Source organism: Nitrincola sp. A-D6 (assembly GCF_000764495.1).
Classification (GTDB): Bacteria; Pseudomonadota; Gammaproteobacteria; order Pseudomonadales; family Balneatricaceae; genus Nitrincola.
This window is the reverse complement of the sequence record NZ_JRLB01000015.1, coordinates 1-83,572: the sequence shown is the minus strand read 5'-3', so window position 1 is coordinate 83,572 and position 83,572 is coordinate 1. Positions and strand designations below refer to the sequence as shown.

Below are 83,572 nucleotides of genomic sequence, written 5' to 3'. Positions count from 1 at the left end.
TCCGCGGGCGAATACCCCCCCAATCGCCCGGAGACCGGGCTCCTACAGGGGGGGTAATTTATTTATCGGCGAAAATTATATTTATATAGAAAAACCATAAGTATTAAGGTGTTATTTGCTATTTGGAACGTTTGTTTTATTTATCACGGAATTTTCAAGCCCTCTCGTTGAATTGTATATATGAAACAATAGTTTAACTGCAAATTTTTCATGTCGATGTACTTTGGTACAGGCTTATATTGTTTAAAAAATGAGCATATAATCGATTTCGACACTGAGTGTCACTCAGGGGTGCGGGGTGTAGTAGTCCTAGCTCTGGCCGCTGTTTATTCATGCATTCACGAAAATGGAAATTACGTTGAGGACTCAACATATGCAAAAACTTTTACTTGGTCTGATTTTGATGATGGCATCTTTTGCGGTATCGGCTGCCCCCATCACTATTGGGAATCCGACGGTCTCTCCTGGGTCTTTCTATTGGGGAACGCCCGGTTTTACCAACACGGCACTGACCGACACACTGCGTACTGATACTATTCAGTCTGGTTATGCTATTTTGGGAGGACCGTTAAGCACTTCCTGGCAGTTAAGTTCGGATGTTGATGCCAGCTTCTCGCTGGGAGTCAATGCTACCGGTACATCAGGAATGTCTTCCTGGACAGTTTCTATACTGAACAGTGGCGGTGATCTACTGACCTCTGGTTCATTGGGATCTGTATTTGCGGGCCTGATGATTTCGGCAGGGGATACCCTGACAGCGGTAATCGCAGGTGCTATGAGCTTTAATCCCTTTGCCAGCAAGTCTTTCACAACTTCCTTGGCACTAAGCAATATCCAGATCGCCGAAACCCCATTACCCGCCGCGGTATGGTTGTTTGGCTCTGTATTAATGGGTGGATTGGCATTGCGCCGCCGTAAAGCCCGTCAGATGCCTGCAGCTATCTGATATTAAAGTATTACCCATTATAAAAGAGGCTCTCTGAGCCTCTTTTTTTTGCATTGCAAAAATATTAACTTATTGATTTTTAAGATTAAATTGTTGTATTTTGCTGTGGTAGCGGCTTGAATCTGGTTTATGTTTTTCTATACTCCACGGTGACACGTAGGTGTCTATAAAGGTGTTGGGTGTAGTAGTCCTAGCCCGCGCCTTTAGAGTTAATGAGTTTATATAAAGATAAGAAGTTGAGGTTTAAGCTATGAAAAAACTACTACTAGGTGCCATGCTAATGCTGGCGTCGTTTGCCGTTTCGGCGGCATCAATCAATCTGACATCAACATCAGTGACTAACTCGACGGGGTATCATGATCATGGATCTATATCTGTTGATAATGGAACGCTGACCAGTTTTTCCACTATTGTATCTAATGATGCAACGGGCCCTTTCAGTGCGGAGTGGGACGTTGTAGCGGATACGTCGTATAGTATTTTCGGTGATATTGACGTATCTGTAACGGCTAGTGATGATTGGACTTTGTCAGTCTTGTCGCCAGGTTTAGTTGTGCTGGATACTTTTACCAGTAACCAGATAGTTGGTTCCAGTGCCCATGGTCCTATTTCCGTCAACCTGATAGGAGGCCTTGTCTACACATTTATGATGGAAGGAACGTTTACTGGCGTTCCAACGACAACAATTCAGTTTGTTTCTGCTGGTCTCACAGAAACCCCTCTGCCTGCCGCAGTCTGGTTATTTGGTTCTGTCCTGCTGGGTGGATTGGCCATGCGCCGCCGTAATAAATCCCGTCAAGTGCCTGTAGCGGCCTGATATCATAATATTACGTGTTGTAAAAAGGGGCTCAATGAGTCCCTTTTTTACGTTGTATCAGCATGCACTAAAGTAAGCCTGGAGTTATGACTTGATTTTACTGGTTTTATATAGAGTAGTGCTTAGTTATAGCGCTGATTAGTGTGAGAGTGGTCCAATTTGTTGCATTGCAGCACTGTACCTCGGTACAGGGTTGTTACGTCTTGCGTTCCCTTATAATCATGAGTGACAAGGATCTGTCTATAGAGGCCAATGGGTGTAGTAGTCCTAGCCCAACCTCTTGAATTCATGAGTTCAATATATGCAAAAAAGTTGAGGATTCAACTATGAAAAAATTTTTATTAGGTGTTATGTTGATGTTGGCATCATTTGCAGCTTCGGCGGCAAGTGTATCCATCACCAATCCAACTGTAACGACGGGAAGTGGGGGAGTTGTAACCTTCGCTGTTCCTGGTACGCAATATACCTTTGGTAGTAACTTTGTTGCCGGTGAAGCGGTTTCTGTGTCTATGGACACCGAGCTTACCGGTGCAGCACTGGCTCAGGTTGATTTCTCTGTGTCATCTACGCTGGTTAACTGGACCTTTTCTATCTTCGATGGTCTTTCAACAACAGTACTGACTAGTGGTAATAATGCCAATACATTGGTTTCCTCGTTGTTCACCATGATGAGCGGCACTGTGTATAACATTATCATTACTGGTACAGCGGCAATTACCAGCTTCACGGTTGGTTTCTCATACCCGCCAGCCATATCTGAAGTGCCGCTACCTGCTGCAATCTGGTTGTTTGGTTCGGTTTTGCTGGGTGGATTAGCAATGCGTCGCCGGAAGGCTCCTCAGGGGCCTGTGGCTGCCTGAAACCGAAACATATCTCGTACAATTCAAAGAGGCTCACTGAGTCTCTTTTTTTGCATTGCACTATTTAACTAAACATCTGTTTAATTATGTGCTAATCTGCACTAAAATATACCTGACTATAATCCTGCACTCTATCTGGTTTATGCGGATTGACGCACAGTAATAGTGCTGATTTGAATGTTGCTGTTACATATTGTTGCATAGCAACATTGTACCATGGTACAGGGTTGTTTATGGGGTAAGCTTCTTTATAATCTCTAGTGACACGGATGTGTCTATAAAGGTGTCGGGTGTAGCAGTCCTAGCCCAAGCCTTTCGAATTCATGAGTTCATTTAAATGCAAGAGTTGAGGATTCAACAATGAAAAATTTTTACTGGGTGCTGTGCTGATGCTGGCATCATTTGCAGCTTCGGCGGCAAGTGTCTCTATCAATAACCCGACGGTACTGGCAGGTTCAGGCGATGTGCTTTCTATCAATCTACCAGCTACACAATATACCTTTGGTTCAGAGTTTGTTCCTGGAGAAGCCACTTCTGTCTCATGGGATACTGTATTGACAGGGGCGTCTATGGGGCTGGTTAACTTTAACGTATCTTCTACGTTGCTTGACTGGTCGCTGTCTATTTTTGACGGTTCCAGCACCACTGTACTGACCAGTAACAATGCAGATAACTCTGTTGTATCTTCACTGTTCACTATGTCCAGCGGTATTGTCTATAACCTTATCATGACTGGTACATCTGCAATCAACAGCTTCACTGTTGGTTTCGCTTACCCACCAGCTGTTTCAGAAGTACCACTGCCAGCCGCTGTATGGCTGTTTGGTTCAGTTCTGTTAGGTGGACTGGCGCTGCGTCGTCGTTCAAAGAAGGAAAACATGCAGGCTGTAGCAGCTAAGTGTTTTGCTGATTTAAAAAGGGGCTTGTCGGGCCCCTTTTTATTTGAAAAACTACCTGAATAACGAACATTATGCAGGCACAGTAAGAATAAACGTATAGAGGGAGTTAATGTATGCTAAAGCGCTTGATAACCGGATTGGTTTTGTTGCTGGCTCTACCGGCTGGCTGGGTTTCCGCTTCTGATTCAAATGAATATCGACTACAACCGGGCGATGAGCTGCTGATCTCTGTCTGGCGGGAAGAAGAGCTGAATCGTCAGTTGGTGGTACTGCCCGATGGACGTATCTCCTATCCGCTGGTGGGCCATGTCATGGCAGCCGGTCAGAGTGCTGAAGTACTGGAAAAATTACTTGCCGAGCATCTGGAAGAATATATTACCGAACCTCAGGTAAGTGTCAGCGTCACCGCCGTTAGCGGTAATGTGGCGTTTGTATTTGGTCAGGTTAATAATCCGGGCCCTATTCTTATGTCACGTGATCTGTCGGTGGTACAGGCGCTGGCACTGGCGGGTGGTTTTACCCCCTTTGCTTCAACCGGACGTATCCAGATTATCCGTGAGCAGGGCGCAGAGAAAACCCTGTTGCCGGTAGATTATTCAGCTATCGAACGTGGCGGTGATTTGAGCCACAATCATAGTCTGCGTGCCGGTGATGTGATTATCGTTCCCTGAACAAAGGCGTAGTTGATGATGAAATGGAATTTATACAGCCTGCTAATCTGTTTGCCACTCTCCTCAATGCTGATGGCGGCCGATACCGGCATCGAAGGTTCCATATCCCAGACGCTGGGTTATGATGACAACTTTCTATTCGAAGAAGATGCTCAAAGTACCCTGTCCTATGTGCTTACGCCTACACTAACGGGCTACTACCGTACTCAAACCTATACCAGTAGCCTGACCGGTTCTGTTGCAATCAAGCGCTATTCCGATTTCAGTCGCTACAACAGCCAGGACCCCAGGCTCAGCTGGCAGCAGGCCTGGATCAGGGAAAGAGCCTTGTTGAGCCTGAATATAGGTTACACCGAGACGGAGCAGCGTGAAGACGCAGAAGAAGATCTGGGTGATTTCTCAACACGCAACACGGTCAAAACCTACACTTTTGCCCCTGCCTATAATTACCAGTTGACGCAACGCGATAGTATTGGGCTAACTTTCGGTTACACCGAGCGTCAGTACAGCGAAGCCACATCCAGTGACAACCAAAGCTATAGCCTGGGCGGTAACTGGGCGCATGATCTAAGTGAGCGTACCATTCTGCGCGCCAATCTGTCTTACACCAATTATGAAGCGCAGGGCTTAGCAACTGAAACCAACTCGGATATTTGGCGGGCTTCATTGGGGGCGACCTATAACTGGTCTGAACGCACCTCTATAACCGCATTACTGGGGGCTAACTGGCAGGATCTTGAAGAACGCAATGTGCTGCTGAATCAGTCCACGCAAAGTACCAATAGCGGCAGCCTTGCCAGTGTGCAATGGACTCACAAGTCGCTGCAAAGCACTTATAATGCGTCTTACAGCCGCGATCTGTCACCCTCCAGTGATGGCGCAGTGCGCGAGCAGGATCGGCTCACACTGGGCTGGCGCTATGAACTGAGTGATTTGAGTAGCTTTAGTCTTAACGGAAGCTGGTTAAAATCAACGGATGACACACAAACGCGCGAATTTGCATCCATTTCCCCCTCCTATAATCGCCAGCTTAGCCAGAGTCTGACATGGGGCGCTCGCTATGACTTTAAGTACCAGACACGGACTAACGAACCCAGTGCCGAGTCCAATCAAATTCAAATGAACCTTGTTTACAAGTTTTAACTTACCTTTCAGTCAATAGGATGACCTCAGTGTTCGATGAAAATGAAAAAGGCCTGTCGGATTATTTGGATCTGCTCCGGCGTCGTAAATATTATTTCATCCTGACCTTTCCCATACTGGCATTGGTGGCAATTGCTATCGCCCTAACGCTGCCGCCAATCTACCGTTCGCAGGGTGTTATTCTGATCGAAAGCCAGGACATCCCCAGTGATCTGGTGCGCAGTACCGTCACCAGTTTTGCTGAAGAGCAGATCAAGGTGATAGAGCAACGCGTGCTTACGACCGCGTTGATTCAAGAAGCGGTGCAGAAACACAATCTCTATCCGGACCTGCGCCAAAAAGCCTCACCAACACAGATTGCACAGAAGTTTCGCAGCAATGTATCCGTGAACATGGTCAGCGCAAAGGTTATGGACCCGACCCGCGGGCGTGCTACCACCGCAAACATAGCCTTTACTGTCGCGTTTTATGATCCAGTCTCTGCCAAGGCTCAGGCTGTTGCCAATGATCTGGTCACTACCTTTTTGAGTGAAAACGTCAGAGTGCGTACCGACAGGGCCACCGAAACCACCACCTTTATTCGTGAAGAAGCCAACCGTATGCGTACCCGTGTACAGGTGCTGGAAGACCGTATCGCGCAATTTAAATCCGAGTTCAGTAACAGCCTGCCGGAAATGCTTAATTTTAACCTGTCGATGATTGAACGTGGCGAAGAGCGCTTGTTGGGTATTCAGAATCAGGAAGCCCAGATCAAAGACCAGCTGCACCTGTTGGGCATCGAACTGTCGGGCATGAACCGTTACCTGCAAGCCCCGGTTAGTGGTGCGGAAATGAGCGGCCCTCAACGCCTGGCCGCACTCCAAAATGAGCTGGCACAACTGTCCAACCGTTATTCCGATGCGCATCCGGATGTCATTCGTCTTAAGGGACAAATTGAAGCGCTGCGTGAAACGGTAGGCAGCAGCAGTCCGGCAGGGCAGATAGAAAATCCGCAATACCGCCAGATCAGCTTACAGATTGAATCCCTGCAGCGTGATCTGGTGCGTATGCAAACGCAACGTGAGCGGGTGCAGCAGGAAGTGGATGAATACCGTGAGCGTGTGGCACAAACACCTCAGGTGCAACGTGGCTATGAGGATCTGACCCGCGACTATGAAAGCGAGTTGCGTAAATACAATGAGCTACGTTCAAAAGAGCTGGAAGCAGAAATATCTCAGAATCTGGAAACGGAAAACCGTGGAGAAAGCTTCGTGCTGTTGGAGCCGCCGCTGGCACCTGCCGATCCGGTGAAGCCTAACCGTAAAAAAATTGCAGCCATGGGGATTATGCTTGCCGGTGGTTTCGGTGTAGGGCTTATGTTGTTGGTGGAAATGCTGGACGGAGGCATTCGTGGGTCACGTCGGCTATCAGGTATTCTCGGTGCCGACCCGCTAATCACCATACCGATGATTATGACCCATAAGGATGATCTGATACGGCGAGCACGGCACATTAGCTATGCTGTTATTGCGGTATTAATTGTGATTGCAGGCGTGGCCGCCGTGCACTTTTTTGTAATGAGCCTGGATATTCTCTGGCTCAAAGTCATGGGCCGCATCAACCTGATGTAAACCACGCAAATCTAATGAGAGAATCAGGATGTTTCGACTTCAGAAAGCATTAGAAAAAGCCAAAGAGAAGCGCGCAGAGCAGCGTGGCAATATATCGGCGCACGTGTCACCGCTGGAAATGATCAATTATTCGCAAACCCGCGTGGTGGAACTGCCGCGGGAAACCCTGGAAAAAAACCGCATTATTGCCGGTTTTGCAAATGACCCGCGTGCGCAGATTTTCAGAACACTGCGCACCAAAATCATTCACAAAATGCGCACCAATGGCTGGAATACCCTGGCAATCACCTCGCCTACCGAAGAAAGTGGTAAAAGTCTGGTCGCCTGTAATCTGGCGGTTGCGCTGTCTATGGAAGTGAACCAGACCGTATTGCTGGTGGACCTGAATCTGCGCAATCCCAGCATAGCCTCCAACTTCGGCCTGCAGCCGGAAAAAAATATGTATGATTACCTCAAAGGCAAAGCCGAACTTTCAGAGCTGATGGTCAATCCAGGCATCGAACGCCTGGTGGTTGTACCGGGTGGCGTAGCGGAGGGAAATACCTCAGAGCTTCTGTCGACCCCGCGCATGAAAGCCTTTATCCGCGAAACTAAAAAACGTTATAAATCCAGAATCGTGATTTATGATCTGCCCGCCGTTCTGCCTACAGATGACGCGTTAAACGTGCTCGGAGACCTGGACGCGGTGTTAATGATTGTCGGCGATGGAGAAAATACCCGTGACCAGATAGAACGCTCACGTGAGTTGATCTCCATTACCAATGTGATCGGAACGGTATTGAATAAATCGTCCGAAAAATTCGCCAGTAAAGGACAGGAATAGGTTCAGGCATGTATAGAGAGTTTTTCGGATTAAAAGAGAAGCCGTTCAGTCTGACACCAGACCCGGCCTATTTATACCTCAGCAAGAACCACACCCGTGCCCAAACCATGCTGGAGTATGGCTTGATGAGCCATGCAGGGTTTACTGTGATCACCGGTGATATCGGTGCCGGTAAAACAACCCTGGTGCATCATTTGATCGGCAAAATGGATGAGGATACCGTGGTTGGCGTGATCAGCAATACCCATGCGGCTTTTGGTGATCTGATGTCCTGGGTGCTGGATGCGTTTGAAATCAAAGGTGAGTTCAAGGATAACGCCCAACGTTTGCGAGCCTTCACCGATTATGTAATCGATCAATACAGCGATGGTAAGCATATCATCCTGATCATCGATGAAGCGCAAAATCTGACCACAGAAATATTGGAGGAATTGCGACTAATCTCCAATATCAATGTGGCCGGTGAAATCTATTTGCAGATGATGCTTATTGGCCAGCCTGAGTTGATTGAAAAGCTCAATCAACCGGAACTCACCCAGTTTGCACAGCGTATTGGTGTAGAGTTCAACCTGCGTCCAATGGATTTTGAAGACACCAAGGCCTATATCCAGCACCGGATTCAGTGTGCCGGTGGCGACATAGCCCTGTTTACCGAAAGTGCCATGGGAGTGATCTTTTGCTACGCCGAAGGCGTTCCAAGGCGTATCAACACCCTGTGCGATATGTCGCTGGTCTATGCCTTCGCTGATGAACAACCTGTGGTTGATGCCGATCTGGTGATGGACATGATCGAAGATCGCAGTACCACTGCTGTCATTCGTCAAAGCAGAAGCATTACTGATGAAGTAAATAGAGTGCGTCAGTGGTTGCAGCAAGAGCATCACCTGGATCTGCTTTAATGTATTTTCAGAACTTAAAATGAACGGAGTTCATATGAAATCAAGATCACATGTGTTGTTGGCACTATTATTGTTCCTTTTACTAGTGAGTCTTGATGCTGTTGCCTCTCGTTCATTTCCTGTTTTGGGCGTCCATCCTACCAGTTTGAGATACTGGGAAGATTCAATTTATGCCAATGCAATCAAACAGGGAACATGGCTTGAATACGAGGGCCGTGATTGGGGAGAGTTTATTAGTGAATATCAAAATCCTCAATTCGATGTGTTGGGAAACCCGCTTTATTTAAAACCAAATAAAAAACTAAAAATCATACCCGCTGGCTTTTCTGGTGATTTTAAGCCTGAAGGATTAATTACCTGGTATGGGAAGGAGAGGGAGACCTGCGCATAAATAGAGCTGAGCGGTTATTTGTTGATGAGCTGTCCAACGGCCAAGCTACAGGGATTCTTGAAAATGGAATAAGGGCCTACAGGCTCACTGGTAACGAACAATTTTGGATAGAGTTCAATGAAATAAATCCTGATAATCCTCCTAGAAATATTCGTGCGTTTTTACCTGATCCAGCAGATCGAATGAACAAATCATTAACTGATGCCGATTTCTGGCATCCAGATTTTCTTGATCGACTCCATGATATTGATGATTCCGTAATTAGGACAATGGGATTAACTGATACCAATGGCTCTCCTGAACAAGATTGGCAGGATAGGCGGTTGCCTGGTCATATATTTTCAGTGGGTGTTCTCAATACCCGTTCGCCAGTTCCTGGTAATTTGGTTAATGGAAAGGAAGTGCGAGGAGGTCGACGCACTGGAGTTGCATGGGAACACTTGGTAAATATGGCTAATACATCAGGCCATGATCTTTGGATCAATGTTCCCCATATGGCAACTGAAGACTACATACGTAATTTGGCTTTATTAATCAAATATGGTTCTGATGGTGAGTCTCCTTACACAACAAATGTTGACCAACCAGTTTGGTCGGGCCTTAACGCGGGACAACGAGTTTGGGTTGAATATTCAAATGAGGTTTGGAGCCGTGGCAACTCATTCCCTCAGGGAGATTATGCAGAAATAGAAGGTAATAAAATCGGTATAGATAAATCACAGTTTAACGCACGAAAATTTGTTGATGTCTGGAATATTTTTGATGAGACATTCGAAGATTCAGAGCGAGTTGTTAATGTTGCAGCATTACATACCGGGTCGCGTTGGTATGTGGAAAATTTCGCCAAAGAAATGGGTCGATACATTTACAGTCAGGGGTTAAATATCGAACCTGAGGTGCAAGCTGTAACAGTCTATTTTGGTAATGGAATTCAGGATTGGGCGGTTGAAAAAGCGCGAGCAACTGCTGAAACTGGCGATCATTGGTTTATGATGAATGATCAATATGAACGGTATAATGGCGATTTAGATTTCGTAACTTTTCCTGAAGTTCACTCTTATTGGCAGAGCGATCGGTTAAAAGAAAATTTAGATGAAATTATGGAAGAATGGATATTTCGTGTACTGTCTGGGGATGAGACAGAAGGTGCAGGACCAGATTTAACGGGAGTTATAGGAGGGTTCAGAGAAGATTTACAAGGTTTTCTGAATCAAGAATTTAATAGATCAATTCCTGTTGTCGCATATGAAGGCGGCCCATCAATATATACACATCGATATGATGATGCAGATAAACGAAATTCCGGTATAACCGAATTTATTATGCGAATGAATGAACATCCACGCATTAAGGAAGTTTATGCAATTCAATTAAATATCGCTGCAGCGAAAGGCTTGCATATGCATATGCCATTCACATTACAAAATCGTTGGGGCAAGTGGGGGCAGTGGGGGCATGTTAGACGTTTTAGCGATACAAGGGTGAATGCACCTAAATACGAGGCTGTATTAGCCTGGATGGAAAATGAACAAGAACAAGATCCTGTTACCCTACCGTATTCAGAAGCATTTCAAAGTTTTCAATTAAATAACGCAATGCAACATCAACAATATAGTGAAGAATACGTAGAAGATGACATGGATAATATTCGGTTAGTGTCAACTACAGACACAAAGGGTCTTGATATTTCTATAACATCAAATAGTATTGGTTATAGGGGTATTCCAACTGAGATAGGTGAAATATACAGTTTATTCAGTTTTGAACAGGGAAATAATAGGAAGTGGGTTGTTATGAAAATATCTGTTATTTAACAGATAGAAATTAAGGATATTTTTAGTGGATCTACCATATAGAGTTTTTTTAGTTCTGGTGTTTCTATATTTATGTATGCTGCCAGTACAGATTATTATACTATCAAAGTTTAGGAAATCTAATGACGTTTCAGTATTAGGTAGTGCAATTAATCCGTTAAAACTCTTTATATATTGGTTGGTACTTCATGTTTCAATATTTATTATACGTGATGTTTGGATTCTATATGCATTAGTAATTTTGATTGGTTTTTTTTCAAGACTAACGCCTGATCAGAGAATGTTTCTTTTTGCATATCTTCTATTTACCATTCCCATGTATTTTGCATTTATTCCAGGTTTTGCAGGAATAAATAACTTCCTTCGGGTTGATTTTACAATGGTGCTTGGGTTAGCCATTCTTGGCCCTGCATACTTAAAAATACGTCATCAGCCAGACTATATAAAGTTTGGTAAATTACTTGCTGATAAATGTATTTTTGTCATTATGTTTTTGATAGTTTTTAACTCATACAGGGAAACGCTTAGTCTCACAATTATTTTAAAAGAAATAATTGTTGTTTTTTCTGGCATATATATACCTTATGTTGTTATATCCAGGAGAGTTAGGGTTAATAATAATTTTGATATTTTTTTATTGATGGTGTTATTTATTGGTTTATATCAAGCATTGGTAACTGTTTTTGAATTCGCTACTTCATGGCGTCTTTATAATGCAACGGATAGATGGATAGGGGCGCATGGAGGCATGCTTCAAATTAGATATCGAGAAGGATATATTAGGGCAACTTCTATTTTTACTCAGGCAATTGTTTCTGGGTATTTTATGATGTTGTTTTTTTCAATATATATTTATCTTTATAAGAAAATTAATCTATCGGTAATAATGAATATTGGCATTATTCTGATGCTTCTGCTTGCTCTATACTCTAGCTCATCTAGAGCCCCCTGGGTTGGGACTGTTCTCTTTGTGTTTTTATTTATGGTTACTTTTTCTAATGCTAAAGCACGAAACTTTATCTATTTATCAGTTGCTGGTGTTGCTGCAGTGTTAGGTTTAATAATTGCAGGTCAAATCAATCGATTTATTGGACTTTTGCCTTGGTTTAATGATGAGCAGCAAGAGGTTATGTATCGGGTTCGCCTGATTGAACAAAGCTGGAAAGTTATAAAGGAAAATCCAATTTTGGGGGAGCCCCAGAATATATTCCTTAAGCGGCCAGAAATGCTTGAAATAGTCCAAGGGGAAGGTATTGTTGATTTGGTTAATTCATATTTAGCAATTCTTCTATATTACGGTTCTATAGGGTTGTTAGCACATCTGTTGATAATTTATATTCCGTTAAGAGTTTTTTATAAAAGCTATAAGTTTTATAGATTTGATCGAGTTAGACAAGATATGTCTTTGAAGTTTAATTTTTTAATGTCATTTATATTAACTCATGTTTTTGTAGTCAGTACTGTATCAAGTATAGGGCATCTAGGTGCGTTCGTATTCATCTTGTATGCACTTATAACGGGGATGTGTGTCTTGGCATTAGATGAGGTTAAATCTGTGAAGACTGCTCGGATTAATGACAATGTCAGCTAATAGAAAAAATCTTAGTCAGAATGTTAAGTCAGCAACTATATGGTTGGTGTTAGCTAGTTTTTCAAGTCAGTTTTTGCGTTTGCTTTCTAATTTGATACTCACGCGCCTACTGGTTCCAGAGTATTTTGGTGTAATGTCAATTGTAATACTTATATGGACAGGACTTAATTTATTGACTGATGCTGGTTTGCAACAAAGTGTTGTTAAATCATCAGCTGAAAATCTAAACAAAATTCTACCAACTATTTTTTCGATTCAGTTAGTTAGGGGTTTTGGAATATTTTTAGTTGTATTGCTTATGGCATATTTATCTACACAGATTTATTCCATGAGCTTTGTTGCAGGAACTATTTATAGTTTGCCTGAGCTCTCGATGGCTCTATTAATTATTTCTATTGCGCCTTTACTAGCGGGTTTTCAGTCACCTGGAATATATTTACTTCAGAGAAAATTTCAGCAAAAAAAATATTTTTTATAGAATTTTTATCTCAAGTTTTAGGGTTTTTTAGTGCTTTATTTCTATATTATATTTATGGGAATAGTATAGTTGTGCTTGCATTTTCTGCTACTGTGAGTATTTTTTCTAAAGTGGTATTGTCATATTTAATTAGTAATTATTATGTGGTTCCAGGATTTTGTCGTGAGAGTGCTTTACAAATATGGAGTTATGGGAAATGGATTGTTTTATCTTCTGTAATGGGTTTCTTGTTATTGGGAGCGGACAGGTTTTTACTTAGCTTTAATTTGGATGCTGAAACTCTAGGTATTTATGCTATAGCTGCTTTTATTCTAGTTTCACTGAAGGAAGTGGTAAGTAAGTTTTTTATAAGAGTTTATTTTTCGGCGCTTTCACATCTTCAAAATAATGATGGTGATTTGAATTTATACTATCAGAAGTCCAAATCCAAAATAGATGCTATTTTGATTGCGTTATCTCTTGTTATTTTTTTATCAGCAGAGTCATTTATTGGTCTGTTGTATGATGAAAGATATATTTATGCTGGATTTATTTTGTCGATACTATCATTTACTATTCTTGGGAAATCTTCTGAAGTTGTTCTACAGTTACTATTGGTGAAAGGGAATTCAAAATTTGTTGCTTTTTATAATGGTATATCGGTGCTAGTTTGTTATGCCATTCTATATACAGGTTTGTATTTTTATAGCTTTGAAATTTTTCTAATTATGTTTGTTATTTTTGAATTGATAAGATATATTTCTTCAATATTCATTGAGTATTTCTTTATTGGTAAATTTTGTATTGATTTAAAAAAACTTTGTTTCGGTGGTATTTTAGGTCTAGGGACTGGTTTTTGTGCTAATTTATTGTTTTTAAGTATGTCGGGTGTTATTTCATGATCAAAAAATTAATTATTAGTCTCTCATATAGGTTTTCAATTTTTACTAAGCTGTATATTAAATTTTATAAACCAAGTGGTAATGAGTACTCTTTGTATTTGCGGAAGCGTGGTGATTTTATTAATATTGGTGATTTTTGCTCTATTAGAGTGTTTACGAATATTACTGATCCATATCTTACGTACATTGGTAATAATGTCCAACTTGGAGCTTGTAGTATCATTGCACATGATGGCTCAATTCAAATGCTGTCTAAAGCTTATAATAAAAAACTTGATAGAGTTGCACCTGTTAAAATTCTCGACAATGTATTTGTGGGTCACCAGGCTATAGTTTTGCCTGGAGTTACAATCGGGCCAAATGCAGTTGTGGCTGCTGGTGCTGTCGTGACCAAAGATGTGCCAGAAAATAGCGTAGTTGCAGGGAATCCTGCGCGTGTTATTGGTGCGTTAAGTGATTTGGTCGAGCGTTTAGACCTAAAATCCAGATCTTATCCTTGGTATGACTTGATTTGTCAACGTGAAGGGGGCTTCGATCCCAAATTTGAAAGTGAATTAAATAAACTTCGCGTTAAATTTTTCTATGATGAGCATCGAAGGATGATTTTCTATGATATATAAGTCGAATGTTGCCATTGTATTAGTTAACTATAATGCAGGGCAGTTATTATCTGATAATTTGTCTAGGATTATAGAATGTTCTCGTGGTGTTAATGCCAAGCTTTTTATTGTTGATAATAAGTCGACTGATGATTCATATTCTATTCTTGATGGTTTGATTAATTCAAAAAATATTGTTGATGTTGATTTGATTAGATCAAATGTAAATGGTGGTTTTGCATACGGTAATAATTTAGGCATTGCAAAAGCACTTGAATCAGGATTTGAACCTGACTATTTTTACCTCTTGAATCCTGATGCTGTTCCAGAAAATGGTGCAATTGAGGAGGCGGTTAAAAATGCAAAACAAATGTCTGATTGCTGTATTGTAGGTTCTCAAATGTTAGACGAGGCGGGGAACAAGACAGCATCTGCTTTCCGTTTTCCTTCTATTATTTCAGAATTTAATCGTGGCGCAAATATCGGGCTTGTATCTCGTCTGTTTCCGGCAGCGTCATTGGTACTACCAACAAACGAATCAATAGTGCCATGTGACTGGGTTTGTGGTGCTGGTTTCTTAGTTCCATTAAAAGTCTATGAAACGTTGGGTGAAATGGATGAGCAGTACTTTCTTTATTATGAAGAAGTCGATTATATGAAGAGAGCACGAGAACAACAAATACCAGTCTTGGTAGCAACACAATCCAAGGTTGTACATATTGCTGGTGTCTCAACTGGTATAGTGAATAATAAAGTGGAAAAATCGTCTATTCCTGTGTACTGGTATCAATCCTGGCATCGTTTTTATTTTAAAAATTACTCTAAAGCCAAAGCTGTAATGTGTGGTATCGCATGGATAGCGGGTCGAACTTTCAATAACATACTTTCTTTTTTTATTAAAAAACGCAAGCCTAACGATGGACATTCCATCGCAAGATTTTGGCGCTATGCTATTCTGGGGAATAAGTGATGTCAGAAATGTCACCGCCAGTTTCTGATGGTAGAAACAACGAAAATCCACATGAACTAAGTTTTTATCACTTGGTTAAAGAAGATTATGCTGTTCATGGCAGGCATATCTTTAATCAAGGTTTTTTTGCGCTGTTTTGCCATAGATTTGGTAACTGGCGTATGTCATTTAAAAACAAGATAATCAGGGCCCCATTAACACTTATCTATCTTTTTTTACGACAGTGGTGTCAGGTTTTCTGTGGTATTCAGTTGGATTATATTGTTAAAGTGGGTCGCAGAGTCAAAATTGAACATTTTGGCGGGATTATCATTAATGCCAGGCAGATTGGTGATGATGTGGTAATTCGACAAAATACCACAGTTGGTATTAAAACAGTTAAAGATCCCAATGGCCGACCTATTATAGGTAACCGGGTCGATATAGGTGCCGGTGCCGTGATAGTGGGCAATATAATGATAGGTGATGATGTCATTATCGGAGCCAATAGTGTGGTCAGCTTTGATGTACCATCAGGCTCAATCGTTAAGTTACCTCGTGCTGAAATCTTTCCGCGTAAGGATCTGGATAATATGAAAGGAGCTAACCGTGCTGACTAATGCCGGCTGCGTAATCATTGGCCGTAATGAAGGTGAGCGACTTGTCCGCTGCCTTGAATCAGTATGCGAGGCGTTTGCTCAGGTAGTCTATGTTGACTCTGGCTCCACGGACCAGAGCGTGCAAAATGCAGAGGCCTCAGGGGCTCAGGTAGTTAATCTGGATATGACTAAGCCCTTTACCGCTGCACGTGCACGCAATGAAGGATTGACGCAGTTATACCAGATACAGCCAGATCTTGAATATGTGCAGTTTATTGATGGCGACTGTGAATTGGTTCCCAGTTGGCCAAATGCGGCTGCAGCCTATCTGGAAGCCAATTCGGGTGTTGCTGTGGTGTGTGGACGTAGGCGTGAGCGTTACCCAGATGCTTCAGTTTATAACCGCTTGTGTGATATTGAATGGAATACCCCTGTAGGTGAAGCAACAGCCTGTGGTGGTGATGCGCTGATGCGCATTAAAGCCCTGCATGAGGTGAATGCCTACAATGCTAATCTTATTGCTGGTGAAGAACCGGAAATGTGTCACCGTTTGCGTATGCAGGGTTGGAAAATATTCCGTCTGGATGAAGAAATGACATTGCATGATGCGGCGATCAGTCGACTCGGTCAGTGGTGGAAGCGTGGTGCACGAGGGGGCTATGCTTATTTTCGTGTGTTCTGGCTGCATCGTAACAGTTCAGTGCAAATCTGGAAAAAAAATGTGCTTCGTACACTGGTCTGGGCGGGTCTACTACCGCTGCTGATTTTGTTAGGTTTATTTACAACGCATGATTGGCTGTTGTTAGTGCTATTACTTTATCCAATGCTCTTTCTTAAAGTGTATTTACGTAATCCCCAACTGAATAAGCAACTTCGGCCAAAATTTGCTTTGTATATGCTGCTGATTAAGTTTGCTGAGTTTCAGGGTATGTCCAAAGCCATCTGGGAACTGATTACCCATAAGCAAGTTAAATTAATGGAATATAAGTGACGCGCTATGACGATTGCATATCTGGCACCCGAAATACCGGCACGCTCCGCTACGTTTGTGTATCAGGAAATACATGAGTTACAGAGGCGTGGCATCAGCGTGTGTAGTTTTTCCTTGCATCGCCCTCATGATCCGGCGCCGGATCAACAAGCCCTGCGTGATAAAACCCAGTATCTTTATGCCGATGGTTATTTTGCTGTAGGCCTGAAGGCAATTCGGAATATGCTTCGACCAGGTATTCGGGTAAGTCTGGGTTTGCGTGCCTTGGTTTCTGATATGCGTCAACTATCCGGTTTGCGCACGCGCGCAAAACTGTGTTTTCAGTTTCTGGCCGCTGTTAATCTTGCTGATGCGTTGATTAAAAATAAGATCAGTCATGTACATGTGCACTTTGCCCATGTGCCTACACAAGTGGCGATGTACGCGTCAGCAATGACGGGCGTGCCTTTCACTGTAACGTCACATGCCAATGATATTTTTGAACGTGGTTTGCTTTTAGCCTTAAAGGCTGAACGTTCAGCAAAGTTCTTTACGATTTCTGACTACAACCTGACGTTTCTTAAAGGTCAGGGAGTGCCCGAATCCCGACTGGGAATTGTCAGGTGTGGGGTTTCATTGAACTACAAGCGTAAAACACCCAATCTTCAGTCTGACAAAAAGTCTTTGGTTATTGGCTCGTTAGGGCGACTGGTTGAAAAAAAGGGCATGGACATACTTTTACAAACCCTTGCCGCGTTGGTATCTGAATACCCTGAGTTGGATATTACCTTACGTATTGCCGGAGATGGTCCGTTGAAATCAGTGCTTCAACAGCAAGCAAAAACGCTTGGAATAGCTGATCGGGTGCTCTTTGATGGTGCGCTGCAGCATTCGCAGGTAGGTGACTGGCTCGATCAGTTGGATATGTTTGTTTTGGCGTGCAAGATTGATACAAACGGGGATATGGACGGTATCCCTGTGGTTTTGATGGAAGCCATGTCTCAGTCGGTGCCTGTTGTTACCACTAACTTGTCTGGTATCCCTGAGTTGGTTATTCCTGGTGTTACAGGGTATCTGGCGGAACAGGGCGATGTTCAGTCGCTACAAGATGCAGTGGGTCGATTATTGGCAAATCGAGAAGAGCTTGATGAAATAACGGCACGCGCTTTGCAACATGTAGCTGATGAGTTTTCACTGGAAAGTAATGTCGACCGCCTGGTCGTTGAATTCAATCGATCTCAAACCCAAGGGGTGAAGTAATGACTGATGGACTCTTGGTAATATCTCCATGCCGCGATGAGTCGCAATACATGCGGCAGACATTGGATACGATGGTCTCACAAACCCGAAAGCCTGACCTGTGGCTGATTGTAGATGATGGTTCAACCGATGATACTCCAGAGATTCTGAAAGCCTATGCGGTGCAACATGACTGGATACAGATTATCACCCGTGAAAATCGTGGTAAAAGGGCGGTAGGTCCGGGTGTTATCGATGCTTTTTATGCTGGATATAATACGGTTGATGTCGACCAATATGCGTTTATTTGTAAGCTGGACCTTGATCTGCGTTTACCTGAGCGCTATTTCGAAATTCTACTGCAACGCATGCAAGATAACCCCAATATTGGTACTTGCAGTGGTAAGGCTTATGTTGAAACAGCTCACGGTCTGGAAAATGAGCGTCATGGTGATGAAACATCGTTGGGAATGACCAAGTTATACCGGCAGAGTTGCTTTAAAGAAATTGGTGGATTTGTTCGCGAAGTGATGTGGGATGGAATCGATTGTCATACCTGTCGTATGCATGGCTGGATAGCCTGTAGCTGGGACGAGCCTGAGCTGCGCTTTGTACACCTGCGCCGATGGGCAGTAGCCAGGTGGGTATTCATACAGGACGTATGCGCCATGGTTATGGACAGTATTTTATGGGTACCAGCTTGCTGTTTATGCTGGCCAGTGCTGTGTACCGCCTGAATGAGAAGCCTTATATCACTGGCAGTGCGGCCATTCTTTGGGGTTGGTTACGTGCAGCGCTGACTGCCAAACCTCGCTATCAAAACAAAGAATTTCGTCAATTTTTGCGAAAATACCAGATGCGGGCTTTACTGCATGGAAAACAGAAAGCGGTTGAAATGACGCATAAGGAAAAAGGAATTCATGTCTGAAACTACCGGATTTTTAAAGCAATACCGCTTTCGTCAACAATGGTTACTTTTAGGGCTGCCGTTTGATGCCGTGACTCTGGACCAGGCCTGTGACCGGGTATTTGCTGCTATTCGTGAGCGACAGCGCTGTTTTATCTCGACCCCGAACCTTAACTTTGTGATCAGTGCTCGTGGCGATGAGGTGTTTTCCCGATCCGTTATGCTTAGTGATTTGAGTCTGGCCGATGGTATGCCGCTTATTTGGGCATCACGTTGGTTAAGGCTGCCGATTCCAGAACGGGTAGCAGGGTCCTCATTATTTGATGAACTGGTTAGTCGCAGTAGTGAAAGTCAACCGTTGCGGGTGTTTTTCTTTGGTGGTGATCCTGGGGTTGCAGAAAAAGCATCTACTATATTGAATGATCGATCTGACCATGTTGTTTGCTGTGGTTTTCTTGATCCTGGTCGCGGCGACATTGCATCAATGAGCACGCCAGATATTATTGCTCAAATCAATGCAGCAGAAGCTGATTTTTTAGTTGTTTCTCTTGGCGCTAAAAAAGGGCAGGCGTGGATCATGCATAACCTTGATGCACTGGAGGTGCCTGTTGTCAGTCATCTGGGTGCCGTGGTCAATTTTGTCGCGGGCACGGTACGCCGCGCACCGCTTATGTGGCAGAAAGTGGGGCTTGAATGGCTGTGGCGTATTACGGAGGAGCCGCATCTGTGGAAGCGCTATTGGAACGATGGAATCCTAGCCATCAAGCTATTCGCACGCCTGTTACCCTTACGTTTTAAGCCTGGTCCCTCGGAAAATGGCAGCGTAACCACCGATTATCATACTGATACAGGTATGCATTTGGTATTGTCCGGAAGGCCAAGTCATCCAGAGATGGAACGTCTGTATAATTTTGTCAACGAACTCTTGCAGGACTCATCCTGCGTGCAGTTAGATGTGCAACATGCCTGTGTAGAGGATGCTGAAATTGCAGCATTTATTAAGGTGCTGGGTACTGTATGCAGCACTGGAGGCATTAAATTGAAAGTGCTGGGAGAGTCAGGATGATTAGCGATCAGCAGGTTGTCGGCGTAGTTTCCGTCAACTCGATTTCATATGTGAAAACCCTGTTTGATTGTTATCAAAACAATCAGGTCGTGGTATTGCTTCGTGACGAAGATGACAGCCGTATTGACCTGGTTGGAGTGACAGATGTTATTTCACCTGACAATACCAAGGGTTGGTTTAGCCAACATTATGATTTCTCTGTAGATGATTGTCTCGCACAGATTGCCTTCACGTCAGGAACTGAGGGGGAGCCTAAAGGGGTATTGCTGACGCACCAGGCGCTTTCTGATGTTTCTGAGCGTCTGAATCAGGTCATGGAAGTTAATGATCAGATACGTGAATACGTTGGTGTTCCGGCTAACTTCTCGTTTGGCCTGGGGCGTTTTCGCGCGGTTAGCCTGGCTGGTGGTGAGTGCTTTCTGCCCCAGAATGGCTTTAACCCTCTCGAAATCCGGGAAATGCTGAGCAACGATGAGATCAACGCTGTTTCAGCCGTGCCAAGCCTCTGGCGTGTGTTACTGAATCATAAACACATCTTTTCCCAAGAAGCTGAACGTCTGCGATGGATTGAAATTGGCAGTCAGTATATGAGTCAGGCAGAAAAACAAGAACTTAAAACCTTGTTCCCGAATGCCATCATTGCACAGCACTATGGTTTAACTGAAGCCTCTCGCAGTACATTTTTACGCATTGATAAAGTATCAGGTCCTTTACTGGAATCTGTCGGATGTGCTTATGGAAAAACAGAGTTCAAGCTGACAGATAGTGGGCGGATTGCTATCCGGGGGCCACATGTTGCCAAGACACTGCTGATACAAGGCGAATATGTCGATAATCTGGATGCACAGGGCTGGTTTATTACCAGCGATCTGGGTGAAATCAAGGATGGTTATCTGTTCTATAAAGGCCGCGCCGATGATCTGATTAATTGTGGTGGTATTAAGTTGTCACCTGATGCGTTGGAGCGGGATTTCAGAGAAAAGCTTAACATCAAAGAAGGTGTTGCCATTGCCTCTGTTGCCGATGAGTTGATGGGAAATGCGGTGCTGCTGTCTGTATTGAATACGCTTAGTCTGGAGACCTCTCAGCTACAAGAAGTCATGCACCAGGTTTTATTGGGTTATGGGGTGAACAATCGCCGGGCATTAAAAATTCAATGGGTTGATCAGTTTCCGTTAACAACGACCAACAAAGTCCAGCGAAAGGTATTAGCGGAAAATTATTTGCAAACGCAGCAACTGGATATTTCTGACTCCGTAGCGCAAGTTGATACTTCTTTGCAAGCAACAGCGACAGGGCTTTCTGCTGAGGAGCAGGAGATTTTGTCTATCTGGAAGCAGGTATTGAAGACGGATCATATTGATCCTGATGATAATTTCTATGATATAGGGGGTGACTCTTTATCAGCTTTATCAGCTCTGATCGAGATGGAGCGCCAGGGTGTGCCATCGGATATATCCCGTGGCTTGCTTCAGGGCCTGACGATTCGTGAGATCGCCCAACGGATGGCTCAAACAGATACGGCAGGCGGAACTCGGCATCAGATCCGTGGACAGGCTGTGAAAAACAGTATGTCTATTAATATTGTGCGTGGCATTATGGTGCTATTGGTGGTTCTTGCTCATTGGCACCAGGGAGTGCTCGAGCGTCTCCCAATTAATGACCCCCAGGCCGTTACTAATTTTTTCGGTCCCTTGCTGGCGATGGGAACACCTGGCTTTGCCCTTATTTATGGCGTCGGAGCTGGCTATGCCTTATATCCACTATTTCATAATGATCCGGTCCGGCTAAAAGGTATTTTGAAAAAAACCTTTTCCCTGCTGTTGACGGGTATCTTAATTATGGGGTTAATATTTTTCTGGGAGAAGACCAGACAAGGTATTGATATAACCCTGACAGACTTCAGCAATTCTTTTTACTCTGTTTTGACTTATTATTTGTTAGTCACGGCTAGTCTATATCCGATCTTCTATTTGCTGTCACGTTTTCGGTTTGAAGTTATCGGAGCCCTGATGATCGCACTATTAGTTTATCTATTGGACCTGATAGTGTTTAAACCTATGGGTTCCTTCCAGACGGAGGGAGTTGCAGAGTTCGTCAAACTGCTGTTTTCGGCCAAATATGCTTACTTTCAAATGTTGTCCGGAAGTTTACTGGGAATGGCTGTGGGCTTAACGATTTTTCGCTGCAAGCAGATATTCAGTGATCTGAGCTACTTGTTTCCGGTGGGTGCGGTATTGCTTTTACTGGGTATTGTTATGTCAATTCATCAGACGGGTATAGACAGCTGGTTTGTCTGGCCAGTGTCTACCAATTTTATCTGGCGTTGGTTGACGTATGCGGGTGTTGTCATGATTTTGATAGCACTAATTGAATGGAGCCTGGGTTACTATGATAGGCTAAAGCCGGTTTACCGATTAGGCTTTCAGTTACTGGCTGTAACTGGCATGCTGGCCTTCCCGATCTTTGTACTCCATGAACTGGTTATTCCCCTGAAAACCATACTTGCGTCTTATGGCAACATTGATCTGCTCTCGTTTTCTGTACCAATTGTATTAATTGGTGGTATTTGTGTGTATTTATACCGCTCTTTATATGTCAGTAGTTTTAAGTAAAGCTATGAGGTGAATGTGTCTTTAGTAAAGGAAATACAGCAGGATTTTTTCCGTCTGAGCAAGGTTGTTTCCTGGCCTGCACTGGCACTGTTTGGCTGCGGACTGGTAGCGGCTTTCTTTCTGTCCTTCGGTGGTCTATCCGAAGTGGTTGAACGCTGGATTGGCCAGGAAGAGTACAGCCATGGTTTTCTGATCCCATTGGTGTCCTTGTTTATTCTCTGGGAAAAGCGCCTGACAATTGCCGTTGAGTACCGCTCAGGCAGTTGGTGGGGCGTACCGGTGATATTGATTGCGCTACTGGTGGCCTTTATCGGGGAAATTTCGGCGCTGTATATACTCGTACAGTATGCCTTTTTACTGCTGCTGGCCGGATTCGCCATAACCGCACTGGGGTGGACTGCCAAACACACCTTTATTCCTATTATTCTGCTGGCCTTTGCGATTCCACTGCCTTACTTTTTAGAGGCGGTACTTACCGCGCGTTTACAGCTGTTGTCGTCTGAAATCGGGGTAATGTTTATCCAGTGGATGGGCATTCCTGTGTACCTCAGCGGTAATGTGATTGATCTGGGGAACTACAAACTGCAGGTTGTCGAGGCTTGTAGTGGCTTGAGTTACCTGTTTCCCCTGACCTGTCTGGGTTTTATCGCGGCGTATTTTTATCAGGCACCCATGTGGAAGCGCGCGCTATTGTTTCTGTCGACCATCCCTATCACCATACTGATGAACAGTTTCCGTATAGGGGTTACCGGCTGGCTGGTGGACGGTTGGGGCATCAGTATGGCCGAAGGCTTTCTGCATGACTTTGAAGGCTGGATTATTTTTGTGGCCTGTGCGGCTATTCTGGCACTGGAAATTGAGATTCTGGAGCGTCTGACCCGCCGTCGTGGTTTATTAGATGTGTTTGGCTTGAATGTACAGACCCCCTCTGATGAAGCACTGGCGGTTGCAACTGAGCGTCAACGGGGTCGCGCACTGCCTGTCGCTATGTTGTTGGTAGTCAGTTTGACGTTTATTGCCGCACTGGGTGTGCAGGCATTCGATAAACGCATGGAAGCTGTCCCGGAAGATGTGTATCTGGCCGCATTTCCTGATCAGATCAAGGATTGGCAAGGTACATACGGCAGCCTGGAAACCCGGGTGATGCAGGTGTTACAGCTTACCGATTATTTGATGATGAACTTTGAGCGCGACGCTGAGCCGATGATTAACCTCTACGTGGCGTATTATGCTTCGCAACGTAAAGGGGTGTCGCCCCACTCACCGCGGGTCTGCATTCCCGGTGGTGGTTGGGAAATTGCCGATATCCGTCGATCACAGGTCGATGATATACCCATTAACCGTGTAGTTATCCGCCGTGGGCTGGAGTCACAACTGGTGTATTACTGGTTCCAGGAACGTGGTGAGCCGATAGCCAATGAATATTTAAAAAAGTGGAAGCTGCTTGAAGATGCCCTTGCTTATAACCGTACCGATGGATCCTTGATCAGGCTGGTGACACCCTTCAATTCATCAGAGCCGGTCGAAGTGGCAGAACAGCGTTTAAATGAATTTTTACGGGCCGCCTATCCGGAACTGGTCCGTGTATTACCTGGGAAAGGTGAATTATGAATATAAAAATGCTCCGTCGGGGAGTCCTGTCATTACTGGTTGCGGCTGTAGTGACCGGTTGTGCCGATAAAGAAAAAAGTGTGCAGAACTATCTGGAAAGTGGCCGTGAGTTTCTGGAACAGGGGGATTTGGGTCGCTCTAACGTGCAGTTGCGCAATGTACTGCAGATAGATCCGGATAATGTGCAGGCTTACCGTTATCTGGCTGATATCGCCGAGCAGCAGCAGAACTGGGAGCGTCTGTATTCGCATCTGCGGCGCATCGAACGTCTGCAGCCGGACGATCTGGACAACAAGATTCGTATGGCCCGACTGTTACTTATGGTTGGAGAGGGTAGTAATGCCGGTGAAAAAGCCGATGAAGTGCTTGCCGTTGATTCTGAACGTGCCGATGCCTGGCTGGTTAAAGCTACCTTGGCCCTGCAACAGGGTGATCCACAGGGCGCACTCACCGAAGGTATGAAAAGCATTCTGCTGGATCCGGACAATACTGACACCCTTACCGTGCTGGCGGGTGCGCAGCGCATGATGGGTGATGAGCCTCAGGCCTTCTTGTTGCTCGACGAAGCATTGGAAAAAGATCCTTCAGCCATAGCCGCTCGCATGATTCGTATGGAGATGTACCGGCAGAAGGGTGAAATGGACAGGGTGGAAGCTGATTTGCGTTATTTGATGCAAAGCCAACCCGAATCTGAAGATTTCGTCATCGCCATGGCGGGTTTGCTGCGTGACGCCGATCGCCTGGATGAAGCGGAAGCGCTGTTACATGAGTTTGCCACAGAGAATACCGGTAGCAGCCGTGCGGTACGCGGTCTGGTGGAAATTGTGGATGCCAAGGGTGAGAGTGAGCGGGCCGATGCGCTGTTGCAGACCTTTATCGATCAGGCCAGCGGTACGGATGTAGACGAGCTGGAATTTGTATTGGTAGAACGCTTGAGAACTCACGATCAGCCTGGCGCCGCGCTGGGAGTGCTCGAACGCCTGATGACCTCTGAGCAGGCAGTAACACGTCAGCGGGCACAGGCACGCCGTGCTGAACTTTACTTTGCCGAGGGTAATAACGAAGCCGCATTGGAATTAATCAATCAGATTCTGCAGGAAGACAGTCAAAGTGAGCCCGCCTTGCTGGTACGTTCACGCTACCACCTGCAACAGCAAATGATTGACGAGGCCGTGCGGGATTTGCGCGTGGTGTTGCGTAACAATCCGGATTCCGAAATCGGGTTGATGTTGCTGGGTACGGCCTATATGAGCAGCGGTTCCTCAGAACTGGCTGACGGTAACTTCCGTCAGGTGTTGCGTCTTAACCCTGGCAATGTGGATGCGGCTGTGCCGGTGATCAACCGTTTACTCGCCGATGGTGACCTGGGCCGTTCTGAACAGATCATCCAGAATGCCTTACGCCGTTCACCCAACAATGAATCCCTGCTGTCTCTGTTGGCGCAAGTGCGCCTGATGCGTAATGACTGGGCCGGTACCGAAGCGGTTATCTCGGATATGCAGGCACTGGATGGCGATCGTGCCGTAAGCGAGTATTTGAGTGGGCGTATCTTCCAGGGTCAGGGTCAGTATGAGCTGGCAATGAACCGCTATGAAGCCGCATTGCAGGCACAGCCACGCTTTATACGTGCAGTAGAGGGTTATGCACTCAGCCAATTGGAACTGGATCAGCTTGACAGTCTGCTGGACTGGCTGGATACCCGTATTGCCGCAGACCCTGAATTTATTGGTAACTACAGCGTGAAAGCCGCCGTATTAAGGCAGGAAGAAGATCTGCAGGGTGCCATTGCCGTTATGGATCAGGCGCTGTCTGTGACGCCTGATTGGGTACAGGGCTATACACAGCTGGCAGGTTTTTATCTGTTACAGGAGCAGGTGGATGATGCCTTGCAAGTATACAGCCGTGGCCTGGATGAAGTGAATGATCTGAGTTTGTATGCCTTGCGTGCTTCACTGCTAGAGCAGAGCAACCGTGTAGAAGAGGCCATTGCAGACTATGAAGCCGCGTTGGAGTTGGCCCCGAACAATCAGGTGGTCGCGAACAACCTGGCTTCCTTGCTGATCAACCATTCTCCGACTGAAGCCAATGTGCAGCGGGCGCTTGAGCTGACACGTAGCTTCCGTAACAGTGATGAGCCTTATTTCCTGGATACCCATGGCTGGGCCTTGTTCAAGTCCGGTGAGGTGCAGGAAGCTGAACGCCTGGTGCGCCGGGCTGTGGAAGGCCTGCCAGACCTGGCTGAGGTCAACTTTCACTATGGCCGCATACTTCTGGAGCAGAACCGTAACACGGATGCGCAGGCTTATCTGAACAAGGCTGCCGAACTGGCAGTAGACGATGAAAGTCTGCAGCAGCAGATTAGCGAAGCGCTGCAGCGCCTTGAAAACGCAGCAAATTGATCAGGAGGTAGCATGAAAAGGAAAGGAATAGTACTGGCTGGTGGTTCGGGAACCCGGTTGTATCCCCTGACGAAAGGGGTGAGTAAACAGCTGATGCCGATCTATGATAAGCCGATGATCTATTACCCCTCAGTATTCTGATGCTGGCGGGTATTCGTGAAATCCTGATCATTACCACGCCGGAAGATCAGTCGGCATTCCAACGCCTGTTGGGTGATGGCAGTCAATGGGGTGTCGAGCTGGTCTATGCCATTCAGCCTTCACCGGATGGTCTGGCCCAGGCCTTTATCATCGGCCGCGAGTTTCTGGCAGGAGCGCCTTCGGCGCTGGTACTGGGCGACAATATTTTTTATGGCCATGACCTGCAAACGCTGCTGAATGAAGCCAATGTCCGCGAGTCTGGCGCGACGGTATTTGGCTATCACGTAGACAATCCTACCGCTTACGGTGTCGCCGAATTCGATGAGCAGGGTAAAGTGATCTCGCTGGAAGAAAAGCCTAAGGTACCTAAGTCGCCCTATGCAGTGACCGGTTTGTATTTTTATGATCACCAGGCACCCGATATTGCGGCATCCCTGAAACCTTCTGCACGCGGTGAGCTGGAAATCACTGATCTGAATATGGTTTACCTGCAGCAGCAACAGCTGCATATGGAAATTATGGATCGCGGCTATGCCTGGCTGGATACGGGTACGCATGCACATCTGCTGCAAGCCTCCTCGTTTGTGCAAACACTGGAAGACCGCCAGGGACTGAAAGTCTGTTGTCCGGAAGAGATCGCTTTCCGTCAGGGCTTTATCAGTGCCGAAACCCTGCGGCGTCAGGCGGAACCGCTATTGAAAAGCGGTTATGGTGCGTATCTGATGCGCTTGCTGGAGCGGGGGACAGCTAAACCATGAAGTATGAACCCCAGGCGATTGCCGATGTGGTGTTAATGACACCGGATGTGTTTGGTGATGAACGCGGTTTCTTTATGGAAACCTTCCGCCAGCACGAGTTCGAGAAACACTGTGGGCCTTGGCGCTTTGTTCAGGACAATCATTCACTGTCACGCCGGGGTATTTTGCGTGGCCTGCATTATCAGTTACAAAAGCCTCAAGGCAAGCTGGTGCGGGTGGTGAGTGGTGAGGTGTTTGATGTGGCCGTGGATCTGCGCCGCAGTTCAGCGACCTTTGGTCAGTGGGTTGGCGTGCATTTATCAGCGAAAACAAACAGCTACTTTGGGTACCGCCAGGCTTTGCACATGGTTTTTATGTCACCAGTGAGTCCGCCGAATTTGTGTACAAATGTACGGATTATTATAACCCCGGCGATGAATACACCCTGCAGTGGAAGGATACGCAACTGGCCATCGACTGGCCGCTGGTACAGGATCATATGCCGGAGCTCTCGGCGAAAGATCAACAGGGACTGACCCTGGCAGAGGCACCCTATTATGACTAAGCGCATTCTATTGACGGGCGCCGATGGGCAATTGGGATCGGAAATCTGCCAGCGGGTGGCGCAGATGACTGCGGCCTATACGCTGGAAGCGACAGATCAGGCCAGGCTGGATATCTGTGATCTGGCTCAGGTTGAAGCCGCCGTCGCTGCATTCAAACCGGATGTGATCGTGAATGCGGCCGCCTATACCGCCGTAGACAAGGCCGAATCCGAGCGCGATATCGCCTTTGCTGTGAATGCCCAGGGCGCTGAGAATCTGGCCCTTGCCGCCAGTCAGGCGGGCTGCCGCTTGATACATATTTCCACCGACTATGTCTTTAATGGTGAAAACTGTAAACCCTGGCAACCGAACGATCCGGTTGGCCCGATTAATGTCTATGGTGAGAGTAAACTGGCCGGTGAACAGGCGGTGCTCAAAGCCTTGCCGGGGGCGCTGATTATCCGTACCGCCTGGGTTTATTCACGTCATGGTGAAAACTTTGTTAAAACCATGATACGGCTGATGAACGACCGGGATAGCCTGGGGATTATCAGTGATCAGATCGGCACACCCACGCATGCAGGGCGTTTGGCTGAAATCGTGCTTACAGCGGTTGATCAACCGGCACTCTCCGGGATTTATCACTGGACGGATGCCGGCGTGGCGTCCTGGTATGACTTTGCTCAGGCCATTTATGAACTGGGTTCCAAAGCCGGGCTGATTACCAGTGCTTGCCAACTGACACCCATCGGCACCAGGGACTACCCAACTCCGGCTACCCGGCCCTGTTATTCAGTGATGGATTGCAGTCGCAGCCGTGAAGTTCTGGGTCTTGCCAGACACTGGCGTGAGCAGTTGCACTTCATGATTGCTGAACTGGATTATGTAAACAAGGGAGCCAACGCATGAAGCGTTTAATGGTCACCGGCGGAGCCGGTTTTATTGGTGCAAACTTTGTGCACTACTGGATGCAGGCACATCCTGAGGATTTTGTTCTGGTGGTGGATGTCCTGACCTATGCTGGGAATCTTGCCAACCTGGAACCTGTACAGCAAAACCCCAACTTTCAGTTTGTGCAGGCTGATATTTGTGACACGGCTACAATGGAGCAGTTGCTGCGTGAGCATCGACTGGACACGCTGGTGCATCTGGCCGCTGAATCCCATGTGGATCGTTCAATTCTGGGGCCGGATGCCTTTATTGAAACCAATATTATCGGCACCCATAGCCTGCTAAAAGCGACACGCCAGGTCTGGTTAACTGAAGGCCTTTGTGCACAGCACCGTTTTCATCATGTCTCTACTGATGAGGTGTATGGCACGCTGGAGCCCAGTGATCCGGCGTTTACTGAAGAGACCGCCTACGCACCCAATTCACCCTATGCCGCCAGTAAGGCGGCCTCGGATCATCTGGTACGTGCTTACCACCACACCTACGGCTTGCAGGTTACTACCAGTAACTGTTCTAACAACTATGGTCCCTACCACTTTCCGGAAAAGCTGATTCCACTGATCATCACCAATATTCTGGCAGATCGACCCTTGCTATTTATGGTGATGGCCGTCAGGTGCGGGATTGGCTGTATGTGGAAGACCATGCCCGTGGTATCGAGAAGGTACTGCTACAGGGCAAGGTAGGTGAAAACTACAATATCGGTGGCCATAACGAATGGCACAACATCGATATAGTGCAGTACATCTGCACCGAAATGGACAAGGCGTTTGCTGCGAATACATCACTAAAACAACAATACCCCGAAGCTCACTCAGCCATGGCTGGCCAGAGTGCTGCTTTGATCACCTATGTTAAAGATCGCCCTGGACATGACCGGCGCTATGCCATCGATGCGCATAAATCCGGACGTGAACTGGGCTACCTGCCCCGTGAAAGTTTTGAAACCGGTATCCGCAAAACACTGCACTGGTACCTGGAAAACCCACAATGGTGGCGTGCTGTTATGGATGGATCTTACCGTCAGTGGATTGCCACACAGTACGATTAATGGAGAGACAAGGATGAAAGTTTTACCTGTTGTTTTAGCCGGGGGCACTGGCTCACGCCTGTGGCCTCTGTCACGTAAAAGCCGACCTAAACAATTTCTACCATTGGTATCCGGCCAGAGTATGCTGCAGGAAACCCTGTCGCGTCTGCATGGCCTGGCTATGCTGCAACCCATCGTCATTTGCAATGATGAGCACCGTTTTATGGTGGCCGAACAGTTACGTGAAATTGACCTGCAAGCCCATATTCTGCTGGAACCAGTAGGCCGAAATACCGCTCCGGCTATCGCCTTGGCGGCCTTGTATGCAACGCAGAGTCTTAAAGAGCCGGTAACCCTGCTGGTCCTCGCGGCTGATCATGCCATTCAGGATGTCACCGCTTTCCAGTCGGCGGTTACACTCGCCGCCGCTGAAGCTGAACAACAGAAGCTGGTGACCTTCGGTATCTTGCCAACCTATGCCGCAACCGGCTATGGATACATTAAAGCTGGCCATGCGGATTCCGCCTCTGGTGCCCGCGCCGTTGAAGGCTTTGTTGAAAAGCCGGATCTGCCTACAGCTGAAGCCTTTATGCAAACCGGGCAATACTATTGGAACAGCGGTATGTTCGCGTTTCAGGCCAACGTGTTTTTGCAAGAACTGGAAACCTATCGAGCAGATATATACCAGGCTTGCGTAAATGCTATTACCACGGCTGGCTTTGATCTGGATTTTATCCGTATTGATGCACAAGCCTTCGCCGACTGCCCGGCTGAATCCATTGACTACGCGGTGATGGAAAAAACTCAGCATGCCAGCATGGTGCCCATGGATGCCGGTTGGAGTGATGTGGGAAACTGGGCTGCACTGCGTGAGCTAAAGGCCAAAGATGCCCAGGGCAACGACTGCCATGGCGATGTCTGGCTGCAGGACTGTGAAAACAACAGTGTGTATGCCAACCAGCGTATGGTCGCAGCCGTGGGTGTAAAAGATCTGATTATTGTCGAAACTGAAGATGCCATTCTGGTAGCTGATCAATCTCATTCCGAAGCGATCAAAACCCTGGTAAATCGTCTGGGTGACGCCGGTCGTCCGGAAGCCAGTAGCCACAAAGAAGTATTCAGACCCTGGGGTAAGTATGTGTCACTGGGAGAAGGTGAACGTTTTCAGGTTAAACGTATTACCGTGCACCCAGGTGGCCGTTTGTCATTACAGAAGCATTACCACCGTGCCGAACACTGGATCGTAGTATCCGGAACAGCACAGGTGGTGCGTGGTGAGGAAACCTATATGGTGACCGAAAATGAATCCACTTACATACCCTGCGGCGAAGTACACCGACTGGATAACCCCGGCTGTATTGATCTGGAACTGATTGAAGTGCAGTCAGGTTCTTATCTGGGTGAGGATGATATTGTGCGCTTGGAAGATGTGTATGGACGCAGTGTCTGAGATAGTTAAAGCTCAGAATAGTGCTATAAAGAATAGCACTAAACCAGAATATAACTGGATCGACTATGCCAAGGGAATTGGCATAGTTCTTGTTGTTTATGGTCATGTAGTTAGAGGGTTGATGAATGCTGACCTTCTCGAACATCCATTTTTTGAGCTTATCGATAGTATTATTTATACTTTTCATATGCCGATATTCTTTTTTATTTCTGGCTATTTATTTTATATATCATTGTTAAAAAAGAAGTTATGTGTTGTTGCTTTTAAAAAAATTGATTCAATAGTATATGTATATTTGGTTTGGAGTGTGATGCAAACATTGCTTGAATCATCATTGTCATCCTACACAAATGGCAGTGCTAACTTTGTTGATATGTATAAAATTGGAATTCATCCTAGGGCTCAATTTTGGTTTTTATATGCGCTATTTTTGATAGTGATTGTTTTTTCTATTTGTTTAAAAATATTTGGCAAAAAAACCGGGTATGTCTCTATATTTATAGGGTTGTTTATTTATTTAATTAATTCATATTATTTAAATGGATTTATGTTGTGGATGTTATGTGCTCACTTTATATACTTTGCTTTAGGCTATGTGCTGGCTGGTTTTTATATAAAGATTAACAATGGTGTCATTGCATATGATAATTATCAATTGAGAGCTATAACACTCATTTCATTTTTTATGTTTATGTGTGCTCAGTACTATTTTCATGGATATTATGATTATAGATACTTTAATAGAGGCTTTTTTTCTTTATTTATAGCATTGGTTTCATTAGGTTTTGTTATTTTTCTATCAATCTATATGTCTAGATCAGTTAGCAAGTTGGTGTTTTTTATTGGATGCTTGGGTGGTTATTCATTACATATATATCTAATGCATATTATTATAGGTTCAGGTGTGCGTATAGTGCTTGAAAGGTTTATGCTTATAGATAATGTAATTATTCATATTTCATTAGGGGTGTTTTTGAGTATTGTTGTTCCTGTTTTTATTGCAAAATATTTTAATGCTAAATTCTTTGGAGTAATCTTTTTTGGGTCATTTAGGGAGCTCTATGACAAGTTTTCAAATCATACGGGAGCTTTGAAGTGGTAAATTATCGTTCAGATATTGATGGATTGAGGGCGATTGCTGTTTTATCTGTCATACTATTTCACTTTAATAACGGCTGGTTGCCTGGTGGTTTTGTTGGAGTTGATGTTTTTTTTGTTATATCTGGTTATCTTATCACCGGCAATATATACAAGAATATAAAATCTGATAGCTTTAGTTTCGTTGATTTTTATTCGCGCCGTATCAGAAGGATAATTCCTGCAGCTAGTTTGGTTGTATTAGTGACATTGATTGCAGGGCACTTTATTTTAGTCCCCGAAGATTTAATCGACTTATCATTTTCGGCGTTAGCTTCTCAGTTGTCAGTTGCAAACATTTATTTCACCTATTTTTTAAATGCTTCATACTTTGCACCAGATGCAGAATTGCAACCTTTATTACATTTTTGGAGCTTGGGGGTAGAAGAACAGTTTTATATATTTTGGCCTATAATATTGCTTGTTTTGCTTAGTAGACTATCTAATACTATTGTTAGCTTAGCAGCGATAGGCTTGGCTATTGCTTCATTTGTGCTTGCTCAAGCAATGTTGCTACACAGCCTATGTTTGCATATTATATGCTTCCAACTCGGGCTGGGCAGTTGCTCTTTGGAGCAATTTGCTTTTTTTGGTCCATAAAAATATATAATAAAAAAAACGAATCAAATAAATCGATAGATTATTTATACCATATTATAGGGTGGCTAAGTTTTATAGGCTTATTATTTCAATGTTATATTTTAGTAAGGAGAGCGCTTACCCGGGAAATAATGCCGTATTACCGACTATTTTTAGCGGTTTAATTATTTTATTTTCACCCTATGGATTGTTGAGCAATATTCTGTCCTTTCGACCAGTAGTTTTTCTGGGATTAATTTCATATTCAATGTATCTTTGGCATTGGCCAATACTGGTATATAGTCGATATATTTTTTCAAATTTTGATTGGTACTGGTTTATCCCTTACATATTCCTGCTAACTTTTATTTCATGGTTGTCATGGAAATATGTTGAACAGGTTTTTAGAAAAAAAGGCGAAAATTTTAAGTGGATATTTGCTAAGCAGTATGTGTTTCCAAGTCTACTTGTCCTCATTATATGTATATTCTATATTGCGACTAAAGGTGTGGGTTTATATTCCAGCACTAATTTAGATATGACATCTAATTTGAATACAATTCCTCAACCGGTTCATAGAGATGAGCGTGTGTGTCAAGAATTCTTGGTTACTGATGCATTAATTTCTGAATCGCGCTGTGATATTAATCCGAATTTTGATTCAAAAGCTTTGCTATGGGGTGATTCTAATGCAGCTCATTTTGTACCGCTATTAGCTGAAATTGCTTCTGAGACAGGTTTTTCATTTAGGAATATTGCACACTCCGCTTGTCCTCCATTACTTTCTGGAGCTGGGGAATTTATTACTCCACAACGCAAGAACGACTGTTTGACATCAATTAGTGTTGTAAGAAATTCAGTTAATAACTACCCTGTGGTTATTTTAAGTGCTGCTTGGGGGTTTTATTATAATAAAATTCAAAATTATTTGAAGAGTATTTTGAAGACACTTTATTACAACTAATCAACATGAATAAAAGAATCATTGTTATTGGTAGAATGACTGCTTTTCCGGATTTAGATGCTAAATGCATTCATAAAAAATTTAAAGTTCCATTCATTAATTGTGATTCAATTAACTCAGATTCTAATGGGGTTGATGAATTATCACAAAGAGCTAATAGTTATTTGGAATCTATTTCAAATAAATATTCCGAAGTGACTTATGTTGATTTTAATAATATGTTGTGTGATGAGAATGGTTGTAGCCCTTTCCTAAATGAGAACCTTGTTTATTTTGATTCAACGCATTTGAGTGTGTCTGGAAGTAGGCTTTTGGGTGTCGAAATATTAAAAGAAAACTCATTGAATAGCTTGTTATTTAATATTTCTCAATGAAATATAATGATATGACGAGACTTTATAATTGGTAGCTATGCATGGTAAATAGAATATCAGAGTTAGACTTCGTCAGAGGAATGTTGATTGTTGTGATATGTTTGAATCATATGCATAGCTTTTTATCAAAATTCACCAATCAACCTTTCGGGTTTGTGTCTGCAATGGAGGGTTTTATTTTTGTATCTGGATTAGTTTCTGGTATTGTTTATTTTAATCGATATAAAAAAAATGGTTTTGTATCATGTTCAGGTTCTGTTTTTAGACGATCTTTTACTGTATATAAATATCATTTTTTTGTTGTATTTGTTTTGGTTGGTATCGGCTTCATATTTAAGACTGAGCTTTCTTCTGCGAACTGGCCATGGCCTCCGTTGATAAGTGAAGACTATATTCCTACTTTGTTAGGCTACGTTTTCTTATATGATCTTTCTCCTCATTTACAAATTCTTCCAATTTATGTTGTTCTTTTAATTTTCATACCGACTATGGTTGCTGTTTGTGCTGTTGCTGGCCCATTCTATTTGTTTTTGCTAAGTTTTATTATTTGGTTTTTTGCTCAATTAGGTTTTTTAGATTTTAGAATGGGATCATATAATTTTTATTCGTGGCAAGTATTGTTTGTTTTTGGATTTTCGATTGGGGTTATGAAAACTTCTGAGAGTTTATATATTAACTCTAAGTTTATAAGGTTAGCTGTTTTTACAATGTTTTTAGCTTTTCTTTTGTATCGATATCAAGAGAATATTTTAGAAGCTTTGAGTATTTCAGTGATGGATTTTTCATATGTTGATAAATTGTTTTCAAAACGGGATTTGGGGCCTTTAAGGCTTATGAATTTTGTGGTTATAAGTTATGTTATATATTATTTTTCTGGTCGATATTCATGGTTGTTTAGATCTGTTGTTTTAGAGAGAATTGGTAGAAAATCTCTTGAAATTTTTACATTTCAAATTTTTCTTGTGTTTGCATTATCTGCATTTAGTATAGACTTGTACTTTGAAAAGTTTTATGTGAATGCAGGGCTAACAGCTGCTCTTTTGGTTTCTCTATACTGTTACGCAAGATATGCAGGTAAATACCAATAGCTATTATGGATATATATAATTTTTTAATATTTCAATCCATTCATTATATCCATCTACGCTGAGGTGTAGCCCGTCTTCGATATAAAAATTTCCGCTTAAATATGCGTCGCTGTTTCTTATATGATCTTTAATATTTATATAATTAATATTGACTTTTCCCTTAGTTAAAAGCTCAATTTTACTATTTAATAAATCTATCCTTGAGTTTAATAACCCATTTGGGTCAGTATTTATTGATACGGGAAATATTGAGTTTATGAAAATACTTTTATGATTTAATAATTGTTCTATAATTTTTTTGTAATTATTTATTATTTCTTGGTCTTTGTTTCCAGATAAAATATCATTTATTCCAATTGATATTATAATTTTGTCAGATTTTTCTATGGATTTGTATTTTTTTAATCTATTGAGTAGTCCATAAGTTGTATCTGCACTTATTCCATAATTTGCGGAAGGGCTTAATATTGCTGCTGTAGATAGTCCTTGAATAAAACTGTCGCCAATAAATAGATTTATTCCTTCGGGGTGCTGTGCATCCATAGCTAAGTGTTGATTGAGTGTCCTGAAGTAGTATGGAGAGAAGGTTACTTCCATTGATAATTTATTTGTAGATACTTTATTTATTATTTTTTCAATAAAATTAGTATTTATTATTATAAAAATAAATGCTAAGTGTAGAGCTAATATATATAGACTAAATAATAATTTTTTCATTTTTTTTTGTGGGCTATGTTGCTATATTTATTTTTTTGCTTGGTTCTTCTTTACGTGTTGATATTTTTAGTTTCAAGAATTTCTTTTCTATGCAATGCCAAGAGAATAGTGCGAATAGGAAAGTTATTATTAATGATAAGGCTATCATCTGATAAATACTTATGTTTGGAAAAAATGCGATTAGCGACTGTTGTATTGGAAAAGCGTATATATATAGGCCATATGAATAGTCTCCTAGTTTGTTGAATTGTCTAATTCTTCCTTTAGGTATGTAGGCTACATAAAAAATCAAATATGGTATGGTTGCAATATATATTAAATTGAATGCAATTTTGTTAAGAGTAGCTATGAGAGTAACTGTTAATGCTATTAATGCAACTTTTGAGGATAGCTTTATCTTTTCTCTATATATAAAAATACTGCAGCCTATAAAAAACATTGTAAATAATCTTGTTGAGCTTTTATGTGTAATCGGAAAAAAAATATTAATAATATGCAATATGAGGGCGATGACTGTAATCGCAATTACTAAATTATTTGTTTGAAAAGAAAATATTTTTTTACTTATAAAAGTTGCTGTTACTAATGTTGCCGCTAGTATTGCATACATTTTAACTTCGTGAGGAAGGGTCCAAAGCGAACCATTTACAGCATGGCTCCAGGGTAGTTCGGTAAATACATTCGGAAGTCTATATTCTATTCCAAAAAATAATAATGAATTTTTAACAATAAATTTATAAGTTTGTGGGTGAGTAAGGTAGTCAAATTTATCAAGTGTTGTAAATAACAATCCAACTACAAAAGCGCAAAATAATACGGATATAAATAATCCAGGGAATATTCGTAATATTCTTGCCCAAGTAAAACTTAATACATTATTCCTTGAATAATAACTTCCTATAATAAGAAATCCACTAGTTATAAAGAAAACATCTACTGCTATGTATCCCCAAGTGATTCCAAGAGATGTTTTCAGAGGCTCTGCATCTGCTGAGCCCACAACAAGAGCAAAACTATGGCTGTAAAGAACAAGAATTGCAGCAATTGCTCGCAATAGATTAAAGTTATTATCTCGACCACGAGCTAATTCAGATAGTGTGTTTTTCATCACTATACCTTATATAAATCATCGAATGCTATTCTTTTCATTGGCTTGAGTTGATTGGCTTGTGGCTTTGTCATCTAATATAATGGCTTCTAATATTTTTTTATTTATAATTTTGTTGTATATATTGAATATTGTTGCGCCTATTAAAATTGCAAGTAGTGTATAAAGTAAGGGGCTATCAAAAATTAATTTTTCTAGCACTGCACGTGTTTGAAAGTGTGTTAGATAGATAAAAAGAGAACCTGCTGCAAGAAAATTTAACCCCTTACTTGTAAGTCTAGGTAGCCTCAGAGGTGGATTGAATATTAATAGTGCTACGGAGATACTTAAGAATAAGTTTACTTCACCATAAAAGATGTAGGCCGATATTATAAATGCAGTAGTCAGTGCTGATTTTTCCGTAAGAGTCTCTGTAAATCTTGCTGCAAAGCCAAAAGCAATCAACCACATCATTAACCACGGCAATCTTCTGTATAGGTGATGTGTATCCCATATGGCATCGCATACTATAAAAGTTAGTACAGCTATGGCTACAAAAGCATAGCTTGTTAGTTTTCTATTTTTATTAAGTAACGCTCTTACTTGTGGGAGCGCTAATAGTAACAACAGGATAAGTTGAATTTGTATGTAAACTTCAATAAACCAGTAGGAAAAACCCATAGGGTGACGTGCTTCTACAAAGTTCGCCACAAGAAGAACATCAACGAGTCTGAAAGAGCCGTAATACAATTGAATGAATAATACATAAGCTATGGTTGGTATCATAACCTTTATGATCATCATCGCCACAGGCATTATGCTGTCCGTCTTTAGTACTTTTGAGAGTTTAAACGTGGCTATATTATATCCAACGATCACCATTAAAAGTGCTGCACCGCCTCCACCATATTCAAACAGGCCAAAATGCCCCGATACAATTAGTGTAATGGCACAGAGTCTGAGTAGGGTGGGTAGGTCGTGATTTATAGGTTTTGGGGTGCTGGCTGCAGTGCTCATCTCCCCACCCCATAATAAACAAACCCAAAACTCTCCATAAGCTCCTTATCCATAATGTTTCTTCCATCGATAATGACTGGATTTTTCATCAGTTTCAGCATCAGGTAGTAGTCGGGTGACCAGTACTCATTCCATTCGGTGAGGATGATCAGCGCATCGGCATCTTTAAGCGTTTCTATCGCATTGTTGTAGTAGGCGATTTGGCCGGTGGATGGAAAGCGTTTGGCGAAGTTCATCATGGCTTGTGGGTCATGTGCATGAACTTTGCAGCCTTGTGCCAGCAGGGTTTCGACTACCTGCAGGCTGGGGGCATTCTGGATGCTGGCGGTGTTGGGTTTGAATGACAGGCCCCATACGGCAACTTTCAGGTCGGTAACATCGGCTTTGTAGTGTCGCCAGAGTTTACGGAAGGGCAGTACTTTCTGTTTTTCATTCTCTTCCAGCAGGGTGTTCAGAATTATGGAGTTGCGGTTGGTTTTCAGCAGTTCGGCCATGTTCTGGATGGATTTGCTGAAATGTGCCCCACCGAAACCGCAACCAGGAGCCAGATAATGCTTACCGATACGCGGGTCGCTTCCCATACCGGAAGTAATCGTGTCTATGTCGATATTCAACAGGTCGGCGAGGTTGGCCAATTCGTTAATATAGCCAAGCCTTAGAGCCAACATCCCGTTAACGGCAAATTTCATGAACTCAGCTTCGCGACGCTTGACGATCATCATCTGTTCCAGCGAGCGGCTGAAAGGCTTATACAATGCCTTGATGACTTTATTGGCTTCATTGCTTTGACAGCCGATCACAAGCGTTTTCGCTATGATGAAGTTGTCGTAGGCGCTGCCTTCGGAGAGCTGATCGGGGATATAGGCAATGGCCTGTTGTTTGTCTGTATCCAGCAGGGTAGCCAGTTCGTCAGTGGCTCCAAGGCCAAAGGTGGAGTAGTTTATGACTACCAGTTGTTCTGGCTGGGACTGTTGGTTTACCCGCTGAATAATGGTCTTTGCAAGCGGAAACTGATCCGGATGCAGTGCCAGTATTTGAATTGGGCAGTTCAGTGCGGCATCGGGATCGCCAAAGGTCAGATTACCCAGGTCATATTGTGCTTTAACGTGTGATAACAAGCCGGGTTCGTTAAATAGAATGCTGTTGGATTCGGATTGTTCGCCGAGGCTTTGTTTGCTGTCCGGCATCTGGTTGACGTGTACCTGATTACCAAATTCGGCAAAGGCGGTGGCGGCGGTCCAGCCAATTAATTCACTTCCCCATACTGCAATTTTCATTCTGCCCTCCAGGCATATTCTAGTTGGCTCAGCGCTTGGTGTTGATGTGGTTGATCAGGCCGCGTGTGGAGCTGTCGAGTGACACGCTTTCGCTTGACCCGTCCAGTGCTGGCAGTAAGCCGGTGGCGATAGTTTTACCCAGTTCTACACCCCATTGGTCAAAGGGTTGATGTTCCAGATCACTGACTGGACGAATACCTTGTGCTCATAGAGTGCGATCAGGGCACCGAAGGTTTCAGGTGTCAGTTTATCCAGCAACAGGGTAGAGCAAGGCTGGTTGCCCCGGTAGCGTTTATGCGGAGGGGAGTGTTCGGCCCCTTCAATCACCGTATCGCCCAGTGCCAGAATTTGTGATTGCGCCAGGCAGTTGGACAGGTTGAGCTGGTGTTGGTGTTTCAGCTCAATGTTGTTGGGCCCTTCATAGCGTGTGGAGCAGGTAATGAAGTCACACATAACCGGAATCGTACCCTGATGCAGCAACTGGTAAAAGGCATGCTGGGCGTTGGTGCCGATTTCACCCCAGAGTACCGGACAGGTGTTGTAGCCCACCATTTCGTTGCTGCGGGTGGTGTTTTTACCGTTACTTTCCATTTCCAGCTGTTCCAGGTAGCTGGGCAGGTGGCTCAGGCGGCCATCGTAAGGCAGGATGGCGTGGGCGGTAATACCGAGGAAGTTGATGTTCCAGATACCGGTGAGGGCAAGCAATACCGGCAGGTTGGCTTCAAACTCGGTGTTACGGAAATGTGTATCCATGGCGTGAGCACCTGCCAACATGTCACGAAACCCCTGCATGCCGATACGTAGTGCAATGGGCAGACCAATAGTAGACCACATGGAGTAACGTCCACCGGTCCATTCCCAGAAATACAGGTGGTTGGACTCCGGGATGCCCCACTCGATCATGCGCTTGGGTGTGGCTGATACCCCGATAAAGTGACGTTTGATGATCAGAGCTTCAGCCATGCCTTCATGTTGATCGGCACGCTTGAGCCATTCTTTGGCGGTATCAGCGTTGGCCAGGGTATCGATGGTGGTGAAGGATTTCGATGAAATCACAAACAGGGTGCGGGTGGGGTTGAGTCTGTCCAGCAGGCTGGAGATATGACTGCCATCCATCGAGGAGACGAAGTGGATGTCTACCTTGCGGCTGCTTTTTGTGGTGAATTCGCCCAGAGCCTTGCAGGCCATAAACGGGCCAAGATCGGAGCCACCCACGCCGATGTTTACAATGGTGTCGATAGGATGACCGGTACAACCCAGCCATTGGCCAGCATGGATGCAGTTAACCAGTGTTTCCATGCGGCTGAGGTTTTCATGGATCGGGACGATGATGTCTTCACCATCGACATTCAGGCTTTGGTCAGCCGGTGTACGCAGGGCCGTATGAAGTGCCGGGCGGTCTTCGGAGGTGTTGATTTTTTCGCCGTTGTAGAGATCTTCAATCCACTGTTTGAGCTGTTTTTCACGCGCCAGTTCACAAAGCAGTTGTAAGGTTTCGGCGGTGATGCGTTGCTTGGAAAGGTCCAGCAACAGGCCAGGGATGCTGTAACTGAAATCTTCAAAACGCTTGTTGTTCTGCTGAAATAGCGAAGCGATATGGCTTTGCCCATGACCGTGGCATGTTCGTATAGGTCTGTGCCCGCTTCTGTCGCAAATACATTCATGCTTGTGACAACTCCCTTGGTTTTCTGGTCCGTAATTTTTTGCAATGCAGCAATTAGTCATTCTACTGCGATAATTTGCTTAGAACCAGCATTTTATAAACGCATGTTTTATTTGGAGAAACCTTGCGGATTCTGAGTTTGCCAGCGCCAGGTGTCTTCCAACATGGCGTCGAGTGGGCGTGTGGCTTTCCAGCCTAATTCTTGTTGTGCCTTGTCGGCATTGGCCCAGAAGGCAGGCAGGTCGCCAGCGCGGCGTGCTGTGATGCGGTAGGGCAGTGGTTTTTGCGCCACTTTTTCAAAGGCCTTGACCATGGTCAGTACGGATACTGGCTGGCCGGTTCCCAGGTTGTAAATATGTAAGCCCGGGGTTGTCAGTTTCTGCATGGATTGCAGATGCCCCAGGGCCAGGTCAACCACATGCAGGTAGTCGCGTTCACAGCTGCCATCTTGTGTCGGGTAGTCGCCGCCATAGATGGACAGTTCGGCCAGGCGGCCTATGGCGACCTGGGCAATGTAGGGCAGCAGGTTGTTGGGTATACCTTGAGGGTCTTCCCCTAACAGCCCGGACTCGTGTGCACCAATGGGGTTGAAATAGCGCAGCAGTACAATAGACCATTGCGGATCGGCGATTTGCAGATCGGTGAGCAGTTGTTCCACCATCGCCTTGGAGGTGCCATAGGGGTTGGATGTTTTACCGCGGGGCTGGGTTTCCACATAGGGGATGCTGGCGTCTTCACCGTATACTGTGGCTGAAGAGCTGAAAATCAGCTTGCGCACACCGGCTTTGGCCATGGCCTGACACAGCACCAGTGAGCCGTAGACATTGTTTTCGTAATAGCGCAGCGGCTGCTGCACGCTTTCGCCCACGGCTTTGAGCCCGGCGAAGTGCAGTACCGCATCGATGTTGTATTGGCTGAACACCTGATCCAGCAGGGCAGCATCACGGACATCACCCTGAATAAAGTGGGGTGCCTTGCCGGTGATCTGTTCAATACGTTCCAGTGCAACCTGGCTGGCGTTGCAGAGGTTGTCTAACACCACCACGTCATGCCCTGCCGTGAGCAGTTCCACTGTGGTATGTGAGCCGATATAGCCTGCGCCGCCGGTTACCAGTACCGTGTCAGTCATTCCGCATCCTTTTGCCGTTGCTTCCATGTTGGAAAGTTCAAGCAGTTGATTATTTTAGTATTAGGGTTTGAAAACAATTGTACTACAGGACAAGTGTTGTTCGCTCGCGGAGCGAGCTCCTACAGGAGGGGTGTTGTAAGGTGTGTGTGGGAGCCTGGTCTGTGGGAGCCCGGTCTCCGGGCGAAGGTTGTTCGCTCGCAGAGCGAGCTCCTACAGGGGGAGTAATCGACTACAATTCGCTATTTTGTTTGTTAATCGACTGAAGTTCACCTATTCTGATGCTTAATCGACTCAAATTCGTATCACAATGGGTGCCCTTATGGCTGATTTGTTCTTTGCCAGAGATGTGGCAAGCTCTAAAGCACTATCCAAACAGGTTCAGAAAGGCCAGTTAATTCGGATAAGGCAAGGGATTTATACGGATGCATCTTTTGATGAAATAGAGCCACTGATTAAGCTTCGCTGGGCCGATATAGTCAGTTTCCTTAAACCGGATGCTATTTTAGCTTATCGGACGGCATTCGAAATGACGCCTGTTGATGGTCAGGTATTTGTTGTTGCTGATACTAAATCAAGATACAAAATCGCGGTAGCTTCTTCACTTGTTATTCATGTATTACCTGGAAATACCCAGGTTATGACCACGCGCACTTTGGCTCAGATTCAGAACAGTAACCCAACACGCCAATTGTTAGAGAACTTGTTGCCGAGTCGTAAACAGGGTGGTGTTGAGAAAAGTTTGGGTGCTTCATGGGTCGAGGACAGGCTGTGTAAAATCCTTTCAAGGCGAAATGGTGAGGCTGAACTCAATAGGATACGTGATGAAGCCAAGGCATCGGCTCAAGCCTGTGGGTTGGAGTCTGGTTTAGATCCTCTCGTGAGTATGATTTCTGCTCTGTTAGCATCGCGCCCTGCTGAGGGTGTATTAACTTCAGAGCTTGCAATCGCAACAGCGCGTAATGAGCCTTATGATCAGGACCGCGTTAATTTATTGAAGCAACTGTCCCTGTTTCTAAAGCAGTGCACATTTACTCATGTGGCCTACCAGTATAATCAAGCTTCATGGCGAAATTTTGCTTTTTTTGAGAGCTATTTCTCCAATTATATTGAAGGCACGGAATTTCGGCTCGATGAAGCCGAAAAGATCATTTTCTCTAAGTCTATGATTGTGAATAGACATGCGGATAGCCATGATGTTTTGTCGGTCTTTAATCAGGTGAGTGACTATCAAGAGATGTCGCGTACTCCTGGTTCGGCTAGTGAATTTATTCAGATTTTGCAGGAAAGGCATGCTGATCTTATGGCTGAGCGTCCAGACAAACATCCTGGACAGTTAAAAGAAATGGGTAATCAGGCTGGGGGAACGGTTTTCGTATCACCAAAGGATGTTATTGGCACGCTGACTCAAGGGTTTTCGTTATATCAAAACCTGCCGGTTGGCATGCCACGGGCAATCTTTATGCAATTTTTAATCGCAGAGTGTCATCCATTCGATGATGGAAACGGAAGAGTGTCACGGATTATGATGAACGCTGAGCTGCATGCGGATGAGCAGTACAAGCTACTTGTGCCAACGGTGCATCGTGAAAGCTATCTTAATGGGCTTAGACAGGCTTCGCGTGAAGGCCGTTTTAAGACATTGGCAAAAGTGTTTTATCAATTGCAGCACTACAGTGCTTCCATCGATTGGCTGGATTACGGTGAGGCTCGCGATCAGCTTGAAGCGCATCAAGCACACCTTCATCCAGATCAAGGGATTGCTGAGTTCAATCGACATATAAGACAGTTTAAATTTACCTGTTGATTTCCGGTCATGTAGGAGCCCGGTCCCCAGGCGAATGTTCGAATTTTAATAGGAATCAGATTACATGCTGAAATACAAAGCCCTCATCATAGCTGTTCTCTTGGGTATGATGATCCCTTATGCCTATGGCGACAGGCGGGAGATAAAGGTTGATTTGCAGGTGACCACCGGGTCTCAACCAAGTGTACGGCTTTCCTGGGATCAGCAGCCGGGGTCTGCAGCGGAGATGCAGGTCACGGTCTATCGCCGGGAACTGGGTGTAAAAAGTGGTTTTTGGCACGGCAATGTTTGGGATGGCAGCAAGGCCAGAAATTTCAGTGAAATGACGCTGTTTGAAGAACTGGCTGTCTTGCCGCCATCAGTTACTCGGTACACCGACTCTGATGTAGTGACGGGCAAGCATTATGAGTATCGTGTTCATCGTCCAGCCTTGGCGAGCCGAAAATACGAGCAGGCCGCCACCTATGCAGCTGTTAGTATGGATGCACCCCTGGAAGATCAGCCTGGCACCATTTTGTTGGTGATTGATGAAACCCTTGCAGATGAAATGGACCTTGAGCTGCGTCTACTGGAGCTGGACCTTGCCGGAGACGGCTGGGGGGTGACTCGCCTGTTAACCCCGCCGCACAACCAGGGTGATCATCAAGTCCTGTATAGCCGCATACAGGAGGCCAGTCTGGCTGATCCTGACATTAAAGGTTTGTATCTGTTCGGTAAGGTGCCTGTCGCACGCTCTGGCTTTTCTGCACCGGATGGCCATAGAGATACCGCGCATGAAACCGATTTGTATTATGCGGATCTGCAGGGTAACTGGCTGGATATTCTGCGTTTTTCAGATGCGGATAATAATATAAAAGGCGATGGTAAGTTCGATCACACCGGTCTTCCCCGGGCTGTAGATCTGATGGTTGGGCGGGTGGATTTATCGCGATTAAATGCGGTTCAGAAAAGTGAAGTTGAGCTGCTGCGTGACTATATCCATAAAACACATGCGTGGCGTAATGGTGATCGACAGGTTCCTTATCGTGCCTTGCTAAACAGCGGCCACCTTTTTCAGGAGCATAGCTGGGCGAGAACTCTGTTCGGGGCAGGTAACGTTAATGCTGCCAGTTTTCAGCCGGAACTCAATACGGAAGCCTATCTGTGGGCAATGAATTTTGGTCACTATAGCGGTTCCAGTAGGGAGCATTATGGTGATGTGAATAACCGTGCGCTGTTTTTCCTGAACTTTGGCAGTGGTAAGCAGAAGTGGCACGGAAGAAATAACCCTATGCGTATGTTGTTGGCGCAGCCGGACTGGGGGTTGGCAGCAGGATGGGGTGCAAGACCAGCATGGCATATGCACCAAATGGCTGCTGGTTGGCCGGTGGGCCGGTCACATAAACGCACGGTCAATAATGCCCACAATGGTGGTGAGTTTTTCCCTGGTGGTCGATATTCACATCTTGAAAGTCAGGTGCATATCAATCTGATGGGCGATCCGACTTTACGCTTGCATGTGTCTCAGCCGCCCCGAGGGCCTTCGGTGTCTCGTGTTGCAGGCTTAGCGACCTTGACCTGGCAGGCACCTTCCGCCAATGAGCCGATTGGCTACCATATCTATCGATCTGATAAGGCGGCGTCAGGGTATCAGCGACTGACTGAGTCGATGCTGGCAGCAGATGAGTTGCAGTTTGTCGATGGGGGTGCACCTGAAATAGGGGAGGTGTATTACCAGATTCGGGCCGTTCATAGTAATGAAACCCGCAGTGGTGTTTATGAACTTGCCTCCCGGGCGGCGTATGTCTGGCTGGCAGACGGCGCGAATAGCTATACATCACCCGTCGCGCCTCCACCTGCGGATCATTTTGCAACTTCCGAGGTACCTTTGCCGCTGGATATACCGGGTGCAGATGACGCTTCGGCTATGCATGTGGTGATCCTTGAACACCCAGAGAATGGCTTGATCCGTTGGGAAGAGGGGGAACCGGTTTATGTGTCTAATCCTGGTTTTGTTGGCACAGACAGGATGGTGTATCGCTTGTTTGATGGGGTAGGGCAGAGTGAAGCCGCCACCCTTGAAATTAATGTTAATCGCCCGGAGACCGGGCTCCCACAAGATGAGATGATGTAGGAGCTCGCTCCGCGAGCGAATTCGATCACCCGGAGACCGGGCTCCTACAGGATGAGATGATCTTTTATAAGGAGTTTTGCATGCTGCGTTGGATTTTGTACAGCCTGGTTGGTTTTGTTGTTCTTGTATTGGTTAGCGTTGAGGTTGTACTTGATCACCAACCCTTTATAACTGAATTGGGTGCGCCGACACCTGAAGATGTTCAGTATACGCGTGGCTTTGTTGAGCATATACGTGCCGTGACCGAGGGGCGTGCAGAGGCTGATGAAGTTGTTGTTATAACTGAAGCTGAGGCAAATTCACTGATGCGTGTGGGGACGCGTATGTTGCCGAGAGGTAGTGGTCGTGTGACATTGACTGATGAGGTTGTCTGGGTTGAAGGTTCTCTTCAGGTTCCCTGGCCACTGGGGTCACGTTGGATCAATGTTGCCGCTGCTGTTGTCCCCTTTAAGGATCAGCTTTCTTTAAATCATCTTATTGTAGGGGGTATCAGGTTACCTCCTGATCTGGCGCTGGATATTGGGCGATTTGGCGCTAATGTGCTATCCGGCAAACAGCTTGGCTCTATTATTTTGGGTGCCGCTTCAGAGATGCTGATTGAAAATGATGCCATGGTGTTTAGTCTGGCTTTATCACCTGATGACCGAGGCGATGCCCTGGACGGTATTTTTGGTGTGCTAAGGGGCGGCGAAATGCCCAGCTCAGATCTGTTTGTGGAATACTATGTTGCACTGAGAGATTCGATGGAAACAGGTGAGCTTCCGCAAACCGGAAGTTTCGCTCCCTATATCCGCTATGCCCTTCAAGCTGCACTTGATGGTGATGAGGATGTATTGCTGGCAGACAGGTATACCGCTTCCATGCTTGCATTGACCTGGGCGTGTGGCTCTGTACATACCGTAATGTCTATAGGGCGTCTGGGCGCTGTCCCCGATGAATCTGAACAAGGTTGGAAAAACACTTGTAACAGGCTGACTTTTCATGGCCGTGAGGACTTGCGCCGCCACTTTATAACGGCAGCAGCTATTCAGGCTATTAGTAATCGGGGTGTTTCAGTTTCTGCAGGTGAGTTCAAAGAGTTACTTGACTCAATAGGCTCCGGGCGTCATTCAGGTTTCGATTTTACTGATATTGTGGCAAACAACTCCGGAATCCGTTTATCCAATCGAATGATGGCTACATCTGCGGATCAGTGGCCTAAGTTGCTTGAATTGATTCAGACCGATGCTGACCTTGTTACAAGTTTGGATGGTATACCCGAAAGAATGCCGCGTGAAGAATTCGAACGACAGTATGGTGATGTTGATAGTGACGAATACGCAGAGATGATTGAGCGTATAGAGGCTCGTATTGGACGTTTACCTTTGCATGCTCTGTAGATATTTCAGGAAGGTAATCGCCCGCAGCCGTGCGGGCGGTGTGTTCAGAAACAGGATCAGGCTTTACGGGCCGCTTTACGACGGATGCCAATAACACCTGCTATACCAGCCAGGAACATCCAGGCGGCAGCGGGTAAAGGCACTTCATTCACACTAATGGCGTTGAGTGCCCAGTGTTGACCATTTCCAATGACGTTGGAGGCTCGCAAAAAATCATTGCCTGTGGCGATACTGAAACTTGTCAGCCCCAGCCAGTTGGCCTGGAAGACGCTGGCGGCTGTATCTACAAACAGTTGAGCTGTATTAGTCAGGACGGCGCCACTATAGCCACTGATTGTTAGAGTTTGTGAGCCCCATGCGCCTGCGATAACAAAACTGTTCAGATCAAAGGTGCCTGGGCTGTTCCAGTCGAAAGTTGTTAGAGGGGCTGCATTACCATTGTAGGCGATATAGGGTCCCCCCGTAGCGCTGGACACACTTGCATAGCCGCTGTTGGTCAGACCGGAGGCTTCAGTGTTATCCATATAAAAGCTTGGGCTTAAGGTGAGCTGAGAGCTGCCACCTGCATTGAAATGAATAGTCGCGGCCTGTGTCAGTTGGCTGGCACAGAGTAGCAGTACTGCTATAAGCATCGTTCTCATGATGTGTTCCTCATTCATGATAGATTTTATTGTGATCAATCCCAGGTGTTTACTGCACATTTTCCGTGGACTGAGGCTCTTGGATCGGTTGAGCCGAACTGATTATTACAGATGCACAATATTTAAACAAATGTTTCTCTAATGCTATCTGGTTGTAACTTTTTGTTTTTAAATGCCATGTTTTGGTTTTTGTTAGATTTTTGTATAAATGAAAGGTTTAGTAAGAAAATTACTATTAATTTCATATTGGTGTTTGAAAAGTATTGTACTACGGACCGATGTTTGAGCTTATGTTATTGTATATAGTTGGCTTAGATCAGTAAGCCGATAGGAAGTGTTTCGGATATTCGTTTGAATTATTCAAACATGTGATTGAAATTTGTAGCAGGAAAGTTGCTGGCCAGTGTAGCGACCCATAGGGTGGCACTAGTCAGAACCTGCTGATTGATTAGTGAATTATAAACAAGGATACATTTCATGAACAAAGTTATTCAGTTGGCGGCAGCAGCTGCTCTGGTTTTCTCTGTAGCGGCCCCGGTATCGGCGGCGTCTATTGGTTTGAGTTTTACGGGCGGTAATTCAGGTGCCCACAACTCTCTCACATATAACTATGGTGATGATCAGTTAACAGTAAGTGGTTATTCTGGTTTTAATAGCGGATCTATCTCTGGATCTTCTGTGCAAACCTGGAATGGCTGGGGACTGGGTATGCCAACTAACAATGCAGTCAATAGCAATGGCGCGCATCGTGTTTCAAATAACGAAGTTCGATACCGTGATGGACGCCGTAGGGTAACAGAGCGTCAGTACCAGATGGTTATGTTTGACTTTGGTCGCGAAGTTTCTCTGGATAGTTTCACCGTAGGTGATGCGGTCTACACGAACAATAACTGGGCTAGCGTTCTGGCGTATACAGATACGGCTCCGCTGACCACGTTGAATGGTAAGAAATGGTCTGATCTGCTGACAAGTGGTTTTTCAACTGCTGGTGATGCGGACACCTATACTGGTGTTACTCAGGGAACTCCGAAACTGGTTGAAGGTGGCCTGACATCCCAGTATTGGTTGGTGGGTGTTTATAATGCCGTCTTCAGTGATAGCCTCTGGGAACTTATGACGAAGGGTTTAAGCTGACGGGTCTCAGCTTCTCTACCGTTGATATAACCGAAACACCGCTTCCTGCCGCAGCCTGGTTGTTCCTGACTGGCCTGGCTGGCATGGGTTGGGTGAAAAAACGCAAAGCCAAGCGTGAGCAGTTGGCTTTAGCCGCCGCGTAATTCTTCGCTGTAGGAGCCCGGTCCCCGGGCGATTGTTTTTCTGTGGGAGCCCGGTCTCCGGGCGAATGCTCTTCGCTCGCAGAGCGAGCTCCTACAGCGATGCTCCTACGGGTGGTGTATGTTGTGGGAGCCCGGTCTCCGGGCGAATGCTACTAGGGTAATAAAATGAAAAAACTAGTTGTTTTGATGGTTATCAGTGTGTGTCTGATGGCGGGTAAGCTCTTTGCAGCACCTGTTCCGAGCAATACGGGTGGTTGTTCGGGCTTTAGCTTGTCTGGTGGGGATTGCTTGTTGTCGGGATCCACCAAAGGCTCGGCAGGGACCAATCTGACCAGTAATGCTGATAATAATGGCTTTCTTATTAATCCTGTCGGTGAAGGTTACACTTATGTAACTAAATTCGAAGGTGGTAATACGATTTGGACCAGTCGGCGCGGGGTGACTACTATTACCCTTCCTGAGTCGATTAGTTCTATGTTTTCTCAGATTGCTATAGGTATCAAGCAAGGCCCAACCTGGGCGGTGTTTATGATTGATACGGCTCTGGGTAGCTATGAGTTTAATCAGAATGACATCTCTAATGTAACCTTTTACAGTACTGATAGTCTGTCCGAAGTACCACTACCCGCCGCTGCCTGGTTGTTCCTGACTGGCCTGGCTGGCATGGGTTGGGTGAAAAAGCGCAAAGCCAAGCGTGAGCAGTTGGCTTTAGCCGCCGCGTAATTTTTTCCCTGTAGGAGCCCGGTCTCCGGGCGAAGGTTTTTCGCTCGCGGAGCGAGCTCCTACAGGTGGTATATATTTGTGGGAGCCGGTCTCCGGGTGAATGTTTTTCGCTCGCGGAGCGAGCTCCTACAGCGAGCTCCTACAGTGGGCTCCTGCAGGTTGTATACAATCTATGTGCATTGCAAAATAAATAAATTTTTCTAACGTTTGTTAGAGACATAGGACGTTCATTTTTGTAGTCTAGAATCAGTTTTTCTGAAACTAAAAACTTCGCGTTTTACTGGCCGCAGAGTTATGGAAGCGCGTGCAGTGACTATTGAAAAGGGAATGTTCTATGCAAGCACTATCAATATCTACGCTGGTTTCAGCGTATTTTCAGAAAGTACCTGATCCCGGTGTGGCAGCTCAGCGAGTTGCCTTTGGTACATCCGGGCATCGTGGCACATCGCATAATGCGTCGTTCAATCAGGCGCACATCTGGGCAATCACACAAGCTATTATTGAATACCGCACCGCAGCAGGCATCTTTGGTCCTTTATATCTGGGTATCGATACACATGCGCTGTCAGAGCCTGCTTATGGCAGTGTGATTGAGGTTTTGATTGCACAGGGTGTAGATGTCTGTGTGCATCCAGAGGGTGGATACACGCCAACTCCGCTTATTTCCCATGCTATTTTGCAGCACAATTTGCATCAGCCCGAGGCTTTGGCTGACGGATTGTGATTACGCCTTCGCATAATCCGCCGGGTGATGGCGGGATTAAGTACAACACACCTGATGGTGGTCCGGCGGCTTCTGAGGTGACGCGTGAGATTCAGGATCGTGCCAATGTGTTGCTGGAGAAGGGGCTTAAGGAGATTAAGCGTGTCTCTTCAGAGGTGGCGCAAAACGCTGTACGTGCGTTTGATTATGTCGGGTTGTATGTATCCCATCTTCCTGAAGTGATTGATATGGCGGCGATTGAAGGTTCCGGTTTGCGCATTGCCGTTGATCCGATGGGTGGAACGGCGTTGGAAGTTTGGCAGGCGATAGCGCAACGCTTTAAAATCAATCTGACTATTGTGAATGAAAGCCAGGATCCTACTTTTGCTTTTATGCCCCCGGATCATGATGGCCAGATTCGTATGGACTGTTCCAGTCCGCAGGCGATGGCAAACCTGCTCAAGCTAAAGGATCAGTTTGATCTGGCGCTGGCTAACGATCCTGATGCGGATCGCCATGGTATTGTTGATGCTCAGGGCCTGATGAACCCAAATCACTATCTGGCGGTCGCGGTCGACTACTTGTTGACGCATCGACCTCAGTGGGATGAGAGTCTGGCTGTGGGTAAAACCCTGGTGAGTTCGTCCATTCTGGATAGAGTCGTCAGCAAGCATGGTCGTGTGCTTTATGAAGTACCCGTCGGATTTAAGTGGTTTGTTGAGGGGCTGCATCAGAAGCGCCTGGCTTTTGCGGGTGAGGAGAGTGCTGGCGCCAGTTTTCTGACCATGGCTGGTGAACCTTGGTCAACCGACAAGGATGGCATCATTCTGTGTTTGCTGGCGGCTGAAGTGTTTGCTGTAACCGGTAAGTCGCCGAGTCAGTATTACGCTGAGTTGACTCAAACCCTGGGTCTGCCACATTACAAGCGTATTGATGCACCGGCCACTGCCGCTGAGAAAAAAGTGTTGGGTTGGTTGCAGGCTTCGCATATCCGCTCTTCGCACCTGGTGGGTGAGCCGATCACCGATATTCTGGTGAAGGCTGCCGGTAATGCTGAGTCTATTGGTGGTGTGAAGGTGATGACCGTCAATGGTTGGTTTGCCGCCCGTCCCAGTGGTACTGAGTCAATCTATAAAATTTACGCTGAAAGCTTTGTGGATCAGGATCATCTGGATCAGTTGGTGAGCGAAGCCAGGGTTATTGTGGATGACATGTTGTCTAATCTGGCGTGATTAATCGCTATGCCAAAAGCCCGCTCTGCGGGTTTTTTTGTGTGCAAAGAAAAAACACTTAATAATCATAGGTTAATAATTCAAACATATTTGGATTGTCTAAATCTAGCTGTAAGCCTCATGTTTACTGGCAATGTACTTCAGTACAATACCATTATTCAAACCCGTGCCTATAATTAGTGCATAGAAAGGACTCCTCAAAATGAATTGAAGCTAGAAAGCTTCTGCAGTAATTATAATTTAGAGGTAGCTATCATGAGCCCCCAAGTCGCAACCATCGTAAGCCTTACTGGTGAAGTTTCTGCTCGCGCAGAAGATGGCACTATACGTGTACTGACACAAGGAGATGCCCTCTTTGCGGGCGAAGTCCTGATTACTGCTGATGGATCTCAAGTTGTTTTAGATTATGGCAATGGTGAACTTGTCAGCCTGAACGGTCCGCAAAGTTTACAGTTGACGGAAAACCAGATCACGGCATCAGCCCTGAACCGGTTGAAAGCGAAGTTACAGATCCGAGTGTGGATGCGATCCTTGCGGCCTTGGAGGGTGATGGTGATCTGTTGGATGAGCTGGAAGCACCAGCTGCCGGTGCCGAAGGCGCACCCGAAGGCGGCGGTGGCTCGTTTGTCCGCTTGATGCGAGTTTCTGAAAGTGTTGATCCTTTGGCATTTCAGTTTGAACAACAGGCTGTCACCAATTTTGATGCACCTATTGGCGATGCGGGTGTTGGTGCAGCGGCTGAAGAACCTGTCAATGGACTGCCCAGCGCCGGTGACGTGACCATTGCGGTCGATGAAGATGATATTGCCTATGAAAGAGGACCTGATTTTTGGGAAACCTCATGGTTTGATGCTTTTGCCAACAGTATAGATTTTCCGGGTGGTCTCTATCATAACGGTAATAATGATGGAGCCTTTGGTGATGACCTGCCACCGAATTCACCCACAACAATGGTTGGCACCCTCGACTTTTCCTATGGTCCTGACGGTGTTGGCAGTCTGACTTTTAACCTGCCCACTGAAGATTTGACATCTGGCGGACAAGAGTTGCAGTACTGGTTGTCTGAAGACGGAACTACTCTGGTCGGTTATGTCGGACAGATTAATGAAATCCCTGTCCAGGGTGATTTTCCTTTTGAGGGTGAAAACCCTTCTCAGGGCGATTTTCCTTCTCAGGGCGAAGAAGGCTCTTCGGTCAAGGTTATTTTCTCGGCAGAAATTACTGACATTTTAACGGGTGGCTATTCCTTCACACTTTACGGCCCTCTCGACCATCCCGATAACAGCACTGAAGACAACATTCAGCTGCCCTTGTCATTTACCGTAACAGACAGTGATGGTGATGCGGCTACCGGTACTCTTCTGGTCAATGTTGATGATGACAGTCCGGTGATGACTGCTGATGGCACAGAAGTGGAGATGCCAACACTGACCGTGGATGAGTCTCCAGTTGGCAGTGGTGATGCAGATGGTTCTGGCATTGTCGAAAATCCACAATCACTGGCTAATCATAACCTTGCCAGTGCTATCAATCTGGACGGCCACTTCACTCTGGGCACTAATCCTGATGTCCAGGATTCGGAGAATACCCCCTTTGTTTCCATTCATGCTACCGGTAATAATGCGGCAGACTACTATGCCTTCACCGTTACCGAGCCGGGTAGTACCGCGGTGTTCGACGTCGACTATGGCAGAAACCACGGAGGCAGTTTTGATCCCTATATCCATTTGTGGAATTCGGATGGAACCCGCATAGCCTATAATGATGATGCTTCGACTGCTCTGGGTGATGGCGGTAGTAGCCATGCTTTTGACTCCTACCTCACCTATACTTTCGCCACCCCCGGTACTTACTATATTTCTGTTGGTCAGTTCCCTGGTGGCAGCAACCCGGATAACCCGATTCCGACCGGTGGCACCTACCAGCTTCAGGTTTCATTGACCAACGCCGTTGTGGGTGGTGCTGATGGCGTCTGGACCACCTCCGCTGATTTCTCCGGTAACTTCGATGTAGCTTATGGCGCTGACGGCCCCGGTAGTGTGAGCTATGCGCTGTCACTGGCTGGCGAACAGATGGGTTCCGGCCTGTTTGCTCTTGATCCGGAAAATACTACCGAAGGTGAATTGGGTCAGGGTGCCGAGATCATGCTGAGCATGAACGGCGATACTATTGTCGGTATGGTTGGTGACACTGAATACTTCCAGATTGCCGTCGATGGCGATACCGGTGTGGTCAGTTTTACCCGTTTTGAAAACGTCTGGCATTCCGATACCTCTGATCACGATGATGCAGCCTGGCTGAATGCAGCTGTGGGCAGCATTCTGCTGACAGCGACTGCAATTGATGCAGATGGTGACACCTCATCTGCCAGCCTCGACCTGAGTTCCGAAATTTTCTCGATTGAAGATGATGGCCCGACTGCTGCTTTGGCAGAGGGCCTCGAAGTTATGCCCCAACTGGTGGTGGATGAGTCTGCTTTACCCGATGGTGGGGATGGCATTCGCAGTGATTCCGCCGACTTTTCGGTCTACTTTGCCACAGGTGACGATATCGACTTCGGTACCGATGGCTCTGGTAGTGTGAACTATGCCTTTGTATTGAATACAGGCGAAGGTGCAGAGAGTGTTGGTAGTGGTCTGTTTGCGCTGGATTCGACGGATACCAGTGACGCAGATGGTGATGGCATCGGACAGGGGGATGAAATCCAGTTAAGTGCCAATGCAGCTGGCACAGTAGTGACCGGTAGTGTTGGTGAGGTGGTTTACTTCACGCTGACCCTGGATCCTGAATCTGGTGAAATTGAATTCGAGCAGTTTGCCAATATCTGGCACAGTGATACTGCTGAGCATGATGATGCTGAAACACTCCTGCTGGAAGAAGGCACTCTGCTTCTGCAGCAGACCGTAACAGATGCTGATGGTGACAGTGATAGCGTTGAGTTCGATCTGGGTGCGGCCGGTGCCTTCAGTATTGAAGATGATGGCCCGACTGTAACTATTGAGCCAGCCGTTAGCTACACACTGGCTATCACCAATTATGGTGAAACCTCAGCGGGTTACAACAACAGCTTCGGTTATTACATCAAGGATGCAGATGGCAACCCCACAACAGGTGCCGTGGTATGGGATAATGTTAAAAACTTTACCGACAGCAGTGTGACTATTACGGGTTACACACCGGATCAGGTAGGCTTTTTCATCCTTCCAAATGGTGATCGTCTCAACGGTAGCCTGGAGCCAAACACTGAGGTGGTATTTGTTCAGGATGGCTCGGGCAATTGGCAGGCGGTAACTACCGGCGGTACAGAGCTGGTCGGGCAGGGAACCAACGTGCTGTTTGATGTCGGCGCACTCAATGCCGATGGGCTTGACCATGTCCAGGACAATGCTAAACCAGGCAACCTGAACTGGGAGGATCTCCATGGTGGTGGCGACAACGATTACAACGACGTCAATATCGGTGTTGTCTGGTCGTCTAACCTGCCTGTGCTGACTACCCAGGATGCTGAAACCATCGGAGATCTTACCGATGAAGCAAGTGCCGCTTTTGCTTCCTTCTTTACGCTTGTCAGTGATGCCGGCACCGATGGCCCTGGCAGTGAGTCCCTGGCTTACAGCCTGTCAGTGACTAATTCCGACTCCGGCTTGAGCAGTGCTGGTCTTGCCATCACCTTGTTCCTCATTGATGGCAAGGTTGTGGGTTCTACAGCCGCCGCTATCGGTGATGTAAATACCGAAAACACGGTGTTTGATATCAGCGTGGATGCCGGTGGCAACGTTAAACTGACTCAGTATGCCGAACTTGATCACGTCGGTGAAAATGCCGACGGCGATGCATTCAATAACAGCGCTAACCTGCTTGGCTTGCCAGAAGGTACTATCGCTCTTACTGCTGCAGCTAGTGTGACTGACGCTGATGGCGACGCTGCCAACGCAGCGCAGACTCTGGACATTAGTAGCGCGTTTAATTTTGAGGACGATGTGCCTTCGATCGATGCTCAGACACGGGTCGAGTTACTAAGTGAATCTTTCGAGACTTTCTCTGGCACCAATGGTTGGGCTGTGGTGAAAGGCGATAATGGAACTATTATCGGTAACAACGGTGTTGTGTGGACGGTCAATTCCGCAGGTATTGAAATTCAGGCAGGAAACACTGGGGGCAGTACTGCGTCCGATGGAAACTACCATGCTGAGCTTGATCCTTACAGCAATGACGGTAACACAACGCTTTCAACTGTTGTTGAACTGCCTTCCTCTGAGGTGACACTGAGTTTCGACTATAAGCCAAGACCCGGCCATGTCGCGGACAGCGATATGAAAGTTTTCTTGGGTGATTTGGAAATCATTATCGACGCCCAGTCAGATGGTAGTATTGCGATCAGCTCTCCTGACAATGTTGCGGTTGAGCAGAATCCAAACAATAACGGTTGGACCACTATTTCGCTTACTTTTAGCGGCTTGGCAGCGGGCTCAACTCCGCTTAGCTTTGTTGGTCTCGGTTCCGATGATAGCTATGGCGCCTATCTCGATAATATCAACATGTTTGCCGATACGTTTGGGTTAGCTGTTGATGAATCAGATCTGGACACAGATGCCACAGCGAACGTTAGCAGTTTCTTTGAAGGTGCATTTGGCGCTGATGGCGCTGGTGACATTGCTTATACCTGAACCTGAATCAAGGTGCATCGGGTCTGGTTGATACTGCAACTGGCAATGAGGTTTTCCTTTTCCTGGAGAATGGAATCGTTGAAGGTCGAGAAGGTGTGAATGCCATCGCCGCTGAAACTGGCGCGGTTGTGTTTACACTCGATGTTAATAGTAGTACGGGTGAGGTGACCCTTGATCAGATCAGAGCTTTAATGCATTCTGATGACACCACACCAAATGATGCTGTCCTGCTTACAGCAGGCTTGGTAGACCTGGTGGCTACTATCACTGATGGTGATGGTGATAGTAAATCAGCCAAAATTGATGCCAGTGCAGCTATTCGTTTCTATGATGATGGCCCATCGGCTGAAAACTTTGTCTATGGTAATGATGTGGCTGTTGGTGTTAGTGATTATGTGCTGGCAGCTGACGCGGTTGCCGCTCTGGGTATTGATGTGGGCTCGGATGGCTATCTGAATGGCAGCCTGCAAGGTGCTGTTCAGTTCAGTGCGGGTAATCTGGGTGGTAGTCTTTCAATTGGTGCCTCTGGTGAGTTGTTGTATACGCCACCAGACGCGCTGCAGCAAAGTCAGCAAGAAACCTTCAGCTACACAGTTGTTGATGGTGATGGTGATTCGGTCCAGCGCTCTGTATCTATTGGTCTGGTCGAGAATACACCCCCCATGGCTGATCCAGTTTTGACCAACGCCAGTGTCGCTTTCGGTAGCCTTCCTGCAGGTTTACCAGAAGACGCTGTATTCGTTAAACAGTTTAGCGTGGGTGGCGGGTTGATTCGGCTGAAGCAGGCTTGTCATCACCCTCTGTAGCGGAAACGGATGCGTCTCTGGGTGGTCAGGATCAGGAAACTCTGGAGTCCAATCTGGTATTCCAGGTTACCGATCTTCCGACTTACGGTACCTTGTATCTGAATACAGGTAGCGGCTATGTGCCCTTTGATGCAAGTGATCTGGCTGGCAGCACGTTCTCAGACGATGCTGACCTTTATTGGGTCGCTACACCGGGTGACTTACAGTCGGCTCTGTCTGATCAACCAGCTCTGTCTCTGAGTGGCAACTCACTGTCTGGTTGGCAAGCACATGGTGTAACGCTTCATGGCTATACCATGGATGGACAGAGCGATGCATCTACATTGAAGTTCACCTCTGAAGGTGTGGGTATTGATGGCAGCAGCTTTGGTCAGGAGCAGGTTCCTAACCAGCTTGGCTATCGTGATGGTAATTCAGAGACTATTATCCTCGACTTTGCCAATCCGGTCGGTGAAGCCGAGATTGCAGTTGGCCGATTGATCTTTAATGAGCATGAAGTAGGCCGTGTAGAAGCGTTTCTGAATGGTACTTCTGTTGGCAGTTGGACCTTTACCGGTAGCAGTTCATCAGCATTACTCAGTGGAGCACTGATTGACTTTACGCCATCATCTGGTTTCGATACGTCTAAAGGAACTGGTAATGGTAGTGGTGCATTTACGCTGAGTGGCGTGGTATTTGATCAGTTGCGCTTTACTGCAACCGAGTATGGTGACGGCGGTAGCGCTAATACAAACGACAGCAGTGATTATTTCTTGCAGAGCGTCAGCTTTAAAGAGATCCCATCGGCTGAGTTTCAGTATCAGGTGACCGATGAGGCTGGTAATGCCAGTGATCCGGTGATTGTTCAGATAGACATGCTGACAGACACTTCAGTTCCGGATAGCGTACCTTCTGACTGGACTGATGATACGCCTCCTGCTGATATTATTCTGGGTGCATCTGCGCACAACAGTGGTAATGGCCAGGGACAGGGCAACTCTGGCACCTATGCTAATCAGGGCCAGAGTGGTCGCTTGGATAACGATGCGATGACTAAAGGTCCTCATTTAGTGACTCTTAGCACTGAAGGTTTCCTTGCTGTAGACCACAATGGCAATGATAACCCTGCCATGATTGAGCAGCCTGAAGCCTTGTTGCTGCAGTTTAAAGAGGGACTGAACAGCATTCGCTTTGAAGTGCAAGGTGATCTGGGTAACTCTGCAACCTTCTCGCTGTTTGATGCCGACGGGAACCGTATTGGTGATCCGGCAGCACTTGAGCTCATGGATGACGGAACGTTGGTATTTGAGTCATCAGACTCCTTTAGCTATCTGGCTATTGATGGGTCACAAGGCTCATCCTTTGCCATCAAGCCAGTGGGTTACAGCTATACCAACACAGATGGCGAAATTGTCGGTAGTACTGGCGATGATTATCTCTTTGCAACAGATGCCGATGATGTTCTGATTGGTGGTACTGGCGCTGATACATTCAAGTGGACGCTGGATACCCAGGGTGGTGACGATGTTGTCATGGACTTTAATGTGGCAGATGGGGATGTATTGGATGTCGCCGACCTTCTTCAGGGTGAAGAGCATGGAGACCTCACTGATTATATCAGTGTGACTGAGTCTGCTGAAGGTACATTGATTGAACTGACACCACAGGGTGATGGCTCTGGTGCAACTCAATCCATCATGCTGGATGGTGTATCCTTTACCGATCTGGGAATTGATACCGGCACCATGACCACTGATGAAGCCATTATCGACCACTTGGTTAACAGCGGCCACATCAACATCGACCAGTAGAAACCCGGTCCTCGGGCGATTCTGCTCTTTGTGGGAGCCCGCTCTGCGGGCGATCTATCCCATCTTTCGCTCGCGGAGCGAGCTCCTACAGGGGGATTTCTCACCTTCTGTAGGAGCCCGCTCCGCGGGCGAATGTTCCGGGCAATATGTCTTACCGCTTCGGTAAAACATCCTTCAGCTTCGCATGAACTCCACGCAAACATTCTTCCGTGGTTTTCCAGTCAATACATGCATCAGTCACCGATACGCCGTGCTTAAGGTCACAGAGGTTGGCCGGGATGGACTGGTTGCCCCATTCCAGATTGGACTCAATCATCAGGCCGATGATGGACTGGTTGCCTTCGAGAATCTGGTTAGCAGCATTTTCTGCAACCAGCGGCTGTAGCGCCGGGTCTTTGTTGGAATTGGCGTGGCTGCAGTCAATCATGATGTTGTTACTGAGCTTGGCCTTTTCCAGTGCCTGTTCGCACAGACGTACACTGACTGAATCGTAATTCGGTTTGCCGTTTCCGCCGCGCAGTACCACATGGCCATAGGCGTTGCCGCGTGTTTTGACGATGGATACCTTGCCTTCTTCATCTATACCGAGGAAATTGTGCGGGTGGCACACGGATTCCATCGCATTAATAGCAACAGTAAGCCCTCCATCGGTACCATTTTTAAAGCCCACGGCGCAAGACAAACCGGATGACATTTCACGGTGAGTCTGGGATTCTGTAGTGCGCGCACCAATAGCCGACCAACTGATCAGGTCCTGCATATATTGGGGCGAGATAGGATCAAGCGCTTCGGTGGCCAGTGGTAAGCCCATGTCGGACAAGTCGATCAGCAACTGGCGCCCGATACGCAGACCTTCTTCGATTTCAAACGAGTCATTCATGTGCGGATCGTTAATCAGGCCTTTCCAGCCTACGGTGGTGCGGGCTTTTCAAAATACACACGCATGACCAGATACAGCGAATCTTTAACTTCTTCAGCCAGTGCTTTCAGGCGACGACCATATTCCAGGGCGGCTTCCGGATCATGGATAGAGCAGGGACCGATCACCACCATCAAGCGCTTGTCTTTGCGGTCCAGAATATCTTTTACCACCTGACGCTCACGAATAACTGTGGCAACAGCATTTTCACTCAAGGGCAGTTTGGCTTTAAGTGCGCGTGGTGTAATGATCGGTGTGATGGATTCAATACTGAGGTCTTCTAAACGTGTATCGGTCATCTCTGTTAGTTCCTGAAAGCAGATAGATTCGTAGGGGTATTTTTACATATCCCCGCACGGCTTATAAGAGGAAATAGGTATAATATCGACTATTGGAACGATAGGACCGCTTAATGGTCTGATTCTGCAGATTGAAGCGCACCCGGGTTGAAGGATACATTGTGTTAAAACCGATATTGATATTTCTCACGATCATTTTGCTAAGCCTGTCAAACCTTGTAGGAGCCCAGTCCCTGGGCGAATATTCTCTGGGCAATAATTCGCTCGCGGAGCGAGCTCCTACAATAGGTGGTAATGTAGGAGCCCAGTCCCTGGGCGAATATTCTCTGGGCGATAATTCGCTCGCGGAGCGAGCTCCTACATTGGCTGATAATGTAGGAGCCCGGTCTCCGGGCGATGTTGCTGCGGGCGATAATTCTCTGGGCGATAGGTTTCTCTCAATTTTTAACTCTTCAGGTACTTCCGCTGGCCCTCTGCCGGTTGAAGAGGTGTTTCAGCTGGATACCCGGGTTGTTGCACCAGGTGTTTTTGAGCTGAACTGGAGCATCCATGACGATTATTATCTCTACCGTGATCATCTGAAATTCACCCTGCCAGAGGGTGTTCAACTGGTAGAGAGTTGGCGCCAGGTTGGTGTTACCAAGGATGACCCACTGTTTGGTAAGGTAGATGTCTGGACGGGCCAGGCTGCTGCGGCTTTATTGATCGGCGCTGATGCTGAGGTGGTCGGGAATGCCTCGCTGGAAATTACTTATCAGGCTGCTGGGAAGGGGTATCTGTTACCCGCCGGTAACCGAGTCCGTCCCCTTATCTACTTTACCCCTGGCTGCGGGCCTGAGTTGGCCCGAAGGTATGCCACCTGAGCAGACTTTAGCTGCAGAGTCTTCTGTGGTGTCAGTGGCCGAACATGATCGCTTTACGCAAGTGTTAAGTGGACGTAGTCTGCCCTTGATTCTGGCGGCGTTTTTTGTGGCCGGACTGGCGTTGTCGCTGACCCCCTGTGTGTTCCCGATGATCCCGATTTTGTCCAGTATTATTGCTGGCCAGCAGGAGCGGGTGTCAACGCGTCGGGCGCTGGGGCTCTCCAGTGTCTATGTGTTAGCCATGGCGGTCACCTATACCCTGGTGGGTGTATTGGCAGGGTTATTTGGTGCGAATATTCAGGCGAGCTTTCAGAATCCCTGGATCATTTCTGTGTTTAGCGCTGTGTTTGTGTTGCTGGCGCTATCCATGTTTGGTTTTTATGAACTACAGCTACCCAGCGGTTTGCAGAACCGTTTGAATCAGATGAGCCGCAGCCAGAAAGGTGGTCAGATAACGGGTGTGGCGGTGATGGGCTTTCTTTCTGCGCTGATCGTCGGCCCTTGTATGGCGGCACCTCTGGCGGGGGCATTGATCTATATCGGTCAGACGGGCGATCCCGTATTGGGCGGTACGGCACTGTTTTCCATGTCGATGGGTATGGGCGTTCCACTGCTGCTGGTAGGTACATCGGCCGGGAAGTTCATGCCCAGAGCCGGAAGTTGGATGAAGGCGATCAAGGCTGGCTTTGGTGTGATGTTGCTGTTGCTGGCGGTATGGATGCTGGACCGGATTGTACCTGTACAAGTCACCATGGCCCTAACGGCAATTGTTCTGATTATTAGCGCTGTGTATCTGAATGCACTGGATAAATTGGCAGATACAGTTAGTGGCTGGCAGCGCTTGTGGAAAGGTATTGGCCTGGTAATGTTGGTGTACGGGGTTGCTTTGCTGCTGGGTTTATTTGCCGGTGGACGTAGCCTGGTGTACCCCTTGCAGGGCGTGGGGCTGGCGGCAGGCCCCGCGGGTGCTGCACAAGGTTCATCGATGCAATTCAATCAAACCGTCACTTCGCTAACAGCGCTTGAGCCTTTGCTGACAGAAGCAAAAGCGGCTCAGCAGCCGGTGATGCTGGATTTTTATGCGGACTGGTGTGTGACCTGTGCTGAGATGGAGTTTGTCACCTTTGCCGATGCCGAGGTTCAGGCGGGCTTGTCTGAGTTTGTCAAAATCAAGATCGACGTGACCCGTAATGATAGCGATTCACGTGCATTGAATCAGCGCTTCCAGGTATTCGGTCCCCCAGCGCTGGTGTTTTTCGATCAACAGGGTCGTGAGCGTCGCGAGTTCGCCGTACACGGCGTCATCGGCCCCCAGCCACTTTTAAACCAGATCGCACCGTTGTTGTAGGAGCCCGGTTTGTGGGCGAAGGTATAATGCCAATGTAGGAGCCCGGTCTCCGGGCGATTGCTTTTCGCTCGCGGAGCGAGCTCCCACAGGTAGAGATTACCCACATATTGTAGGAGCCCGCTCTGCGGGCGATTTTTGTACAGGATGTAGGGTCAGAAAAGCATGTCACCTTGGTCTAGTCGAATAATGACTCGAGTACACGATTGCCTGATTCGCCCGGAGCACTGGCACGTCTAGGAACTGAATCTTCAGTAAAATACTCACTGATTGCATCAGATTGACCATTATAAGCCTGTAAACCGCTGGTTGGATCTATGCGTACCTGGACAACACTATCGGGACGCTGCGGTGCAGATTCTGCTTTGTCCTGCAGGGCTGTGCGCATAAAGTCAATCCAAATGGGTAATGCCGCCGTGCCGCCGTATTCACTACGTCCAAGTGGGGCTGGCTGATCAAAACCCACCCATGCTGTCGCTACCAAATCACGATTGTAACCCGAAAACCATGCATCTATTTGCTGATTGGTCGTGCCGGTTTTACCTGCCAAATCATTTCTTTCTAAAACTTGGGCCCGACGTCCTGTACCCCGACGAATAACATCGGCAAGAATGTCATTAATAATAAAGGCTGTTGATGCTTCGATAATACGGTAGTCTTCGGGTTCACTGTGATTAAGGCGTGTATTGGTGGCTTTGAATGCGTCTCCGGCATTATCGGGGAGCTGTATCGGTAGGCCGTTAACATCGACTTCATCAATATACCAGGGCGAAACCAAGTATCCTCCATTGGCAAACGTAGCATAGCCGGTATTGATCTGAATGGGTGTGGCATCGGCACTACCCAGTGCTAAGGACAAGTTAGCTGGCGTGCGTTGCGGATCAAATCCGAATTTAAGAATATGCTGGTGTGCCGTATTTACACCCACGTCACGCATTAATCGAATTGAAACCAGGTTTTTTGATCGATATAGCGCTTCGCGCAGACGTATCGGGCCTTCAAAGTCGCGGGAGTGATTTTCAGGGCGCCACTCACCAGCCAGGCTCACATCATGGATAACAATAGGAGAGTCGTTGATAACACTGGCAGCGGTATAGTTGTTCTCTAAGGCTACTGCGTATAAAAAAGGCTTGAATGTTGAGCCTGGCTGGCGGAAAGCTTGTGTCACCCGGTTAAATTTATTGTGAGTAAAGCTGAAGCCACCGGACAGGGCGCGAATGGCGCCCGTATCCGATTCCATTGCTATCACTCCACCCTGAACCCGTGGAAGTTGTGTTAGGTGCCAGGTGTAATCATCATGAGGTGCTACACGGATAATATCCCCGGCTGTGAGGACATCAGTTGCCGTTTGTGGTGCTGGTCCCATGGCATTTACTGAACGATAGGCTCGTGCCCATTTCATTGCATCCCAACTGAGCTGATGCTCGCTGCCATCACGCAGCATGATGGTGGCTTCCTGCTCGCTGGTATTAATGACCAGGGCTGGGTGCATATTGGCATGTAGTGGATATTCGCCAAGTAATTCAATGCGCGCTTCCGGGCTAAGGTCTGCAAGATCTACCTGCGCTTCAGGGCCATGATAGCCATGCCGTTCATGATAGGCGATCAGACCGCTGCGCAATGCGTTATCCGCTGCAGTCTGCATAGAGCTATCCAGGGTGGTGGTTACATTGAACCCATCTGTATACGCTTGCTCACCGTACAAGCGGACCATTTCTGCGCGCACCATTTCTGCTACATAAAAGGCGGACAGTTCAATATCGGCTTGATGATAGCGTGCGACCTCAGGCTCCTGAACGGCCGAGTCATATTCTACATCATCTATATAACCCAGGCTGAGCATACGTCCGAGAATCCAGTTGCGTCGCTCAATGGAGCGCTGGGGATTCCTGACAGGGTTGTTGGCTGATGGAGCTTTGGGAAGGCCGGCAATTGTGGCCATCTGACCAAGACTAAGTTCACTGATATCCTTGCCATAATAAATGTTGGCGGCAGCTTGTACGCCATACGCCCGCTGTCCGAGATAAATTTTGTTTACATAGAGTTCCAGTATTTCTTCTTTACTAAGCACTTGTTCAATTCTTAGTGAGAGTATAATTTCATTAAATTTACGCACGAAGGTGCGTTCTGGTGACAGAAAGAAGTTTTTCGCCACCTGCATGGTAATGGTAGATCCGCCTGATTGAATTTCGCCGCTTGAAATCAGTTCAAACGCCGCTCTACTCAGTCCCTTAATATCGATACCTGAATGCTCATAAAAGCGGCTGTCTTCTGCTGCCAGAATGGCATGGCGTAACGTATCAGGAATTTCTGTATAGCTAATTGGAATTCGGCGCTGTTCGCCATACTCTGCCATTAGCTTACCGTCCGCGGAAAAAATTCTCAGTGGAATCTGGAATCTTACGTCGCGAAGTTCGTGTACATCAGGAAGATTAGGTTTATATTGATGTAAGGCAAAAAAAGCGCCAGCAATTATCAGTACAATAATGAATAACGAAAGGCCCACAAAAACCTTAAGCAGGGTAAAAAGTTTGCGCATGGTCACCTTTTTGTCTAATTTCGGTCTAAAATGAGTATTATATCTGTCACTGGGCTTTACAGTATAGCTGACAGGCGTTTAAATTACTGATAAATGGTTTTAGCTGTTAACCTGCAGCATGTTCCGGTACTAACGGAAAAGGATTGAATTGTGGTCAGCTTATTCGGAAAAAAAACATCTGGCTGGATTGGTATCGATATAGGATCATCTTCAGTCAAATTGGTTTCCATGTCAGTCAATGGCAATCAATATCAGATAGATGCCTATGCAATTGTCCCTTTGCCAGCCAGTGCCGTAATTGATGGCAATGTTGAAGAGGTTAAAGAAGTCACGGCGGCTGTTCAGCGCGGGTTGAAAATCTGCGGTGGTAAATATAACTCAGCTGTTGTGGCTGTTCCCTCCTCCGCTGTTATTACTAAACGCATTCAGCTTAGTAATCTGTTTACCGGCATTGAGCTGGAAGACCAGGTTAAAATTGAAGCAGATCAGTTTATTCCCTACCCACTTGAAGAAGTCGCTTTGGATTTTGAGGTCATTGGTCCAGCCAGCAAGGATGCAAATCTTAATGATATTCTGCTGGTCGCATGTCGTAAAGAAAATGCAGATTCGCGTGAGGATTCTGTGAATGCTGCCGGGGTCAAGTGTGAAGTGGTGGATGTCGATACCTATGCGATGGAACGAGTTCTTGCATTGATTGATCAGGCACCGGGTGATCAATTAGTCGCTGTGGTAGATATAGGTGCTTCTACGCTTTGCCTGAATGTGTTTTTGAAAGGCAAACTGGCCTACAACCGTGAACAGGCTTTTGGTGGTAATGATCTCTCTCAAGCCATTCATCAGCAGCATGGTATGTCGATGGAAGAGGTGGATCTGGCTTTTCGTGAAAATACGCTGGATCAGGCCATTGTTGATCAAATGGTTGTACCTTTTACAGATACAGTTATTCAGCAGGTCTCGCGTGCCCTGCAGTTTTTTTACTCGTCAGGTGTACATGGTCAATTGGGTAGGGTGTATATCTGCGGTGGCGTATCAGGCTTGCCAAATCTGACCAAGCGTTTATCCGACGAGTTAGAGGTTGAAACGCAGCTGTTAATACCCTTCAATCATACAGCGGTTAACCGAAAGCTGAATCCTGAGCGCCTCAATCGCGATGGTGCCGTACTGGCTAAAGCCTGCGGTCTGGCTCTTAGAAGTTTCAACCAATAGGACTTGATACTATGGCCCGAATAAATTTAAGACCCTGGCGTGAAGAACGCAACACTTTGCATCAGAAGCGCTTTGTTTCAAACTTATTGGGTTCAGCTGTTCTTGCCGGTATTGCCATTTTTGGTATTAGTTATTACTACGACATGCAGATGGATCGGCAGCAGGCACGTAATGATTATCTGCGTACGGAGAACGCCCGTCTGGACAGGCAGTTGGCTGAGATCAATGAACTCAACCGAATGCGTGATCAATTGCTTGCCCGTCTGCAAGCCATTGAAGACCTGCAGGGTAGCCGACCAATTATAGTGCGCAACTTTGATGAAATGGTTCGTGTATTGCCGGATGACCTCTATTACACGACCGTGAGTCGCACAGGTGAGACGATCACTATTGATGGATTTGCTGAGCAGAACCGTGATGTATCAGACCTGATGCGCCAGTTAAATCGCTCTGACTGGTTCAGTGAACCCAATCTTACCCGAGTGGGAACCTCAAATAACCTCAGGCAATTTAATCTTTCGGTGCCTATGCGTCGCCCGGCTGAGGGAGGGAATGCAGAATGAGTATGAATGCACTGCAAAATGCATTTCGCGGATTTGATATTAATAACCTTGATTTTAAAACAGCAGGTAACTGGCCAATTGGGGTCAAATTTATTTGCTACCTGCTGGCATTCTCGATAGTAGTCGGTGCAGGTGTGCACTTTCTCATCACAGACAAGCATCAGGCTGTTGAGCGCGAAATAACCCGTGAGAACGATTTAAAGTCTCAATTTGAAGATAAGGCATTTCGTGTTGCGAATCTGGATGCTCTGCGTCGGCAAATGGCCGATGTTGAAGAGCGTTTTTCCGAGATACTCAAACAGCTACCTACGGATAAAGAAGTGCCAGGGTTGCTTGAAGATATTTCCGATATCGGGCGTCAGGCCGGACTGGATATTGAAACCATAGCGCTGCAACCTGAAACTGCTACTCAATTTTATATTGAGCTGCCGATAAATATTCAGGTGAGTGGTACTTACCATCAAATGGGTGAGTTTGTCAGTGGTGTAGCGGCTATTGAAAGGATAGTCACCTTGCATGATTACTCAATCCGTACGGCGGCTGACGACAAGCTTTCCATGACCATTAACGCAAAGACTTATCGCTATGAACAGAATTAAACGACATAACAGAATGAGCGCGATTCTATCATGCAAGTTCTGGGCTGTGACGCTGCTGGTCTTGTTAATGCAAGGTTGTATTTGGGTCGAAGACACAGCCGACCTGCGAGCATTTGTTGCTGATCGCTCATCACGGCCAGTGGGTGAAATTCCGCCATTACCTGAATTCAAACCCTATGAAGCTTTTGTGTATGAGGGCTCCAGTCTGCGTAACCCCTTCAGAGTAATGATGCCTGAAGTGGTCGATCAGCCTCAGGAAATTTCTGATGTTTACCCTGATCCTGACAGAATTAACGATTATCTGGAGCAATTTGCTGTGGATAACCTCTCGATGGTTGGTACTATAACGTCGCCATTGGAAGTCGAGTTAATGTATGCCCTGGTAAGAGATCCTCTTGGTGAGGTGCATCGTGTACAAATGGGTGATTACTTGGGACTGGATAACGGTCAAGTGATTGCATTGGATGAAAGACGGATAGAACTATCCGAAATTGTTTCAAATGGCCGTGGTGGATGGATGCAGAGACCGCGCACCATTGTTCTTCCCGAGTCCAACTAAGGGATACTAACCGTGAAAAAAATAGACATGACACACAATAATACTACGTCGTTGCTGAAACGCCTCGGTAGCTGGCTGGTGATCCCGGTTGTACTACTTTTTTCTGCTGCTTTACTTGCGCAGGAGGCCAGGTTAACTAAAACAGAGTTCGTATCCTTACCTGGACAGGGTGTTGAAGTGAGGATGGAGTTTGATGTGCCGCCATCAATACCCAGCAGTTATATGATTGACAGTCCGTCGCGTTTGGTGATGGATTTTAATGGGGTTGTTAATGACCTGGGGCAGCGTAACCTGTCTGTGAGTACCGGCATCGTTGACAGTGTTAACTTTGCTCAGGCACAGGATCGATTGCGGGTTGTTACCAATCTTTACGGTACGGCAACACATGATGTACGTGTGGAAGGTAATGTTCTGTTGCTGCGTTTTCAGGAAGCCGCAGCTGTACCTACTCGCAGCAGTCATCAGCAGGCATCATCCTCGCCAGCGGTGATGCAGCCAAGTGCAGCGAGTAACGGCCGCACCCGTGTTAATTCAATTGATTTCCAGCGTGTTGAAGGTAATCAGGGGCGTGTCATCATCGCCATGTCAGATGATCGTGCCAATATGGATGTTATGCGTGAAGGCGGTAATGTTGTTCTGAATTTATCTGATGCTGTGCTTGACCCTTCTTTGGCAAAACGCCTGGATGTACAGGACTTTGCTACACCGCTGGAGTTTATCGACAGCATGTCTTCCGGCAGTGGGGCCACAATTTTGCTACGTCCGGGTTCAGACCCCTACGATTACATGGCCTATCAGACCGGCAATCAACTGATCATTGATTTTAAACCGCTGACGCGTCGGGAGCAGGAAGATCAGCGCGAAAGTCAGTTTCCTTATACGGGTGAGCGTATTGATTTGAACTTCCAGAATGTGGAGGTTCGCGCCGTGTTGCAGATTATTGCCGAAGTGGCTGAAATGAATCTGGTGGTCAGTGAAAATGTCGGTGGTACCACCACTCTGCGGTTGAAAAATGTCCCTTGGGATCAGGCACTGGATATTCTGCTGAAATCCAAGAATCTGGATAAACGTGAGATCGGTAACGTGTTGATGGTAGGTACATCAACTGAAATCGCTGAGCGTGAGCGCGCTGAAATGGAAAGTCAGCAGCAAGTCCAGGAACTTGCGCCGCTGGTTACGGAGTTTATTCAGGTAGATTTTCGTCGTGCCTCAGACATGCGTACCCGTCTGGAGGAGGCACGTTTAGTGTCTGAGCGCGGTTTTATCCTGGCCGATGATCAGACCAATGTATTGATGGTCCGAGAAACCTCTAGCCAGATGGAAGATATTCGCCGTACCCTGCGTCGTTTTGATGTTGAGGTGGCACAAGTGCTGGTAGAAGCGCGGCTTGTTACGGCGTCGACTGAATTTGCTCGTGAATTGGGTGTTCGTTGGGGTGCCGCAGGAAGTGCAAGTCGTCGCGTTGCAATAGGTGGTGGAGCAGGTACTTTGCCATCCGTTGCAGGCATAGATGGAACCGCTGTTGGGAGTACGCTAGCCAGTGGATTGCCATCCGTTCCAGGTATGGTCGATTTTAGCGTTGGTGATCCGACATCCGCTATACGTATTGGCTATCTTGGCAGTGGATTGTTGTTATCCGCCGAGCTGTCAGCTTTGCAGAGTGACAATAAAATCGAGATCGTATCTCAACCCAAAGTTATTACCACGAATGGCCGTCCTGCCGTGATCAAATCAGGTCAGGAAGTCGCTTACCAAACGGTTGAAGACGGTGAGGTGAATCTGGAGTTTAAAGAAGTGGTGTTGAGTCTTGAAGTAACGCCACAGATCAATCCCGGTGACCGCATATCCATGGATTTGAAAGTGTTGCAGGATTCGCTTGATCCCAACCGTTTGGGAGGTGAGCTGCTGATTAATACCAACCAGCTTGAAACCTCTGTGGTCGTTAATGATGGAGACACGATCGTGTTGGGTGGTGTATTCCGTAACGATCTGGAAAATGCGACCCGAAAAACGCCAATCCTGGGTGATCTGCCAGTGCTGGGCGGTTTATTCCGCTATAAGCGTGAAACAGAAACCAAACGGGAGTTGCTGATCTTTATCACACCAACTATGATTCGGGAATCCTTAGCTATTCAGTAGGTTTTCCGCGTTGAACGTCTTTCTTGTTGGCCCTATGGGTGCTGGAAAAAGCACCATAGGGCGTCTTCTCTCACATGAGCTGAATTACACCTTTATAGACTCAGACAGGGTCATAGAGGAACGCTCTGGTGCCAATATCCCCTGGATTTTCGATGTCGAAGGTGAGCAGGGGTTTCGTGATCGTGAAGCAACGGTTATTGATGAGCTGACGCAGTTGAGTAATTGTGTGCTGGCTACGGGTGGTGGTGTTGTAATGCGACCTGAAAATCGCAGTAACCTGCAGAGTCGGGGTTTGGTAGTCTACCTGCAAACATCTATCGAACAGCAGTTGGAACGTACCGCTAAAGACCGTAACCGACCTTTGCTGCAAACCGATAATCCAGAAGCTGTGTTACGTAAGTTACTGGATCAGCGTGATCCGCTTTACAAAAGTTGTGCTGATATTATTATCCGTACCGATAGGCGCCACCCGCGCGCTGTCATTCAGGAAATATTGCGTCAGTTAAAGCAACAGCGGCCACTTAACGCATAATTTAATTGTTTAACCATTGCAGATTTTTTAAAGCGGAGTTCACGATGATGCAAACCCTGAGCGTTGACCTGGGTGACAGAAGCTATCCGATCTTTATTGGCTCAGGACTTCTGCAGCAGGATAGGTTGCAGTCTTACATCAAAGGTCGTCAGGTTATGCTTGTCAGTAATACTACCGTGGCGCCTTTATACCGGGATCTGGTCTGCAAAGGTTTATCTCAGTTTGAAATTGATGAAGTGATATTGCCTGACGGTGAGGCTTATAAGGATATGCAGCATCTGAATCTGATATTTGATCAGTTGTTAGCGTGTCGTCATAATCGAACCACGACCCTGATTGCGTTAGGCGGTGGTGTCATAGGTGATATGACCGGGTTTGCTGCGGCCTGTTATCAGCGTGGGGTGAACTTTATTCAGCTGCCCACAACATTGCTGTCGCAGGTGGATTCCTCTGTAGGCGGTAAAACAGGTGTTAATCATCCGGCGGGCAAAAATATGATAGGTGCATTTCACCAGCCAATAGCCGTAGTCGCTGATACCGCCGTATTACAAACCCTGCCAGATACTGAGTTGTCAGCCGGGCTGGCTGAAGTGATTAAGTATGGCTTGATTTATGATGTAGATTTTTTCGAGTGGCTGGAAAATAATGTTCAGGCGTTGCGCAATAAAGATCAGCAGGCCCTGGCGTATGCCATTTACCGCTCTTGCGAAATTAAAGCTGAATTGGTGGCACAGGATGAACGCGAATCAGGTGTGCGGGCCTTGTTGAATCTGGGGCATACGTTTGGCCATGCTATAGAAACACATGCGGGTTATGGACAGTGGTTACATGGTGAAGCGGTTGCGGCGGGTACCATCATGGCTGCCGATCTGTCCTGTCGGATGGGATGGATTAGCCGTGCAGATGTAGATAGAATGGAACGATTGTTTAAGGCTGCCGGGCTGCCGGTCAGGCCCCCGGAAGATATGACGCCTGAGCGTTTCTGCGCCTTGATGTCTGTTGATAAAAAAGTAATGGATGGCCGTTTACGGCTGGTGCTACTGAAAGCTATTGGGAAGGCCGTTGTCACAGATCAATTCGAACAAACAGCGTTAATGCAGACCCTCGGTGAGGGGGCTTAGCACTGTCAGGAAACCTAAAATTCAGGGAAAAATTATGTCAGTCAGTGATCATGAATATGCCGAGCCTGCTTCGCGTATGCAATTGGCCGAAAAGCTAAGCCACTTATCCAGCTATTCTGAATTCATGATTTTGCTGCTAGGCGATACTGGCAGTGGTCGCAGCCTGTTGCTGGAGCAGTTGGCACAATTGCACGAGCCGCGAACCCAACGGATTGCGCGTATCGATCTGAACGAAAAAACAGATGTCAGTGGCGTTTTGCTGTTGCTGATTACGGCCTTGCGGCTGGAGCCTGAGACGCTCATAGATAACCGTAAGCGCCTGGCTGCAATACATAAACATATACGTGCGCTTGCTGAGGTTGATATTGCACTGCATCTGCAGATCGATAATGCCGATTATCTCAGTGATAATGCTCTAGAACTGCTATTGAGTTTATTTCAATTAGGTGAGTCTGCCCCGCATCTACTACTCACAGCACGCCCTGATTTTGAACAGCGAGCAGATGAAAAAGGCATATTTGAGCGTTTTGAAAACCGCGTACATATCCAGCGCCTGGAGCCTTTTACCGAGGTGGAAGCGGAAGATTTTGTACTGGCATTACTACCGTCACAAGCTGAGTTAAGTCCTAAGCAATTACGTAAGATAATAGATGCCGGAGATCGTCAGCCTGGGAGTCTGAAAGCAGCTGTCGCTTCTTTGGTGCGACAAGGTGGAGTGGAGAGCCAGGTGCGTAGCTTCCCTTTGCCTCCCTTGCATATGGGCGCAATTGTTCTGGTATTAATATTGATTACGGGCGTTGCTGTTTGGCACTATTTGCCAGACAGCGAGCATGAACCGCAGGGAATTGCGCGTATCCAGCTAGTGCCTGAATCTGTGCCCGTTGTTAGCGATCCTGTTGTGCGGTAGATGTAATCGAAGCACGCGAAGAACTTGCGCAGCGTATTGCAGAGCAAGAAGCGTTATTAGCCACACCAGACGAAGCGGCGGTGGAGACGGACGAGCAACCCGTTACTAATGAGCAGATGTCTCAGCCAGATGCTACTGTTGTTACCGAAATAGAGACTATAGCCGAGGTTGAAGCCGTATCGGAGGTTGATGAACCTGCTGTAGAAGAACCTGCGGTTGTTGAAGAAGCGCCGACTGAAGAAGAGGCGTCCGTTGTAGAAGAACCGCCAGTTGTAGAAGAGGTGCCTGTTGCCTCAGCGCCTGAAGTTGCGCCCGCTCCAGCTGCAGATCCCGCCCCGGCGCCCCGCCCCGAAGCGCCGGTAGCAGCCTCTGTAACGTCTGGATCTCAGGCAGAAATGTTGCTGGATTGGCCAGATAGTGGTTTCACCTTGCAGATGCTAGGCGCACGCTCGGAAGAAAGTGTGGTAAAATTCATCCAATCACAGGAGCAGCCGCAGCGCTTTTACCGTTTTAAAGCGCTCTTTCAGGGTGCGCCATGGCATGTTGTTGTTTATGGCCAATACCCGACTCGCGCAGCCGCAATGGAAGCTGTACGAGGCCTGCCCGCTGACCTCAGGGATCGAAACCCTTGGGCCAGAACTATTTCCAGTGTCAAAGAAGATATTAAAAAAGTCGATCAATAATGTGTGATTGATCCTATAATATACGGCCGTTGAACGGCTATGATACTGAAATTTTCAGTGCCCACGGAAACACCAAAATTGTTCTTATCCCATCAGGGGTGTAGTATAGGCACCCCTTTTTTGACTCCGGGATAAGGGGTTTTTATATCTTGCGTTAATAGCGCTTTGATTTTATTGGTTTTTAGTGAGATTGGCTTATGAGCAATGGTCTGTACCGCCCAGGTGAATTCAAGGACAACTGCGGCTTTGGTCTGATGGCGCACATGCAGGGAACAGCAAGTCATAGCCTCCTGCAGAAAGCGATTCAGGCATTGGCCTGTATGACGCACCGCGGGGGGATTGCAGCAGATGGCAAAACCGGTGACGGTTGTGGTCTGCTGATGCAGAAACCGGACGCATTCATGCGCGCCGTAGCAAAAGAAGCACTCAAGCAGATCTGAGTGACCACTATGCTGTAGGCATGGTGTTTTTGTCTCAGGATCCTGCGCTGGCTGAAAAGGCCCGCAATCAGGTGGATGCCGAGCTTTCCCAATTAGGTCTGCGCGTCAAAGGCTGGCGCGAAGTCCCCACGGATGAAGCCTGTTTAGGACCGATTGCCAAAGACACCCTGCCACGTATTGAGCAGGTGTTTGTCGATACCGAAGAAAAGTCTGAACGTGAATTTGTTATCAGCCTGTTTACCGCCAGACGCAAAGCCGAAATTGCACTCGGCGATGACCCTGATTTTTATATTTGCAGCTTGTCCGATAAGGTTATCTCTTACAAAGGCCTGATGATGCCGGTTGATCTACCGGTGTTTTACAAAGACCTGAGCGATGAGCGCCTACAGACAGCGATTTGTACCTACCACCAGCGTTTCTCAACCAATACCGCACCGCGCTGGCCGCTGGCACAGCCATTTCGTTTTCTGGCACACAATGGTGAGATCAATACCATTGAAGGCAACCGTGCCTGGTCCCGGGCGCGCAGCACCAAGTTTGCTACGCCACTGCTACCCAATGTCGATGAGCTGCAGCCTATCGTAAACACCACCGGTTCGGACTCCTCCAGCATGGACAATATGCTGGAGTTCCTGATGGTGGGCGGCATGGATATCTACCGTACCGTGCGTATGATCGTGCCACCGGCCTGGCAGAACGTGGAAACCATGGACTCCAATCTGCGTGCTTTTTACGAGTTCAACTCAATGCACATGGAACCCTGGGATGGCCCGGCCGGTATGGTAATGACCGATGGTCGCTATGCCGTGTGTATGCTGGACCGAAATGGTCTGCGGCCATCACGCTGGGTGATGCTTGAGGATGGCCTGCTGTGTACTGCCTCTGAAATCGGCGTGTTCGATTATGAGCCATCCAGCATCAAGGCACAGGGGCGTGTCGGTCCCGGTCAGATTCTGGTGGTGGACACTCAGACCGGCGAGGTGATGCACACCGCTGATGTTGATAAGATTCTGAAATCGCGTCAGCCTTATCGCAAATGGCTGCGCGAGCACTCCATACCGCTGGAGCAGACGATGAACTTCGTCGAAGAGTCCACGGCATTTCGTGAGATGAGCCCGGAAGAAACCCGTACGCACATGAAAATGTTCCAGGTCACCTTTGAAGAGCGCGATCAGGTACTGCGCCCCTTGGGTGAGTCGGGTATGGAAGCGGTGGGCTCTATGGGTGACGACAAGCCCATGGCGGTGTTGTCGGGTCGGGTCAGATCTGTGTATGACTATTTTCGTCAGCAGTTTGCCCAGGTAACCAACCCGCCAATCGACCCCTTGCGTGAAGCGATTGTCATGTCCTTGCAGACCTGCATTGGCCGTGAGAAAAATGTATTTGAAGAAACGCCGGAACATGCACGTCGTATCGTGCTGAAATCACCGGTGTTGTCAGCGAGCAAGTTCAGACGCCTTCGGGATATGAATATTGAAGGCTTTGAGTCAGAAACGCTGGATATGCAATACGATCCAGCTGTTGGCCTCAAGCAGGCAATTGTCGATCTGTGTCAGCAAGCTGAAGATGCCGCACGGCGTGGCAAAGTCATTCTGATTCTGAGTGATGCTTATATCAAGCAAGGCAAATTGCCGATCCATGCGGCGATGGCAACCGGTGCGGTAAACCAGCATCTGGTGTCACAAGGGCTGCGCACCAGTGCCAATCTGGTGGTAGAAACCGCCACAGCGCGTGATTCTCATCATTTCGCCGTACTGTTTGGCTTCGGTGCCACCGCGGTTTACCCTTACCTGGCGTACCGCGTGTTGAATGATCTGTGCCGTACCGGCGAGATCACCGGTGAGCCATTGCAAGCCCATGAGAGTTACCGTAAGGGTATCAACAAAGGCTTGATGAAGATTCTGTCGAAGATGGGGATCTCCACCATTGCCTCTTATCGCTCGGCTCAGTTGTTTGAAGCAGTGGGTCTGTCCAGTGAAGTGGTTAATCTGTGTTTCAAGGGCGTGACCAGCCGTATCGAAGGCGCGCGGTTTGAACATTTCCAGCAGGAGCAGACTCTGTTGGCCGCCGAAGCCTGGAGCGCACGTAAGCCGATCCAGCAGGGTGGTTTGCTCAAGTATATCCACAATGGTGAGTATCACGCCTATAACCCTGATGTGGTCACCAGCATTCACAAAGCCGTTAGCAGTGGTGATGTGCGTGATTATCAGCGCTATGCCGATCTGGTGAACAAGCGTGGTGTGGCCACCCTGCGTGATCTGTTAGGTATCCGTAAGGATATACAGCCTATCCCGCTGTCGGAGGTTGAACCGGCTGAGAGCCTGTTTACCCGCTTTGATTCAGCCGCCATGTCGCTGGGCGCCCTGTCTCCGGAGGCGCATGAAGCACTGGCTGTAGCATGAATGAGCTGGGTGGTCGTTCCAACTCCGGTGAAGGTGGTGAAGACCCTGCCCGTCATGGCACCATCAAACGCTCCAAAATCAAGCAGATCGCCTCTGGCCGTTTCGGGGTCACGCCTGAATACCTGATGAGCGCGGATGTAATGCAGATCAAGGTTGCTCAGGGTGCCAAGCCAGGTGAAGGTGGGCAGTTACCGGGGGGTAAGGTGAATGCGTTGATTGCACGCCTGCGCTACTCCGTGCCGGGTGTTACACTGATATCACCACCGCCACACCATGACATCTACTCGATTGAAGATCTGGCACAGCTGATTTTTGACCTGAAACAGATTAATCCAGAAGGTCTGGTATCGGTCAAGCTGGTATCACGCCCGGGTGTCGGCACCATCGCCTGTGGTGTTGCCAAGGCCTATGCTGATCTGATCACCATTTCCGGTTACGATGGTGGTACGGCGGCATCACCGCTGACCTCTATTCATTATGCCGGTTCTCCCTGGGAATTAGGTCTGGCCGATGCGCATCAGTCATTGCGTGGTAACCAGTTGCGCGGCAAAATCCGCTTACAGACAGACGGTGGCTTAAAAACCGGTCTGGATGTAGTTAAAGCGGCGATGCTCGGTGCCGAAAGCTTTGGCTTTGGTACCATGCCGATGGTGGCCCTGGGCTGTAAGTACCTGCGCATCTGTCATCTGAATAACTGCGCAACCGGTGTAGCCACTCAGCGTGCTGATCTGCGTGAAGATCATTTCCGTGGCACCGTTGAAATGGTGAAGAACTTCTTCCGCTTCGTGGCTGAAGAAACCCGTCAGTGGATGGCGATGCTGGGTGTACGCACGCTGGAAGAGCTGGTCGGGCGCACAGACCTGCTGGAGATTCTTGAAGGCGAAACCGATAAACAGAAATGCCTGGATCTATCGCCCTTGCTGAGTCAGGCCAATATTCCGGCCGATGCGCCGCATACGGTACAGCAACACCGCAACGAGCCTTACGATCCAGGTAGTTTGAATAATGAGATGCTGGCGCAGTCCAGCGCCGCAATTCAGGAAAAGAGTGGCGGGGAGTTTCTGTTCAAGATTACCAACTGCGACCGCTCAGTGGGTGCCCGCACCTCAGGTCTGATTGCCAAGCTACACGGCAACCTGGGCATGTCTGATGCGCCGGTGATTTATAATTTCAAAGGTCATGCGGGTCAGTCATTCGGTGTCTGGAACGCCGGTGGCCAGCACCTCTACCTGGAAGGGGATGCCAACGATTATGTCGGTAAAGGTATGGCTGGCGGGAAGATCGTCCTGCGTGCTTTTGACGATGTCACCTACAAAACCCATGAAGCCTCCATTATGGGTAACACCTGTTTGTATGGTGCAACCGGCGGTAAGCTGTTTGCAGCGGGTCAGGCGGGTGAGCGTTTTGGCGTACGTAACTCCGGCTGTCATGCCGTGATTGAGGGGCGGGTGACCATTGTTGTGAATACATGACTGGCGGCATCATTACGGTATTGGGTAAAACAGGTTATAACTTCGGTGCCGGTATGACCGGTGGTTTTGCCTACGTGCTGGATCTGGATAACAGCTTCGTGGATAAGTACAACCACGAGCTGGTGGATATCCACCGTATTGCCACTGAGCAGATGGAGGCACATAAAAACCATCTGCGCTCAACAATCATTGAATTCACCCGTGAAACGCGCAGCGCCTGGGGTCAGGAAATCCTGGATAACTTCGATGACCTGATAGGTAAGTTCTGGCTGGTCAAACCCTATGCCACAGGGATTAATGACTTGCTGAACAGTATTCGCAAACGCCCTGAATAAGCGTGTTCAGAATAACTTCCTGACGGGTAATGATTAAAGGTAGAGCCGGCGGCGAGCCGGCCTGCGAATGAGGTGTAAAGATGGCTGACCGTCTGAGTAATGATTTTCAGTTTATAGAAGTAGGCCGTAAGGGCCCTGAAAAAATCAATGCAGCTGTGCGTAAAAAGCAGTTTGCCGAGATCTATGAACCTTTCAAGCCACGCCAGGCTGCCAACCAGTCACACCGTTGTCTGGAGTGTGGTAACCCCTATTGTGAGTGGAAGTGCCCGGTACACAACTTTATTCCTAACTGGCTCAAGCTGGTGTCGGAAGGCAATATCATGGAAGCGGTGGAGCTGAGTCACCAGACCAACACCCTGCCGGAAGTCTGTGGCCGTGTGTGTCCACAGGATCGTCTGTGTGAAGGTGCCTGTACACTCAACGATGGATTTGGCGCTGTTACCATTGGCTCGGTTGAAAAATACATCACCGATACCGCCTTTGCCATGGGCTGGAAACCGGACATGTCCAACGTGGTCTGGACAGATAAAAAAGTCGCTGTAATCGGCGCAGGCCCCGCAGGCCTGGGCTGTGCGGATGTGCTGGTTCGCAATGGCGTAAAACCGGTGGTGTTTGACCGTTATCCGGAAATCGGCGGACTGCTAACCTTCGGTATTCCCGAGTTCAAGCTGGAAAAATCCGTGATGGTACGCCGCCGCAAAGTGTTTGAAGGTATGGGCATCGAATTCCGCCTGAATACCGAAGTTGGCAAGGATATCACTATCGACACCCTGCTGAGTGAGTACGATGCCGTGTTTATGGGTATGGGCACCTACAGCTATATGAAAGGTGGCTTCCCCGGTGAAGACCTGCAAGGCGTATACGAAGCCCTGCCGTTCCTCATCTCCAATGTGAACCACTGCCTGGGCTATGATAAAGATGTAGCCAACTTTATTAACCTGAAAGGCCAGCGGGTTGTAGTACTTGGTGGTGGCGACACGGCGATGGACTGTAACCGTACCTCCATCCGCCAGGGTGCAAAATCTGTGACCTGTGCCTACCGTCGTGATGAAGCCAATATGCCCGGCTCCAAAAACGAAGTAGTCAACGCACGTGAAGAGGGGGTTAAATTTGTGTTTAACCGCCAGCCAGTCGAAATCATCGGTGAAGAGGGCAAGGTGACCGGTGTAAAAGTGGTTACCACCCGCATGGGTGAGCCAGATGAAAATGGCCGTCAGCGTGCAGAGGTAGTAGAAGGCTCAGAAGAGATTCTCAAAGCCGATGCGGTACTGGTCGCCTTCGGTTTCCGCCCCAGCCCTGCACCCTGGTTCGCTGATTTGAATATCGACCTGCATCAGGATGGCCGGGTAGATACCTCCGCACAACCCAAAGAAGCCAACCGCTTCGCCTTCCAGACCACCCATGCCAAGGTGTTTGCCGGTGGTGATATGGTCAGAGGTTCAGATTTGGTGGTAACCGCTATCGATGAAGGACGTAAGGCGGCAGAGGGGATATTGGATTATTTGCAAGTGTGAGAATTGGATTAGCCCTAGCTTGAAAAGCGCAGGTTTTGTGCTGCGTCTTGTACAGTTGTAAAAACTACAGCGAGTTAGACCACCGCGAGACTCCATCCTGCTTAGTTTATCTAGGTGGAGTCTCACCCATCAGCTTTACTTTCTATTTCATTCCTCCCCCCAATCAATTTACTTTATTTCGTTCATTTGTTTCGCTAAGATTTAGCCTCAAGCAAAGGAGTTGCTATGACTAAAACTGAAATGGATCGTTCTACCGATCACGACAGCCCTTGGAAAATCGCCTTAGACTGTACTGGTCAACTAAAACCGGACACTTTTCTCAGCTCGTTTTCATAGTCCACCGGTGACCGATCACCGTTGGCCGTATGTAATCTTTCCAGGTTGTAATAATGCATGTACGCCGCTACATCATTCCTCATATGCGCTCGTGTGGGCTGTGGTATTTTTAGCAGCCAGTCATGCTTCAGGCTTCCAAAGAAGCGTTCTACAACGGCATTATCCCAACAGGCACCCACGTCTCCCATGCTGGCCCGCATGTTGTAATCAGCCAGCAATTTACGATACCGACGACTCGTGTACTGAGAGCCTCGGTCGCTGTGGAACACCAGCCCAGGTGGAGGGTTCCGCAAATTATACGCTTTCATCAGTGCTTTACTGACAAGGTCGGTCGTCATGCGCTTATCGATATGCCAGCCGACGATACGGCGGGAATACAAATCCATGACAACAGCCAGATACATCCAGCCTTCTCCAGTTCGACAATACGTCACATCACCTGCCCACACCTGATTCGGTCCTGTGGGATTAAAATTCTGATTCAACAAGTTATCAGCGACCGAATCACTGAATTTACGCTTGGTTGTCACCTTGTAAGCCACACGCTGATGCACAATCAGGTTCATTTTATCCATGAGTTTACGCACCCGATAGCGACCAATTTCAAAGCCTTCTTCGCGTAGTTTTTTCATCATCTCTCGACTGCCCAAACTTGAACGACTACGCTCAAACAGTTTTTTCATCCGATGTCGAAGCGTTAACTCTTCGACCGGTATCAGCTTGCCAGGACGCTTTTGCCAGTCATAGTAGGCCGAGCGGCTCACACCCATTACCTGGCAAAGAACAGCAACTGGGTAATGGGTTGATTCAGCCGCGATGAAATCAAACTTTACTTCATTTCTTTCGCGAAGAAGGCTGAAGCCTTTTTTAAAATCTCCTTTTCCATCCGTAGGTTACGGTTTTCTTTGCGTAACCTAAGCAGTTCTTCTCGTTCGGTCTCAGTGACTTGGTTGCCACTGTTTTTTGCTTCTAGTTTATCTTTCCAGCGATAGAGCATATTCGTATTAATACCCAAGGATTTGGCAGCCTCTGGAATCGTGTAGCCTTGATCTGTGACCAACGCCACGGCTTCTTCTTTAAACTCTGCCGAGTATTGTTTGTAGGTTCGTTTCTGACTCATAATGACACCTCAATAGCTGACTGATATTGTCGCTAATTAAAGTGTCCGGATCTATTAGACCAGTTCAGACGGCTATTTCAAGGAGTTTCTAGAACTATTATTCCCAACTATTGCCCCCGAAATTGACTGGCGTAAAGGCTATACCTCGCTAGACAAAGAATTACAGCAAGTGACACCGGATTCAACATCCGGTAGACGCTATGCGGATAAGCTTGTCAAAGTCTTTACACTCGATGGCGATGAAGCCTGGGTACTCATCCACGTAGAAGTGCAAGGTGAACCCGAAGACACCTTTGGTCAACGAATGTATACTTATCAGTATCGCTTACGAGATCGTTATGGGGTCGATGTTGTCAGTTTAGCTGTGCTAGCCGATACCAGTCCGCACTTTAGACCTAACTGCTATCAGAATACGCGCTGGGGATGTGAAATAAACTATACCTTCCCGATGAGTAAACTGATCGATTTTGAGTCTAACTGGAAAGTACTGGAGCAAAGCGATAATGTCTTTGCTCTGGTCGTGATGGCGCAAATCAAAGCAAAACGTGTAAAAGAGGGTTCTACTCGCAAAGATGCTAAAATTAGCATTATCCGTTTAATGTTCGAGCGTGATTACAGCAAACAGCAGATACAGGAATTATTCAATGTTATCGATTGGATGATCCAGATCCCAAGCACCCTAGACGAAGATTTTTTGAATGCGATCTACGCGATCGAGGAGGACAAGAAAATGCCTTATATTAATACGGCTGAGAAGGTAGGTCTTGAGAAAGGTGAGCTGATTGGCATCCAGAAGGGACGCCAAGAGACTTTACGATCTACTGCAAAAAGTCTTATTGAAATTAAATTTGGCGAACTACCTGAATGGGTAACTCACCGAATCAATGAAGCAAACGCTAACCAGCTAGACAATTGGATTAAAAATATCCTAACAACTGAAAGCCTGGAAAGCCTAATCGGCAAGCACTGAGCTCAAAAGATCGTGGTCAGTCAGAGCTAGTACATTTTAAATCATACTCCGATCCCGATCTCCATGCCGTACTGGTCGCCTTCGGTTTCCGCCCCAGCCCTGCACCCTGGTTCGCTGATTTGAATATCGACCTGCATCAGGATGGCCGGGTAGATACCTCCGCACAACCCAAAGAAGCCAACCGCTTCGCCTTCCAGACCACCCATGCCAAGGTGTTTGCCGGTGGTGATATGGTCAGAGGTTCAGATTTGGTGGTAACCGCTATCGATGAAGGACGTAAGGCGGCAGAGGGATATTGGATTATTTGCAAGTGTGAGAATTGGATTAGCCCTAGCTTGAAAAGCGCAGGTTTTGTGCTGCGTCTTGTACAGTTGTAAAAACTACAGCGAGTTAGACCACCGCGAGACTCCATCCTGCTTAGTTTATCTAGGGTGGAGTCTCACCCATCAGCTTTACTTTCTATTTCATTCCTCCCCCCAATCAATTTACTTTATTTCGTTCATTTGTTTCGCTAAGATTTAGCCTCAAGCAAAGGAGTTGCTATGACTAAAACTGAAATGGATCGTTCTACCGATCACGACAGCCCTTGGAAAATCGCCTTAGACTGTACTGGTCAACTAAAACCGGACACTTTTCTCAGCTCGTTTTCATAGTCCACCGGTGACCGATCACCGTTGGCCGTATGTAATCTTTCCAGGTTGTAATAATGCATGTACGCCGCTACATCATTCCTCATATGCGCTCGTGTGGGCTGTGGTATTTTTAGCAGCCAGTCATGCTTCAGGCTTCCAAAGAAGCGTTCTACAACGGCATTATCCCAACAGGCACCCACGTCTCCCATGCTGGCCCGCATGTTGTAATCAGCCAGCAATTTACGATACCGACGACTCGTGTACTGAGAGCCTCGGTGC

64 protein-coding genes and 8 pseudogenes are annotated in these 83,572 nt (G+C 46.9%); 61 read left to right on the top strand and 11 right to left on the bottom strand.

Annotated elements, in window-relative coordinates:
- Positions 1-373: 373 nt before the first annotated feature.
- From LH51_RS03965 to opgC, 34 genes and pseudogenes are all read left to right on the top strand, one after another.
- Positions 374-946: a hypothetical protein gene (locus LH51_RS03965; RefSeq protein WP_036519939.1), complete on the top strand. Its 573-nt coding sequence runs from the start codon at positions 374-376 to the stop codon at positions 944-946.
- Positions 947-1,196: 250 nt separating this feature from the next.
- Positions 1,197-1,763: a VPLPA-CTERM sorting domain-containing protein gene (locus LH51_RS03960; RefSeq protein ID WP_036519937.1), complete on the top strand. Its 567-nt coding sequence runs from the start codon at positions 1,197-1,199 to the stop codon at positions 1,761-1,763.
- Positions 1,764-2,089: 326 nt separating this feature from the next.
- Positions 2,090-2,623 (top strand): hypothetical protein, encoded by a 534-nt coding sequence (locus LH51_RS03955; RefSeq protein ID WP_036519934.1) that lies wholly within the window; start codon positions 2,090-2,092, stop codon positions 2,621-2,623.
- Between the two features lie 389 nt (positions 2,624-3,012).
- Positions 3,013-3,585 carry a VPLPA-CTERM sorting domain-containing protein gene (locus tag LH51_RS21155; RefSeq protein ID WP_036519932.1) on the top strand — a complete coding sequence of 191 codons (573 nt, stop codon included), beginning with the start codon at positions 3,013-3,015 and terminating at the stop codon, positions 3,583-3,585.
- 50 nt (positions 3,586-3,635) lie between these two features.
- Positions 3,636-4,193, top strand: a complete 558-nt coding sequence (locus tag LH51_RS03945; protein ID WP_036519923.1) for a polysaccharide biosynthesis/export family protein — start codon at positions 3,636-3,638, stop codon at positions 4,191-4,193.
- Between the two features lie 15 nt (positions 4,194-4,208).
- Positions 4,209-5,336, top strand: coding sequence for an autotransporter domain-containing protein (locus LH51_RS03940; RefSeq protein WP_036519919.1), 1,128 nt, complete (start codon positions 4,209-4,211; stop codon positions 5,334-5,336).
- Positions 5,337-5,365: 29 nt separating this feature from the next.
- A complete protein-coding gene (locus LH51_RS03935) occupies positions 5,366-6,946 on the top strand; it encodes a GumC family protein (protein ID WP_052063419.1) in 1,581 nt (526 codons plus the stop codon).
- A gap of 28 nt (positions 6,947-6,974) precedes the next feature.
- Positions 6,975-7,769, top strand: a complete 795-nt coding sequence (locus LH51_RS03930) for a CpsD/CapB family tyrosine-protein kinase (protein WP_036519913.1) — start codon at positions 6,975-6,977, stop codon at positions 7,767-7,769.
- 8 nt (positions 7,770-7,777) lie between these two features.
- A complete protein-coding gene (locus LH51_RS03925) occupies positions 7,778-8,668 on the top strand; it encodes an ExeA family protein (protein WP_036519904.1) in 891 nt (296 codons plus the stop codon).
- A 34-nt stretch (positions 8,669-8,702) separates the two neighbouring features.
- Positions 8,703-9,059, top strand: coding sequence for a hypothetical protein (locus LH51_RS03920; protein ID WP_036519901.1), 357 nt, complete (start codon positions 8,703-8,705; stop codon positions 9,057-9,059).
- A 182-nt stretch (positions 9,060-9,241) separates the two neighbouring features.
- Positions 9,242-10,873, top strand: coding sequence for a hypothetical protein (locus tag LH51_RS03915; protein ID WP_036519899.1), 1,632 nt, complete (start codon positions 9,242-9,244; stop codon positions 10,871-10,873).
- Positions 10,874-10,898: 25 nt separating this feature from the next.
- Positions 10,899-12,464 carry an O-antigen ligase family protein gene (locus tag LH51_RS03910; RefSeq protein ID WP_144244166.1) on the top strand — a complete coding sequence of 522 codons (1,566 nt, stop codon included), beginning with the start codon at positions 10,899-10,901 and terminating at the stop codon, positions 12,462-12,464.
- Positions 12,448-13,823 (top strand): annotated as a pseudogene (locus LH51_RS03900) (oligosaccharide flippase family protein). Before LH51_RS03910 ends, LH51_RS03900 begins: the two are co-directional and overlap by 17 nt.
- Positions 13,820-14,443, top strand: a complete 624-nt coding sequence (locus LH51_RS24005) for an acyltransferase (RefSeq protein WP_036519889.1) — start codon at positions 13,820-13,822, stop codon at positions 14,441-14,443. The pseudogene LH51_RS03900 and the gene LH51_RS24005 overlap by 4 nt, the downstream one beginning before the upstream one ends.
- Positions 14,433-15,392: a glycosyltransferase family 2 protein gene (locus LH51_RS03890; protein ID WP_036519887.1), complete on the top strand. Its 960-nt coding sequence runs from the start codon at positions 14,433-14,435 to the stop codon at positions 15,390-15,392. Before LH51_RS24005 ends, LH51_RS03890 begins: the two co-directional genes overlap by 11 nt.
- Positions 15,392-15,991 carry a serine O-acetyltransferase gene (locus tag LH51_RS03885; RefSeq protein WP_081960647.1) on the top strand — a complete coding sequence of 200 codons (600 nt, stop codon included), beginning with the start codon at positions 15,392-15,394 and terminating at the stop codon, positions 15,989-15,991. The genes LH51_RS03890 and LH51_RS03885 overlap by 1 nt, the downstream gene beginning before the upstream one ends.
- On the top strand, positions 15,981-16,961 hold the full coding sequence (locus tag LH51_RS03880; RefSeq protein WP_036519885.1) for a glycosyltransferase: 981 nt from the start codon (positions 15,981-15,983) through the stop codon (positions 16,959-16,961). The genes LH51_RS03885 and LH51_RS03880 overlap by 11 nt, the downstream gene beginning before the upstream one ends.
- A gap of 6 nt (positions 16,962-16,967) precedes the next feature.
- Positions 16,968-18,200: a glycosyltransferase family 4 protein gene (locus LH51_RS03875; RefSeq protein ID WP_036519884.1), complete on the top strand. Its 1,233-nt coding sequence runs from the start codon at positions 16,968-16,970 to the stop codon at positions 18,198-18,200.
- Positions 18,200-18,916: a glycosyltransferase family 2 protein gene (locus tag LH51_RS03870; RefSeq protein WP_200881857.1), complete on the top strand. Its 717-nt coding sequence runs from the start codon at positions 18,200-18,202 to the stop codon at positions 18,914-18,916. The genes LH51_RS03875 and LH51_RS03870 overlap by 1 nt, the downstream gene beginning before the upstream one ends.
- Positions 18,868-19,107: a hypothetical protein gene (locus tag LH51_RS21150; protein ID WP_200881856.1), complete on the top strand. Its 240-nt coding sequence runs from the start codon at positions 18,868-18,870 to the stop codon at positions 19,105-19,107. Before LH51_RS03870 ends, LH51_RS21150 begins: the two co-directional genes overlap by 49 nt.
- Positions 19,100-20,152: a WecB/TagA/CpsF family glycosyltransferase gene (locus LH51_RS03865; protein ID WP_052063418.1), complete on the top strand. Its 1,053-nt coding sequence runs from the start codon at positions 19,100-19,102 to the stop codon at positions 20,150-20,152. The genes LH51_RS21150 and LH51_RS03865 overlap by 8 nt, the downstream gene beginning before the upstream one ends.
- Positions 20,149-22,767 (top strand): AMP-binding protein, encoded by a 2,619-nt coding sequence (locus LH51_RS18780; RefSeq protein ID WP_052063417.1) that lies wholly within the window; start codon positions 20,149-20,151, stop codon positions 22,765-22,767. Before LH51_RS03865 ends, LH51_RS18780 begins: the two co-directional genes overlap by 4 nt.
- A 15-nt stretch (positions 22,768-22,782) precedes the next feature.
- On the top strand, positions 22,783-24,378 hold the full coding sequence (gene xrtD / locus LH51_RS03855) for a VPLPA-CTERM-specific exosortase XrtD (RefSeq protein WP_200881855.1): 1,596 nt from the start codon (positions 22,783-22,785) through the stop codon (positions 24,376-24,378).
- Positions 24,375-26,777 (top strand): tetratricopeptide repeat protein, encoded by a 2,403-nt coding sequence (locus LH51_RS03850; RefSeq protein WP_036519883.1) that lies wholly within the window; start codon positions 24,375-24,377, stop codon positions 26,775-26,777. Before xrtD ends, LH51_RS03850 begins: the two co-directional genes overlap by 4 nt.
- A gap of 12 nt (positions 26,778-26,789) precedes the next feature.
- Positions 26,790-27,676 (top strand): annotated as a pseudogene (gene rfbA / locus LH51_RS03845) (glucose-1-phosphate thymidylyltransferase RfbA).
- A pseudogene (gene rfbC / locus LH51_RS03840) lies at positions 27,673-28,220 on the top strand (dTDP-4-dehydrorhamnose 3,5-epimerase). The pseudogenes rfbA and rfbC overlap by 4 nt, the downstream one beginning before the upstream one ends.
- Entirely contained in the window at positions 28,213-29,109 is an 897-nt protein-coding gene (rfbD, locus tag LH51_RS03835; RefSeq protein WP_036519882.1) for a dTDP-4-dehydrorhamnose reductase, read from the top strand. Before rfbC ends, rfbD begins: the two are co-directional and overlap by 8 nt.
- Positions 29,106-30,055, top strand: a pseudogene (rfbB, locus tag LH51_RS03830) (dTDP-glucose 4,6-dehydratase); the annotation flags it as partial. The gene rfbD and the pseudogene rfbB, both read left to right, overlap by 4 nt.
- Before the next feature lie 160 nt (positions 30,056-30,215).
- Positions 30,216-31,631 (top strand): mannose-1-phosphate guanylyltransferase/mannose-6-phosphate isomerase, encoded by a 1,416-nt coding sequence (locus tag LH51_RS03825; RefSeq protein WP_036519881.1) that lies wholly within the window; start codon positions 30,216-30,218, stop codon positions 31,629-31,631.
- Positions 31,615-32,733: an acyltransferase family protein gene (locus tag LH51_RS03820; protein WP_052063416.1), complete on the top strand. Its 1,119-nt coding sequence runs from the start codon at positions 31,615-31,617 to the stop codon at positions 32,731-32,733. The genes LH51_RS03825 and LH51_RS03820 overlap by 17 nt, the downstream gene beginning before the upstream one ends.
- Positions 32,727-33,368, top strand: a complete 642-nt coding sequence (locus LH51_RS03815; protein ID WP_036519874.1) for an acyltransferase family protein — start codon at positions 32,727-32,729, stop codon at positions 33,366-33,368. Before LH51_RS03820 ends, LH51_RS03815 begins: the two co-directional genes overlap by 7 nt.
- A 91-nt stretch (positions 33,369-33,459) precedes the next feature.
- Positions 33,460-34,311 (top strand): acyltransferase family protein, encoded by an 852-nt coding sequence (locus LH51_RS23385; RefSeq protein WP_144244164.1) that lies wholly within the window; start codon positions 33,460-33,462, stop codon positions 34,309-34,311.
- Positions 34,312-34,316: 5 nt separating this feature from the next.
- Positions 34,317-34,685 (top strand): SGNH hydrolase domain-containing protein, encoded by a 369-nt coding sequence (locus LH51_RS23380; RefSeq protein ID WP_144244163.1) that lies wholly within the window; start codon positions 34,317-34,319, stop codon positions 34,683-34,685.
- Positions 34,686-34,726: 41 nt separating this feature from the next.
- Complete coding sequence (opgC, locus tag LH51_RS03810) at positions 34,727-35,773, top strand: OpgC domain-containing protein (RefSeq protein WP_036519869.1); 1,047 nt, start codon at positions 34,727-34,729, stop codon at positions 35,771-35,773.
- 3 nt (positions 35,774-35,776) lie between these two features.
- Here opgC and LH51_RS03805 read toward each other — a convergent pair whose 3' ends face one another.
- The 6 genes and pseudogenes from LH51_RS03805 to galE all read right to left on the bottom strand — a co-directional run bounded on the left by LH51_RS03805 (position 35,777) and on the right by galE (position 42,663).
- A complete protein-coding gene (locus LH51_RS03805) occupies positions 35,777-36,490 on the bottom strand; it encodes a GDSL-type esterase/lipase family protein (protein ID WP_052063415.1) in 714 nt (237 codons plus the stop codon).
- Positions 36,491-36,503: 13 nt separating this feature from the next.
- Positions 36,504-37,598: an acyltransferase family protein gene (locus LH51_RS03800; protein WP_052063414.1), complete on the bottom strand. Its 1,095-nt coding sequence runs from the start codon at positions 37,596-37,598 to the stop codon at positions 36,504-36,506.
- An 18-nt stretch (positions 37,599-37,616) separates the two neighbouring features.
- Positions 37,617-38,594, bottom strand: a complete 978-nt coding sequence (locus LH51_RS03795; protein ID WP_036519868.1) for a hypothetical protein — start codon at positions 38,592-38,594, stop codon at positions 37,617-37,619.
- Complete coding sequence (locus tag LH51_RS03790) at positions 38,591-39,871, bottom strand: nucleotide sugar dehydrogenase (RefSeq protein WP_036519867.1); 1,281 nt, start codon at positions 39,869-39,871, stop codon at positions 38,591-38,593. The genes LH51_RS03795 and LH51_RS03790 overlap by 4 nt, the downstream gene beginning before the upstream one ends.
- Before the next feature lie 28 nt (positions 39,872-39,899).
- A pseudogene (gene pgi, locus LH51_RS03785) lies at positions 39,900-41,596 on the bottom strand (glucose-6-phosphate isomerase).
- A gap of 47 nt (positions 41,597-41,643) precedes the next feature.
- Positions 41,644-42,663 (bottom strand): UDP-glucose 4-epimerase GalE, encoded by a 1,020-nt coding sequence (galE, locus tag LH51_RS03780; protein ID WP_036519864.1) that lies wholly within the window; start codon positions 42,661-42,663, stop codon positions 41,644-41,646.
- A gap of 319 nt (positions 42,664-42,982) precedes the next feature.
- On the opposite strand from galE, the gene LH51_RS03775 reads away from it, so the two are divergent.
- From LH51_RS03775 to LH51_RS03765, 3 genes are all read left to right on the top strand, one after another.
- On the top strand, positions 42,983-44,467 hold the full coding sequence (locus LH51_RS03775; RefSeq protein ID WP_036519862.1) for a Fic family protein: 1,485 nt from the start codon (positions 42,983-42,985) through the stop codon (positions 44,465-44,467).
- Between the two features lie 64 nt (positions 44,468-44,531).
- Positions 44,532-46,580: an Ig-like domain-containing protein gene (locus LH51_RS03770; RefSeq protein WP_036519860.1), complete on the top strand. Its 2,049-nt coding sequence runs from the start codon at positions 44,532-44,534 to the stop codon at positions 46,578-46,580.
- 80 nt (positions 46,581-46,660) lie between these two features.
- Positions 46,661-47,959, top strand: a complete 1,299-nt coding sequence (locus LH51_RS03765; protein WP_036519858.1) for a hypothetical protein — start codon at positions 46,661-46,663, stop codon at positions 47,957-47,959.
- Between the two features lie 56 nt (positions 47,960-48,015).
- Here LH51_RS03765 and LH51_RS03760 read toward each other — a convergent pair whose 3' ends face one another.
- Positions 48,016-48,600, bottom strand: coding sequence for a VPLPA-CTERM sorting domain-containing protein (locus LH51_RS03760; RefSeq protein WP_036519855.1), 585 nt, complete (start codon positions 48,598-48,600; stop codon positions 48,016-48,018).
- 477 nt (positions 48,601-49,077) lie between these two features.
- On the opposite strand from LH51_RS03760, the gene LH51_RS03755 reads away from it, so the two are divergent.
- The 9 genes from LH51_RS03755 to LH51_RS03730 all read left to right on the top strand — a co-directional run bounded on the left by LH51_RS03755 (position 49,078) and on the right by LH51_RS03730 (position 59,798).
- On the top strand, positions 49,078-49,734 hold the full coding sequence (locus LH51_RS03755; protein WP_036519853.1) for a hypothetical protein: 657 nt from the start codon (positions 49,078-49,080) through the stop codon (positions 49,732-49,734).
- On the top strand, positions 49,704-49,877 hold the full coding sequence (locus LH51_RS24640; RefSeq protein WP_081960645.1) for a VPLPA-CTERM sorting domain-containing protein: 174 nt from the start codon (positions 49,704-49,706) through the stop codon (positions 49,875-49,877). The genes LH51_RS03755 and LH51_RS24640 overlap by 31 nt, the downstream gene beginning before the upstream one ends.
- A 165-nt stretch (positions 49,878-50,042) precedes the next feature.
- Positions 50,043-50,600, top strand: coding sequence for a VPLPA-CTERM sorting domain-containing protein (locus LH51_RS03750; RefSeq protein ID WP_036519851.1), 558 nt, complete (start codon positions 50,043-50,045; stop codon positions 50,598-50,600).
- A gap of 334 nt (positions 50,601-50,934) precedes the next feature.
- Positions 50,935-51,324, top strand: a complete 390-nt coding sequence (locus tag LH51_RS24000; RefSeq protein WP_327124195.1) for a hypothetical protein — start codon at positions 50,935-50,937, stop codon at positions 51,322-51,324.
- Positions 51,321-52,535 (top strand): phosphoglucomutase, alpha-D-glucose phosphate-specific, encoded by a 1,215-nt coding sequence (locus tag LH51_RS23375; RefSeq protein WP_327124193.1) that lies wholly within the window; start codon positions 51,321-51,323, stop codon positions 52,533-52,535. The genes LH51_RS24000 and LH51_RS23375 overlap by 4 nt, the downstream gene beginning before the upstream one ends.
- 255 nt (positions 52,536-52,790) lie before the next feature.
- A complete protein-coding gene (locus tag LH51_RS20380; RefSeq protein ID WP_144244162.1) occupies positions 52,791-53,171 on the top strand; it encodes a retention module-containing protein in 381 nt (126 codons plus the stop codon).
- The gene (locus tag LH51_RS03740; protein WP_036519847.1) at positions 53,054-57,202 is read left to right on the top strand and encodes a DVUA0089 family protein; all 4,149 of its coding nucleotides are present in this window, start codon (positions 53,054-53,056) and stop codon (positions 57,200-57,202) included. The genes LH51_RS20380 and LH51_RS03740 overlap by 118 nt, the downstream gene beginning before the upstream one ends.
- Positions 57,199-58,008 carry a DUF5801 repeats-in-toxin domain-containing protein gene (locus LH51_RS03735; RefSeq protein WP_327124210.1) on the top strand — a complete coding sequence of 270 codons (810 nt, stop codon included), beginning with the start codon at positions 57,199-57,201 and terminating at the stop codon, positions 58,006-58,008. The genes LH51_RS03740 and LH51_RS03735 overlap by 4 nt, the downstream gene beginning before the upstream one ends.
- Positions 57,990-59,798, top strand: a complete 1,809-nt coding sequence (locus LH51_RS03730) for a type I secretion C-terminal target domain-containing protein (protein ID WP_036519842.1) — start codon at positions 57,990-57,992, stop codon at positions 59,796-59,798. Before LH51_RS03735 ends, LH51_RS03730 begins: the two co-directional genes overlap by 19 nt.
- A 151-nt stretch (positions 59,799-59,949) precedes the next feature.
- On the opposite strand, the pseudogene LH51_RS03725 reads toward LH51_RS03730, so the two are convergent.
- Positions 59,950-61,016, bottom strand: a pseudogene (locus tag LH51_RS03725) (3-deoxy-7-phosphoheptulonate synthase).
- Positions 61,017-61,378: 362 nt separating this feature from the next.
- On the opposite strand from LH51_RS03725, the gene LH51_RS22105 reads away from it, so the two are divergent.
- Both LH51_RS22105 and dsbD read left to right on the top strand, forming a co-directional pair.
- The gene (locus LH51_RS22105; RefSeq protein WP_160173674.1) at positions 61,379-61,879 is read left to right on the top strand and encodes a protein-disulfide reductase DsbD domain-containing protein; all 501 of its coding nucleotides are present in this window, start codon (positions 61,379-61,381) and stop codon (positions 61,877-61,879) included.
- On the top strand, positions 61,770-63,227 hold the full coding sequence (gene dsbD / locus LH51_RS03720; protein WP_235263492.1) for a protein-disulfide reductase DsbD: 1,458 nt from the start codon (positions 61,770-61,772) through the stop codon (positions 63,225-63,227). The genes LH51_RS22105 and dsbD overlap by 110 nt, the downstream gene beginning before the upstream one ends.
- 175 nt (positions 63,228-63,402) lie before the next feature.
- Here the strand turns inward: dsbD and LH51_RS03715 are convergent, their stop codons facing one another.
- Positions 63,403-65,763 carry a penicillin-binding protein 1A gene (locus LH51_RS03715; protein WP_052063411.1) on the bottom strand — a complete coding sequence of 787 codons (2,361 nt, stop codon included), beginning with the start codon at positions 65,761-65,763 and terminating at the stop codon, positions 63,403-63,405.
- Between the two features lie 150 nt (positions 65,764-65,913).
- Between LH51_RS03715 and pilM the strand changes: the two genes are divergently transcribed.
- The 11 genes and pseudogenes from pilM to LH51_RS03660 all read left to right on the top strand — a co-directional run bounded on the left by pilM (position 65,914) and on the right by LH51_RS03660 (position 80,235).
- Positions 65,914-66,969: a type IV pilus assembly protein PilM gene (gene pilM, locus LH51_RS03710; protein WP_036519839.1), complete on the top strand. Its 1,056-nt coding sequence runs from the start codon at positions 65,914-65,916 to the stop codon at positions 66,967-66,969.
- A gap of 11 nt (positions 66,970-66,980) precedes the next feature.
- Entirely contained in the window at positions 66,981-67,532 is a 552-nt protein-coding gene (locus tag LH51_RS03705; protein ID WP_036519834.1) for a PilN domain-containing protein, read from the top strand.
- Entirely contained in the window at positions 67,529-68,131 is a 603-nt protein-coding gene (locus LH51_RS03700; protein WP_036519831.1) for a type 4a pilus biogenesis protein PilO, read from the top strand. The genes LH51_RS03705 and LH51_RS03700 overlap by 4 nt, the downstream gene beginning before the upstream one ends.
- Before the next feature lie 67 nt (positions 68,132-68,198).
- A complete protein-coding gene (locus LH51_RS03695; protein WP_081960650.1) occupies positions 68,199-68,690 on the top strand; it encodes a pilus assembly protein PilP in 492 nt (163 codons plus the stop codon).
- A 12-nt stretch (positions 68,691-68,702) separates the two neighbouring features.
- Positions 68,703-70,829, top strand: a complete 2,127-nt coding sequence (gene pilQ, locus LH51_RS03690; RefSeq protein WP_235263491.1) for a type IV pilus secretin PilQ — start codon at positions 68,703-68,705, stop codon at positions 70,827-70,829.
- A 10-nt stretch (positions 70,830-70,839) separates the two neighbouring features.
- Positions 70,840-71,361: a shikimate kinase AroK gene (aroK, locus tag LH51_RS03685; protein WP_327124186.1), complete on the top strand. Its 522-nt coding sequence runs from the start codon at positions 70,840-70,842 to the stop codon at positions 71,359-71,361.
- A 47-nt stretch (positions 71,362-71,408) separates the two neighbouring features.
- Positions 71,409-72,482 carry a 3-dehydroquinate synthase gene (gene aroB, locus LH51_RS03680; RefSeq protein WP_036519945.1) on the top strand — a complete coding sequence of 358 codons (1,074 nt, stop codon included), beginning with the start codon at positions 71,409-71,411 and terminating at the stop codon, positions 72,480-72,482.
- A gap of 34 nt (positions 72,483-72,516) precedes the next feature.
- Positions 72,517-73,389, top strand: a complete 873-nt coding sequence (locus tag LH51_RS03675; protein WP_036519826.1) for an ATP-binding protein — start codon at positions 72,517-72,519, stop codon at positions 73,387-73,389.
- Between the two features lie 116 nt (positions 73,390-73,505).
- On the top strand, positions 73,506-74,072 hold the full coding sequence (locus tag LH51_RS18770; RefSeq protein ID WP_052063410.1) for an SPOR domain-containing protein: 567 nt from the start codon (positions 73,506-73,508) through the stop codon (positions 74,070-74,072).
- Between the two features lie 197 nt (positions 74,073-74,269).
- A pseudogene (gene gltB / locus LH51_RS03665) lies at positions 74,270-78,721 on the top strand (glutamate synthase large subunit).
- Positions 78,722-78,801: 80 nt separating this feature from the next.
- A complete protein-coding gene (locus LH51_RS03660) occupies positions 78,802-80,235 on the top strand; it encodes an FAD-dependent oxidoreductase (RefSeq protein WP_036519823.1) in 1,434 nt (477 codons plus the stop codon).
- Between the two features lie 296 nt (positions 80,236-80,531).
- Here the strand turns inward: LH51_RS03660 and LH51_RS03655 are convergent.
- Positions 80,532-81,691, bottom strand: a protein-coding gene (locus LH51_RS03655; RefSeq protein WP_144244160.1) for an IS3 family transposase whose coding sequence is annotated in 2 segments (ribosomal slippage) — positions 80,532-81,427 and positions 81,427-81,691 — 1,161 coding nt in all. Because the reading frame shifts where the segments join, the coding sequence is not laid out codon by codon here.
- Between the two features lie 169 nt (positions 81,692-81,860).
- On the opposite strand from LH51_RS03655, the gene LH51_RS03645 reads away from it, so the two are divergent.
- Both LH51_RS03645 and LH51_RS03640 read left to right on the top strand, forming a co-directional pair.
- Complete coding sequence (locus tag LH51_RS03645) at positions 81,861-82,661, top strand: hypothetical protein (RefSeq protein WP_200881854.1); 801 nt, start codon at positions 81,861-81,863, stop codon at positions 82,659-82,661.
- Between the two features lie 65 nt (positions 82,662-82,726).
- Positions 82,727-82,977 (top strand): annotated as a pseudogene (locus tag LH51_RS03640) (glutamate synthase small subunit); the annotation flags it as partial.
- Between the two features lie 297 nt (positions 82,978-83,274).
- On the opposite strand, the gene LH51_RS03635 reads toward LH51_RS03640, so the two are convergent.
- Positions 83,275-83,572 (bottom strand): integrase core domain-containing protein (locus LH51_RS03635; protein WP_036519813.1); only part of this gene is annotated, 298 nt, incomplete at its 5' end.

Bases quoted from the DNA above. Each gene is read 5' to 3' on its own strand.
- LH51_RS03965 (WP_036519939.1), top strand. From the start codon at position 374: ATGCAAAAACTTTTACTTGGTCTGATTTTGATGATGGCATCTTTTGCG.
- LH51_RS03960 (WP_036519937.1), top strand. From the start codon at position 1,197: ATGAAAAAACTACTACTAGGTGCCATGCTAATGCTGGCGTCGTTTGCC.
- LH51_RS03955 (WP_036519934.1), top strand. From the start codon at position 2,090: ATGAAAAAATTTTTATTAGGTGTTATGTTGATGTTGGCATCATTTGCA.
- LH51_RS21155 (WP_036519932.1), top strand. From the start codon at position 3,013: ATGCTGGCATCATTTGCAGCTTCGGCGGCAAGTGTCTCTATCAATAAC.
- LH51_RS03945 (WP_036519923.1), top strand. From the start codon at position 3,636: ATGCTAAAGCGCTTGATAACCGGATTGGTTTTGTTGCTGGCTCTACCG.
- LH51_RS03940 (WP_036519919.1), top strand. From the start codon at position 4,209: ATGATGAAATGGAATTTATACAGCCTGCTAATCTGTTTGCCACTCTCC.
- LH51_RS03930 (WP_036519913.1), top strand. From the start codon at position 6,975: ATGTTTCGACTTCAGAAAGCATTAGAAAAAGCCAAAGAGAAGCGCGCA.
- LH51_RS03925 (WP_036519904.1), top strand. From the start codon at position 7,778: ATGTATAGAGAGTTTTTCGGATTAAAAGAGAAGCCGTTCAGTCTGACA.
- LH51_RS03920 (WP_036519901.1), top strand. From the start codon at position 8,703: ATGAAATCAAGATCACATGTGTTGTTGGCACTATTATTGTTCCTTTTA.
- LH51_RS03915 (WP_036519899.1), top strand. From the start codon at position 9,242: ATGAACAAATCATTAACTGATGCCGATTTCTGGCATCCAGATTTTCTT.
- LH51_RS24005 (WP_036519889.1), top strand. From the start codon at position 13,820: ATGATCAAAAAATTAATTATTAGTCTCTCATATAGGTTTTCAATTTTT.
- LH51_RS03890 (WP_036519887.1), top strand. From the start codon at position 14,433: ATGATATATAAGTCGAATGTTGCCATTGTATTAGTTAACTATAATGCA.
- LH51_RS03885 (WP_081960647.1), top strand. From the start codon at position 15,392: ATGTCAGAAATGTCACCGCCAGTTTCTGATGGTAGAAACAACGAAAAT.
- LH51_RS03875 (WP_036519884.1), top strand. From the start codon at position 16,968: ATGACGATTGCATATCTGGCACCCGAAATACCGGCACGCTCCGCTACG.
- LH51_RS03870 (WP_200881857.1), top strand. From the start codon at position 18,200: ATGACTGATGGACTCTTGGTAATATCTCCATGCCGCGATGAGTCGCAA.
- LH51_RS21150 (WP_200881856.1), top strand. From the start codon at position 18,868: ATGGGTACCAGCTTGCTGTTTATGCTGGCCAGTGCTGTGTACCGCCTG.
- LH51_RS03865 (WP_052063418.1), top strand. From the start codon at position 19,100: ATGTCTGAAACTACCGGATTTTTAAAGCAATACCGCTTTCGTCAACAA.
- LH51_RS18780 (WP_052063417.1), top strand. From the start codon at position 20,149: ATGATTAGCGATCAGCAGGTTGTCGGCGTAGTTTCCGTCAACTCGATT.
- LH51_RS03850 (WP_036519883.1), top strand. From the start codon at position 24,375: ATGAATATAAAAATGCTCCGTCGGGGAGTCCTGTCATTACTGGTTGCG.
- rfbD (WP_036519882.1), top strand. From the start codon at position 28,213: ATGACTAAGCGCATTCTATTGACGGGCGCCGATGGGCAATTGGGATCG.
- LH51_RS03825 (WP_036519881.1), top strand. From the start codon at position 30,216: ATGAAAGTTTTACCTGTTGTTTTAGCCGGGGGCACTGGCTCACGCCTG.
- LH51_RS03820 (WP_052063416.1), top strand. From the start codon at position 31,615: ATGGACGCAGTGTCTGAGATAGTTAAAGCTCAGAATAGTGCTATAAAG.
- LH51_RS23385 (WP_144244164.1), top strand. From the start codon at position 33,460: ATGTTATATTTTAGTAAGGAGAGCGCTTACCCGGGAAATAATGCCGTA.
- LH51_RS23380 (WP_144244163.1), top strand. From the start codon at position 34,317: ATGAATAAAAGAATCATTGTTATTGGTAGAATGACTGCTTTTCCGGAT.
- opgC (WP_036519869.1), top strand. From the start codon at position 34,727: ATGGTAAATAGAATATCAGAGTTAGACTTCGTCAGAGGAATGTTGATT.
- LH51_RS03805 (WP_052063415.1), bottom strand. From the start codon at position 36,490: ATGAAAAAATTATTATTTAGTCTATATATATTAGCTCTACACTTAGCA.
- LH51_RS03800 (WP_052063414.1), bottom strand. From the start codon at position 37,598: ATGAAAAACACACTATCTGAATTAGCTCGTGGTCGAGATAATAACTTT.
- LH51_RS03795 (WP_036519868.1), bottom strand. From the start codon at position 38,594: ATGAGCACTGCAGCCAGCACCCCAAAACCTATAAATCACGACCTACCC.
- LH51_RS03790 (WP_036519867.1), bottom strand. From the start codon at position 39,871: ATGAAAATTGCAGTATGGGGAAGTGAATTAATTGGCTGGACCGCCGCC.
- galE (WP_036519864.1), bottom strand. From the start codon at position 42,663: ATGACTGACACGGTACTGGTAACCGGCGGCGCAGGCTATATCGGCTCA.
- LH51_RS03775 (WP_036519862.1), top strand. From the start codon at position 42,983: ATGGCTGATTTGTTCTTTGCCAGAGATGTGGCAAGCTCTAAAGCACTA.
- LH51_RS03770 (WP_036519860.1), top strand. From the start codon at position 44,532: ATGCTGAAATACAAAGCCCTCATCATAGCTGTTCTCTTGGGTATGATG.
- LH51_RS03765 (WP_036519858.1), top strand. From the start codon at position 46,661: ATGCTGCGTTGGATTTTGTACAGCCTGGTTGGTTTTGTTGTTCTTGTA.
- LH51_RS03760 (WP_036519855.1), bottom strand. From the start codon at position 48,600: ATGAGAACGATGCTTATAGCAGTACTGCTACTCTGTGCCAGCCAACTG.
- LH51_RS03755 (WP_036519853.1), top strand. From the start codon at position 49,078: ATGAACAAAGTTATTCAGTTGGCGGCAGCAGCTGCTCTGGTTTTCTCT.
- LH51_RS03750 (WP_036519851.1), top strand. From the start codon at position 50,043: ATGAAAAAACTAGTTGTTTTGATGGTTATCAGTGTGTGTCTGATGGCG.
- LH51_RS24000 (WP_327124195.1), top strand. From the start codon at position 50,935: ATGCAAGCACTATCAATATCTACGCTGGTTTCAGCGTATTTTCAGAAA.
- LH51_RS20380 (WP_144244162.1), top strand. From the start codon at position 52,791: ATGAGCCCCCAAGTCGCAACCATCGTAAGCCTTACTGGTGAAGTTTCT.
- LH51_RS03715 (WP_052063411.1), bottom strand. From the start codon at position 65,763: ATGCGCAAACTTTTTACCCTGCTTAAGGTTTTTGTGGGCCTTTCGTTA.
- LH51_RS03705 (WP_036519834.1), top strand. From the start codon at position 66,981: ATGGCCCGAATAAATTTAAGACCCTGGCGTGAAGAACGCAACACTTTG.
- LH51_RS03700 (WP_036519831.1), top strand. From the start codon at position 67,529: ATGAGTATGAATGCACTGCAAAATGCATTTCGCGGATTTGATATTAAT.
- LH51_RS03695 (WP_081960650.1), top strand. From the start codon at position 68,199: ATGCAAGGTTGTATTTGGGTCGAAGACACAGCCGACCTGCGAGCATTT.
- aroB (WP_036519945.1), top strand. From the start codon at position 71,409: ATGCAAACCCTGAGCGTTGACCTGGGTGACAGAAGCTATCCGATCTTT.
- LH51_RS03675 (WP_036519826.1), top strand. From the start codon at position 72,517: ATGTCAGTCAGTGATCATGAATATGCCGAGCCTGCTTCGCGTATGCAA.
- LH51_RS18770 (WP_052063410.1), top strand. From the start codon at position 73,506: ATGTCTCAGCCAGATGCTACTGTTGTTACCGAAATAGAGACTATAGCC.
- LH51_RS03660 (WP_036519823.1), top strand. From the start codon at position 78,802: ATGGCTGACCGTCTGAGTAATGATTTTCAGTTTATAGAAGTAGGCCGT.